Origin of the sequence: Bdellovibrio sp. HCB117 (genome assembly GCF_047305915.1) — a bacterium.
Taxonomy (GTDB): domain Bacteria; phylum Bdellovibrionota; class Bdellovibrionia; order Bdellovibrionales; family Bdellovibrionaceae; genus Bdellovibrio; species Bdellovibrio bacteriovorus_B.
In genome coordinates, this window is record NZ_CP178622.1 from 2,292,463 (window position 1) to 2,407,805 (window position 115,343).

106 protein-coding genes and 1 riboswitch (2 of these 107 only partly in view) are annotated in these 115,343 nt (G+C 45.9%); of the genes, 52 read left to right on the forward strand and 54 right to left on the reverse strand.

Features of this window, described 5'->3' with window-relative positions:
- Positions 1–464, reverse strand: partial view of a hypothetical protein gene (locus tag ACLWBD_RS10880; protein ID WP_413568187.1) — the 5' portion only. 184 nt of this gene lie to the left of the window's left edge; only the first 464 of its 648 coding nucleotides appear in the window; its start codon is at positions 462–464; its stop codon lies beyond the left edge, outside the window.
- On the reverse strand, positions 464–1,501 hold the full coding sequence (locus tag ACLWBD_RS10885; protein ID WP_413568188.1) for a SurA N-terminal domain-containing protein: 1,038 nt from the start codon (positions 1,499–1,501) through the stop codon (positions 464–466). Before ACLWBD_RS10885 ends, ACLWBD_RS10880 begins: the two co-directional genes overlap by 1 nt.
- 175 nt (positions 1,502–1,676) lie before the next feature.
- On the opposite strand from ACLWBD_RS10885, the gene mreC reads away from it, so the two are divergent.
- The 7 genes from mreC (at position 1,677) to ACLWBD_RS10920 (ending at position 9,162) form a co-directional block, all read left to right on the forward strand.
- Positions 1,677–2,723 carry a rod shape-determining protein MreC gene (mreC, locus tag ACLWBD_RS10890; protein WP_413568189.1) on the forward strand — a complete coding sequence of 349 codons (1,047 nt, stop codon included), beginning with the start codon at positions 1,677–1,679 and terminating at the stop codon, positions 2,721–2,723.
- Entirely contained in the window at positions 2,720–3,256 is a 537-nt protein-coding gene (locus ACLWBD_RS10895; protein ID WP_063242687.1) for a hypothetical protein, read from the forward strand. Before mreC ends, ACLWBD_RS10895 begins: the two co-directional genes overlap by 4 nt.
- Positions 3,253–5,244 carry a penicillin-binding protein 2 gene (gene mrdA, locus ACLWBD_RS10900; RefSeq protein WP_413568190.1) on the forward strand — a complete coding sequence of 664 codons (1,992 nt, stop codon included), beginning with the start codon at positions 3,253–3,255 and terminating at the stop codon, positions 5,242–5,244. The genes ACLWBD_RS10895 and mrdA overlap by 4 nt, the downstream gene beginning before the upstream one ends.
- Positions 5,245–5,246: 2 nt before the next feature.
- Positions 5,247–6,371, forward strand: a complete 1,125-nt coding sequence (gene rodA, locus ACLWBD_RS10905; RefSeq protein WP_413568191.1) for a rod shape-determining protein RodA — start codon at positions 5,247–5,249, stop codon at positions 6,369–6,371.
- A 542-nt stretch (positions 6,372–6,913) separates the two neighbouring features.
- Entirely contained in the window at positions 6,914–7,633 is a 720-nt protein-coding gene (locus ACLWBD_RS10910; RefSeq protein WP_063242692.1) for a lytic transglycosylase domain-containing protein, read from the forward strand.
- Positions 7,634–7,810: 177 nt separating this feature from the next.
- Positions 7,811–8,485, forward strand: coding sequence for a hypothetical protein (locus ACLWBD_RS10915; RefSeq protein ID WP_063204434.1), 675 nt, complete (start codon positions 7,811–7,813; stop codon positions 8,483–8,485).
- Positions 8,486–8,517: 32 nt separating this feature from the next.
- Entirely contained in the window at positions 8,518–9,162 is a 645-nt protein-coding gene (locus tag ACLWBD_RS10920; RefSeq protein ID WP_413568192.1) for an iron-containing redox enzyme family protein, read from the forward strand.
- A gap of 75 nt (positions 9,163–9,237) precedes the next feature.
- Here the strand turns inward: ACLWBD_RS10920 and ACLWBD_RS10925 are convergent, their stop codons facing one another.
- From ACLWBD_RS10925 to ACLWBD_RS10935, 3 genes are all read right to left on the reverse strand, one after another.
- Positions 9,238–9,909: a hypothetical protein gene (locus ACLWBD_RS10925; protein ID WP_413568193.1), complete on the reverse strand. Its 672-nt coding sequence runs from the start codon at positions 9,907–9,909 to the stop codon at positions 9,238–9,240.
- Between the two features lie 208 nt (positions 9,910–10,117).
- Positions 10,118–10,444: a thioredoxin gene (trxA, locus tag ACLWBD_RS10930; protein WP_041874691.1), complete on the reverse strand. Its 327-nt coding sequence runs from the start codon at positions 10,442–10,444 to the stop codon at positions 10,118–10,120.
- A gap of 72 nt (positions 10,445–10,516) precedes the next feature.
- Positions 10,517–11,563 carry a hypothetical protein gene (locus ACLWBD_RS10935; RefSeq protein WP_063204437.1) on the reverse strand — a complete coding sequence of 349 codons (1,047 nt, stop codon included), beginning with the start codon at positions 11,561–11,563 and terminating at the stop codon, positions 10,517–10,519.
- Between the two features lie 128 nt (positions 11,564–11,691).
- Here ACLWBD_RS10935 and lptF point away from each other — a divergent pair, with 128 nt between their 5' ends.
- On the forward strand, positions 11,692–12,795 hold the full coding sequence (lptF, locus tag ACLWBD_RS10940; RefSeq protein ID WP_413568194.1) for an LPS export ABC transporter permease LptF: 1,104 nt from the start codon (positions 11,692–11,694) through the stop codon (positions 12,793–12,795).
- A 172-nt stretch (positions 12,796–12,967) separates the two neighbouring features.
- Here the strand turns inward: lptF and ACLWBD_RS10945 are convergent, their stop codons facing one another.
- Genes ACLWBD_RS10945 through ACLWBD_RS10955 form a run of 3 tightly spaced genes read right to left on the reverse strand, consistent with a single transcriptional unit; the run spans position 12,968 to position 16,136 of the window.
- The gene (locus ACLWBD_RS10945; protein ID WP_413568195.1) at positions 12,968–13,915 is read right to left on the reverse strand and encodes a DNA-processing protein DprA; all 948 of its coding nucleotides are present in this window, start codon (positions 13,913–13,915) and stop codon (positions 12,968–12,970) included.
- A 41-nt stretch (positions 13,916–13,956) separates the two neighbouring features.
- The gene (locus ACLWBD_RS10950) at positions 13,957–15,579 is read right to left on the reverse strand and encodes a LysM peptidoglycan-binding domain-containing protein (protein ID WP_413568196.1); all 1,623 of its coding nucleotides are present in this window, start codon (positions 15,577–15,579) and stop codon (positions 13,957–13,959) included.
- 29 nt (positions 15,580–15,608) lie between these two features.
- The gene (locus ACLWBD_RS10955) at positions 15,609–16,136 is read right to left on the reverse strand and encodes a tetratricopeptide repeat protein (protein ID WP_063204441.1); all 528 of its coding nucleotides are present in this window, start codon (positions 16,134–16,136) and stop codon (positions 15,609–15,611) included.
- Between the two features lie 315 nt (positions 16,137–16,451).
- Here ACLWBD_RS10955 and ACLWBD_RS10960 point away from each other — a divergent pair, with 315 nt between their 5' ends.
- The gene (locus ACLWBD_RS10960; protein WP_413568197.1) at positions 16,452–17,354 is read left to right on the forward strand and encodes a ComEC/Rec2 family competence protein; all 903 of its coding nucleotides are present in this window, start codon (positions 16,452–16,454) and stop codon (positions 17,352–17,354) included.
- Complete coding sequence (locus ACLWBD_RS10965; RefSeq protein WP_413568198.1) at positions 17,351–18,067, forward strand: hydrolase; 717 nt, start codon at positions 17,351–17,353, stop codon at positions 18,065–18,067. The genes ACLWBD_RS10960 and ACLWBD_RS10965 overlap by 4 nt, the downstream gene beginning before the upstream one ends.
- A 10-nt stretch (positions 18,068–18,077) precedes the next feature.
- On the opposite strand, the gene ACLWBD_RS10970 is transcribed toward ACLWBD_RS10965, so the two are convergent.
- Positions 18,078–19,082, reverse strand: a complete 1,005-nt coding sequence (locus tag ACLWBD_RS10970) for a PHB depolymerase family esterase (protein WP_253696271.1) — start codon at positions 19,080–19,082, stop codon at positions 18,078–18,080.
- Positions 19,083–19,286: 204 nt separating this feature from the next.
- Here ACLWBD_RS10970 and ACLWBD_RS10975 point away from each other — a divergent pair, with 204 nt between their 5' ends.
- Complete coding sequence (locus ACLWBD_RS10975) at positions 19,287–19,631, forward strand: hypothetical protein (RefSeq protein WP_373997729.1); 345 nt, start codon at positions 19,287–19,289, stop codon at positions 19,629–19,631.
- 55 nt (positions 19,632–19,686) lie between these two features.
- Here ACLWBD_RS10975 and ald read toward each other — a convergent pair whose 3' ends face one another.
- Positions 19,687–20,793 (reverse strand): alanine dehydrogenase, encoded by a 1,107-nt coding sequence (gene ald / locus ACLWBD_RS10980; RefSeq protein WP_063204444.1) that lies wholly within the window; start codon positions 20,791–20,793, stop codon positions 19,687–19,689.
- Between the two features lie 273 nt (positions 20,794–21,066).
- Between ald and ACLWBD_RS10985 the strand changes: the two genes are divergently transcribed.
- Positions 21,067–22,722 (forward strand): hypothetical protein, encoded by a 1,656-nt coding sequence (locus ACLWBD_RS10985; protein WP_413568199.1) that lies wholly within the window; start codon positions 21,067–21,069, stop codon positions 22,720–22,722.
- A 54-nt stretch (positions 22,723–22,776) separates the two neighbouring features.
- Here ACLWBD_RS10985 and ACLWBD_RS10990 read toward each other — a convergent pair whose 3' ends face one another.
- A complete protein-coding gene (locus tag ACLWBD_RS10990) occupies positions 22,777–23,499 on the reverse strand; it encodes an SDR family NAD(P)-dependent oxidoreductase (protein WP_413568200.1) in 723 nt (240 codons plus the stop codon).
- A gap of 171 nt (positions 23,500–23,670) precedes the next feature.
- On the opposite strand from ACLWBD_RS10990, the gene ACLWBD_RS10995 reads away from it, so the two are divergent.
- Positions 23,671–24,081 (forward strand): STAS/SEC14 domain-containing protein, encoded by a 411-nt coding sequence (locus tag ACLWBD_RS10995; RefSeq protein WP_413568201.1) that lies wholly within the window; start codon positions 23,671–23,673, stop codon positions 24,079–24,081.
- A gap of 43 nt (positions 24,082–24,124) precedes the next feature.
- Here ACLWBD_RS10995 and ACLWBD_RS11000 read toward each other — a convergent pair whose 3' ends face one another.
- The 6 genes from ACLWBD_RS11000 to ruvC form a co-directional block, all read right to left on the reverse strand.
- Positions 24,125–27,133 (reverse strand): ATP-binding protein, encoded by a 3,009-nt coding sequence (locus ACLWBD_RS11000; RefSeq protein WP_413568202.1) that lies wholly within the window; start codon positions 27,131–27,133, stop codon positions 24,125–24,127.
- 103 nt (positions 27,134–27,236) lie between these two features.
- Positions 27,237–28,145, reverse strand: a complete 909-nt coding sequence (gene lpxC / locus ACLWBD_RS11005) for a UDP-3-O-acyl-N-acetylglucosamine deacetylase (RefSeq protein WP_063204449.1) — start codon at positions 28,143–28,145, stop codon at positions 27,237–27,239.
- A gap of 21 nt (positions 28,146–28,166) precedes the next feature.
- The gene (locus ACLWBD_RS11010) at positions 28,167–29,171 is read right to left on the reverse strand and encodes an asparaginase (protein WP_413568204.1); all 1,005 of its coding nucleotides are present in this window, start codon (positions 29,169–29,171) and stop codon (positions 28,167–28,169) included.
- A 2-nt stretch (positions 29,172–29,173) separates the two neighbouring features.
- On the reverse strand, positions 29,174–30,163 hold the full coding sequence (gene ruvB, locus ACLWBD_RS11015) for a Holliday junction branch migration DNA helicase RuvB (RefSeq protein ID WP_063204451.1): 990 nt from the start codon (positions 30,161–30,163) through the stop codon (positions 29,174–29,176).
- The gene (gene ruvA / locus ACLWBD_RS11020; protein WP_063204452.1) at positions 30,160–30,741 is read right to left on the reverse strand and encodes a Holliday junction branch migration protein RuvA; all 582 of its coding nucleotides are present in this window, start codon (positions 30,739–30,741) and stop codon (positions 30,160–30,162) included. Before ruvA ends, ruvB begins: the two co-directional genes overlap by 4 nt.
- Positions 30,738–31,244 (reverse strand): crossover junction endodeoxyribonuclease RuvC, encoded by a 507-nt coding sequence (gene ruvC / locus ACLWBD_RS11025; protein WP_063206493.1) that lies wholly within the window; start codon positions 31,242–31,244, stop codon positions 30,738–30,740. Before ruvC ends, ruvA begins: the two co-directional genes overlap by 4 nt.
- A gap of 166 nt (positions 31,245–31,410) precedes the next feature.
- Between ruvC and ACLWBD_RS11030 the strand changes: the two genes are divergently transcribed.
- The 5 genes from ACLWBD_RS11030 (at position 31,411) to ACLWBD_RS11050 (ending at position 40,850) form a co-directional block, all read left to right on the forward strand.
- The gene (locus tag ACLWBD_RS11030) at positions 31,411–32,226 is read left to right on the forward strand and encodes a tetratricopeptide repeat protein (RefSeq protein ID WP_413568205.1); all 816 of its coding nucleotides are present in this window, start codon (positions 31,411–31,413) and stop codon (positions 32,224–32,226) included.
- A 173-nt stretch (positions 32,227–32,399) separates the two neighbouring features.
- Positions 32,400–32,966: an elongation factor P gene (gene efp / locus ACLWBD_RS11035; RefSeq protein ID WP_063242711.1), complete on the forward strand. Its 567-nt coding sequence runs from the start codon at positions 32,400–32,402 to the stop codon at positions 32,964–32,966.
- A gap of 77 nt (positions 32,967–33,043) precedes the next feature.
- On the forward strand, positions 33,044–34,093 hold the full coding sequence (locus tag ACLWBD_RS11040) for a hypothetical protein (protein ID WP_063204455.1): 1,050 nt from the start codon (positions 33,044–33,046) through the stop codon (positions 34,091–34,093).
- Positions 34,090–38,055, forward strand: coding sequence for a translocation/assembly module TamB domain-containing protein (locus tag ACLWBD_RS11045; RefSeq protein WP_413568206.1), 3,966 nt, complete (start codon positions 34,090–34,092; stop codon positions 38,053–38,055). Before ACLWBD_RS11040 ends, ACLWBD_RS11045 begins: the two co-directional genes overlap by 4 nt.
- Positions 38,055–40,850 (forward strand): POTRA domain-containing protein, encoded by a 2,796-nt coding sequence (locus ACLWBD_RS11050; RefSeq protein ID WP_413568207.1) that lies wholly within the window; start codon positions 38,055–38,057, stop codon positions 40,848–40,850. Before ACLWBD_RS11045 ends, ACLWBD_RS11050 begins: the two co-directional genes overlap by 1 nt.
- On the opposite strand, the gene ACLWBD_RS11055 is transcribed toward ACLWBD_RS11050, so the two are convergent.
- Positions 40,847–41,497 (reverse strand): hypothetical protein, encoded by a 651-nt coding sequence (locus tag ACLWBD_RS11055; protein ID WP_063204458.1) that lies wholly within the window; start codon positions 41,495–41,497, stop codon positions 40,847–40,849. The two genes, ACLWBD_RS11050 and ACLWBD_RS11055, sit on opposite strands and share 4 nt — an antisense overlap.
- A gap of 97 nt (positions 41,498–41,594) precedes the next feature.
- Positions 41,595–41,873, reverse strand: coding sequence for a helix-turn-helix domain-containing protein (locus ACLWBD_RS11060; RefSeq protein ID WP_063204459.1), 279 nt, complete (start codon positions 41,871–41,873; stop codon positions 41,595–41,597).
- A gap of 151 nt (positions 41,874–42,024) precedes the next feature.
- Here ACLWBD_RS11060 and ACLWBD_RS11065 point away from each other — a divergent pair, with 151 nt between their 5' ends.
- From ACLWBD_RS11065 to prpB, 4 genes are all read left to right on the forward strand, one after another.
- Positions 42,025–42,837: an acyl-[acyl-carrier-protein] thioesterase gene (locus ACLWBD_RS11065; protein ID WP_413568208.1), complete on the forward strand. Its 813-nt coding sequence runs from the start codon at positions 42,025–42,027 to the stop codon at positions 42,835–42,837.
- Positions 42,834–43,367, forward strand: a complete 534-nt coding sequence (locus ACLWBD_RS11070; protein WP_413568209.1) for a DOMON-like domain-containing protein — start codon at positions 42,834–42,836, stop codon at positions 43,365–43,367. Before ACLWBD_RS11065 ends, ACLWBD_RS11070 begins: the two co-directional genes overlap by 4 nt.
- Positions 43,368–43,459: 92 nt before the next feature.
- Entirely contained in the window at positions 43,460–44,968 is a 1,509-nt protein-coding gene (locus ACLWBD_RS11075; RefSeq protein WP_063204462.1) for an MmgE/PrpD family protein, read from the forward strand.
- Between the two features lie 284 nt (positions 44,969–45,252).
- Positions 45,253–46,152: a methylisocitrate lyase gene (prpB, locus tag ACLWBD_RS11080; RefSeq protein ID WP_063242718.1), complete on the forward strand. Its 900-nt coding sequence runs from the start codon at positions 45,253–45,255 to the stop codon at positions 46,150–46,152.
- Positions 46,153–46,183: 31 nt separating this feature from the next.
- On the opposite strand, the gene ACLWBD_RS11085 is transcribed toward prpB, so the two are convergent.
- Positions 46,184–47,902: an ATP-dependent nuclease gene (locus tag ACLWBD_RS11085; protein WP_413568210.1), complete on the reverse strand. Its 1,719-nt coding sequence runs from the start codon at positions 47,900–47,902 to the stop codon at positions 46,184–46,186.
- A 117-nt stretch (positions 47,903–48,019) separates the two neighbouring features.
- On the opposite strand from ACLWBD_RS11085, the gene ACLWBD_RS11090 reads away from it, so the two are divergent.
- Entirely contained in the window at positions 48,020–48,604 is a 585-nt protein-coding gene (locus tag ACLWBD_RS11090) for a TIGR00730 family Rossman fold protein (RefSeq protein WP_413568211.1), read from the forward strand.
- 54 nt (positions 48,605–48,658) lie between these two features.
- Here the strand turns inward: ACLWBD_RS11090 and ACLWBD_RS11095 are convergent, their stop codons facing one another.
- A complete protein-coding gene (locus ACLWBD_RS11095; RefSeq protein ID WP_063204465.1) occupies positions 48,659–49,207 on the reverse strand; it encodes a hypothetical protein in 549 nt (182 codons plus the stop codon).
- Between the two features lie 110 nt (positions 49,208–49,317).
- Positions 49,318–49,653 (reverse strand): DMT family transporter, encoded by a 336-nt coding sequence (locus ACLWBD_RS11100; RefSeq protein WP_063204466.1) that lies wholly within the window; start codon positions 49,651–49,653, stop codon positions 49,318–49,320.
- Between the two features lie 23 nt (positions 49,654–49,676).
- Positions 49,677–49,750: riboswitch (guanidine-III (ykkC-III) riboswitch) on the reverse strand.
- A gap of 104 nt (positions 49,751–49,854) precedes the next feature.
- Here ACLWBD_RS11100 and ACLWBD_RS11105 point away from each other — a divergent pair.
- Positions 49,855–50,874, forward strand: a complete 1,020-nt coding sequence (locus tag ACLWBD_RS11105; protein ID WP_413568212.1) for a lipoate--protein ligase — start codon at positions 49,855–49,857, stop codon at positions 50,872–50,874.
- 1 nt (position 50,875) lies between these two features.
- Here ACLWBD_RS11105 and ACLWBD_RS11110 read toward each other — a convergent pair whose 3' ends face one another.
- Positions 50,876–51,370, reverse strand: coding sequence for a hypothetical protein (locus ACLWBD_RS11110; RefSeq protein ID WP_413568213.1), 495 nt, complete (start codon positions 51,368–51,370; stop codon positions 50,876–50,878).
- A gap of 312 nt (positions 51,371–51,682) precedes the next feature.
- Between ACLWBD_RS11110 and ACLWBD_RS11115 the strand changes: the two genes are divergently transcribed.
- Positions 51,683–52,246 carry a hypothetical protein gene (locus tag ACLWBD_RS11115; protein WP_413568214.1) on the forward strand — a complete coding sequence of 188 codons (564 nt, stop codon included), beginning with the start codon at positions 51,683–51,685 and terminating at the stop codon, positions 52,244–52,246.
- On the opposite strand, the gene ACLWBD_RS11120 is transcribed toward ACLWBD_RS11115, so the two are convergent.
- The 4 genes from ACLWBD_RS11120 to ACLWBD_RS11135 form a co-directional block, all read right to left on the reverse strand.
- Entirely contained in the window at positions 52,247–53,023 is a 777-nt protein-coding gene (locus tag ACLWBD_RS11120; RefSeq protein WP_063204470.1) for an SDR family oxidoreductase, read from the reverse strand. It lies immediately after the preceding gene.
- A 21-nt stretch (positions 53,024–53,044) separates the two neighbouring features.
- The gene (locus tag ACLWBD_RS11125) at positions 53,045–53,704 is read right to left on the reverse strand and encodes an alpha/beta hydrolase (RefSeq protein WP_413568215.1); all 660 of its coding nucleotides are present in this window, start codon (positions 53,702–53,704) and stop codon (positions 53,045–53,047) included.
- A 1-nt stretch (position 53,705) separates the two neighbouring features.
- Positions 53,706–54,629 carry a 4,5-DOPA dioxygenase extradiol gene (ygiD, locus tag ACLWBD_RS11130; RefSeq protein ID WP_413568216.1) on the reverse strand — a complete coding sequence of 308 codons (924 nt, stop codon included), beginning with the start codon at positions 54,627–54,629 and terminating at the stop codon, positions 53,706–53,708.
- 96 nt (positions 54,630–54,725) lie between these two features.
- On the reverse strand, positions 54,726–55,100 hold the full coding sequence (locus ACLWBD_RS11135) for a DUF1304 domain-containing protein (protein WP_063204473.1): 375 nt from the start codon (positions 55,098–55,100) through the stop codon (positions 54,726–54,728).
- Positions 55,101–55,305: 205 nt separating this feature from the next.
- Between ACLWBD_RS11135 and ACLWBD_RS11140 the strand changes: the two genes are divergently transcribed.
- Complete coding sequence (locus tag ACLWBD_RS11140; protein WP_063204474.1) at positions 55,306–56,472, forward strand: bifunctional 2-methylcitrate synthase/citrate synthase; 1,167 nt, start codon at positions 55,306–55,308, stop codon at positions 56,470–56,472.
- A 54-nt stretch (positions 56,473–56,526) separates the two neighbouring features.
- On the opposite strand, the gene ACLWBD_RS11145 is transcribed toward ACLWBD_RS11140, so the two are convergent.
- Positions 56,527–57,066, reverse strand: a complete 540-nt coding sequence (locus ACLWBD_RS11145; protein WP_413568217.1) for a hypothetical protein — start codon at positions 57,064–57,066, stop codon at positions 56,527–56,529.
- Positions 57,067–57,177: 111 nt separating this feature from the next.
- On the opposite strand from ACLWBD_RS11145, the gene ACLWBD_RS11150 reads away from it, so the two are divergent.
- Positions 57,178–58,239, forward strand: a complete 1,062-nt coding sequence (locus ACLWBD_RS11150; protein WP_413568218.1) for an alkaline phosphatase D family protein — start codon at positions 57,178–57,180, stop codon at positions 58,237–58,239.
- Here ACLWBD_RS11150 and ACLWBD_RS11155 read toward each other — a convergent pair whose 3' ends face one another.
- The 3 genes from ACLWBD_RS11155 to ACLWBD_RS11165 all read right to left on the reverse strand — a co-directional run bounded on the left by ACLWBD_RS11155 (position 58,240) and on the right by ACLWBD_RS11165 (position 60,581).
- Positions 58,240–58,824, reverse strand: coding sequence for an alpha/beta hydrolase (locus tag ACLWBD_RS11155; protein ID WP_063204477.1), 585 nt, complete (start codon positions 58,822–58,824; stop codon positions 58,240–58,242).
- A gap of 365 nt (positions 58,825–59,189) precedes the next feature.
- Positions 59,190–59,564, reverse strand: coding sequence for a group III truncated hemoglobin (locus ACLWBD_RS11160; RefSeq protein WP_413568219.1), 375 nt, complete (start codon positions 59,562–59,564; stop codon positions 59,190–59,192).
- A 57-nt stretch (positions 59,565–59,621) separates the two neighbouring features.
- Positions 59,622–60,581, reverse strand: coding sequence for a hydrogen peroxide-inducible genes activator (locus ACLWBD_RS11165; RefSeq protein ID WP_063204479.1), 960 nt, complete (start codon positions 60,579–60,581; stop codon positions 59,622–59,624).
- A gap of 200 nt (positions 60,582–60,781) precedes the next feature.
- Between ACLWBD_RS11165 and ahpC the strand changes: the two genes are divergently transcribed.
- Both ahpC and ahpF read left to right on the forward strand, forming a co-directional pair.
- Positions 60,782–61,348 (forward strand): alkyl hydroperoxide reductase subunit C, encoded by a 567-nt coding sequence (gene ahpC, locus ACLWBD_RS11170; protein WP_063204480.1) that lies wholly within the window; start codon positions 60,782–60,784, stop codon positions 61,346–61,348.
- Positions 61,349–61,508: 160 nt separating this feature from the next.
- A complete protein-coding gene (gene ahpF / locus ACLWBD_RS11175; protein WP_413568220.1) occupies positions 61,509–63,074 on the forward strand; it encodes an alkyl hydroperoxide reductase subunit F in 1,566 nt (521 codons plus the stop codon).
- Between the two features lie 57 nt (positions 63,075–63,131).
- Here ahpF and ACLWBD_RS11180 read toward each other — a convergent pair whose 3' ends face one another.
- Positions 63,132–63,488, reverse strand: coding sequence for a VOC family protein (locus tag ACLWBD_RS11180; protein WP_063242733.1), 357 nt, complete (start codon positions 63,486–63,488; stop codon positions 63,132–63,134).
- 27 nt (positions 63,489–63,515) lie between these two features.
- Here ACLWBD_RS11180 and pepN point away from each other — a divergent pair, with 27 nt between their 5' ends.
- Positions 63,516–66,134: an aminopeptidase N gene (gene pepN, locus ACLWBD_RS11185; protein ID WP_413568221.1), complete on the forward strand. Its 2,619-nt coding sequence runs from the start codon at positions 63,516–63,518 to the stop codon at positions 66,132–66,134.
- Positions 66,135–66,230: 96 nt separating this feature from the next.
- Here pepN and folE read toward each other — a convergent pair whose 3' ends face one another.
- Together folE and ACLWBD_RS11195 are read right to left on the reverse strand one after the other, a co-directional pair.
- Positions 66,231–66,947 (reverse strand): GTP cyclohydrolase I FolE, encoded by a 717-nt coding sequence (gene folE, locus ACLWBD_RS11190; protein ID WP_413568222.1) that lies wholly within the window; start codon positions 66,945–66,947, stop codon positions 66,231–66,233.
- Between the two features lie 62 nt (positions 66,948–67,009).
- The gene (locus tag ACLWBD_RS11195; protein WP_413568223.1) at positions 67,010–67,681 is read right to left on the reverse strand and encodes a PilZ domain-containing protein; all 672 of its coding nucleotides are present in this window, start codon (positions 67,679–67,681) and stop codon (positions 67,010–67,012) included.
- A gap of 128 nt (positions 67,682–67,809) precedes the next feature.
- Between ACLWBD_RS11195 and ACLWBD_RS11200 the strand changes: the two genes are divergently transcribed.
- Complete coding sequence (locus ACLWBD_RS11200) at positions 67,810–68,973, forward strand: hypothetical protein (RefSeq protein WP_253696274.1); 1,164 nt, start codon at positions 67,810–67,812, stop codon at positions 68,971–68,973.
- An 8-nt stretch (positions 68,974–68,981) separates the two neighbouring features.
- Positions 68,982–69,638: a hypothetical protein gene (locus ACLWBD_RS11205; protein WP_063204485.1), complete on the forward strand. Its 657-nt coding sequence runs from the start codon at positions 68,982–68,984 to the stop codon at positions 69,636–69,638.
- Between the two features lie 70 nt (positions 69,639–69,708).
- Here ACLWBD_RS11205 and ACLWBD_RS11210 read toward each other — a convergent pair whose 3' ends face one another.
- Genes ACLWBD_RS11210 through ACLWBD_RS11230 form a run of 5 tightly spaced genes read right to left on the reverse strand, consistent with a single transcriptional unit; the run spans position 69,709 to position 75,234 of the window.
- Positions 69,709–70,188: a YceI family protein gene (locus tag ACLWBD_RS11210; RefSeq protein ID WP_063204486.1), complete on the reverse strand. Its 480-nt coding sequence runs from the start codon at positions 70,186–70,188 to the stop codon at positions 69,709–69,711.
- A 45-nt stretch (positions 70,189–70,233) separates the two neighbouring features.
- Complete coding sequence (locus tag ACLWBD_RS11215; RefSeq protein WP_063204487.1) at positions 70,234–71,253, reverse strand: c-type cytochrome; 1,020 nt, start codon at positions 71,251–71,253, stop codon at positions 70,234–70,236.
- 15 nt (positions 71,254–71,268) lie between these two features.
- The gene (locus tag ACLWBD_RS11220) at positions 71,269–71,979 is read right to left on the reverse strand and encodes a hypothetical protein (protein WP_253696275.1); all 711 of its coding nucleotides are present in this window, start codon (positions 71,977–71,979) and stop codon (positions 71,269–71,271) included.
- A gap of 2 nt (positions 71,980–71,981) precedes the next feature.
- Positions 71,982–73,667 carry a hypothetical protein gene (locus ACLWBD_RS11225; protein ID WP_413568224.1) on the reverse strand — a complete coding sequence of 562 codons (1,686 nt, stop codon included), beginning with the start codon at positions 73,665–73,667 and terminating at the stop codon, positions 71,982–71,984.
- A 13-nt stretch (positions 73,668–73,680) separates the two neighbouring features.
- Positions 73,681–75,234, reverse strand: coding sequence for a hypothetical protein (locus tag ACLWBD_RS11230; RefSeq protein WP_413568225.1), 1,554 nt, complete (start codon positions 75,232–75,234; stop codon positions 73,681–73,683).
- Positions 75,235–75,428: 194 nt separating this feature from the next.
- On the opposite strand from ACLWBD_RS11230, the gene ACLWBD_RS11235 reads away from it, so the two are divergent.
- Positions 75,429–76,262 carry an outer membrane beta-barrel protein gene (locus ACLWBD_RS11235; RefSeq protein WP_081112083.1) on the forward strand — a complete coding sequence of 278 codons (834 nt, stop codon included), beginning with the start codon at positions 75,429–75,431 and terminating at the stop codon, positions 76,260–76,262.
- A gap of 12 nt (positions 76,263–76,274) precedes the next feature.
- On the forward strand, positions 76,275–77,945 hold the full coding sequence (locus tag ACLWBD_RS11240) for a BNR-4 repeat-containing protein (protein ID WP_413568226.1): 1,671 nt from the start codon (positions 76,275–76,277) through the stop codon (positions 77,943–77,945).
- A gap of 7 nt (positions 77,946–77,952) precedes the next feature.
- Here ACLWBD_RS11240 and ACLWBD_RS11245 read toward each other — a convergent pair whose 3' ends face one another.
- Positions 77,953–78,594 carry a hypothetical protein gene (locus ACLWBD_RS11245; RefSeq protein ID WP_413568227.1) on the reverse strand — a complete coding sequence of 214 codons (642 nt, stop codon included), beginning with the start codon at positions 78,592–78,594 and terminating at the stop codon, positions 77,953–77,955.
- 237 nt (positions 78,595–78,831) lie between these two features.
- On the opposite strand from ACLWBD_RS11245, the gene ACLWBD_RS11250 reads away from it, so the two are divergent.
- From ACLWBD_RS11250 to ACLWBD_RS11260, 3 genes are all read left to right on the forward strand, one after another.
- A complete protein-coding gene (locus ACLWBD_RS11250; RefSeq protein WP_063204492.1) occupies positions 78,832–79,635 on the forward strand; it encodes a S1 family peptidase in 804 nt (267 codons plus the stop codon).
- A gap of 241 nt (positions 79,636–79,876) precedes the next feature.
- Positions 79,877–81,592, forward strand: a complete 1,716-nt coding sequence (locus tag ACLWBD_RS11255; RefSeq protein ID WP_413568228.1) for a hypothetical protein — start codon at positions 79,877–79,879, stop codon at positions 81,590–81,592.
- Entirely contained in the window at positions 81,589–82,104 is a 516-nt protein-coding gene (locus tag ACLWBD_RS11260) for a hypothetical protein (protein WP_413568229.1), read from the forward strand. Before ACLWBD_RS11255 ends, ACLWBD_RS11260 begins: the two co-directional genes overlap by 4 nt.
- A gap of 64 nt (positions 82,105–82,168) precedes the next feature.
- Here ACLWBD_RS11260 and ACLWBD_RS11265 read toward each other — a convergent pair whose 3' ends face one another.
- Positions 82,169–83,674 carry a flavin monoamine oxidase family protein gene (locus ACLWBD_RS11265; RefSeq protein WP_413568230.1) on the reverse strand — a complete coding sequence of 502 codons (1,506 nt, stop codon included), beginning with the start codon at positions 83,672–83,674 and terminating at the stop codon, positions 82,169–82,171.
- A 70-nt stretch (positions 83,675–83,744) separates the two neighbouring features.
- Between ACLWBD_RS11265 and ACLWBD_RS11270 the strand changes: the two genes are divergently transcribed.
- From ACLWBD_RS11270 to mgtE, 4 genes are all read left to right on the forward strand, one after another.
- Positions 83,745–84,335 (forward strand): 2OG-Fe(II) oxygenase, encoded by a 591-nt coding sequence (locus tag ACLWBD_RS11270; protein ID WP_413568231.1) that lies wholly within the window; start codon positions 83,745–83,747, stop codon positions 84,333–84,335.
- Positions 84,332–86,113: an ABC transporter ATP-binding protein gene (locus tag ACLWBD_RS11275; RefSeq protein ID WP_063204497.1), complete on the forward strand. Its 1,782-nt coding sequence runs from the start codon at positions 84,332–84,334 to the stop codon at positions 86,111–86,113. Before ACLWBD_RS11270 ends, ACLWBD_RS11275 begins: the two co-directional genes overlap by 4 nt.
- Positions 86,106–87,983, forward strand: a complete 1,878-nt coding sequence (locus tag ACLWBD_RS11280; protein WP_413568232.1) for an ABC transporter ATP-binding protein — start codon at positions 86,106–86,108, stop codon at positions 87,981–87,983. The genes ACLWBD_RS11275 and ACLWBD_RS11280 overlap by 8 nt, the downstream gene beginning before the upstream one ends.
- 77 nt (positions 87,984–88,060) lie before the next feature.
- Positions 88,061–89,401: a magnesium transporter gene (gene mgtE, locus ACLWBD_RS11285; RefSeq protein ID WP_063204498.1), complete on the forward strand. Its 1,341-nt coding sequence runs from the start codon at positions 88,061–88,063 to the stop codon at positions 89,399–89,401.
- 76 nt (positions 89,402–89,477) lie between these two features.
- Here mgtE and ACLWBD_RS11290 read toward each other — a convergent pair whose 3' ends face one another.
- The gene (locus tag ACLWBD_RS11290; RefSeq protein WP_413568233.1) at positions 89,478–91,349 is read right to left on the reverse strand and encodes a S8 family serine peptidase; all 1,872 of its coding nucleotides are present in this window, start codon (positions 91,347–91,349) and stop codon (positions 89,478–89,480) included.
- Between the two features lie 155 nt (positions 91,350–91,504).
- Here ACLWBD_RS11290 and ACLWBD_RS11295 point away from each other — a divergent pair, with 155 nt between their 5' ends.
- Together ACLWBD_RS11295 and ACLWBD_RS11300 are read left to right on the forward strand one after the other, a co-directional pair.
- Complete coding sequence (locus ACLWBD_RS11295; RefSeq protein ID WP_063204500.1) at positions 91,505–92,113, forward strand: DUF502 domain-containing protein; 609 nt, start codon at positions 91,505–91,507, stop codon at positions 92,111–92,113.
- Positions 92,113–93,528 (forward strand): hypothetical protein, encoded by a 1,416-nt coding sequence (locus tag ACLWBD_RS11300; RefSeq protein ID WP_413568234.1) that lies wholly within the window; start codon positions 92,113–92,115, stop codon positions 93,526–93,528. Before ACLWBD_RS11295 ends, ACLWBD_RS11300 begins: the two co-directional genes overlap by 1 nt.
- A 6-nt stretch (positions 93,529–93,534) precedes the next feature.
- Here the strand turns inward: ACLWBD_RS11300 and ACLWBD_RS11305 are convergent, their stop codons facing one another.
- Together ACLWBD_RS11305 and ACLWBD_RS11310 are read right to left on the reverse strand one after the other, a co-directional pair.
- Complete coding sequence (locus ACLWBD_RS11305; protein ID WP_301335605.1) at positions 93,535–93,663, reverse strand: hypothetical protein; 129 nt, start codon at positions 93,661–93,663, stop codon at positions 93,535–93,537.
- Between the two features lie 126 nt (positions 93,664–93,789).
- Positions 93,790–95,331 (reverse strand): leucyl aminopeptidase family protein, encoded by a 1,542-nt coding sequence (locus ACLWBD_RS11310; RefSeq protein ID WP_413568235.1) that lies wholly within the window; start codon positions 95,329–95,331, stop codon positions 93,790–93,792.
- 56 nt (positions 95,332–95,387) lie between these two features.
- Between ACLWBD_RS11310 and ACLWBD_RS11315 the strand changes: the two genes are divergently transcribed.
- From ACLWBD_RS11315 to ACLWBD_RS11330, 4 genes are all read left to right on the forward strand, one after another.
- Positions 95,388–96,419, forward strand: a complete 1,032-nt coding sequence (locus tag ACLWBD_RS11315; RefSeq protein ID WP_063204503.1) for an endonuclease/exonuclease/phosphatase family protein — start codon at positions 95,388–95,390, stop codon at positions 96,417–96,419.
- An 81-nt stretch (positions 96,420–96,500) separates the two neighbouring features.
- Positions 96,501–96,890 carry a Co2+/Mg2+ efflux protein ApaG gene (gene apaG / locus ACLWBD_RS11320; RefSeq protein WP_081112164.1) on the forward strand — a complete coding sequence of 130 codons (390 nt, stop codon included), beginning with the start codon at positions 96,501–96,503 and terminating at the stop codon, positions 96,888–96,890.
- A gap of 81 nt (positions 96,891–96,971) precedes the next feature.
- Complete coding sequence (locus ACLWBD_RS11325; RefSeq protein ID WP_063204504.1) at positions 96,972–97,280, forward strand: hypothetical protein; 309 nt, start codon at positions 96,972–96,974, stop codon at positions 97,278–97,280.
- On the forward strand, positions 97,252–97,818 hold the full coding sequence (locus ACLWBD_RS11330) for a GNAT family N-acetyltransferase (protein ID WP_413568236.1): 567 nt from the start codon (positions 97,252–97,254) through the stop codon (positions 97,816–97,818). The genes ACLWBD_RS11325 and ACLWBD_RS11330 overlap by 29 nt, the downstream gene beginning before the upstream one ends.
- Here ACLWBD_RS11330 and ACLWBD_RS11335 read toward each other — a convergent pair.
- The 6 genes from ACLWBD_RS11335 to ACLWBD_RS11360 all read right to left on the reverse strand — a co-directional run bounded on the left by ACLWBD_RS11335 (position 97,815) and on the right by ACLWBD_RS11360 (position 102,805).
- Positions 97,815–98,969 carry a hypothetical protein gene (locus ACLWBD_RS11335; protein ID WP_413568237.1) on the reverse strand — a complete coding sequence of 385 codons (1,155 nt, stop codon included), beginning with the start codon at positions 98,967–98,969 and terminating at the stop codon, positions 97,815–97,817. The genes ACLWBD_RS11330 and ACLWBD_RS11335 overlap by 4 nt on opposite strands.
- Positions 98,970–99,005: 36 nt before the next feature.
- A complete protein-coding gene (gene pdxH, locus ACLWBD_RS11340) occupies positions 99,006–99,593 on the reverse strand; it encodes a pyridoxamine 5'-phosphate oxidase (protein WP_413568238.1) in 588 nt (195 codons plus the stop codon).
- Positions 99,593–100,288, reverse strand: coding sequence for an FKBP-type peptidyl-prolyl cis-trans isomerase (locus ACLWBD_RS11345; protein ID WP_041873119.1), 696 nt, complete (start codon positions 100,286–100,288; stop codon positions 99,593–99,595). The genes pdxH and ACLWBD_RS11345 overlap by 1 nt, the downstream gene beginning before the upstream one ends.
- A 102-nt stretch (positions 100,289–100,390) precedes the next feature.
- Positions 100,391–101,536, reverse strand: coding sequence for a tRNA 2-selenouridine(34) synthase MnmH (gene mnmH / locus ACLWBD_RS11350; protein WP_413568239.1), 1,146 nt, complete (start codon positions 101,534–101,536; stop codon positions 100,391–100,393).
- The gene (gene selD, locus ACLWBD_RS11355) at positions 101,529–102,578 is read right to left on the reverse strand and encodes a selenide, water dikinase SelD (RefSeq protein WP_413568240.1); all 1,050 of its coding nucleotides are present in this window, start codon (positions 102,576–102,578) and stop codon (positions 101,529–101,531) included. The genes mnmH and selD overlap by 8 nt, the downstream gene beginning before the upstream one ends.
- A complete protein-coding gene (locus ACLWBD_RS11360; RefSeq protein WP_063204510.1) occupies positions 102,575–102,805 on the reverse strand; it encodes a twin-arginine translocase TatA/TatE family subunit in 231 nt (76 codons plus the stop codon). The genes selD and ACLWBD_RS11360 overlap by 4 nt, the downstream gene beginning before the upstream one ends.
- Before the next feature lie 89 nt (positions 102,806–102,894).
- Here ACLWBD_RS11360 and ACLWBD_RS11365 point away from each other — a divergent pair, with 89 nt between their 5' ends.
- From ACLWBD_RS11365 to ACLWBD_RS11385, 5 genes are all read left to right on the forward strand, one after another.
- Complete coding sequence (locus tag ACLWBD_RS11365; RefSeq protein WP_413568241.1) at positions 102,895–103,305, forward strand: hypothetical protein; 411 nt, start codon at positions 102,895–102,897, stop codon at positions 103,303–103,305.
- Between the two features lie 55 nt (positions 103,306–103,360).
- Positions 103,361–105,478, forward strand: coding sequence for an LTA synthase family protein (locus ACLWBD_RS11370; protein WP_413568242.1), 2,118 nt, complete (start codon positions 103,361–103,363; stop codon positions 105,476–105,478).
- Positions 105,459–106,145 (forward strand): response regulator transcription factor, encoded by a 687-nt coding sequence (locus ACLWBD_RS11375; protein ID WP_063204513.1) that lies wholly within the window; start codon positions 105,459–105,461, stop codon positions 106,143–106,145. The genes ACLWBD_RS11370 and ACLWBD_RS11375 overlap by 20 nt, the downstream gene beginning before the upstream one ends.
- Positions 106,123–107,580, forward strand: coding sequence for a sensor histidine kinase (locus ACLWBD_RS11380; protein ID WP_413568243.1), 1,458 nt, complete (start codon positions 106,123–106,125; stop codon positions 107,578–107,580). The genes ACLWBD_RS11375 and ACLWBD_RS11380 overlap by 23 nt, the downstream gene beginning before the upstream one ends.
- A gap of 85 nt (positions 107,581–107,665) precedes the next feature.
- Positions 107,666–107,875 carry a hypothetical protein gene (locus ACLWBD_RS11385; protein WP_063204515.1) on the forward strand — a complete coding sequence of 70 codons (210 nt, stop codon included), beginning with the start codon at positions 107,666–107,668 and terminating at the stop codon, positions 107,873–107,875.
- A 65-nt stretch (positions 107,876–107,940) separates the two neighbouring features.
- On the opposite strand, the gene ACLWBD_RS11390 is transcribed toward ACLWBD_RS11385, so the two are convergent.
- The 4 genes from ACLWBD_RS11390 to ACLWBD_RS11405 all read right to left on the reverse strand — a co-directional run.
- Positions 107,941–108,489: an NADPH-dependent FMN reductase gene (locus ACLWBD_RS11390; RefSeq protein WP_413568244.1), complete on the reverse strand. Its 549-nt coding sequence runs from the start codon at positions 108,487–108,489 to the stop codon at positions 107,941–107,943.
- Positions 108,490–108,588: 99 nt separating this feature from the next.
- The gene (locus ACLWBD_RS11395) at positions 108,589–112,284 is read right to left on the reverse strand and encodes an ABC transporter transmembrane domain-containing protein (protein WP_413568245.1); all 3,696 of its coding nucleotides are present in this window, start codon (positions 112,282–112,284) and stop codon (positions 108,589–108,591) included.
- 234 nt (positions 112,285–112,518) lie between these two features.
- Positions 112,519–114,333, reverse strand: a complete 1,815-nt coding sequence (locus tag ACLWBD_RS11400; RefSeq protein ID WP_413568246.1) for a PAS domain S-box protein — start codon at positions 114,331–114,333, stop codon at positions 112,519–112,521.
- 49 nt (positions 114,334–114,382) lie between these two features.
- Positions 114,383–115,343 carry the 3' portion of a putative Na+/H+ antiporter gene (locus ACLWBD_RS11405; RefSeq protein ID WP_413568247.1) on the reverse strand. It continues 329 nt past the right edge of the window, so 961 of the gene's 1,290 nt are visible here — the last part of the coding sequence; its start codon lies beyond the right edge, outside the window — the gene reads right to left on this strand; it ends in the stop codon at positions 114,383–114,385.

The window sequence follows — 115,343 nt, forward strand, 5'->3', positions numbered from 1 at the left end:
CTGTTCTTGCTATCGTGTTTCCAAATAAAGTTGAGTTTTAAAAGTTCAAACTTACCGTCGAGAGGCAAAGACTCAAGATAGTGAGCGTATGAAAATCGGGCCTGCAGCAAAGTTTGAGTCGTATCCCAAGAAAAACCCCATTGGCGCTCCTCGCGGAAGTTCAAACTATAAAGTTTTACTTGAGCCGCATCGGCTTTTTGGGAAAGAAAATTTCTGGATTCTGCAAGAAGGGATGCCCACGTCGGATTCAGAATTTCGGTTTCAGCCATCCAGGCTTTGGACTCTAAATGACTCTTCAGTTCACCTAGCCACTTATCAACCAAAACCAAATCCGCTGACATGCCAGAAAGTGGATTTATCGGCGCATGAAATCCCGCAGACACATAAAACAAGAAACCCCGTCGTGCTGACAGGGCTCCTTCGATAACTATGCTTATTGGAATTTCACGAACAAAGCTAAGCATTAGTTCAACTGCAAAGCTTGCGTGTTCATAGTCACATGAGACTTAGAACGGAATTGGTTTACCCAGGCTTCAAACATACCGTCACCGCGGCGCTTTTGCAGCATTTCTGGAGCCATTGGCTCAAGGGCAGAAACTTGTTCTACTTTCGTCTCTTTTAATTTCAATACGTACTTCGCGTTGCCATCACGAACCAGGCGTTTCAACAAGGGCTCAGTTTTCTTAAGTTCGAAAACGGCCTCTGTCGCTACAGAGCTTGTGATTTTTGGGAAAGTTTCAGCACTGAGTTCAACAAAACCTGTTTCTTCCCAAGTTGCTTTCAACTCTTTAAGTTGCGCGTTCACGGCAGCTTCGTCGCCCTTAGCCAAGGCTTCGTCCAAAGCTTTCACAGCTGCGTCAGCTTTTTCCTTAGAAAGAGCTTTTGTCGCCGCTTCCGAATCAACACGAGCGAACATCACGTTGATCTTTTGAGATTTCAACTCTTGGATCTTTTTAAGTTCGACAGCTGTTGGTTTTGCAGCCAACTCAAACATCTGACGCGTGCGCACGTTTGCGATATCTTTACGCACTTTGTTTTCAAAATCGCCTGGAGTTGAACGAGTGGATTCAAGGTAACGGCTGTAGAATTCACGTTGGAACTGACCATTTTGTTGGAAGAACGGAATATCACGAACGATAAAGTTCGCTACTTCCGCGTCTGTTGTCAGAATGCCATTTTTCTGTGCAGCTTGTGACACAAGCTCCATGCGCACTAGGTTTTCCAAAGCTTGCTGACGAAGTAGTTGACGCTGAGAGCTAAAGTCCATCTGGCTTCCGAAGAGGTTTTGGTAGTACTGCTGAATGCGGTTTTCCTCTTGCTGGAAGTCGGCAAGAGAGATCAGGCTGTTGTTCACACGCGCTACTGATCCCACACCTGCGCCCATAGGGCCCGGCAATCCGAAAAACACGAATACCAGAATGATCGCGCCAAAGAGAATGATAGCTGTCACACTCTTACCAGAGAGTTTTCTCTTCATTTTATCAGCCATATTTTCGCTCATAACTTTTATCCTTCCTTAAACAACTTTTGAAAGCGGTTCCATTACCCAACGAATTTTGCATTTTTTCAAGGGGAAATTGTTGAAATAATTGGTTCTTTTGACTAGCGTTTGAATATTACCACGAGGACGCACTTTCAGAAATCGCGGTAACCATACACAGCATAGAGGGGAACCTTTGAACTTTTTCAACTTTGATCTCAAGAAACTTGTGATGATCGGGATTGTTTTGGCTTTGCCACTGATCTCTATCAACATGCAGCAAAGACCTCAGGAATCAAACTGGCTTTCGAAACCATTTACGATGTTGGCTAGCGCCGTGTCGGAAACTTTTTACGGCTTCAGTCATGGTGTCACTGATACAACCGCCATGTACGTCAATCTTATCAATATCAAAAAACACAGCGAAGAATTGAAAAGCACGAACAACGAGTTGCAAGCGCGTTTGGAAAAAATGAACGAGCTTCTTCTAGAGAACGATCGTCTGCGTGGTTTGCTGACTTTTAAAGAGCAAACGAAAATGAGCTTGATGGCCGCGCAAGTGATTGGTCGCGACTTGGTTATTGATCACAACACCGTCACCATCAACAAAGGAACTAACGACGGCCTGAAAGCCGGCCAAGCTGTCATCACGACAGGTGGTGTTCTAGGTTACATCTTTAAACCTGAACCTTTCACTTCGCATGTGATGTTGATCACGGATCGTTACGCCGTAGTTGATGGTTTGATCCAAAGAACGCGCGCGCGCGGTATCGTCGAAGGTAAAAGTCAATACACCAGCACCTTGCAGTTGAAATACGTCGAGCGTACTGAAGATGTGCAAGAAGGCGACATGGTCGTCACGGGCGGCTTGGATAATATTTTCCCAAAAGGTTTCCCTGTGGCGGTTGTTGAATCCGTCGAAAAGAAAACTTTCAGTGTGAGTTTGAAAGTGGATCTGCGTCCCGTTGTCGACCCTTATAAGGTCGAAGAAGTTTTTGTAGTTCTTTCTGCCGCGGCTGAAGATTTCGGAGACAAGTACGCTCCGCAAGCCGCAACCGAAGGCGAAACAACTGAGGCCGCTAATGTGGCAACGGCAGCTCCGGCAGCAAGCCCTGCGGCGACAGCAAAACCGACTCCCTCTGCAAGTCCGGCGGTAAAACCCGCAACGACGCCTGCGGTGAAACCTTCGCCGGCGGCAACTCCGGCACAAGCTCCGAAAAAGCCAGAGGAGAAACCACAGTGAAGATCCGCTGGAATGCTATTCTGAATTTTCTCGTATTATTTGCGGTTTTAATTTTGGTGGCGGGACTACAAACAACTTTCTGGTTCGAACTTTTTGGGAATGTTCCTTCCCCTCTACTTTGGTTGAACTTGATCGTATATGTGATCCTTTATCGTAAACCGTTCCCGGCCATCCTCACCGTTTACGCGATGGGCTTCATTTTGCTGTCGTTCACAGCAATGCCTTTAAAGATGATGTGGATCAGTTCCGTCATCCTCTTCACTTTGGTCTATGCGATCAAAACACGCGTCTTTTGGAGTGGCTCTGGATATTATACAATCATGTGCGGATTCTCAGCCGTCGCCTATCACCTGATTTATTTCTTCTCTTCGATGGTGTTAGAAAAAAATCCCGCGAGTTTTGAGATTGTTGATCGCTTGGTACAGATTGTTCTTACTCCTTCATTTGCCTTTCCGATGTACTGGATCTTAGCAAAAATCGACAAGATCACTCAGGATGAATTGATGCACGAGCCTGGGGGATTGGAGTTATGAGTACTTACGTAAGTAATCCGGATGAGGCAAAAGAGTACCACAGCCGGTATAAAATCTTTTACATCGCTATTGCGTTTGCTCTGACTATTTTCTCGATCCGCTTGTGGTATTTGCAAGTGATCTCGGGAAATGAGCTTCGTGAGTTCTCGGAAAAAAATCGTATCAAGCAAAACAAGATCACCGCACCCCGCGGATTGATGTTGGACCGTGACGGAAAAGTTCTGGTGGAAAACCTGCCGGGCTTTGAGGCGATTCTTTCTCCTCAATATATTGAGAACTTAGAAGAGCTTTCTAAAACTGTAGGACCCGTGCTAGGCATGGAGCCAGATAAAGTCGTTTTGAAAGTGACGAAGAGCCGTCGTCAAAACGGACCGTTTGCCCAGATTCGTCTGAAAGAAAACTTAAGCCGCGAGGAAGTCTTCCGTCTTAAACGCATGCGTTTGGATACGCCAGGACTTGAGATCCGCGAATCCATCGTGCGCTACTACCCTCTTAGAGATAATGGCGCACAACTTTTCGGTTACGTCGGTGAGATCTCGAAACGTCAGCTCCCTGTTCTGAACGAGCTTTACAAAGGCACGCTGCTCTTTGAACAAGGTGATATCATCGGTAAGAGTGGTTTGGAAGAGACCCTGGAAAAAGACATTCGCGGCGCAGATGGTGTCAGCTTTATTCAAGTCGATGCTCACGGACGTGAAACTGTCACGCAGACACCAAATATTTACGGTGAACAAATTAAAGACTTGATCCCGGTTCACGGTAACAACGCTGTTCTGACTATTGACCGCGACATCCAAGAGGCCGCTTTCAAATCCTTCATGGCTTTGAATCGTATTGGCGCAGTGGTCGCGATGAAAACCAATGGCGAGATCTTAGCATGGGTCAGCACTCCTTCTTTTGATCCGAATGAGTTCTCAACAGGGATTTCGGCGCAGACTTGGTCGCGTTTGATCAACGATCCATTTAAACCTTTACGTAATAAAGTTATTCAAGATCACAACTCTCCAGGTTCGACATTTAAGCCTTTAGTGGCGGTGCCGGCACTTCAAGAAAAAGTGATCACCCCGACAACGATTGTGAGTGCACCGGGTGTATTCTACTTTGGACGCCGTCCTTACCATGACCACTTAAAAGGTGGTCACGGTAACATCACGGTGTATGAGGCTCTGGAAAGGTCTTCGAATGTGTTCTTCTATAAGATGGGTATCGCGTTAGGCGTAGATAAGATGTTTGATTACATCAGCCTTCTGGGTATCGGCCAAAAAACCGGCATTGAACTTTCTCGTGAAGTGTCTGGAACTATGCCGAATTCTGCGTGGAAAAAAGCCACTGTCGGTGAAGAATGGCAACCGGGTGAAAACTTAAGTACCGCGATCGGGCAAGGTTTCGTGAACGTGACACCTTTATCGATGGCGATTGCTTACAACTCGATCGGTACTGAAGGAAAAGTTGTTAAGCCCTTCTTGGTTCGTAAGATCATCGATCAGGACGGAAAAGTCTTGCGCGAAAACTTCCCGCAAGTGGTGCGCGATCTTCAACAAACTCAGCCCAACGGCGTGCATATTTCTCCAGAGACTTTCAAAGTCGTGAAAGAAGGTATGCGTCGCGTGGCCAATGGTGACCGCGGAACAGCGAAACACTGGAAAGTTCCTGGCGTGCAGATGGCTGGTAAAACCGGCACGGCCCAGGTCATGGGCTTTTCTGCAGATCAAATCTACGCGAAGTGCGAAAGCCGCCCGATTCACATGCGCCACCACGGTTGGTTCGTCGCTTTTGCTCCGGCAGACAATCCAGAAATTACGATTGCCGCTTTAGCAGAGCACTCTTGTCACGGAAGTACGGGAGCCGCCCCGATTGTTCGCGATATCGTGCAAGCTTACTTTGAAAAATATCATCCTGAGGTGATTGAAGCCGCGCTGAAAGCTAAAGGGCAAAAACGCGCCACAGCTCCAACCGGCCCCATCCCTGAACCTGCAGAAGGAGAATAAGGGTGTTTACGTCGTTACACGTTGAAGAGAGAACTCTCTTCAAAAAATTAGATATCAACTTAATCATCGTCATCTTGGCGTTGAATGTGATCGGCCTTATCAATCTGTACAGCGCCACTCACGGCCCGACAACGGTCGACGTGGCCTCGCTGTTCATTTCACAAATCATGTGGTTGGCCGTTGGTTGGACAGTATTCCTGGTGGTGACTTTATTAGATTATTCCGTCGTCAGCAGGATCGCCCTGATCGTCTACGTTCTTAATCTGGGAGCCATCCTGTACGTAACCTTCTTCGGTAAAGTAGCCTTGGGAGCTCAACGTTGGATTGATCTTGGATTCTTCCGCTATCAGCCTTCAGAAACAATGAAGTTAGCACTGATCATGTTGATGGCCAAAATCCTAGCTACTAGAAACACTCATGGCCCCGGCATGGGACTGAAAGAGTTGATCGGACCTTTGATAGCTCTTTTAATCCCGTTCGGCTTGGTCGTTGAACAACCTGACTTAGGAACCGCGATGATGCTAGCGGCAATCGGCGGATCGATGCTGATCTTTGCAAAAATCAGAAAGAGCATCTTAGCAACAATCATCGTTCTAGGAATCATCGCCCTTCCAATCGCATGGAAGTTCGTCCTGCACGACTACCAAAAAAATCGTATCTTCACTTTCCTTTCTCCAGCTAGTGACCCGAGAGGAACAGGATACAACAGCATCCAATCCAAAATCGCCGTAGGCTCCGGCCGCTTCTTCGGAAAAGGCTTCATGAAAGGAACTCAGTCCCAACTAGAATTCCTTCCAGAACGCCACACCGATTTCATTTACTCAGTACTTAGCGAAGAACACGGCTTTGTAGGAAGTATCGCCGTCATCGGCCTGTTCGCGTTCCTCTTCATCACAGGAATCAGAATAGCCACCAACGCCCGCGACAAATTCGGAGCCCTCTTAACCGTCGGCGTCCTGTGCTACATCTTCTGGCACATGTTCGTAAACATAGGAATGGTCATAGGCCTCCTCCCCATCGTGGGCGTCCCCTTACCACTCCTAAGCTACGGAGGCTCCTCCATGCTAACCACCATGGCCGGCCTAGGAATAGTCAGCAGCGTAGCCTACCGAAGATATCTATTCTAAAAAAGAAAACAAAAAAGCCCTTCAACAGAAGGGCTTTTTTTATTTCCAAAACGAACCGCGCTGACCAACTAGTCAAATAAGCAATCTCAATCAAACAATCTTCAAGACCCTTCGAAGCGATGACATTTGCATCAGCACAGCTTTGGGTTGTGGGAGGGGCTTGCTGGATATCGTCCGAAGCGAGGCCTTCGCCGGCGCCACGACGGCGCGAACCGCACGAAGTGCGGCGGCGATTGAGCCCGGATGGCGTGCCTCGCGAAGAGACGATAGCCAGCAAGCCCCTCCCACAACCCAAAGCCGTCGCCCGAAGCGAACCCCACGGCAAACGAAGCGTCTCACCAAGAACGCCTCGAAAAGAGAATTCGTCCTAGAACGACTAACCAATGATCAGACACCGTCAACACATTGGTTGACACCCCTCCAAGCCAGCTCAAACCAATCAACTTTAATAGGCGCTTCATTCTAAGAATCCAAGAAAAACAAAAGCTTACACCGACGGCATGACCCTTGAACTTACCTACTTACATCAGGAGGTAGCGGTTATGAAAACGAAACATCTCAATACAGGAAAAGTGATAGCAGCCGCAACGCTCACGTTGGTTCTTTTTAATAACTTCGATTTCGTTCAATGGCCTGCCGTGAACAAGATCGGTATCGAAAGCGTGAATGAAGCTTCTCGCATCTCGCACGCGAAAGAACTATTAGGTTCAGACTATAAAGGTAGCAGCGCTCAAAAAGTAGAAGGCACTGCGACTTTAAATGAAATGATTTACGATAAAGTGCAAAGCTCTTTGGCTCCGCGCTGGAAAGGCCAAGCACGCAATATCTCTCGCACTGTTATTACTGAAGCAGCGAAACACAATTTAGACCCTGTGTTTGTTCTGGCAGTGATCAAAACAGAAAGTAAATTTAATCCGTTGGCTTTGGGTCGCTTTGGTGAAATCGGTTTGATGCAAATCAAACCGGATACAGCAGAGTGGATTGCGAAAAAATTCAAACTTCCTTGGAATGGTAAGAAGACATTGGAAAATCCTTCTGCCAACATCCGCATCGGTCTGGCTTACATGAGCTACCTTCGTGGAAAGTTTGACAAAAAAGCGGTTAAATACGTAAGCGCCTATAATATGGGACCGCTGAATGTGCGCCGCCTTCTTGCGAAAAACATGAAGCCTGCGGAATACAACTCTCGCGTGATGAAAAACTACGGCGAGATCTACGCAAAGCTTTCTAACAGTGCAAACATGGTTGTCGCATCTAACTAATGTACTAACTTAGGAGAGAAAAGCGGTTTTCTCTCCTAGTACTTTTTGAAAATTTCCATTTTTCATACGCACCAATTAAGTACGGAAACATTAAATTTAAGTCCGTATCAAATCTGCTCTTCAAACAAAGCTGAATACTCCCGAAAAGCTTCTATCTGAACATTTTGGGGGAATTTCATGAAGTATCAGTACTATCTGTTCAACCCACGTATACTTACTGACGAAACAGCGAAACTCACCAATCAGGTATATGAAACTTGGAAACAAGTTTACGACGGAATCTTTGAGTCTTTGCATACGGACGACTTCTATCGCAACGAAGTCATCACCTGCCTAAAGGATGTGGAGACTGACGAAGTCTTAGCCTTCCACATGTACAGCGTATTTGACGACCGCGCGAGCTCTCACCTAGAGCATCGCTATATGGAACCCTTCACGCCTGAGCTCGTTAAAAAGTTTCAAGCCGAAGGGGCCCATACCTATATGTCGCTTGAATATTTAGGGGTGAATACTTCTTACCAGTTAAGCAAGCCCGGCTTTAAGGTCGCCGATATTATTAGCGCCCTCAGCATGAAGGCCTTTGAGGCGTCCCCGTGGGATGGCCTGCTTGCCGTCGCTCGTATGGATTATAAGATTCATGAAAAAGCCCAACGCTTTGGCATGCGCCCGATGGGCGAAATCATGCGCGGAAAATATCCGTGTCAATTATTGTTCTTAAAGAAAACAGAAACCAAAGAGCTCTCCGACCCGTTTTTAGCCAAAATGGTGAACGAACTTTGGAATGCAAAAATCAACCACACTGATCTCATCAGTGATCAGCCTGTTAAAAAACGCCATTTAAAAATTGCTTAGTCATTTTTCAACTTAAACCAAATGAGGGACGTATGGAGAAAAAACAATTAGCTACGATCATGGATCGCGAAATCAAAGCCTTGGGTGACAAAATCATGGATTGCCCTTGGGACAATCCGGACTTTTATAAAAACTGGCTGGCGCAGACTTATTATCTGATTCGCCACACGACAAAGTTTTTGGCTCTTTCAGCGGCTCGCCTGCCCGTGGATGATCGCGATCATCACTATGCCATGCTTCACCATATCCAAGAGGAACTGAATCACGATTTCATGCCTTTAAAAGATTTAGAAAACATGGGCGGTAAGCTGGAGCAATATCCCGAGCTGCCAGAGACCGAGATGATCCGTCAATTGCAGTATTACTGGATCGAGTTTGAAAATCCACTTTCACTCTGTGGATACGCTTTCTTGCTTGAAGGCGCAGCGAAGTTCCACGGGCCTAAGCTTTTAGAAGTGCTTGAAAAACACTACGGAAAAAAAGCGACGGTGCACTTAAGAGTGCATGCGGTTGTCGATCAGGATCACTATGAAGAGGGTCAAAAATTCTTGGAACTTTTAAGTGAAAAAGATTGCGACTATATAGCCAAGAATATGCTGCAATCGGCGGTCCTTTATTCCCGTATGGTCGAAAGAATGGCAGAACAATGTAAAACAAAGGCACGCAAAGCCGCATAAACAGAACACGAATTCAAAAATAGAAAAGGCACCCCTTGGGTGCCTTTTCTATTTTAAGAATCAACAATTTAAGAACTAGTTGTGAACTGGTTCTGCGGTCTCAATCACCAACAAACCTTCAACACGTTTGTTGCGCTTCAAAGGACTGATCAATTTCACTTGTTGCATGAATGATTGTCCGTCTTCTTTCACTTCTTTTAGAAGATGCGGTTCGATATCAGGAACATGGCTGTCAGGGATTTCACCTGTAGCTACCTTCACGCCCAGATCGAAAATCTTCATTGTCATCGCAGCATTGCGCTCATAAAGATTCCACCACTCGACAGAGTACAGCTCTTCCAAAGTGTAAGAGCAGCATTCAAAGAATTTGAAATTGCGATAAAGCTGTTTGTTATCTACTGAATAGATTTCGACAAGATTTTCATCCGTCATGTGATTGAAAACATCCGCGCGAGGGATGAAATCAAGTTTGCGGAAAGCTCTCCATACGAAGCTGGAGTTGTCTTTCAACTTATAACCTTCAGAAATTTGCTCTTCACAAAGTTCTTTGAAGAAGGTGATGCTAGTCACGATCTCTTGCATTTTTTCGTAAGAGCATGCTTGGAAATGAGGCAACCCTTCAGCATAGGGCTTTCTGTAAACACCTTCCGTAGCAAACATCATACAGATCTTTTGAGATGCAGCTTTGAACTTCTCAACGAGTAAGGCCACATCTTGCTGGCGAACTTCAACAACTTCAATAGACATTTCTAACCCCTGCATACACTCACCTTATGTGAGTAGTTCAAAGATAGCCAGCAATTTGCCTTTTGTCCAATCAGACGGCTCAGCAAGTTAAATCTTACCAAGTTGCAATGATTGGAGACATAAGGGGAAAATTAGCGAGGTTTTAACATAAAAAAACCCCGCTTTTTTACAAGCAGGGTTTTTGTTTACTTCGCTCTGTAAAGAGAAATTAAACGTTCTTGTTCAAGAAATCCAAGATCGCATCTTTCGGGTGGTTACCAACAAGTTGACCCACTTCGCTACCACCTTTGAATAGCAACATCGCTGGAATTCCGCGGATACCATATTTACCTGGAGTTCCTGGGTTCTCATCAACATTCACCTTTACGATCTTCACTTTTTGACCCAACTCTTGAGCGACTTCTTCAAGCTTAGGAGCTAGCGCGCGACAAGGTCCGCACCACTCAGCCCAGAAATCCACTAGGACGGGAGTTGAAGAGTTAAGTACTTCTGTTTCAAATGAACTGTCAGTGACAGGTTTCGTAAATGTGCCCATGAATGGCCTCCGTAATATTCTCTTACTAATTTGAACATCAAAAGGTCTATCGTCAAGGTATGCGCGGAGCAATTACTTTTTAAACAGCGCTTTGGCAAACTCTTGGCGTAACTTATCGAGATCGCTGAGGTTTTGACCATCCCAATGAGCGGCAAGCTCTCTTTGGCGTCGACGCGCCTCAACTCGGGTCACGGTGCTTTTCGGAGAGACCTTCACATCTGCGACGATATTGCTGTATTTAGAGACACGGTCCTTAAGACCTTCTTCCGCCTTTTCAAGATCGGCCTTGGCCTTCGCCTGAATTTCCGGGGCCACATCCGAAGAGCCCGTTACAGCAAGACTCTCGTCTTCGGCCGCCGTATTATCAAGAACATCCACGCGCTCCACTTCAGGAGCACCGCCACCTAAAAGTTCGCGCTCCAAAGCCTTCAAATCAACATCCGGGAACGCCGACTCTTCACTGTTCGTCGATGCTTTTTCCGACGTGGCTTCAGACATGCGATCGCCAAACTTAAAAGAGAATTTTTTCGTCTCTTCTTCAGGGTTTAGCGTGAACTGTTGAGATTCTTCGTGAATTCTTTCTGACTGCAAAGAAGCATCGCCAGTGCCTTCTTCAGCACCCTCGGGAACGACACCTTTAACGTAAATAGCTTCGTTTTCAGTTCCGGCCTTACCACCGACAATGCTGTTACCGCCCGCCTTCTGCGGACTTTCCACATGCATGGCTTTATTCAAGCGCTCTAAAAGAACCGCTTCATCATGTCCTAAGATTTTTCCAATCACTTGAACAAGTCTTAAAGGAGCTACAGGGGCTTCAAGAATCATATCTACGCGAATGCGGATCAACTCTTGTGGATTGGGTTTGAAGTTTGCGGGAAAAATAAGCACAGACTTTCCCTGCCAGCGCGTCATCTCTTTCAAACGTTTGCCAACGCCCAACGAACTGACTTTACCACCCTTCCCATTACCAACAACAAGATCCGGATTGAATGCGAGCATCTGTTCTGCGATGGAATACTCGCTGGAAAGACCAATGACATCGAAGCCCACTTTTTTCAAAGTCGCCTCAACAGACATAAGATCTGCGTAATCCTCGTACACCAAAAGAATCTTGTTCATACATCTATTGTCGGATATGCAATGGATCGGGTCAATATCGCAGAGACAAACTGTCTGTACTAGACGATGGACGCGATGACTCCTTTAATTCGGCGGACTACAATGGGACTTCACAACGGAGACTGCTTTTGAGTATCTTTCACGGGAAAAAAGCTGCGCAGTACATTTTTTTTGAAATGCTTCCCAGCTTCATTTTGGGACTGATGGTCTTTATTTCGATCATCCTCATGTTTCAGGTTTTGCGCCTGACCGAATTTGCCCTGGTCCACGGCGTGACTCTTAAAACCATCGCCGAGATTATCGGTTATGTTGTCATTTCTCTTTTGCCAGTGCTCTTTCCGATGGCCTTGCTCTTTTCCGTTCTTTTAACCTACGGAAGATTGAGTCAAGACTCAGAAATCGTCGCGATGAAAGCGTCGGGACTTCCGATGGGCACACTGCTGTTGCCAGCAATTGTGTTATCGCTTTTTGTCGGCGCGATTTCAGCTCAGATGTCCTTCAACATCGCACCTTGGGGAAATCGCCAGTTTGAAGTTTTGTACTCACGCCTGGCAAACACCAAAGCCGGCGCTGTGATCAAAGAAGGAACTTTCTCTGAAGGTTTTTTTGATATGGTCGTCTATGCAAATGAAGTGAACTCGGACAAAGGCCTACTTAAGAACGTGTTTATTTACGACGAAAAAACCGGCGACGTGCCTTTGACGATCATCTCTAAAGAAGGTGAAATCATTCCCGATAAAGAGCGCCCCGGCCACGATATACTTCTGCGCCTTAAAGACGGAGAAATCCACCGTCAGGCCAAAACTCACACGAAGATCAGCTTTGATACATACGATGTCAGATTCTCTGAACCTGTGAACATTGAAGAGAAAAAAAAATCTCCCCAGTCTTTAACTTTGAACGAAGTGCGCAGCCGCCTCAAAGAAGATCTTAAAGACGAGGAACTGGAGCGCACCTTACGCACGGAATATCACAAACGCTTGGCGATCACTTTTTTGTGTGTGGTCTTTGCGATGATTGGCGTGGGACTAGGAACGACCACAAACCGTCGTGCCGCGAAAGCTGGCGGTATGATCCTATGTATTGGCCTTATCATTCTGTATTGGACCTTGTATGTCGCTGCTGAAGGTATGGCGCGCTCAGGAAGCTTGCCTGTGCCTGTAGCGATCTGGGCTCCGAATTTTATTTTTGCTCTTTTAGGTATGGAATCTTTAAGAAGGAATTGGAACTAAGACTGCGGTCGAAAATTAGAGCGATGCAGTAGCATCCATACTACCACGGTCATCCTTGACCACATCGCCCCTCCCTTAAATCAAATGGTAGGGGCATTCCCTCGACCTTGCAAAAGATTTTTTTAGATCATTTCATTTTTTTCTGAACAATTTTGGCAACTTAGATGACACACTACCGGTAGTGGTGAGTGATTTCAGAGCCTCCTATTGGTGCCGCCAGCGACTTTGAATTTTCCATTTCTACGCCAAAGTGCATGGATAAATCGTGAGCATCGCGGACCAACAATGCACCGTCCACTAACAATTCTAAGCTCCCTGTAAAGTGTGGATCTAAAGGGTGCCCCGGCACCACCCATACCGGACGTCCCAGCTGCAAAGACTGCTGTGCCGTAATCAGTGTTCCACTGCGCTTTTTGGCCTCAACTAACAAAGTCGCGCGACCCAATGCCGCGATCAAACGATTCCGATGATGGAAAAGATGCTTATGCATTTTCTGTTCGTAGGCGTACTCGCTGATGAAACAACCTCCGCGATTTAAAATAGGCGCAACCCACTCTTGTAAGTTCGCAGGATACAGATTTCCCAAGCCAGATGGCAAAACTACAACGGTTGTCGTGTCTTTGCGCAAAGCTGTCGAGTGAGATTTTTGATCGATACCGCGCGCACCTCCACTAATCACGCACGGCTTTTCTTTATCACAAAACGGAGCAAATTCTTTTTCCATCCACTGCATTGATTCAAATGTCGGCTCGCGACTGCCGACGACAGCTAGCGTGCGTTCGTTGAGCCATGCAGGTGACCCTAGAAAACTTAACGTCAAAGGAGGCTCCTCCATCCAATAGCACGAAGAAGGATAAAGCGCTTCGCCATAGCAAACCATCTGCACCCCTTGAAGTTTTAGCTTCACGGTTTCTTCGCAGTGATTTTTAAAAAGCGTGTGATTCTTTTGTAAGGCCGTAAAAAGATCCGGCGATAGGATTTTTAATTCATCCATCAATGTTTCTGCATCCAGACGGCCCGTGCCCCCGAGTGTACGATACAAATGCAAAAGAGAATCTTTTTGAAGAGTGTATAATGGATGAGACTTAATAATTTGCGATAAAGAATAAAGATCATTCATAGCAAAAAGCCCCTGCAATTCGCAGAGGCTTTTAAGCTTCATTATAATTCAAGGTCTAAGTCGTCGCTTCCGGAATCCGGTGAGCTTTCTGGAGTCGCTGCCGGTGCATCTTCGAAGTCTTTTTCGAAATCTTGATCCACCGCAGGTTCCGTCCGACTAGGAGCTGCGACAGGCTCTGTATAATTCGTCGCGTGCGACGTTGCACTTCCCACATAGTCGCCTAGCAAAATATCTTCAGAAGCTTTCGTGATATAGGCCGTCGCAAAGTTTCCAGAGACTTTCACAATTTTTGCTGTGCCAATCATACGGTCATTCGTCAAAGCATTATTCTTTCTATTACGAACACGCTCATCCGCGAAGATGGCTAAAGTTTGACCTTCTTGCAATCCTTGATTTGTTCCCGCATCTAGGAACACCAATGAGTTCGAACCAAATAGTTTTCTTTTTGCTTCAAAGTGTCCGCCCATGATTTTAGCGCCCACTCCCGAACTCACTGCTCCTGGAGAAGGATCAATTACAGGCAGCTTTCCTGGCGTTAAAACCGCGCCCACTTGAACGGGCTGCAGAGATCTTTTAACAATCGCGCGATAGATGTTTTTTTGATCATTCACACGCTCTAAAATTTCAATCTCGCCTTGGATTTCAACCATGTGACCCATGCGACCTTTTTGCGCAGGATCTGGCACCGTTCCGACGTTTCTTTGCGCCACGTATTCTTTAGAGCCACCGCCATTTTCAAGCTGCACGAAAACATACTGGTGCTCACCAGCTGTTTTCATATCGAGCTCTGCCGCAGTCACTACGCCCGCTCCATACGCCGGAGTATCTTGAATGTAGTATTCAAGATTTTCTAGCGCCGTGGGGAACTGAGTCTTGGGCAGCTCCACTTGCAACTGTACTTTTGCCGCACCTAAAGCGCCCATACGGTATTGAGGTAAACTTTGCGGAAGAGTTTTTAAAAGCGGCGTTCTTTTGCGTGCGCGTGGGATTGTCGCGCCAGCCGTTGTCGAACCCGACGCTGCGGCCTCCGCATTTCCGTTACTTGCTTTTTGATCGATAACGGTAGTTTCTCCCACATCCAAAGTCGGCGCATCATCCATGCTGCCAGGGAAGAATTGAACGCTCATTCCCGGGTCGATCTCGTGAGGATTTAAAATCTGCCCTTTATTCAAAGACCAAATTTTTGGCCAGAACAAGGGGTCCCCAAAGAAAGTTGTCGAGATACCCGAAAGCGTATCTCCTTTTTGAACTTGGTAAGTTTCTGATTCACGAGCACCTACGGCTTTTTCCCACGCTTCGACAGAAGTTGGCTGCTCGTTGTAGGTTTTGTAAATGCGGTGAAATTCGGCTTCGCGAGAATAATCCGGTTCACTTGTTCCAAAAGTTGCTGGAGCAGCATCTGGCGTCGTCGGTGGCAAATCTGTTGCGGCCGGCGTAGAAATGTCTTCAGCAGGAATATCCGGCGCAGGAGTTTCCGCAGATTGTCCAGACTCATCAATTTCTTTGAACTCAGGAACTGTCGGTTCCACTGTTTCTTGAGGCTGCTGAGGTTCTAACACATCCAAAGGATCTGACTCCCAAGTGGTGTCAGGAGGTGTGTCTTGCGCCTGCGCAACAAGTGCACAAAAAATCATTGCTAAAAGAACCGAGAACTTTTTTTTCATCACTTATGCGTCCTTGCGAAGTGAATTTCTTATTTCGTCATTCTGATTTCAGCGTCAGCACGGAAGGATTCCGGGCTGCCAGGATATTTTGTGCGCACTTCTTTCAAAGTCATGAGCGCATATTCCGGCAAGTTCATGCGTTTGTACGTCATGGCTTTTGCGAATTTTGCCGCCGCCACTTTGTTGCTGCGAGGATACTCTTTTTCAATACGAGCAAAGTATTTTACGGCTTCTGCGAAGTTGTTGTGATCCACGGCCATGCGACCGGCAAGAAAAAGTGCGTTGTCCGCGTAAGAACTTTGCGGAAATCTTGAAAGCAAGCTTTGCAGACGACTCTTAAATGCAATTTCATCGTCATTCTGATAAGCGCTTACCATTTCAGCATAGAGTGTGATGTCATTTTCTTTAGAAATGTCTTTTCCTGTCAGCTCCACCAGCAAAGACTCTTGCTGAAGTTCTTTCGCTGAAAGCTTTTGGGAAGATGCTCCAGGCTTCGCTAATACTGTCAAAGGAAGGGTCGCAAGGACCGTTGCTGCTAATAGTCTAAGTTGCTTCATCTCTCGACACCTCGTGATCTTTCTCCAGTATGACACGCATTGAGAAGTGCAAACAAGCAGGAGTTATCCACATAAAATGTTGAGTTATTGTAATGCTAGACCTTGGACCTGTTCATTTTCAAGGGTTTCAGCGAAATGCACACTCCTTAGGCATGGTATAAGCATTTGAAAACACTCAATAAAGTGCGATTACAGCGGCGTAATTAAGCTTGCAAATTTCAGATCTTAAAATCCGACCTCAGGAGACGCGCGGACCCGATGACAGAACATTTTAGAAATTAGGTGCGTCATTAAATTTGCTAACTAGTTGTAACCATGATTGTTCTTCTTCTTCTTGCTTTGAGCTTAAGCACACCACTTCCCAGCACTTTGCTAACGAACACATCAATATTCAGTGAAGAAATTCAGAGAAAATGTTCACAGACTCTCCCAAAAGATTCGCAACACTTCAATGCACTGAACTCTCTTGTTTGTGGCGAAAAAATCACAGACAAAGATTTGCGCGAAAATTTGCGTAAGACATCGCTCATTCATATCTTTGTGGTCTCGGGTTCTCACCTACTTTTACTTGATGAACTCTTAAGCATTTTGCGAATTCCATTCTGTGTAAGATTTTTCTTTATGAGTTTTTACTCCATCGTCGTTGGCTGGCAAGCTCCCGCCGTGCGTGCGCTTTTAGGCATGTGCAGTCGGCGCCTTCTACATCGTTCTCGCATCCTTCTTCCTAAAGACCTCTGCGTGCTCGTAGCGGGGTTTCTGGCGCTGATGCTATTCCCCGCTTGGTGGAACTCTTTGTCTTTCCTAATGAGCTGGTGCGCCGCTTTGGCGCTGACGGCTCCTGATGTGCTGCGCATTAGGAATTCTTGGGCGCGCGGATTTTTAACACAGTTTTCGATTTTCTTTTTTATGAGTGCGCCACTCTGGGGGATAGGAAGCCTTCATCCTTTAAGCATTCTTTATAATTTATTTTTAGCGCCAGTCGTTTCCTACATTCTTTTACCTCTGAGTTTTCTGGTTTCGGTGTTTTCGCCTTTGGTATTTCTGTTTGATTTTTTTATGGATCACTTTCATCACATTCTTTTTGTGCTCTCTGAGCCCATTGAGTTCGCTGCTCGCCAGACCCCAGATATTCGTCTTCTTTGGTGCTGGATTTTATTTTGGCATGTCGCCTTTCATTTTCTGCGCTTGCATCTTTGGCAGGGAAAGGATCTAACATGAAAGGCTTCATCTTCTTTTTAATTTTAGGAAGTGCGAGCCTCACCCAAGATTTTCCCGCGCGATCTTATTTCATTGTTTGGAATGTGGGACAGGGGCAATGGTTAACGGCCGTAACTCCCAGTGAGTGTCATCATTTCGATATGGGTGGAGAGTTCTTTCCTTGGGAGAAAGTTCTTCACCAATGCGCGAATAAAGACAATCGGGCTTACTTAAGCCATTGGGACTGGGATCATGTCGGAGCTTTAAGTAAAACCGCAAAGATCGCGCGCTTTGAGAACTTCTGCATTCAATTAAAACCGCAAGGAAAAAGTTCCCGCGGGAAAATGCAGATGTTGAAGAACTATTCTGAGTGTCCTTCCCGCTCAGAGCTTTCTTTGTGGTCCCCGAAAGCCGCAAAGAATTCGAATGAACTGAGTCATGTCGTTTCTTTTAAGGAGTTTTTGATTCCCGGAGATTCGACCTCGAAGCAGGAAAAAGTCTGGAGTTCTTTAAAAGCGTTTCGAAACAGCCATGTCTTGATCCTTGGACATCACGGCAGTCATACTTCCACTTCAGAAAAACTTTTAAGTTCATTACCTGAATTGCGTATGGGAGTAGCATCCGCGCGATGGTCCCGCTATCGCCATCCTCATAGCGAAGTGCAATGGCGGCTGCTGAAAAGAAAAATCCCCCTTCTTCGCACGGAAGATTGGGGGAATATTTGGTTTGAATGATTTTGAACTATTAAGGCGCGATGGTTTGAAGCATTTTCTTCAAAGCTTGCATTTGCTTTCCGGATTTAGTCATGTAGTCAGCTCCGGTGAAACCAAACCAATCCCAGCACGCATACGGATTGTCTTTTGAAACTTTTGCGGACTGGGGATAAAGAACGATGATGTTATTAGTTTCGGCCCAGTCGTTGTATCCGGCTAATGTGGCGAACTTATCTTGAATAAAATCCGGATTCATTTGGCAGCCGTGAAGTGCGATATGCAGACGACACTTTTCACCTTGTTGGCAGTTTGACGGAACATAGACCCAGCCCTCTCTATATAAAGGCGTAGTTTCATCGCCGAAATCTTTTTGCGAAAATTTGTGCAAATGTTTTACGTCGGCGACTCCCCGCTCTTGCAAAGTACCGTAGGCCGATTTTAGAATTTCTCCTGCTAAGTCAAAATTGCATTTTAAAAGCCATGGAAGAAATCCCATTTGGCAGGGATTACCCGCAGTCAAAGTGGGAAAACCGTGAGCCGCCTCGACACTTTTTTCGACGAGGATTTGCGATGTCGGTATAAAAGCACGATAAAACTCTTCTAACTTTTCTCCATTACCTGGATGAATAACGGCATCTTTGGGACTAGCAAAAATGTAAACTTTTTGGCGCTGCATATTTGCGACGGGATCAACAACTCCCGTCTGCGCCAGTTTTCGCACTTCATTCACTTGCACTTCGGATTGAATATTGTTCGGTTGCTTCATGCACCAGGTTTGTGCTTTTTGAGAATCCCCTTCGGCACACCAATATATTCCACCGGCCACACTCGCGACAGAGGCAAAGTCTTTTGAAAAGGCTACACCGAGTTGCACTGCCATAAAACCACCGGAAGAAACTCCGGAAACAGAAATCGCACTCTTATCGATATTGTAGGCTTTCAATGAGTCGGCTTGTGGTGTCGGTGGCTCCGCTTGGAGGGCCTTCGCCAAAGACAATTGAACAAGCATTACCAGAAAAAATAGAGATACTTTCATAGGAATCTCCTTACCGCTTCGAGTGTTCGTGTTCCGCGAGTTCTTGTCAATGAGGACAACTCGGGTTGACGGATGTTTGCTCACAAGATTTGTCACTTTTATTTTAGCTTTAGACGAATTCGTGGTGAAAATGCGCTTTAAAGGGATTTGAGTAAGGACTCAAGTTTGCACCAACACTCACGGCACTTCAGATTTGGAGGAAGAATGAAAGCTCTAGTTACGTTTTTAGCAATGACCCTGTCGTTCTCTGCGGCCTTTGCGGATGGGACTATTTACTGTACAGCCATCGATCAGGACAATGGGCAAAGACAAGACGTGCTTTTGTTAGAGCCTGAAGACATGTATCTCTTAACAGTCGCCAAAGCGGATCAGTATCTTACTTCACGTAAGGAAACTAACGACGAGTGGATTTTTGGAAACTCTAAGTATCTGGTGACGCTGAACCACCCGAATAAAACGCTGACTCAGCAGGAAAAAGCCTCGGGGGCCTCGAAGGTCTACACGGAAGTGAAATGCCGCTATAACGGCGAACCGGATGAAGGATGGTAGAAATAAAAAAGCCCAGCACAAAGCTGGGCTTTTTAGTTTTAGGCAGAGCTAGGAATTAACCTTTGTAAGGTCTGTATTCCATGTGAAGATCTTTTGCCACCGGCTCGTAACATACGTAACCGCCGTAAGTGTTAAGACCTTTCATCAATGCTGGAGATTTCGCAACAGCATCTTCTACACCCATCGCTGCTAACATTGAACCGTAACGAGAAGTCACGTTTGTTAGAGCGTAAGTAGAAGTTCTTGGCACCACGCCTGGCATGTTAGGCACACAGTAATGGATAACGCCATCAACTTCGTAAGTTGGGTTTTGGTGAGATGTTGGACGGCAAGTTTCGATACAACCACCTTGGTCAACCGCAACGTCAACAACCACAGAACCTTTAGCCATTGAAGAGATCATGTCTTTAGAAACTAGAGTTGGAGCTTTGTGACCAGTGATCAACACGCCACCGATAACAAGATCAGAATCTTTCACTGAATCTTCGATGTTTTTCGCGTTCGAGAACAAAGTCATGCAACGACCTTGGAAGATATCATCAAGGTACTCAAGACGAGCTGTGTTCACGTCAAGGATCGTCACTGAAGCGCCAAGACCGACAGCCATTTTCGCTGCGTTCGTACCGACAACACCACCACCGATGATTGTGACTTTACCTGGTTTAACACCTGTCACACCACCTAGAAGGATCCCTTTACCTGCATGGTCTTTTTGAAGATAGAAAGCACCGATTTGAGTCGCCATACGACCTGCAACTTCAGACATAGGAGTCAAAAGTGGCAATGAACCGTTATCCAATTGGATAGTTTCGTAAGCAATCGCTTTCACTTTGCGTTCACAAAGAACTTTCGTCAATTTTGCTTCTGCAGCCAAGTGAAGGTAAGTGTAAAGGATTTGATTTTCCTTCATCAATTCGTATTCGTCTGGAAGTGGCTCTTTCACTTTTTGGATCATGTCCGCTTTCGCGTACACTTCTTTTTTAGTGTCGATGATTTTCGCGCCGGCTTTTTCGTATTGTTCGTTTGAAATACCAGAACCAACACCCGCATCTTTTTCAACGATAACTGTGTGGCCTTCTTTCACGTACTGGCGTACGCCTGCTTCTGTGATACCAACACGGTTCTCAGAAATTTTAATTTCCTTCGGAATACCGATAATCATATTTGCTCCTGTGGGGTGACATTGAAATCCCCCTCATTTTTGTCTTTTGTGATGACCCCGGAACTATGCCAGAACGGTAATAAAATGCAAGCGAGCTAGGGGAAGGTTTGGGTGTCACATTGCGTAAAGAACTTCGACATCTTAGACTGTCATTTTGCGGCTTTTTCCTCGTGAAATTACAGCCAGATCGAAATAAATCGAACTCCACGCCTAAAAAAGTGGCAAAGGAGTTGCTCTAGTACTTTTTGGACCAAAACCGTATTGGAGTGTTTTATGAAATTTCTCGGGGCTTTCTCATTGGTAGTTCTCGCCTCTTTGACTGGACATGCTCAGTCAAACACAACCCCGTGGCGCATTACGCAGCCGACGTGGACTGAAAACCATGAGCGCCAATTCGGTGAATTTGTCACTCGCATCGGTGAAGCCGTCGAAAAACGCCAGTGCTGGAAAGTCGATACCTGCTTACAAAGTACGGCGAATCCCTATTTTGGTTCTGACCCAGCAGGCTTGAAATATTACGCGGACTGTGCGGATCTTCCCTATTACCTTCGCGCTTACTTCTCTTGGAAAAACGGTCTTCCTTTTTCAATCGCCAGCGAAGTGAAACCCAACATCGGCCCTCAAGATGATCCTACCAAAAAAGTGGATGCTCGTTACTCTACCATGGGTAACTACATCACAAAACGTTATGACGTCGTCACTAAAAATGGCGTTTTCAAAAACACTTACGTCAATGCATTTGATGTTTTGAACAATATCGTTCCGGGTCTAACTTTCTCTGGTTCTTTCCGCATGCAAGGAAATGAAGATGCGGAACTTTTCACTGATTTTTATCCGGTGAAAATCAATCGCGATGCCATTCGCCCCGGCACGGTGATCTATGATCCTAATGGTCACGTCGCCATTGTCTATAAAGTCGCTGATGACGGTCGTATTTTCTACATCGACGCTCACCCTGACAACTCATTGACGATGGGTATGTACACGCCTAAGTTCGTACGCAGCAACCCTGCTCAAGGCGCGGGTTTTAAAAATTTCCGCCCTTTAGCTTTGGTTGACGCCAAAGTTGATTCTTCAGGTTCTTATGCTGGTGGCAAAATTGTAGCGGCAATGAACTACCAATTACCGCAATATGGTTTGGAGCAATTCTACGGAACAGAACCTGACTCTGCAGGCTGGAGCAAAGGTAAATTTTCGATCCGTGGTCAACAAGTGCCTTACTATGACTATGTTCGTATGAGCTTAATGCAAGGTGAAGTACACATTGATCCATTGAAAGACATGGCTCAGTTGACGGATGATATTTGCGTCAGCTTAAAAGACCGTGTTGAAGCTGTGGAAGCAGCTCGCACATCAGGTGTTTATTTGAAAGCTCATCCTGAAAGATTGCCGGTCAATATCTATGGCGCTGAAGGCGAATGGGAAAACTATGCGACACCGTCACGCGACGCTCGTTTGAAAGTGGCCTTTGCCGATCTTCTTATGTCGACGAAAGCCAATATCGAACGCTATAGAAAACGCGATCCTGCTATCAAGTACAATGGCGGAAATTTAGCGGCGGATTTATTTGCGGTGTACGCCCAGAAAGCTCAGGCGTGTCAGTTCACTTACACGACGACAAACGGTTTGACCGTGAAAATGAACCTAGAGGCCGCTCGACAAAGACTTTTCAATATGAGCTTTGACCCTTATCACTGCATCGAGCTTCGTTGGGGCGCGCGACTAGAACAAGAACTTGCCGCGTGTACGGATGACGCCAACAAACGCGCTTGGTATGAAGCAGAAAAATGGCTTCGTTATCAGTCTGAGCGTCGCTATGACGCCCGCATGGACTTTACCTTGGATCAGTTAACCGGTCCACTTCCCGGCGCCGGAGTCTCAGCACCCGCAGATGTGGATATTGTTGGCTATTTAAAATCTCAGAGGTAATTCTTAAAAGCGCCGAGGCAGAACTTCTGCTCGGCGCTTTTAATTTCAAAACCATCACAATCTATCAAGCTTTGCGCAGAGCCACTCGTTATATAAATGAGGAAGAACTTCGGAACAGACGATTTTTCCTTCACTCCCACCTTTTTCAAAAGTCATCGGGGCAAGTCCCAACTTTTCTGCCATGGCGCTATAGTAGTTTTCTTTTGTTGGATGAAAAGGAGTCACTGCATTTACTAAAGGCGCGACAGTCCTGTCTTCACCTAACTCATAAATGATGCGAATCAGATCTTCTCGATGAATCAGGTTTACGGGTGCTAAACCATGGCTGATTACGTTCCGGCCGGCAAGGTGGAAAACAGGATGTCTGCTTCCTCCCATCAAGCCCCCTGCCCGAACGATCACTCCGTTTTTGGAAAATCTTTTTTGCAACGCTTGTTCAACCTCGTAAAGCCATTGTCCGGAATCGGAATTGGGATGAGGTTCTGTCCCTTCCGTGACTTCACCTGTAACATCTCCGTAAACCGAGATCGAACTTACAAAAATGATCCTTTTAAAAGAGTTCTCTGGAATCTTAGCCACAAAAGCGGAAGCCGACATCGTCTTTAACGGAGGAACGTTGACTAAAAGAATATCGCAGAATTCGCCAGGAAACAGATCTTTTTCCCAACTAAAAGAAGACCTGTGCGTGCCCCAGAATTTTTGATTTTTCGCTTTAAGATAGCTGGCGAATTCCGCCCCCAACCATCCTAGACCGATAATTCCCCAAACTTGACTCATAGATCCGCCAATAACCACTTTCGTGGCGCCCCGTATTTTGTCATACAGGCTGATTTCAAAACCTGGAACCCTTATAGATTTGCAGTTCCACATAGTCTACTAAAATGCGTTGTTCTGGTTTTTGGTTGCTTGGAAAATAAGCTTAGGACTTTTTTTGAAAGGGGTTTTTCCATGTTGAAGGTGATCGCGGAGAATTCTCAACACAAGTACATCGAGATTTTAGTGGATGGCGACATTAATAAAGATTCTGTGGCTGCACTGTTAAGTTTAATGCAGCAACGAATTTCCGAGTGGGGTGAAGTCAATATCCTTGAAGAGGTTCGCGATATCGGAAAAGTGGAACTTGCCGCATTCTGGAAGGATCTTCGTTTCGGAATTAAAAACATGGATAAATTTCCGCGAGCTGCCATCGTCACGGATATTCACTGGGTGAAAAATATTTCTAATTTTTTAGATCCTATTGTTTCGATGGATATCGAAGTTTTTGCGCGTAAGGATATCGAACGCGCTCGCAACTGGTTATCGGGAATTGAACCCGCACCCCCCTCTCCGACTCCAGAAGACCTTCCACCTTCACCTTAAAATTTTTAAAAAATGGGGAAAGGCGCTTTTCCCCATTTTTGAATCAAGCGGACTGTTCCTTGATAAGGCGGCGAATGGCATTTACGAGCTTCTTGGTTTCAATAGGCTTAGGAACATACATCTCAAAACCAGCATCCAAAGCTCTCGATTCGGTTACTTTAGACGTAAAAGCAGTCAAGGCCAAAGCGGGAATATGATGATCGGCTGTTTCAAGACCGCGCACAGTGCGTATGAACTCTATACCGTTTTTACCCGGAAGACCAATGTCACTCACGATAGCGTCCGGCTTCATCTGTTTTAAGAGTTCTTGTGCTTGATCCGCATTTTCGGCAGCGACCACTTCAACACCGTACTTTTTTAAAATGAGCTGAATCATTCGCAATGCATCGGGTTCGTCCTCGACCACTAAAATGCGACGGCCCCGCAATTCTCGCACATCAAAGTTTTCAATTGCAGCCTCGGGCTTGGCGTCCTGACCGTGATACAGGGGAAATTGCAAAAGAACTTTAGTGCCTTTCCCTTCTCCCTCACTTTCAATTTTCACTTCGCCACCGTGAAGATCAACCAGGTGCTTGACAATGGAAAGTCCCAGACCCAATCCTCCGTATTTACGCGTAAAGCTGCCGTCTTGCTGTCGGAAACGATCAAAAATATAAGGCAAGAATTCAGGCGTTATGCCGACACCACTATCCGTTATCTCGACATAAAGATGCTGGTCATCTTTGCGAGAATGCACCTCAATGCGCCCGTGTTCTGGCGTGAATTTCACGGCATTAGAAAGAATATTCCATAGAATTTGAGTGAGTCGCACCGAGTCCGCCCACAGCGGCGCCTCGGTCAACTGAGCCGACACCTGAATTTCTTTCGCTCGCGCCATATTTTCGATGGATTCTAAAGCATCACTAAGGATCTCTGAAAATTCAAGTTTGTGGGGATCAAGAGCGATTTTACCGGTGATGCTTTTAGAAAGATTCACCAAGTCCTCGACCAAACGAAGTTGAATCGCTGCATTTCTTTGAATGGCCGAAAGGGCCTGAAGAGCGGTCTCGTTCTTACGATCAACTTCTTCAGATAAAATTTCGGCGTATCCAAATATTATACTAATCGGAGTTCGCAATTCGTGGGACAGTGTCGCTAAAAACTCATCCTTCAAACGACTGAGCTCTTGCAGTTCCGTATTTTTATCCGCTAAAAGACGCGCCATTTTTTCAAGGTCATCCCCTTTTATTTCAAGTGCCTGTTCAATCACTTGTCGAGCGCGATAAGCTTTGGCGTGATTGCGCACGCGTGCCAGTAGCTCTACAGCTTGAAAAGGTTTTGTGACATAGTCTTGCACGCCTTTATTCAAAAGCTTCGCGCGAAGAGCATCATCAGCTTTGGCTGTCAAAATTACGACAGGAATAGACTGCAGAGTCGCGTCAGCCATGACTTGGTCGACAAGAAATTCGCCGCTGTAGTTCGGCATCATCAAATCACTTAAAATCAAATCAGGCTTTACAGCCCGTGCTTTTTCATAACCTTCTTTACCATCCGAGGCCGTCATACAGCGAAACTCTTCAGACAGAACTTCGACTATAAATTTCTGCAAGTCCGGGCTGTCTTCCACGACCAATACCAAAGGAGCTTCAGCACCCGCCTTAACAGGTTCAGATGTGGGCTGGGCGCTGACTGAGTGCGCTTCCTTCAACTGGTCTACCAATCCCTGCTCCACCAGTCGGATGTTTTTATTTTCGCCCATGGCAGGACTGACTTGCACATCTTCGCTGGCAAACTGAGGTAGCAGAACTTCGAAAAGGGCGCCGCCTTCGGGAGCTTTTTTTACTTCAACCTTCCCATGCATAAGCTCCACAAAGTCTTTTACGATGGAAAGACCTAATCCCGTCCCGCCTTTTTCGCGGTTCATACTATCTTGAATCTGAAAAAAGCGTTCAAAAATATTTTTTCGCATGTTTTCAGGAATACCAGGCCCGCTGTCGGCCACTTGCAATTTGATCTGGGGCTCTTTTGTATTCTGCATTAAGGAAAGACTGCAACGGACCTCTCCATTTTGTGGAGTGAACTTAAAAGCATTACTTAAAAGATTTAATAGAATTCGCAGAAACTTTTCAGGATCGGTGTCCATATTAAGACGATCCGGAGTTTCAATTTTAAAGCGATACCCTTTTTCTTCGGCTAAAACAGAAAAGTTATCTGCACTTTGTTTGACCAAAGAGGACGCATCGATTGAAACATAGTGAGCCGTCATTTCTTGCGCATCAAATTTTGCAACGTCTAAAAGATCATTCACTTGACGCAAAAGAATCTGACTGTTTCTTTTAACGAGTTCTAAGTAATTCCTTTGCGATGCCGTCAGGCTGTTATCGCCCAAAAGCTTCTCTACGGGTCCTAAGATTAATGAAACCGGGGTTCGCAGTTCGTGACTGACGTTGGCGAAAAAGTGCGTGCGCTGCTTATCTAAGATCGCCAATTGTTCGTTGGCTTCTCGCAGCTCTTTTTCACGAAGCTCTAAGGATTTATTTAAGGCTTCCAGTTTTTTATTCGTGACCTGAATTTCTTGAGCCCGTTCTAGAACGTCAGACTCCATCAACCCGACTTGATTTTTAAGCTCTTCATTGATTTTACTTTGTTCTTGCTCATGCTTGCGCATTTTTACGAACTCTGTAACGTCTTCCACCTTGTGAATGATATAAATCAGCTCGCCTTCTTTATTAAAAAAAGGAAGATTGATGGGGCTCCAGTAACGCTCTTCATAGGTACCATCAGGACGACAGATATCATATTTTTGTACGGCCATGGTGGAGGCTTGTTTTGTATCCACGACTTGTTGAAACGAAGCCCGAACATTATTCTTTCCCGTCGCTGCTGCTTCAGAGGGGTTTTCTGGAAACACATCAAACATGTATTTTCCGATGACTTCTTCGCGTTTAAGGAATGTGGATTTCGCGTAGGCGTCGCTCATCGCGACCATGTGAAAATCAGGTGTCAGCACTAAGTAGAGGCCAGGAATGCCTTCAAAGAGCGCACGATAATCTGGTTCATTCTGTCTTGCCATCTTGGACTCCATCGCAACAAGAACAAAAATCTGTTTGCTCTTTGAGTCTAATGCGAGGCCAATATGGAATGCTGGAAATTAAATTTGATTTTGCAATCTTACATTAGAGAGGAACAGTCCATCCCGAATAACGCTGAACTTCTTCTGAAATGTCCGCGCCCAATTCGACGTGGCGATAGCTTGTTGGAGAGTCCCATACCTTTTTAACAAGCTTATTCATAATATCGTGACCGGCTTTATAGAGCACGACGTGGCCCATTAAAGGCATCTCTAAGGTCACGAGATCGCCGAGGGCATCTAAAGCCTTGTGACGAACAAATTCATCCGCCCAGCGCAAGCCCTCAGGATTGATGATTTCAGCGTGATCTAATACGATGCAGTTGTCTAAGCTTCCGCCCTTCGCCAATCCGCGGGCCTTTAAGGCCTCAACGTCTTTCATGAAACCAAAGGTGCGGGCGTTGGCAACATCACGTCCAAAAGACTGTTCATTGATGTCGATGTCAATTGTCTGTTTACCAATTTTGGGATGAGGAAAGTCAATAGTCACGGTCAGACGAAGACCATGATAAGGCACAACGTAGGCGTGCTTTTCGCCCTCACTAAAGTAAATCGGCTCTGTGATGTAGCAATATTTACGAGGCTGATCTTGCTCCACAATTCCTACCGCAAGCAAAGCTTGTAAGAAGTCGCGAGCACTCCCATCACCAATAGGAATTTCAGGGCCGTCTAATTCAATGAACAAGTTATCGATGCGTAAAGCAGACAATGCGGAAAGACAATGCTCAATCGTCGCCACTGAAAAAGCCGCACCACCGATAGTTGTCTGATGCGAAGTCGCCTGAACATTGCGTGCAGTGACTTTCAAAGAAGGATTTCCAGGAAGATCTGTGCGAATGAAGTAAACGCCCGTATCCGGAGGTGCCGGCCTGAAAGTCAAAGTGCAGGAATCACCAGAGTGAATCCCGATACCATTTACCACCGTCTTTTTACGAATCGTTTTTTGTAAGAACATACTAGTTAGACATTACTCTAACTAGCTGCCCTTCGCAATGCGGATTTGGCCAACGACATCACCCTTCCAGTTTGTGACCGAAGGGAGAGTGTGTTTTGCTAACGCTTTAAACTCGGCCTCATTAAGACCACCCAGTTGCAACAACAAGGAGGCTGTTGCCGCCTGAGCTGCACGTGAGGCGCCATCCGAGGCTTTCACAGCGAAAGCGAGGCGTTTTTCAGGAAGAACTCCACAGAAAACTCCCTCTGCTCCCCCCTTCACAATCGCGCGTCCTTGTGACTTTTCAATCACAGCTGTGGCGAAATTGTCACTGCCTGAGAGATAGAAAGGGAAGTTCTTAACCGCTCGCAAAATACGTTCTGCCGCGGCTTTGCGGGCCGGAGTCTCTTTGGGATTAATCAAAGCCGACATGCCCGTCGCCATGGATTGCAATGGCACCGCATACGTCGGTATACCACAACCATCCACGCCGTGCGGAACTTTGGAATGATCAATCTTCATTGTTTCCGTCAGAACCTTGCGCAAACGTTTCTGCGCATTGTGTTCGTACTTTTCATAACCTGTCGGGTCTTCACCCAAATGCAGACAGGTTGTGATGATGGCCGAATGTTTTCCGGCACAGTTATTACAAAGCACCGTAGGCTTCTGCCCGCGACGGGCAAAATCATTTGCTGAAGCTTCGTCATAAGGCATGTGGGGTGCGCACACGTAAGCGCCCTCTTTGATCTGAACTTTTTCCATCCACTGACTTAAAGCCGCAAGATGGTCTTTTTCTCCACGATGCGAAGCACAGGCCAGCGCAATATGTTTGTCTTCAAGTTCGTATTTGTCGGCGGCACCTGACTCGATGAGAGGCAAAGCTTGAAGCATTTTAATCGCACTACGGGGCATCGTCAAAAATTGCGGATTCCCCCAATAGTTCGTTATACTGCCAACCTCGTTGGTCACAACGATCATCACCTGGTGCAAGCTTTCCACGACGGGACCTCTTAACACCTCAACCACTAATGGTTGTCTCAATGCCATAGCTACTTCTCCGATAGTACCGAATTTTTTGCATACTCTGTGATCACGCGACCACGAGGTGTTTTTTGAATGAATCCTTCTTGGATCAAGAAAGGCTCATAGACCTCTTCTAGAGTGTCTCGCTCTTCACTGAGCGCAGCAGCCATTGTATCAATTCCTACGGGCCCCCCGTTATATTTTTCTTGGATCAGGCTCAAAATACGACGGTCCATAAGGTCCAGTCCAAATTGATCCACTCCAAGCTGGTTCAACGCATAGACCGCGATATCCTTAGAGATAGTTCCATTACCTTTGACCTGGGCATAATCACGAACACGCTTTAAAAGGCGATTCGCCACACGCGGAGTCCCGCGCGAACGGCGCGCGATTTCGTCCGCCCCTTCTTCATCGATTTTCACTTTGAGAATTTCAGCCGAGCGAATCAGGATTTTTTGAAGAGCGTTTTTATCATAAAACTGCAAGCGCTCGACAATTCCGAAACGATCTCGGAATGGTGGATTTAAAAGACCGGCTCGCGTTGTCGCCCCGACAAGAGTGAAGGGCGCTAACTGAAACTTCATCGAGCGCGCGCCCAGGCCTTCACCCGTCACGATGTCGATGTAGTAGTCTTCCATCGCTGTGTAAAGATACTCTTCCACATGGCGACTCAAACGATGAATCTCGTCGATAAATAAAACGGAATGCGGCTTTAACGAGGTTAACACCGCCGCCAGATCGCCTTTTTTATCAATCGCGGGGGCCGAAGTCATTTTGATTTCAGCACCCATGTCGTTCGCGATAATTTTTGAAAGAGTTGTTTTACCCAACCCCGGAGGCCCGCACAACAAGACGTGATCCAAAGATTCTCCACGGTGCTTTGCCGCCGCGACGAAAACCTTGAGTTTTTCTTTCACGTCTTCCTGGCCCGGGAAATCTTCAAAGTGCTGGGGACGCAGTTCGTTTTCCCAGCTCTTTTCACCTTCTACCGGATCTCCTTCTAAAATGCGACTCATGACAAGCTCCCAGACAACGTCTGAAGACCTTTACGAACGCCATCTTCCAAAGAAATATCTGTCGGAAGAGAAGACACGAATTGATCTACCAACTGTGATTTGTAACCCAGGTTCAAAAGGGCTGATGTGATTTGCGTATGGCTTTCTGATTTGCCTTTGATCGTCTCTTCGATAGAGACGAGTTTGCCTTTTAACGTTAGAATAATTTGTTCTGCCGTTTTCTTGCCCACTTTAGGAAGACCGGAAAGAGCTTTGGCATTACCCGCTTCGATCATTTCCTGAATTTGCGCAGGTCGGCCGCCAGATAAAATACTGAGAGCCATCTTCGGGCCAACGCCGTTCACCTTCAAAAGCGACAAGAAAAGATTTTTTTCGTCTTTAGAGTGAAAACCAAAAAGTTGCAAAGCATCTTCGCGTACGTGCGTGTGCACCCAAATGATGATGTCTTTACCCAAGAGTGTTTGTAAATCGCCTAAAGTGTTCGCAGAGGCGTGAACTTCATAGCCCACCCCTTGCACATCAATCAAAGCGGAGTCATTTAAGACTTCAATAATTTTTCCACGTAAATAACCGATCATAAACTCACCGCTCTTTGCAGGATGGATTTCTTTTTAATTTCAAAAGCATGGTGGCAAGCCATAGCCAACGCATCGGAAGCGTCAATACGATTGATCACTTTGATGTTTAAGATGGCTTTCAGAATCGCCTGCACATCTTCTTTGCTGGCACCACCGGTCCCGGTGACACCTTTTTTTACAACACGCGTGGCGTATTCAAACACATCAGATCCACCCAAACCGGCTTCATACATCACCACGCCGCGAGCATGTCCCAATTTGAAAGCGCTGTCCGCGTTTTTTCCCAGAAAGATTTTTTCGATGACAACCTGATCCGGCTGATACTTCGTCATGACTTCGCGGAAAGCAGAACCCAATTCTTTCATGCGATAAGGAAAGGCCTGATCCGCATCCAATAAAATCACGCCGTGATTGATATGTTCAATCCGTCCGTTTTCCACTCGGATGACTCCGAATCCTGTTATGCGAGATCCCGGATCCACCCCGAGGATTGTCACTGACATTTCCACCACCAATAAAAGTGTGCCGTCATATTCTTTGAGCAATAGAATTGTGCACTTGTTTTCGATTTTAGTGAGAAGTATTGCTTAGTCAATAAATCTGAAATACTATTTCCTAGAGAGCACTCACAAAACGGTCACGACCGCGGCGCGAAGGGATCAAGCATTGATGAAAATAGATGCAAGCACCATTGAAAAGTACCAGCAGATTCTTGAGAAAGATCCCAATTCTCAGGTTTTCGCTCCGCTGGCCGAAGCCTATCGCGAAATGGGTTTACTTCCTGAAGCCAAAAAAACCGTGACTGCAGGCGTTCAACGCCACCCGCAATTTGTGGGCGGACTTGTCACGTACACAAAAGTGATGCGCGATCTTGGAGAGCTGAATAAGGCCCTGGACGCGGCTAAGCGAGCGACGTCTCTTTCTCCCGAAAATATTTTGGCGCATCAACTTCTGGCGGAAGTTCAATTAGCCAGCAAGAATCCGAAGGAAGCTCTTAAAGCTTTCAAGATGGTTTTATTCTTAAATCCGAACTCGAAGTCAGCACAAAAAGCCGTTCAAAAACTAGAATCTTTGACTGCGGACGAATACGATGAAGAAGTTTTTGCGATGACGAAGCTTCCGGAAGTTCGTCTGAACGAAGCTCCACCACCCGTCGCAAAAAAAGAAGAGGCTCTGGTCGCAAAGCCTCTGACACCGGCCTCTCCTAGCAAAGCCATGGAACGCATGCTTTCTTTGATTGATGCCTTTATTGTGCGCAATGATCTAGAAAAAGCGCATGCTCTTTTGAAAGACACACGTGTGGAGTTTGGGGATCATCCCGAAATTCAGCGACGTATGAAGACTCTTCAAGTTCGCTATAATGATTCTGACGAAGCCACACCCTTAAGACCTTTGATGCCGAGAGAACAACTGGTTCGCGAACGTAAGCTTGAAGTTCTGCAAATGATGCTTCGCAAAATTGAAGAGTATCGCCTGCAAACTTAACCCTTAGAAGCAGAAACATTCCTTTCTCTTCTACTTCCATTGCCCATGACGCATAAAGACCTTCGCGCCGGAAAATGGCGATAGAGCCTTTTTCCAAAGGAGTGACTGTTGACCAAATACAGCCACTTAGGAGAATATGGCTCCTCTGCATTTACAATTTAAAAGGATCAAACATGTACGAAACGTCCGATTTTAAAAAAGGTCTTAAAATCATGATCGAGGGCAAGCCCTACGTAGTCGTTGATTTCCAACACGTTAAACCAGGAAAAGGAAATCAGTTCACACGCACAAAACTGCGTAACATGCTGACAGGCCAAAACTTGGAATCCACTTTCAAGTCCGGTGAAAAGTTCGAAGTTCCTAACGTTGAAAACAAAGAGATGACTTTCCTTTACAAAGACGACTCTGGTTACAACTTCATGTCTCCTGAATCTTACGAACAAATCGCGATGTCTGAAGAAGACTTGGGCGAGTCTAAATACTACCTTACTGAAAACTTGAAAGTCGTTATCTTGTTCTACAACGAAAAAGCAGTCGCTTGTGACGTACCAAAAGCCGTGAACTTGATGGTGGCAAAAGCAGATCCGGGCATTAAAGGTGACCGTGTTACTGGCGCAACGAAGCCTGCAATCATGGAAACAGGCCTTTCTGTGAACGTTCCATTGCACATCAACGAAGGCGATGTTCTTCGTATTGATACCGCTTCTGGCGAATACGTTGAGCGCGTAACTCAAAAATAACTAACGCCTAGTATTAAGTCTCCGCAACCACTCGTTTTTATCGCAAAATAAGAGGGATTTGGTCGCGGAGGCTATTCTTGTCCACATTTGTTGAACTAGAAATTCAAAATTTGCTCAATGAAGGAACTGACCTTCAACAAGCTTCCGAACGTCTGATTCAAAATTTAGAGTCTTCTTCTGAAGGCCTCACACTTGATAACGTCACTGCCTTAGCGAAATTTTTAATTCAAGCTGAACAGCCGCATCTGCTGATCGAATTTATTTTGCGTTACATCGACAATGAATCTTTTCCGATCCCTTGGCCTTATTTCTTGGAAGCCTTAGGCGCCGTCAGTGCGGAGCTGGATGAAAAGACCGTCAAAGCTTTGTTAGAGGGAATCGCAGAAGACAACTCTGAATCTGAAGCTGGCCGTTCTTTAGCGCTGAAAGATTTGATTCCAGAGTTGGGTGAATGGCGTGGCAATCGTAAATATAAAATTCACAAAGACTATCTGAACAATAAACGTCAGTTGTTAGATCAGCTTATCACTTTGCGCACGCAACAGCTTTACGAACAAGAAAAACATCTGTTACAACGCCTGCAAAAACTTTATCCCGGCGACGCTGATATTCGCAGCGAAGTGAATGAACACAAGCAGCGTTATGCACTTGAAATTCTGCAACGTCGTACGCCGAAAGCACGCACGGTAAAGCCCGAAGATTTTTCTCCCAAGGATCCTGAAGTTGAAAAGGCCATGAGTGCGCTTATGCAAAGCCTGCACGAACACGCGGCCGAAAATCCCGACATGGCTTTTGATTTTGCCGTAGCCGCTTTCATGATGGAAAACTACGAAGCGTCCCTATCGCTTTTAGCTTTGAGTGAAGAGACCGACTCCCTTCTTTGGTTCCGTCTGGAAGTCTTGTTGAAGTGTCGTCGCTTCGTTGAACTTTTAAACGAACTTTCACAAACAGAGATTATTTTCGCCCACGAACCGGAAACTTTTTTTGCAACGGCTTACTTGCGCGCACAGGCCCTTTGGGGCTTAGGACAGAAACACACAGCCATTGAAGTGATGGAAGGTTTGTTGGCTTCTCGCCCCCACTATCGGGCAGCCAGTGCTTTGCTTAGCATTTGGAGTGGTCAGTGAAAAGAGCGTTTTGGATTTTAATCACACCCCTGGCGGGCTTTTTAGTTTTGTGGCTGATCGGCTCGATGCTGATTGCGCCCAAACTGGAAGCTTGGGCGTTGAATAAGATTCAGACGTATTCAGACTCTTCGTTACCCGTCAAAATTCGTGCGGAAAAATTGCAGCTAAAACTTTTCAAACCTTCTTTAGCATTAGAAGGCATTGATGTTGAAGCCAAGGGCGAATTGGCTGAAGCCTTGAAACCAGTGCGGGTTGGCAGCGTGCGTGTTTTTATCGACTTCTTTCACCTGCTCAGTGGCCGTGTCACATTGTCGGCTGTGGTGGTCGACTCGCCGGACGTGGAAATCAACATCGATCCTTTTTTGAAAAGTGATACTCCTCCCAAAGAGTTGCCGCTGGATGCCTTATTCAATCAGCTGGACCAATTGCCACTGCATCGCCTTTTCATTCAGAATTTGCATTTGAAGGTCACCTCGAAAGACTTAAAACTTCAAGGTGAAATTCAAAGTGGCGACCTTCTTGCCACTAACATGGGAAAACACCTGACCGCCAAGGCCAATGTTCCCCAATTAAATTTAGACCTAGAAAAAATCGGAAGCTTTCAAGGCTCTTTAGACACGCATCTTTATCTGACAAGACAAAGTCTGCGCATCATTCAAATGGGCGTACGTTTGGATGAGTCCGAAGTGCTGGTTCGTGGAGAGCTGACGCAATTTCACCGTGTGACCATCAAACCCTCAGGCCTTCTGGATGTGTCTGCCCGCCTTCACCTCAGCGATCTTTATACGGAACTAAAAAAGATCCGTCCCGATTTAAAGCTGCCAACATTCAGTGGCGAAGTGAATTTAGATGCGGAGGCTCGCTTCAACGGTTTAGATCAGTTGCGCGGCAAAGCGGACATAAAAACACGCGCCTTGATGGTGGATAAATTTGAATTGGGCGATGCGCGTATTCAAGGTGAATACCGCGATAAAAAAATCAGCCTTTCAGAGATTCGCGTTCAACATCCCGCAGGCGAAGCCGTCATGACGAAAACGCAAATGTCGATAGGTCAAAACTTTGACTTCAAGACGCATGTTTCTGTTCACGACTTGGATTTGCAAAAGTTATTTATTAGTTTGAATTTGAACAATGTTCCTGTGGGTGTAGACCTTCAAGGGGAACTTCCTTGTGAAGGCCATCTTCACCCTAGCTTTGAGTTCACCTGTTCAAAAGCTTCATTGAAAGCACAAAACCTTTGGGTGAAGTCTTCTTTAGAACCAAAAGCCACGGCGATCTTGGATATCAATTCGATGAGCGCCGAAGGTCAGGTCAAGGTCACAACAGAAGCCGTGACCTATGCCGCCGGAGTTTCTATTGGTGATAGTACAGGTCATAGTGACGGCGTCGTTGATTTCGCCAAAGGCTTTAAGATCAATTTCAAAACCGACAAACTTGAATTTAAAAATGTTAAGAACCTGTCGAACCTGAAGCTGGAAGGTTCAGCAAGCATGGAAGGCTCTACATCGGGAGATTCCAACGCCGCGATCTTCGACATGAAGGTTAACGCACGCGAATTCACTTTCGAAGATTTCTATTTGGGAAATTTGATTTCGAACTTGAAGTACCGCAGTGGCCGTCTGATTTTTGAAGATGTGGCCGGAGCGATTCGAAAAACGCAATACTTGGGAGATCTTGAAGTCAATCTGGATAAGAATACATTAACCGGCGACTTCAGCATCCCAACCGCCGAACTCCCCGATGTAGCCTCGGTCTTCACGCGTATTTATAAATTTCCGGTCGATGTTCAAGGACAAGGATCGGCAAAAGCCTCTGTGCGTGGCCCTTTGAACTTCTGGAAAATGAACTACGAGCTTCAGTCGGCGTTTAAAAATGTCAGTATCGGTCCTGAAACCTTTGATACTTTGAATTTTAATGTCACGGCTCGCGACGGCAACATCCATGCGGATAAAGTCACTTTGCAGCGGGCGGGCTCCATCGTCTTAGTACAAGGCGGAATCAGCTCTTCTCAAATTCTAAATCTAAACGCGGATGGTAAGAACTTTAAACTGGAAGAGTCAGATACAATCAGCAAAATCAATTCGAGCATTGCCGGGAATCTAAACTTTGCGGCAGAACTCACCGGCCCGGTGAAGAATCCGCAAGTCTTAGTCAAAGGCGCCGTTACCGATTCCTTCTTTGAGGATCAAGAGATTCCAAACTCCAACTTCATCGTTCGATTGAATTTGGATACGGTCTTCACGCAGCTCAGCCTTTTCGGCGGTAAGGTTCAGGGTGAATTCCAACTGCCATTTGAAAAAGGGCGCGCGCCCCTGATGGTAAAAATGCAAACGCGGGAGTGGAACTATTCAACACTGCTCGGGCTGGTGGGCGGAGCCAATCTTGCCAGTGAATACACTTCATCACTGACGTCCACGGTGGATTTGCGCTCGGAAAGTGGCGATATCTTTAAGTCCAGCGGTAAAGTTCACATCGACGCTTTAGAACTGCGCCGTGGCACTTTAAGTCTTAAAAATCCCCAAGCTATCGATATCGTGACTGACAACGGTGTGGCCTCAATCCGAAACTTCCGCCTTGAAGGGCCGAATACGGAATTGGCGATTCGCGGAGAAAACTTCACCGCACAAAATATGAATATCGCCGTCAATATGAACTCAGATCTTCGCCTGTTGCATATCTTCATGCCCTTCCTTGAAGATTTAGGGGGACCGATCAAAGTTTCCACAAACATGACCGGCTCAGTGACAAAGCCACAAATCATGGGAACTCTAAATGCCAATAACACTTACATCAAAATCAAGGGCTTCCCTCACCCGCTGGAGCGCTTGAATGTGGATGTCGTGTTTTCACAAAGCCGTGTGATGGTGAATTCCATCCGTGGAAATATCGCGGGCGGCACGCTGACTGGCGACGGCGGTATTTTAATCAATGAGATCAAAGACATTCCAACGACAATTCGCCTGCGCTTAGATAACGTCACTCTGAACGTTCCTGAAAAAGTTCGCACCAATGGAAATGCTGATCTGGTTTTCTCGGGCCGTTGGTTCCCCTTCACTTTATCTGGAACTTACGCGGTGAACAGCGCCCTGGTTGAAAAAGAGTTCACCGAAGATTCTGGCGGCGTAGCGGGGGTCAAACAAAGCCTTTATCTTCCGAAAGTCATCCGTGAAAGCCGCTTTGAACCGGTGTTGCTGGACATTAACATCCTTATGAATCGCAACATCATCGTGAAAAACTCGCTTTTAGATGGCGCCGTCAGTGGGAACTTGCAAGTCAAAGGTCCTCCGACAAATCCAGTTCTTTTAGGTCGTATCAACGCGGAAAAAAATTCGAAGTTGATCTTTAAAGACAAGATCTTTCTAATTCAAAGCGGAACTATTGATTTCACCGATCCGGATGAAATCAATCCAAGTCTTTATATCTCGGCAGAGTCACGCATCAATGAGTATGACATCTCTTTGCTGGCTCAGGGGACGGCAAAAAATTTAACAATTCACCTCAACAGTATTCCTCCCCTTCAGGAACAAGATATTATTTCTCTGATCGCTTTAGGGGTGACGACTTCCGCCATGGATCAAAACGTTCAGTCCCGTGAGCAAGCTCAGCAATTGGGTGCAGAAATTGGCGGCGCCGTGCTGGCAAAGCCGATCAATAAAACTATCGAAGCCACGGGCTTTAGCTTAGCGGTGACTTCAGAGTACGACTCAACCCGCAATATCAGTGTGCCTAAGATCACCTTAAGCCGCAGTCTATCGACACGCGTGAAGGTGTCAGGCAGCCGTCCTGTCGGTGATTCACAATCCTATGACTTAAAACTGGAATACCTCATCAACAGCAACTTCACCGCCGTCGGTTCTTTTGAAAGCCGCGGGAATGAGGACGACACGACCTTGCAAACCACGCAACCAGCAAGCCAAAGTATTTTCGGTCTGGATCTTGAGTTCAAAAGGGAGTTTAAATAATGCTTCCTGCAAAGACTCTGTTGTCCCTATTCGTATTTATTCTTCTGTGTGCATCGCAGGCGCAGGCTAAAAAAAACCTTCGCTATGAGACACTGCCTGCGGAGGTACAAGAAGATCTGGTTAAAAGATTTCCGCAGATTGAAAAAGAGACGCTAAGTCTGGAACAACTGGATGAAGTCATTCGCTATCTGCAGCTTAAGCCCGAGTTTGAAAATGTGCGCATCTTAGATGACGGCAATGGCTCCCCTTACCGTTTGGATTTTCAGCGCACGCGGATTATTTCCAAAGTCTCCATCGAAGGAATTTCAAATATTTCTGAAAGTGAAGCCGGAAGCACTTTTGGTGTGAAGGCCGGCGACGTCTTTGATCAACAGAACCTGATCGAAGGGGCCGAAAAAATCCGTCAGCTTTATGCCGAGCGTGGTTACCTGAATGCCATTGTCGATATTGCGATGCCCCCTGAAGGAGCCGATCAAGTCGGTGTCGAGATCAAAGTCACTGAAAACAAACAAACCCGCGTGCGTAATATCGTGCTGCAAAGCCCGAACGACGCTTTAAATCGTGAACTTACAAAACATCTTAAAGGGTTTCTCAAAGATCCTTTTACCGATGCGACTTTGAATGAACTTCAAAAAGACGCCCGAGAATACTTAAAAGAAAAGCGTTACGTGCGAGCCGATCTAACGGGACCGACCACAGAGTTCAGCTCTGACGAATCTGAAGTTTCACTCATCTATCGTGTGGATAAAACCGAGCGCTACACTTTTGAGTATGAAGGCATTCGTCTTTTAGGCGCCCGAGAAATCGAAAAGGCTTTGGATCTGGATAATTATTATTCGGCAAGTCCCACAATCGGTTCAGAGCTTGCGCAAAAGATTCGTAATTATTATCTATCTAAAGGTCATGCCCGCGCCGAAGTGCGTGCCGAAGAACACGAGGGCCGTGATCCCCTCCATCGCCGTATTGTTTTTAAAATTGAAGAAGGGCCTCAGATCAAAATCCAAGCGGTGAATATCACCGGGCGTATCAGCAAGCGCCAAAGATATTATGTGAACTTTATCGAAGAACACAGTTCCAAAGTCGTCGATAAGGGTCTTTATAATAAAGAGGACTTCGACACCGGTGTGCAGAATCTAATTTTGGAACTGCAAAACAATGGTTACTTGCAAGCCAAATTGATTTCCACTCGCACTCAGTACAATCGAGAGCGTGACGCCGTCACTTTACATGTGAATTTGGATGAAGGACCCTTGACCCAAATTGAAGAAGTCGATTTCAGCGGGAACAAAGATTTTTCAGACGAAGAACTTATTGGTGTGACGGGCTTAAAACCCGGAGCCCTGCGCTTAGGACAAATTGAATTGGCCATCGCTCGTCTTAAAGAGTTCTATCATGATCGCGGTTACATCGAAATGCTGCTGTTAAACGAAAAGCAGGATTTAGTGACCTATGATGAAACGAACACCAAGGCCTCTTTACACTTTAAGATTTTAGAAGGTCCGCAGGTGCGTGTAGCTTCTATCGTCCTTGAAGGAAACACCTTCACCAAGGATTACGTCCTTTTAAAAGAGCTGGAGTTCACAGAAGGCGATCTAGTCACGCCTTATAAGGTTCAAGAATCTGTCGCACGTTTACAAAGAACCGGTTTCTTTGGCACTGTCGACATTCGCACCCTGGAAGAAAAAACCAATGTCGCCAACCGCACCGTGGTTGTGAAAGTGACAGAACGTGATCCGGGCCTTTTGACTTTCGGTGCAGGTGCCACGAATGAAAGAAAGCTGACCTTGCGTGGATACGCGGGTGTCGCTTATCGCAATATCATGGGAACTGGCCGCGGAGCTTCTTTGCGCTTAGAGGGCAACTACAACATCGCAGACCTTAAGTACCTTGAGCACAAAGTGGTCTTCGGATATCTAGAGCCTTATCTTTTCGGAACACGTTTACGCGGTCGTATCAATATCACTCGTTCCACGACCGTGACGGATTACGAGATTCACCAGGCCTCTGAAGTAAACTCGACGACTTATTCCGTAGAAAAAGATTTCACGTCGCACGTTCTTGGAGTGTGGGATATCTGGTCTTTAGCGACAATCCGCGACTTCGGTATCGACGATGTCTATCCGTTCCCCGAAGATGAACAAAACATTGCGACGACGGGGCCGACACTGGATTTAGATTTCCGTGACAACCCTTTCAATCCGACCAAGGGAAACTTCACGCGCTGGAACGCCGAATACTCTGCGCCTTTCTTGGGTAGCACGGGCACGATTGAATACTGGAAGACGACCCTCAGCTTTACTCATTATGCTTCTGTTTTTGAGCTGCAAAAGCAGCCTGTTGTGTGGGCGAATCAAGTTCGTGGCGGTTACATTAAGAATCTCAGCACACGCGATGATGGCGGCGTACCTTGGGATAAAAAAGGTTTCACTCTTGGAGGCCAATCCACCATTCGTGGTTACGAAGCAGGAACTCAAGAAGTTTTCCCTAATCGTGATGACTTGGGATTATCTGAAAACGAAAAGACGTATTACCTAAAAACCGAAGCCGTGATGTATCTTGTGAAATCGGAAGTGCGCTTTCCTGTTTACGGGAATTTAGGCGGAGCTGTTTTTTATGACGGCGGTTACGTGAAGATTCAGGATTTGAGTTTTGAAGATTACTACCGTGACTCTGCAGGCTTTGGGATTCGCTATAACACGCCAGTGGGACCTTTAAGTCTGGAGTGGGCATGGAAATTAGATGCCCGCCCTAGTGAAGAGCCTTGGCGCTTCCACCTTTCAATTGGGACGTTCTAATTTAGGATCGGCTTACAACGGGCGACAACCAGATACGCGTCGGGTTTGCCCTCTTTCAAAAGCGGCAGCGCATACATCACGCGAACGCTGACCGCCAATCTTTCTAAAGACGCTTTCTCAATCAAAAGATGTTCTTCTACGTCAATGTCCATGCTGGTTTTTTCGCCCGTAATAATCGACGTTAATGTCGTGACAAGCTTCGCCGTCACTTGAGGATCACGTTCATACAGATGGATCCAAGGGCGCGTGTAAATATCTTCCACCGTATAGCTGGCATATTGGAAATAACTGAAAGTTCTAAAAAGTTGGATGTTCGCTAGATTATAAATTTCTGTCAGGTGTTCGTCCTGGATCAGTTCTAAGACTTTGGCGTCATACTGATAGCCATAAAACTCTAAAGCCTTCTTTACAAATAGTGAGGCATCCTTGATTTTGCCGCCCGCTTCGTGAACGGAGTCGCAGATCTTGATGTAGTTCTCAAGATTTTCTACGGTGCTTTGCTGCTCAGCTTCAGAAAGTTGACGGAAGTAAGGCAAAGAATCTTGGCTGTAAGGGCGAATTACAAAACCCTCTTGTTCAATAAGCTCACATAATTCTTCACTAAGAACTTTGAATTTGGCGATGGTAGAAGCTTGTAATGAATCCATACAGAACGAACCAGAATCTATCGTAAACGACTTTAAAAGAAAAGACCCCTACTACGGGGTCTTTTAATACTAACAAAACTTTAAAATAAAAGAATTCTTAGCGTGCTTTGCTGCCCGCGAATTTGCGGCGTAGATCTTGAGTAACTTCTTGAATAGTCGCATTCAAAGTCACTTCGAAAAGATCGTCAGCAGATACTTTGTAAAGCTCGCCCAATTTTTTTAGAGCGTTGATTGGTGGGTGAGAAACACCACGTTCCCAGTTAGAGATAAATTGAGGTGTAGAGTAGCCTAATTTATCAGCCACATCTCTTTGAGAAAGCCCTGCCGATACACGTTTTTGTTTTAGAAAGTCTGCAAGCATATTTTTTTGTCTCATGTGATTTCCACCTAGCGATAGGATTAGCTTAAACACAAAGGATATACTGTGACAAGTATATTTAGTCCGTAAACAAATACAGTATACATTGTTTGGAGTAAATTACTTGGTGTTTTTTTACAAAATCTTCCTTTGAGATCAAAGTAATTTCATGTTTTCATTTCCATCGACGAACAAGGATTTAGCCGTGACAGAAAAGACGCAACATAGCCTCTGGACAGAAAAATATCACATTACAAGTTTGCTAGTGAACCCTCTGGGGCGACTAGGACTGTATGGAGCCCTCAATTTGCTGCAAGAGACCGCATGGATGCACGCCGAAAACTTAGGCTTCGGCATGAAGGACATGGATAAAGAAGGGATGTTTTGGGTTTTAACCCGCCAATGTTTGCAGATGAAAAGGTGGCCTCACTTCGGCGAAAATATCCGCGTACAGACGTGGCTGCGCCCACCGGAAGGGGCCTTTGTTTCCCGTGAGTTCGCATTTATTAACGAACAGGACGAGGAAATTGGCCTGTGCACCACCAGTTGGCTGGCGTTGGATCGCCAGACGAAAAAAATCCTGCCCTCTCAAAATCTACGAGATTGGAACACTCTTACCCACGGGCGCGCCACGGGTCTGACCGCCGAAAAGATTCCCGTGTCTGGCGAATACCAGAAGCTGGCAAAATACCGCGTGCGTAATTCTGACTTGGATATCAATCAACACGTCAATAACACCAAGTATGCCCAATGGATTTTAGATGCGATCCCCTATGACTTGCACAAAACTCTTTTACTGAAATCCTATTCCGTCAATTTCCTGGCAGAAACGCATTTAGGTGACGAGGTTCAGGTCGACATGAGCTGCAGCTCCCCGACGGTGGAAACGGCGTCGCAAGGTAGCACTGCGTATCGCGGTGTCCGCGTCGGCGATGGGAAAATCCTGTTTACCGCCCTTTTAGATTGGGAGAAACGCGCGTGAAAAAACTGATTCCTTTTACCAACACGGCGCAGACAAACCTTTTTAAGGTCGCAGCCGAAATTGAAGCCATCAGCCATGACACTCACCTTCTAAACTTTGAGATTCAGGGACCGGTTGAAAGAATTCTTTGGCCAGCCCCCGCCGTCATTGAATCGCGACAAGATGAGTTGTGGAAGACCACGTGCCTTGAAGCCTTTCTTTCTTCAGGCAACACGGCAACCGACAGCTACTTAGAGATCAACTGTTCCCCTAATGGCAACTGGAATGCTTATAAGTTTAGCAGCTATCGCCAAGGCATGGTGCCAGCAGCGGATGTATCGGTACGCCTTCAAGAGCGTACTGGAGAGACTCAGCGCGTACGATTTCAAATCGAAATTAAGGGATTTAACGCTTCCGAGGCGGTCTTTCACGGCCTGACCGCAGTGATTGAGTTTACGAACGGAGAAAAAAGCTACTGGTCGCTCAAGCATGCTGACGCAAACCCGAATTTCCACGACAAAGAAGGTTGGGAAAGCGCCACGACGCGCTGAATGAATCCTCTGTCCCCAGTCTGATTCTTGACCCTTTCTGACGGCCAAGTTAGCTTGAACCGTTTTGATTTTCTAATCCAGAAAGGGACTTTATGAAAAAACATTCCGTACGTGTTTATCCGTCTAAAGAAAAGTTAGATCGCAAAGATCAACTTGCTTGGAAAATTGCAGAAATCGCTTCTGACAATGCTCCCATCAAAGCTGACGTTGTAGACATGGTTATCAACCGTATCATCGACAATGCCTCTGTAGCTATTGCTGCTGCGAACCGCCGCCCTGTTGCATCTGCACGTGCGATGGCGATTGCGCATCCTCGCAATGGTGGTGCGACTGTATTCGGTATGCCGAATGATCAAAAATTTGACTGTGAATGGGCGGCATGGGCGAACGGCACGGCGGTTCGTGAGTTGGATTTCCATGACACTTATTTGGCGGCTGACTACTCTCACCCCGGTGACAACATTCCGGCTATTTTGGCGGTAGCTCAACAAATGGGTAAAAACGGTAAAGAGCTTTTGAAAGGTATCGTGACTGGTTATGAAGTTCACGTTGATCTAGTAAAAGCAATCTGCCTTCACAAACACAAAAAAGACCATATTGCTCACTTGTGCCCAGCTCAAGCTGCAGGTATCGGTACTTTGTTGTCTCTTCCAACAGAAACTATTTTCCAAGCGGTTCAACAAGCGGTTCACGTGTCTTTCACGACTCGTCAATCTCGTAAAGGTGAAATCTCTTCTTGGAAAGCTTACGCTCCAGCACATGCGGGTAAATTGGCTGTTGAAGCCGTAGACCGTGTAATGCGTGGCGAAGGCGCTCCGTCTCCAATCTATGAAGGTGAAGACTCTGTGATCGCTTACATGCTTGATGGTAAAGATGGAAAATACGAAGTTCCACTTCCAGAACCAGGCGAAGAAAAACGCGCGATCCTTGAGACGTACACAAAAGAACACTCTGCGGAATACCAATCTCAAGCATTGATCGACTTGGCTCGCAAAATGAAACCAATGATCAAAAACTTCGACGACATCCAGTCCATCGTGATCCACACGTCGCACCACACGCACTACGTAATCGGTACGGGCGCGAACGATCCACAAAAAATGGATCCAAATGCATCTCGCGAAACTCTTGATCACTCGATCATGTACATCTTCGCTGTGGCTCTTCAAGACGGTACTTGGCACCACGTTAATTCGTACGCTCCAGAGCGCGCGAAACGTGCTGACACTGTGGCTTTGTGGCACAAAATTTCTACTGTCGAAGACAAACAATGGACTGCTTGGTACCACGAGACAGATCCAGATAAAAAACGCTTCGGTGGCCGCGTAGAAATCACAATGAAAGATGGTTCTAAAGTTGTTGATGAATTGGGTGTGGCTGATGCACATCCGGCGGGTGCTCGTCCATTCAAACGCGCGGACTACATCCGTAAGTTTGACACTTTGACTGAAGGAATCATCACTAAAGCTGAGAGAGATCGCTTCATCGGTCTTTGTGAGCGTCTTGAGTCTTTGACTGCTGACGAAGTTCAACAGTTGAATGTTCAGATTCCTATCGACAAATTGGTTAACAATAAACGTGATAATAAAGGGATCTTCTAAACGAAGACCGCCTACGGTGAGGAGGAGCCAAGTCTTAATTGGGACACGGCTTCCTGCCTCGCTGCTCCAGCCTGCGGCTGGGGGCCATCCAGGCCCCGCAGAGGTTCCAATTAAGACTTGGCTCCTCCTCCCCGCAGGCTCATTGTTTAGATGATGCTCTTTATCTTGTCTTTGAAAGCACATTCGTGTTTGGAAATGTTAGAATCACCAGTGAATTTTCAAAGGCAAAGCTTTACTGTTCACAATAACTAGTAGCTTTGATCTTATTTATCTTTGGAGGAACGATGTTATTTCCTGAAATTACTCCCGCTCAAAAACGTAAGAATTTTCGTGAGGCTTTGAAATCGGGGAAACTTTTGCAGTTTCCGGGTTCTTGGTCGCCGCTTGTGAGTATGGCTATTGAAAAAGAAGGCTTTGATGGGGTTTATATCTCGGGGTCGGTTCTTTCTAATGATCTTGGGTATCCTGACATTGGTTTGACTTCTTTGACTGAGGTGGCTCAGCGTGGGCGTCAGATTGCTCGTACGACGAAGCTTCCAACTATTATTGATATTGATACGGGCTTTGGTGAACCGATGAGTGCGACTCGCACGGTGCAAGAGATGATTGAGATGGGACTTGCGGGTTGCCATATTGAAGATCAGATCAATCCGAAGCGTTGTGGTCACTTGGATGGCAAGGGTCTTGTGACTCGTGATGAAGCGACTCGCAAAGTGGCAGCTGCCGCTCGTGGTAAGAAGTTGGATGAAAACTTTCTTTTGATTGCTCGTACCGATGCTCGCGCCGTGGAAGGCTTGGATAAAGCTATTGATCGTGCGAAGGCTTACATCGATGCTGGTGCTGACTGTATTTTCACTGAGGCTTTAGAGACTGAAAAAGAATTTGAAACTTTCCGCAAGGCGGTTTCCGTTCCTCTTCTTGCGAATATGACGGAGTTTGGTAAAGGTCGCTTGTACACTTACCAAGAGCTTTCAAATCTTGGTTACAACATCGTGATTTATCCTGTAACGACGTTCCGTCTGGCGATGGGTGCAACTGTGGCGGGTCTTAATGAAATCAAAGCTAAAGGAACTCAAGAAGGTCTTTTAGACAAAATGCAAACTCGCAAAGACTTGTATGCGCTTTCTCGTTATGACGAATACAATTCTTTTGATACAAGCATCTTCAACTTCACGTTGAAATAGCGGATGGGGGGGAGATCTTGTCTCCCCTTCTTTAATTAATCTCCCAGACTTCCTCTTTTTCTAATGCATTTACCCCAACCCACGATAAAAGCCTCTCGCACATATCATCCATATCTTTAGTGAACGCTGGCCCATCGCCTTTTAATATAAAATCTTTCAACTCAACAAGTTTCTTATATCCTGCCTCTTTTTGGAATTGTTCATCAGTAACCTTTTGATACGCATGATATGGTTTGTCTTTTTCAACTAGCTCTCCAAAATAATGACGCTCGAAATCTGGGACACTAGTAACTATTTGAGGCGCAGCGCCTTCTTTATTTTTATAGTCCTGAATTACTGCGAATATTTTTTTATTCTCAGACCATGCACCGTTTGCTTGAACACCCTTTTTTGTCTTAATCTTTGGAGAATCTGCGTCATGAACTATTACATAGGGTGTACCAAACTTATTCAAAATTTTGGCAAACGTTGCAAGATTCGCTTTTCCGAGGCAATTCAGGACTATCACTTCGTGCGCATTAACTTCCTTTTCAAATAAGTGATTGAGAACGATTGCTTCAGTTTCCCCCTCAACAAGTATCACCTTTTCCGCAAAAAAGAATTCATTGACAGTCGGATGACACGCGCGAATCATCTGTAGATTTTTTCTTTGATCAGAGTCGAAAGTGTCATCTTGGACAGAAAATGACTTCGTTGAAGCCTTAAATCTAACAGAAACTATTGTTGTGTGAGGTTTTGAAACATCTATAAACACGGGTGAGTGAGTGGCGGCCATTACTTGCCACCCGTCAATATCCGCTAAGTCATATAGAGACCGACGCGCTAATCGAATCAATGGTGGATGAAGGAAAGCTTCCGGTTCATCTATCAATAAGATTTTGCTTTTTTCTGCCTTAACGGGAGTCTTCCCTTTTTTTATTTTTCCCTCCTCGGCCAGAGCGGAAATGGCAGACCATAAAAAAGTTCTTTGCATTCCACTTCCCTGAGCGGAAAGCGCTGCTTCAGAACCACCATTGTTAACGCTTACAAAGGATCCTCCACCAACTACTTTTTCTGCATCAAAGTCCCCAGCTGATGCTTTGATTGAAATCTCATAGGATGGAAATACAGTTTGAACTTTTTTTGATATTGCATTGCAAACTTTCTCGGTCTCTACTTTCAACTCTTGTCCTAATTGATCGGTAAGTTTCGCAATTTGATCTAAGATATCTTTTGTAGATCCCGCATTAGACTTTATCTTAGCCTTAATTGCATCTGTTAATAGCCCGACGACAACTTTCTCGGTTTTGTCATGGCTATCAGTTGCACGTATTCGAATTGGATGGGGTATTCTGCTAGATAGAATCGAGTCCCACCCGCCGGCACCTCCGGTAATCCATTTCTTTTCAGAATCGTCCCAAGACTCTTTTATACCATCCGCTCCTGGCTTATCCCACTTCCAACGAAACTTGGCTTTCTTAATACCATCTTCGGCGTCTTTAAAGATCCACTTCGAGAACTTCTTTTCGTCTTCATCTCCGATATCCGTGAATTCACCTTCGATAGTTATAGGTTGGCTATTTTCTTTTCCGTGGAATCTTGAAGAGTCCACGGCTTCACCGGAAGAAGCGAATAGTTCATATGCATCGAGTATCGTAGATTTACCTACGTTATTTGGACCTATTAGAATAACAATGTTATCTATTTTTATTCGGCACCCTTCGGGGCCAATCGGACCGAAATTCGCGATACTTATTTCGTTAAGCTTCATTACAACTCCTATGAAAACTCATAAGTGTTTATCGGAATAAAATCGAAGAAATTTATTCAAATTTTCTTTACAAGGGTTAACATTTATAGGAACAACTGTTCGATGAACGGAAATATTATGAAAAAAATCTGTGTGTTCTGCGGTTCAAGTTCAGGTGTTCGTCCTGAATATTTAGAAATGGCGCGCGAATTGGGAAAGACGTTTGCGATGAACGGCATCGCTTTGGTGTACGGCGGCGCTAAAATCGGACTGATGGGGGCGATGGCGGATTCTTGTCTTGCTCACGGTGGTAAAGTTATTGGCGTGATTCCTCAAGTGATTATGCAAAAAGAAGTGGCGCATACGGGACTCACCGATTTGCAGGTTGTGGACTCTATGCATACTCGCAAGGCGCGCATGGCGGAACTGGCTGATGCCTTTATCGCATTGCCGGGTGGCTTTGGAACTTTTGAAGAGCTGTGCGAGATTGTCACTTGGGCGCAATTGGGTCTTCATCAAAAGCCGATTGGAGTTTTGGACGTCCATGAATTCTATAAACCTTTAAAGGAACTTATAGAGTCCGGAATGCGTGAAGGATTTATTCGCGATGAGTACAAAGGCCTGGTCGTGTTTGCGAACTCCCCCGACGACATTTTGAATAAGTTTGCGAGCTACACACCCGTCCCGACGCCTCAATGGATTAAGTCGACGGCACAAACTTAAAATAAAAAAGCCAGTGGATCACACTGGCTTTTTTATTTATGGAACCTCAAAGCATTAGCAGCCTGAACCTTCCATGTCGATTTGATGAATCTTTCCGTTTTCAGTGTCGATGATTAACAAAGATGAGAAAGTCACTCCACACTGGACGGCGCCGATAGGAGCCACACCATATTTAACTGATCTGATCGAACGAAGAATGAACTCGGCACGATTTACTTTCAAAGTGTCGTCAGCGAATTTGATTTTGTCTTCCTGAGTTTGTTCACTCTCTTCCAGTCTGAATTCCAATTGACCTCGGATATAGCCAAAGCCTCCTGCTAAAGTCTCAGGACCCCAAGTCATGCCATCTGTTTCCCACGCAGAACCGTCTTCCGCCCAACGCTGTTCAAATTCCTCTACGGACTCGAAGTAATCCGTTTGCATTGCCAGCTCGCGAATCATGACTTTTGGATCTTTGTTCGGAGCTACCGTGTGTGTTTGCGAACCTTCAGCAACTTCTGCAAGTAAAGTCACCGCATAGTTGATGCGCTCCTCAAGGCTTTTAGATTTCGCGTTAGCAGTGAAAGAAAAAACAAGTGAGGCAATAAGAATTAAATTTTTCATCGGGCCATCCTTAAAAAAAGTGATTTGGAATGGCCCGGATATATGCCGAATCCAGATGAAAACAAAATCAATGCTTCACCTGAACATATTCATGAATTGAATAGTAAATATTACTCAGCCCCAGAGGTCATTTTTAGACCAATGATGGACACAAGCAAAAGAGCTAAGAAAAAGATCCTTGCTGGCGTCACAGCTTCTTTAAATAAGACGATACCCAATATAGCCGCTCCTAGGGCGCCGATTCCGACCCACACTCCATAAGCGGTTCCGATAGGAAGGACGTTTGCGGCTTTGGCTAAAAGGAACATACTCCCGGCCAAAGTCAGCAGAGTGAAAACACTGGGGCCTAATTTCGTAAAACCGGCTGTGTATTTAAGTCCGATCGACCAGCCTACTTCAAGAAGGCCTGCAACCAATAAAAGAATCCATGCTGTTGTGTTAGACATACCAACACTCCTTTCGTTAGAAAAAAGCGTCGTCTTGTCTTGACCGGGTACGTCGCACATCGTCCGGGTAAAGGCTCAAATGAAAATGAACCGAAATACAGCCTTATTTAAATCGTTCTCGGTGAAAATGTCAACTTTCCAGGCCCGACTTGAGACCTTGCTCTCTTGACGACAAAGGGCGCAAGGAATAGGTTACGCCCTATGCAAAAACTCAAAGTTTTCCTGTCTGACAGTTTGAATCCTCATCTTAATCTTGCGACGGAAGAGTGGATCTTTCACAACCTAGATCCTTCTCAACAAATTCTGTTTTTGTGGCGCAATGAAGAGACTGTGGTCATCGGCCGCAACCAAAACCCTTGGACCGAGTGCAATCTTGCGCAAATGAAATCAGACAATGTTCACTTAGCACGCAGGACAACCGGCGGTGGCGCTGTCTTTCACGATTTAGGAAATACCAACTTCACATTCCTATCTCCAAAAGAATCTTATAAGCGTGAAAACAATGTGCAGATCATTTTTGATGCTTTGAAAACTTTTGGCATTCAGGGTGAAGCTTCCGGCCGGAATGATTTGCTGATCCCCTTCCATGATGGCCCCCGCAAGTTCAGCGGCAGCGCATATCGCGAAAAGAAAGATCGTGCCTTCCATCACGGAACTCTTCTTTTGCACACCGATCTGACTCGCCTTGGAAATTATCTAACTCCAAATCCAAAAAAATTACAGGCGAAGGGGAAAGAATCTGTTCGCGCACGTGTGGCAAATTTGAATGAAGTGGCGTCAGAAATCCGCCACGAACAGATTGTTGAAACCATGGTGGCTTCTTTTGAAAAATTCTATGGCGCCAAGGCCGAGATCGAGTCTTTGACGATGGCAAGCTTAAAAGAAATGCCAGAGCTTAAGACTCAGTACGACTCATTAAGTTCTTGGGATTGGTTGTATGGAAATACTTTAGAGTTCAGTCACAAGATGGATGAGTATTTGTCTTTGGGCTTTTTTGATTTCCACTTCAAGGTGGAAGACGGTGTGATCAAGGAACTTCGTATTTTCACGGATTGTTTGTACCCGCAACTGATCGAAGACCTCACGAATGAACTTCGTGGGTCCCCTTACCGCGGCGACGTGATCAAACACGCATTTGGAAAAATCCAAACCAAGTACCCGGATCTTTCCGCGGGACTGACAGAGCTAGAACAATGGCTCTGCCGTCAAATCGAAATTTAAATTATCTTACACGTTTTAAGTTGCGGCATTCGTATTGTTTGTAAGTGCGAGTGCCGTCAGCTTGGAATACGTGATCGAAATAAAGATTCGCAGCCAATACGCGACCCGTACCATCGCTGGCAATCTTCACTTCCGCTGAAGAAACTTTGTCTAAGTTAAAGCTATAAGCATGAAAGCCATCTTTATATAGATAAGGTCCTTTAACAGAGGTCTTGTATTGCGCTTTACGAGCATCGCCTTTACTTACCGCTTCAGGAGCTTCTACTTCGATGCTTTTCACTTCGCCTTGGCCGTTAATATTTAAAGCCACAGCGCAAGCTCTTTCAGAGATCGCAAGCTTCTTACAGCCCAGATCTTTCGCAAAAAATCCACTGCCTGTATCCGCACACTGTTTGCGAGCTGCCAAAGTGCCGTGGAATACCAATGATTCCCCTGCTTGAGCTCCGATGGAGAACATCATTACGATCGCTTGTACCAGAAACGCTCTTTTCGTCATAAGAAAAACCTCCGTTAATATTCGTGAGGCTTAGGAGCAACATGTGTTCCAATATGAGATCAAAGACAATGAATCCTCGCCTTTATTCGAGTGCTCATGCCTTTACCAGGTGACGAATTTGGGCGCCTCATCAAGATTCTCCAGTATTGTCCAGTATGTCCAGTGACTCGGATTGTCTGCCATTCAAATAATCGACAGGTACTCTTGTCTGCGAAGGAAATAAACAGGTTTAAACCTAGGCATAATCGTCGCTAGAAAGATTCCTGACTTTAGAAACCAGTTTTGCAACGTTATAGAAAAAAGGGAGAACCCATGTTCGCTAAAAAATCTATTTCAATCACAGCAGCAGCACTTCTGTTAAGCTTGGGCAGCCAGGCAATGGCCGCCTCCATGGAGTGCTCTATCAGTTTGACAACTGCGACTGCCGGAGGACTGATGCCGATGGAGCGAGCCATCACTTTAAAAGCGAGCGAGGTCCGTCCCGAAGCCAAGATGGAACTGAGTGAGTGTACGGACTCTGATATTTTAGGAATGACGGTCACGCTTTGTGCGATTGAAGACGGTGATGCTTTGGGTGTGTTTCACGCCGAATTGTTTATCAATCGCGACGGCGGTGAAGAGCTTGAGTTCACTTCGGCGAAAGATATCTTTGCCTACTCTAAAAAACGTGCCGGTGCCTTAGTGTCGCTATTTTCGGAAGGAACTTTGACTCCGCAATTCATGAAGAAGATGGATGATGCGAATCTGACTTATCCAGAGTACAAAGGTGGCGATTCATTGGCAATTGATGACGCCGTCTCTGCAGCCTTCAAAAAAGGTGTTCTGAACAAAAGCGATATCGTTTCTTTGAGCATTGAAAGCTGCCGACTTAAATAACTATAAAGAAGGAGTTCTGCCGCCGTCGACGGGTAAGTTGATACCTGTAATATAAGAGGCGGCGGGACTTGCTAAAAACGCGATGGCTTCGGCCATCTCTTGCGGCTCTCCAATTCTCCCCATAGGCACTGACTTTTTCCAATTTTCTTCGATCTGATCCAATGTGGTTTGCGATGATTTAGCTGATGAATCCATTAAAGACGTCAAACGATCCGTCAGAATATAACCTGGTAAAACATTATTCACCGTGATTCCAAATGGCGCGAGTTCACCGGCTAAAGTTTTTGACCAACTGGCCATGGCTCCCCTCACCGTATTAGAAACTCCCAAATTCGGCAGAGGATTTTTCACTGACGTCGAAATCACATTGAGGATGCGTCCATAGCGAGATTGCTTCATAGAGGGCAGAAGTGTTTGCACCAGCAGATGCGCAGCATGCAAGTGCGACTTAAACGGAGCTTCGAACTCTTCAATACTAGCGGCATGAAGAGGACCGCCTTTAGGCCCTCCTGAATTGTTAATTAGAATTTGTATGGATTCTTTTTGAAGCGAGGGTAAAAGCTTCTTCAAACTTTCCGTTTCCCCAAGATCAACCGTGAAATACTTATGACCACTTCCCGAAAGTTCATTCATTAAAGTTTTAAGTTTTTCCTCTGTGCGGGCTAGAGCAATCACTTTGGCTCCGCGCTCAGCGAATAACAGAGCCGTCGCTTTCCCAATACCACCTGAGGCTCCGCAGACAAGAGCTGTTTTTCCTTCAAGACTCCACGAATTCATTTTTCCCCCGCGAAATTTGGGTTAGAAGTTCGACTTAAGCCATTCGCTTATATCGTCTCTCATTTCTGGAGAGATTTCATGACCCGCATTGTAAGTCTTAAAGTTAAACGCAAATCCGGCTTTTTTCAAAGTTTCTGCAGTGGCTTCGGCGTGAAACAAAGGCAGTTTGTTATCGTGCAGACCATGCATTAGTAAAACTCGAGGCGTGGACGTCACCGTGCCATCAGGCACCACTCCTTGAGAGACTTCTTGCAAAGTGCGCCCGCCTATCGCAACTATGCCGCGAATAAGTTCAGGTTCGGTAAATCCTAAAGAAAGACTCATGATCGTGCCTTGACTGAAACCCAAAAGAACAATTTTACGGGAATCAACTTCAGGATGCGATTTTAACTGATGAATAAAATCTTTTAAAAGAAGGCGGGAGCTTTCCGCCTCTTCGCGATTGTGCAGAGGTCCCTCCGCCGTGAAGCGAACTTGGAACCAGGCAAAGCTCTCAGGCCCCATCACTAAAGGCGCGCGCAAACTAAGGACGGCGAATCTTGGATCCAGCGAAGAAGCCAACTCCGCAAGATCCTTTTCGTTGGAACCGACACCATGAAGAGCGATGATCACAGGCGACTTACCCTGGCTTTTTTCTTTTGCCGGAATGTAAATCGCCTGCAGCTTGTTATCTGTTTTCATATTATCCTTTTTTACCCAAGCTAAACCCACGCATAGAAATAGAACCCATGTCATAACCTTCAAACTGGAACGCCAGTTCATCTTTCTCATCTGCGGCTCCTAAAACATACAGCATTGGTAAATAGTGATCGGGCGTAGGAACGCTTAAGCGTCCTGCTGTGGATTTCATAAATTCTTCAGTAAGTGCTTTAAAGTCGCGATCGACTAGTTTTGCTTTGGCCCATTCGTCAAATTCGATCGCCCAATCTTCACCTTGCAATGGCTTATCCCAGTTCGCTCGGCGTAGGTTGTGAACGATGTTGCCGCTTCCCACGATCAAGACGCCTTGCTCTCTTAATTTTTTAAGAGTGCGGCCTAACTCAAAGTGAAATGCGGGAGGCTCTGACATATCGATACTCAATTGCAGAACTGGGATATCTGCCTGCGGATACATTTTGCGAAGCACAGCCCAAGTTCCGTGATCAAGCCCCCACGAACTGTCGTCACCGTGAATTTGCGGTTTATTAGACAGGCTTTGAATTTGTTTTGCCAACTCAGGATCACCGGGCGCGGGATATTGCACGTTGAATAACTCCTGCGGAAATCCATAGAAGTCATGTATAGTGCGCGGCTTTTCCATCCGAGTCACCCAAGTACCTGCACTCAACCAGTGAGCGGAAATCACTAAGATGGCTTTCGGTGTCGCGATTTCATTTCCTAAATTAGCTAAACTTTGCGTGAACGGATTGTCTTGGATCGCGTTCATAGGATTGCCGTGCCCCACAAAAAGCACGGGCATCTTCGCACCGTCTTGTTTTGAAGTCAGATTTAAAAGAGTTTTTAATTGATCAGGCATATGCAATCTCCATAGGCCCCAAGCCGTCAGCGCACTGCCTGCGCCAATCAGCAAAGACCTTCGACTTAAGGAACGTGTTCCCTTACTCATGCCTCCATTATTATGGAAAAAGCACTGTTCCAAAAGACGTCAAATTTGCATAACACTGTTCTATTTTTGTATATTTACCCTCTAAGCCGGGCTTATTTAGCTTTTCAGATAGGGCACTAAGGCAATTGCTGCCGGTACAAATTGAATCACGGCACCTCTCCACATCTTGCGTGGATTTGATAAAAGCAGGACTAGGCCCGCACCACAGATTGAAAGAAGAGCGTAAATGATAAGCGTCGTTCCCATGGAATAGGTCATCTCACCTGTTCTAAAATGCAGGCCTGCAAAAATCGCGATGGCTAAGAAGAGATTGTAAAAGCCCTGATTGAACGCAAGCGGTTTTGTCGCGGCGACATCTTGAGGCTTTACGCCGAAGATGCGATTGATGCGCGGGCGTCCCCAAAGAAGACTTTCTAAAATGAAGAAGTAAACATGCAAGAATGCCGGAAGAAGAGCGAACGATATTTCCATGTGCTTTAGTCTTTAGATCGTAGGCTTTAAGGTCAAGGGGTCTTCACACGGCCTCTCTCCCCTCGCCGCGGCTGGCAAAGGGAGGGTTCATTGTTTCGGAGGAGTTGACCCACGCAGAACCCCGAGCTAGCTTGAGCCATTACTTTAACGACACATTGTGCGCCGCATTTTAAAGCAAATGCCGACGCCTTCTTGCGGAGGAAAAATGGCTGAATATATCAATCCAGATTACGTTCCAGAACCGGATAAAATGAATGTGAAAAAGGGCCTTGAGGGCGTGGTTATGGATACTTCCAAAGTATCTAAAGTAAACCCTCACACAAACTCTTTGATCTACCGTGGTTACCCAGTTCAAGACTTGGCTGAAAACTGCTCTTTTGAAGAAGTGGCTTACCTTCTTTACAACAACGAGTTGCCAACAGCTTCTCAACTTGCGGACTTCACGAAAAAAGAGCGCGGCTACCGTGAGATCTCTACAACTTTGTTGAACGTGATCAAAGCTCTTCCACAAAAATGTCATCCTATGGATTCAATCCGCACGGCGGTTTCTTTCTTGGGAACTGAAGACGCTCGTATCTGGGATGCAACTCCAGCGACAAACATGGATAAAGCAATCCAGTTGCTAGCAAAAATCCCAACAATGGTTGCTGCTGACTACCGCTTCAAAAAAGGTTTGGATTTCATTCCTCCTAAAGCGGATCTTTCTATCTCTGAAAACTTCTTCCACATGTGCTTTGGTAAAGTACCTCAAAAAGAAGTTGTAAAGGCTTTCGACGTTTCTTTGATCCTTTACGCTGAACACAGCTTCAACGCTTCTACTTTCACAGCACGTGTTGTGACTTCAACTCAATCTGATATCTACTCTGCAACTGTGGCGGGTATCGGTGCGTTGAAAGGTCCTTTGCACGGTGGTGCAAACGAAATGGTTATGCACATGATGAAAGAGATCGCAGACCCTGCGAAAGCAGAACAATGGATGTTGGATGCTCTAGCTCAGAAGAAAAAAGTCATGGGCTTCGGTCACCGCGTTTACCGTTCTGGCGACTCTCGCGTTCCAACAATGAAAAAATACGCGCAAGTGATGGCGGACGTAACTGGCGAACAAAAATGGATGCAGATGTACACGTCGCTTGAAAAAGTGATGGTAGAGAAAAAGAAAATCTACCCTAACTTGGATTTCCCAGCGGGTCCTGCTTACTACATGATGGGCTTTGAGATCGACTTCTTTACGCCGATCTTCGTTATGGCTCGTACAACGGGCTGGTCTGCTCACATCATGGAGCAAGCTGCAGACAACCGTATCATCCGTCCTCTTTCTGAGTACGTGGGTCACGAACAACGCAAAGTTGTTCCTTTGTCTGAAAGAAAATAATTTAGAGAAATCTAAAATGAAAAAGGGAGCGGTATCGCTCCCTTTTTTTTGGCTCTAATGAATTGAGAGCTGCTGGCGCTCCTGGCTGTAGGTCACTAAAACACGCTCTATCTCGGGATCTTCAGTATCTAAGCTTTCCTTCGTCGTCGGTAAAGCCATCAGATAATCGCTTTTGCGAACCATGTTTTGAAAATCAAATTCTTTTAGATCTTTAAATCGTCCCATTTGACGGCGTACTTTGAATAGGGACGTCATTGATTTTAAATGCGCCAAAGTTCCTTCTGCGTATTGGGTCTTCATCGTAGTTAGATCAATATTTTGACGCCATCTTTGCAGTGTCCCCATTGATGAGGCCTTGAGGATTTCACTGGATTGCGTATCTAACACCTCGGCCCAACGCTTTGCCGTCTGCATGTGCAGTGAAATGTCGTGACGGCGCTTGGATAGCGGCTGAACAGCGACGCCATTTGTGGGCTGTCTCACTGTGGGATGGGTGCTTTTGGCTCCAACCAATGCGAGTTCAGAGGCCATGATGGCAAGTCCTACAAAACAAAGTGCGGCAGTTCTTAAAAATAATAGCATCTTCTTGTTCATACTTCTTAGGATATCCAAGAGTTGTGCCGTGTTCTAATTTGAGACGAAAGAATTTGACCGCACGAAACTCCTCGCATGAAATGAAGGCGCGTTTTTTATGAAAAGGACCGTATGAAAAAGATCTTACTGCTTTCGTTATTTATTCTTGGCTGTGCTCAGACGGCGAAACATGATTCGGATTCGTCAACTTCGGCAACGTATATTTCCTTTCTGCCGTCACAGGAAATCGTGTATGAAAAGCCGGTGAATAAAATCGCTTTTGGTTCTTGCGCCAATCAAGATCAGCCCGAGCCTTTGTGGAAGGATGTTCTTCAAGCCAAGCCCGATCTTTTTCTGTTCATGGGTGATAACGTCTATGCTAGCCACCCGACTCAACAACCTATCGCCGAACAGTATCGTAAAATGGATCAAATTCCTGAATACATCGCCATCCGCAAAGAAGTTCCGTTTATGGCGACGTGGGACGATCATGATTTCGGCGAGCGCGACGGTGGAGCCGACTTTAAAGGCAAAGACAATGCCCGTCGTGATTTCTTAAACTATTGGGGTTATGTTAAAAACAGCATTCCTTTAGAACAACAGGGCATTTATCACGCAAAGATGATCGGGCCAAAAAAGAAATCTGTGCAAGTGATCATGCTAGATACTCGTTATTTCCGCAGTCCTTTAAAAGAAAGCCCGGGGAATGAAGGCAAAGCGCAGGATTATATCCCGCAAGAGGAAGGAACGATCTTAGGGGAAGCTCAGTGGGAATGGCTTGAGACCCAACTGAAACGCCCCGCGGAAGTGCGCTTTATTGTTTCAAGCATTCAGCTGATTGCAAACGACCCGAAATACGAAAAATGGGGCAACTTCCCGAAAGAGCGTCAGCGCTTCTTTGATTTACTTAAGTCCACGCGTGCGAAGAATGTGATTTTGTTAAGCGGAGATCGTCATATTGCTTCGATCTCTAAAATGGATGTAAAAAATTATGGCTCTCTTTATGAGATCACTTCTAGTTCCATCAATCGCGCAAATAAGTACGGCGATGCAGACTCTCACTACGTTGGACCGGTGTACAGCAAGGAAAACTTTGGTTTGGCTGACATCGATTGGAAAAAGAAACTTGTCACCGTCGATATTCGCGGCTTCAACAACGAAGTCGTCAACTCCGTGAAGATCAAACTTCGTTAATTATTTATCCGCGCGGCTCCAATCCACTAACGGTGGATTGGGGTTTTCGGCAAACTTGCCGTTAAACAGAGTTCTTGCCCACATCACGGTTTCATCGATCGCTGAATCCAAGTGAGTTTCATCCACGACGACTGTCGGAATGTCCAAATCTTGCGCTTTGTTCTGAGCATCATCGTAAGGGCCTTGAATCATCACTAAGCCTTTACAGACATTGGATTCGCGACAGACTTGCGCCATGTATTCAGCCCCGACGCTGACCCCGACGCCGATGATTTTTTCTGGATTGATCGTGCCATGAGTTTGCATAAATCTTAAAGCCGCATGAATGTCTTCGGTGCGCTTGGATGGGGACTCCCAGGATTGCGCGGCACCTTCGTCTTCAGAGTAGTAGCTATGATCCATCACCAGGCAGGCGAAACCCTCTTCGCTCACTTCGCGTGCGATATAATGCGTGATTTGGTTCGTGGCTCCTGTCATTGAACCTTCAAATAACAATCCCACTAAATGCTCGGATGAATTTTTTGGTAGATAAAGACAGCCTTCCAGCAAACGTCCTTGCGAAGCATAGGTGATGGTGAGTTTCATAGCGGACCTCCCCGTTTCTATAAGGATAGAAAATCCTGTCCTTATTCGGAAATGAGGGTTTGTTTGGTTGAGGAAAAACAAAGGTTGTTGTGTTGCAAGACAATCAATCGCGTACAACAAGGACGATTTCACTGCCACGGTGGCAGTAAGCGATTGCGTCAAAAACAACTTTCAGATCAATCCGGAAGACTTACTTTCAGGAATTTCGAGACATGTATTTGGGGTCATTTTCGGTACCGAAAACTAAAAACCAAACCAAACCAAAAACTAAATTCTTAATGGCTTACCAAGTAAATTAAAAAAATTTATCTATCTCGTGAATTAAAAATTCGATCAATCAACTCGACACCAACTCAATTAAATTTCTAGTTGTCCATCAAACTCAAATTAATCATAAAATTTCGCGCAATCCGCAATGCTCGCGACTTCGCCTCTGACGCTTTCATACCCACGAAGTTTTCATCCACGGTTTGCGTGAATAGGCGCAGCCATTGCTCGAAGTGACCCTGCTGCAAATTCAACTTCATATGCGGAGGAAAAGGTCTGCCGCGATAGGTGTCCTCTCCCAATAACAAGTCCGCCCAGAAGTTGTAAAGCTTCGGCAGATGTTCTTCCCAATCCACTTTCGCGACGTCGGTGAATATCGGGCCAATATAGGGATCTTGACGCACCTTCGAGTAAAACTCGTCGACCAGCAGTTTGATGTCTTCGCGGGTCTCTATTGGCTTTCTTGTTTTCATTTTTCTTCTTTCTATAATGAACCTGGTACCTTTTCCACACGAAGGGAAGCAGGTACCTTAGGCTATGGGAAGGACGTCGAGATCTTTTTGGCGGATCTTGCGCAACTCTTCCGGAATACTTTTTAGAATTGCTTCGCCCAACGCTTCGATCAATTCATTTTTGTAGTGTTCGCGGCGATACACCAAACCGATTTCGCGGGCTGGGATCGGTCGTTCGAATTGCACTAAGTGACTGCGATCGCCAATGTGTTCGGCCGCTAGATACGGAAGCAAAGTGTAGCCTCCATAAAGATCGACGAGGTTCTTCAGCGTTTCTAAACTTCCACTTTCGAATTTATAACGTCGACCTCCGCCTTTATTTTTTCTGACTGAACATAGATCCAATACTTGATTGCGCAAGCAATGGCCCTCTTCGAGTAACCAAATATCTTCCATGCTGAGACTTTGATATTTGATCTTTTTCATCTGCGCATACTCGTGATTCTTTTCGCACAAGACAGAAAAAGGCTCATAGTACAAAGGGTACTCAAACATCTTTGCCATCTTCGTCGGTGTTGCCAAAATTCCCACATCAATTTCATCAGCATTCAAGGCTTCTAAAATCTGATCGGTTTGCAGTTCTTTGATGTTCAGCTCTACCTCGGGAAAAAGCTCTTCGCAAACCGGCAGCAGGCGCGGCAATAAATATGGAGCCACGGTGGGTATGACACCGACCACCAAACTTCCCTGCTTCGCCCCTTTTTTTTCGTGCTGAATCAGACTTTCGATTTTACGCGCCTCAAACAGGACTGTTTGCATTTGAGATATTAGCTTTTTTCCCATCTGTGTCAGAAGAACTGGTTTCTTCGAGCGATCGAAGATAACGACGCCCAAATCCTCTTCTAATTTCTGGATCTGCATACTCAACGTTGGTTGAGTCACAAAACAAGCCTCTGCCGCCTTCGCAAAATGCCCGTATTTATGCACTGCCATGACGTATTCGAGCTGCGTCAAAGAAAAGTTCGTTTTTGGCGTCATAAACTGCTCCTTTATGAGGCAATTCTATCAAGATAGAGAAAATCTATCAATGGATATTTATAATCGATTTCACCAAAAGGGGTTGATCCTCTATTCTGATCGACGAAAGATGTTCACTAACAGAAAGCTGCTAGTGGACCTCATAATTTTTTAGGCTCACGAGCCAATACAAAACAACCATTTTATTCGAAGGAGAATAAATGCTTACTCTAATCAACACGCAAGTGCCTGAATTCAAAGTTCAAGCTTATCATCACAATGATTTCAAAACTGTGACTCACAACGACCTTAAAGGTAAATGGTCTATCTTCTTCTTCTATCCAGCAGATTTCACATTCGTGTGCCCAACTGAATTGGGTGACATGGCTGATAAATATGCTGATTTCCAAAAATTGGGCGTAGAAGTTTACGGTGTTTCTACAGACACTCACTTCACACACAAAGCATGGCATGATGCTTCTGACACAATCAAAAAAATCAAATACCCAATGTTGGCAGACCCGACATTCCAATTGACTCGCGCTTTTGGTGTACACATTGAAGAAGAAGGTCTTGCTTACCGCGGTACTTTCCTTGTGAACCCTGCTGGTAAAATCGTACTAGCTGAAGTTCAAGACAACGGTATCGGCCGTAATGCTGATGAGTTGTTCCGTAAAGTACAAGCAGCTCAATACATCGCTGCAAACCCAGGCGAAGTATGCCCAGCTAAATGGACTCCAGGTAAATCTACTTTGAAACCAGGTCTAGACCTAGTTGGTAAAATCTAATTTAGGTTTTCGTTTTCTTCCCCGCTGGCAACAGCGGGGGCACTTTTCCACCGGAACTTCTTTGCACGGAAAAGTGTTTTTATAAGGGTCAAATCCGCGGCGTGAGCGTAAGTCAGCGACAAGACTTTGACCCTTATAAAAACACTTTTGGAGGTTTGAAATGTTGGACTCTTCTCTTTTAGAACAACTCAAATCAGTCTTCGCATCTCTCGAAAATACAGTCGAACTTGTCGTTGAAAACAGCACTCACGACGACAATAAAGATCTTCTTGAAATGTTGAATGAAGTCGCGAGCACTTCAGATAAAATCACAGTTCGCAATAGCGGCGGTACTTCGCCGATGCCTCAGTTTCATATTGCTTACAAAGACAAACCGACGGGCATCGTGTTTAAAGGCATTCCTGGTGGTCACGAATTCACTTCGTTAATCCTGGCAATCCTAAACACCGATGGAAAAGGAAAAGCCCTAGACAGCTTGATCGCGAGCCGTGTGAAACGCTTGAAAAAGAACATCACGATTCAGTCTTACATCTCTTTGACTTGTGAGAACTGTCCGGACGTGGTTCAAGCCTTGAATCAGTTCGCGCTTGTTCACGGAAGCATGCGCCACGAAATCATCGATGGCGGCTACGTTCAAGACGACGTTCAAGCTTTGGGCATTCAAGGTGTCCCAAGTCTGGTTGCGAATTCAAAGATGTTCCACTCAGGCCGTATTCAACTTTTGGATCTATTAACGAAACTTGAAAGCACATTCGGCGTGGACGATTCAGCTCCCGCTGAAGAGCCTGTGAACAAAAACTTGGGTCACTTCGACACTTTGGTTATCGGCGGTGGGCCTGCGGGCGCATCGGCGGCGATTTACACAGTTCGTAAGGGCTTAAGTGTCGCCATGATCACGGAAAAAATCGGCGGTCAGGTGCAAGAGACCAAAGGCATTGAGAATTTGATCTCTGTGGTTTACACGGAAGGTCCTCAATTGGCAGCGCAGTTGAATCAACACGTTGCTAGCTACCCAATTAAACTTTTTGAAAACCGTCGAGTTAAAAAAATTCACACAAAAGACGGCATCAAAGCTATCGAACTTGAAAGTGGCGAACATCTGACAGCAGACGCGGTGATCGTGACGACGGGAGCAAAGTGGCGTGAACTGAACGTCGAAGGTGAAAAAGACTATCTGGGTCGTGGCGTTGCTTACTGCCCTCACTGTGATGGACCTTTCTACAAAGGTAAAAAGGTGGCCGTTATCGGCGGTGGAAACTCCGGCGTAGAAGCGGCAATTGACCTTGCGGGGATCGTTCGTGAAGTCGTGGTCTTTGAATACAATGACCAATTGAAAGCGGATAAGATTTTGGTGGATAAACTAAAATCTTTGCCCAACGCTTCGATCATAACGAGTGCAAAAACTCAGAAAGTGATTGGCGACGGTCAAAAAGTCACGCAACTGGAGTACGTAGATCGCAGTTTAGATAAAACTGAAAAGATCGATCTTGATGGTGTCTTCGTTCAAATCGGTTTAGTTCCCAACAGTCAGTTCTTGAAGGACACGGTGAACTTAAGCAAGTTCGGTGAAATCATTGTCGATGAAAAAGGTCGCACCTCAGAAGCAGGCATCTATGCTGCCGGAGACGTGACAACAACTCCGTACAAGCAGATCGTGATCGCTATGGGTGAAGGTGCTAAAGCCGCCCTCGCAGCCTTCGAAGATCGCATGTACAAACACAATTAATCGAAATAAAAAGGGGACCTCGAGAGTCCCCTTTTTATTATTTAATTCGAAGCTGGTTTATATCTCACAAAGTTCGATCGAATGACCATCGGGATCCAAGACAATCGCCTTCTTTCCGTCCGGCATCTCTGTTGGGTCCAAAATACACATGCTGCCTGGAATTTTCATCAGCTCACCGACGGTGCGTTCTAAATCTGTAATTCGAAAACCTAATTGCAGGCTTGGAATTTGAGCTTTTTGAGCGTTTTTGATGGAATACAAAGAAAATTCGACTCCATTGTGAAGGGCGCGATGAACTTCACTTCCCTTATCAACTTTTGACGCTGTAAATTGAAAGCCGATTATTCCATAGAATCCCAGCATGTCTTGTAGATGCGGGGTGTTTATTGTGATAGAAGTGATTAACAAACTCATCGTCTCTATTATCTGAATCGAGGGCTTATGAAACAAGAAAAAATTTATCTTAAAGACTATAAAGGACCCGCTTTTTCTGTGGATTCAATAAACCTCGACTTCGTCATCAATGAAGACTTTTGTCGAGTTATCGCCAAAAGCAAGATGAACAGAACCGAAGAAGGCGCAGAGCTGCGTTTAAACGGCGTTGAGCTGAAACTGGTTTCCGTAAAAATTGACGGAACACCTCTTAAGGCCGATCAATACCAAATCACGGAAGAAGAACTGATCATCCCTTCCACTCCGAAAAAATTTGAACTTGAAATTGAGACTGAGTTGCAACCACAGCACAACACGTCTTTGGAAGGCCTCTATAAATCCAACGGCATTTTCTGCACTCAGTGTGAAGCTCAAGGCTTTAGAAAAATCACTTACTTCTTAGACCGTCCGGATGTCATGACTTCGTACTCTGTAACTATCGAAGCGGATAAAAAGAAATACCCTGTTTTACTTTCAAACGGTGATCGTATCAAAATTGAAGACTTAGGAAACGGTCGTCACAAAGCTTTCTGGCGTGATCCACATAAAAAGCCTTGTTACTTGTTTGCTTTAGTCGCTGGAGATCTTGGTGTTATTCGTGACACCTTCACGACGTCTTCCGGTCGTACAGTAAATTTAGAAGTCTATGCCGTGCATGGCAAACAAGAACGCTGCTGGCATGCTATGGAGTCTTTGAAAAAATCCATGAAATGGGACGAAGAGACCTTCGGTCTTGAATATGATCTTAATGACTACATGATCGTCGCAATTGATGATTTCAATGCCGGCGCGATGGAAAACAAAGGTCTTAATATCTTTAACTCTCGCTTAGTTCTGGCCGATTCCAATTCAGCAACAGACGTGGATTTCCACAGCATTGAATCGGTTGTCGCGCATGAATACTTCCACAACTGGACAGGCAATCGCGTGACTTTGCGTGACTGGTTCCAACTTTCTTTAAAAGAAGGTTTGACGGTTTTCCGTGACCAAGAATTTTCTGCCGACATGACGGATCGCGGAGTGCAAAGAATCGAAGACGTCGATGCTCTTCGCACGGGTCAATTCGCTGAAGATGCGGGCCCTAATGCCCACCCCGTCCGTCCTGAATCTTGTATGGCGGTCGATAATTTCTTCACCATGACGATCTATGAAAAAGGATCTGAAGTGATCCGTATGATGCAAACGATTGTGGGAAGAAAAGGTTTCCGTAAAGGCATGGATGAATACTTCAAACGTCATGACGGTCAAGCCGTGACGACGGAAGACTTCGCCGCCGCCATTGCAGAGCCGAATGGTAAAGACTTCACACAGTTTAAGCGTTGGTACAATCAATCTGGGACACCAGTGGTTCACGTGACCGAAGCCTATGACCAAAACAAAGGTGAATACACGCTGTCATTGGAGCAATCGTGCCCGCCGACTCCAAATCAACCGCATAAAGAGCCTTTCCACATTCCATTGATGATGGGCCTTTTAGACAAAAACGGTAAAGAGCTTGCTTTGAACTGCGACAAAATCCAGGTCAATACAGATGGAAAAAATCTGATTGAACTTAAAGAGCGCAAAGAAACTTTCGTGTTTAAAGGTCTGAAAGAACGCCCTGTTCTTTCTATCCTTCGTGAGTTCTCTGCACCGATCAATTTGCGTTGGGAAGCCAGCGAAGATGATTTGTACTTCCTTATGGAAAAAGACACCGACTCTTTCAACCGTCGCGAGATGGCGCAGAAATTGGGCTTGAATCTTCTTCACAACTTGATTGCTCGTCACCGTGAAGGCGCTCCGTTAACTATCGACAATCGATATTTAAACGCTCTCAGTGCGACGATTCGTGATGCCGATATGGATCCAAGCTTCAAGGCAAAGATGCTTCAAATCCCAAGCCATGCTATCTTGGCGCAAGAAGAGGAAGTTTTAGACTCTGAAGCCTTCCACAACGCGCGCACGACCTTGCGCACGGCGATTGCTCGTGAAAACCGCACGCAACTTTTGGATATCTATCACAAATACCACGGTGTCGATCCCAAAAGCCATGACCCGAAAGTCTTCGGCCATCGTGCTTTGAAAAATCAAGCCCTGCACTATTTAGCTGAGCTTCACGATCCAGAAATTTTGACGATCGCGAATAAGCAGTACTGGGAAGCACAAAACATGACGGACCGTATGACGGCGTTGATGATTCTTGCGGATACAGAATCTGAATTCCGCGATAAGGCTTTGAGTAACTTCTATAACAACTGGAAAAATGACTCTGTTGTTATCAATAAGTGGTTCACAGCCCAAGCTACGACCACAAGGAAGCAGACTTTGGAAGATGTGAAGGCTTTGACGAAACATCCGGCTTTCAATATCACAAATCCCAACAACGTGTATTCGTTGCTAAGAGCTTTCGGTGCGAACATCGTGCGTTTCAATGACCCTAAAACGGACGCTTACGAATTCTACGCGGATAAGATTCTTGAAATCGACGCGAAGAACCCGCAAGTCGCCGCTCGCTTGTGCGCGGCTTTCAACTTTGTCAAAAAGTTAGATCCGGTGATGAAAGAAAAAGCTATCAAGCAAATCAAACGCATGGTCGCAGTAGAAAGTCTTTCGAAGAATTCTCGCGAGCTTTTACAATCTTCCATCTAAGAAACAGGCGGCCTTGGGCCGCTGAAGTCTTTAAAAGAAAAAAGCAGAAAGGAACCCTTTCTGCTTTTTTTATTTCCAGCTCTCAATGATCAAAAATTACTTGGTACGACAGTGCTGCAAGAACTCTTCACGCGTTTCCATACGGGTCTTAAAGTGACCACGCAGATCCGCTGTGGCAGTGGCACTACCTGTGTCTTCAATACCTCTCATTACCACACAGTAGTGCTTGGCATTGATGTGCACCGCTACGTGCTCCGTTCCCAAGATGTATTGCAGACAGTCCGTGATTTGCTTCGTCAGGCGCTCTTGCACCTGCGGGCGGCGGCCGAAGTACTGAACGATGCGATTGATCTTAGAAAGACCGATCACTTTTTTATTTGGAATATACGCGACAGTAGCAAAGCCATCGATCGGCAAAAAGTGATGCTCACAGAAAGAAAGACAGCTGATGTTTTGAACCACGATCATCTGATCGTAATTCATTTTGTTTTCAATAACCGTCATCTTCGGAAACTTTTTAGGGTCTAAACCACTAAAAACCTCGTTCACGTACATTTTAGCCACACGACGTGGTGTCTCGCGAAGACTGTCGTCGGAAAGATCCAGTCCCAAAGTTTCCATGATATCGACGAATTTTTCGGTGATCTTTTCAATCTTTTCTTCGTTTGAAAGACCATTATGGATCATCGGCGTCGGACGCACATTATCCAGGATCTGCTTTACGGCGATCGCAACCTCATGCGGTGAAGAGGGGTCTACGGGAGGCAGTTTCTTAGAGATTTTTGCCGACTTTTTCTTTGTTGTTTTAGACATGATTCTACCCTTAGATGAAAACGCCTTTATGCCCTAAAAAACTGGGGTGAGAAAGCTTAAAGCTAAACTTTCTGTAAATTTTGACTGTTTAACCACTGACGAAGCATCTCTTTATCTGAAGACGAGGTGCCTTCAAAGTGAACGCGGACATGATCGGCTTTCACATCAATGACTTTTGCAGAGCATTGAATATCGTTGATATCGGTGAACTGCAACGCGAGCTTGTCTCCGGCCTTGTAAGAAGCCCCACCAGGTACCGCGATACGCGCCCCCGTATAAGAAAGATCTAAAGTTTGCGTCTCGATTCCATTCAACATCACGGGCGTCGTAATAGAAAAGCGCTCTCCCGTTGGTGCGAACCAATTTTGACGTCGATCCAGGTAAGGATAGCGGAAAAAATACGATACGGTTCCCACAATAAAAAGAACCAATAAACAATCTAGAAGCTTCGCTGTGCTGATCAAAGGATCCACATGCTCCATGTCACGAATCAGACCGTAACCCGTGTTTAAGACGAAAAGAGCGCAAAGAACGATCCCTAAAAGCCACGAGGATTTATGACGAATCATCAAACTGACACCGGCACCGAAGATCAACAACCATCCCACCCAGCTAAAAATCTGAGTTCCTGTTCGCTGATACATGAGGATGTCCAACACGGGTGTGAGAATTAAGACGGCCGCAGCCATCTGCACTGTTCGAGGACGTTCTAAGGTGGTTGCTTTTGTTTCCATACAGGGTTTCTTATCGGAAAACAAAGCTTGAAGTTAAATCAATGTACCAAATTGAGACGGAACACACAGTGCGTTCAGAGGCAGATTTTTATTGATTCCCTCGACGCGTCCAATAGAATTTTCCCATCGTGATACATTATAAAATTACCTCCGCATTGATCGTATTGGCTTCCTTATTCACCTTTAAACAGGCCCAGGCTTATCCTGACTTTATTGGATATGCCTACTCTTCGTGCATTACCTGCCATTACAACGGCCTTGGTGGAGGCGCCCTGAATGACTATGGTCGCGCTTTGTATGCCACAGAGATCACGGCTCGTGATATTTACCCTAAGAACGTCGATGAGGAAGAAATTGCAGCTCAATCAGGATTCTTAGGAAAAAAATCACTTCCTTGGTGGGTGCGTCCCGGAATTAAATACCGCGGCCTGTGGTTGAAGATGGATCCAGGATCGCAAGCGACTTCCGAGCGATTCATCAACATGCAAAATGATGTGAATCTGACTTTCTTCTTCGACAAGAAACAGAAATACACTTTGGTCACAACACCTTCTTATACGGGCATCGAACCCTACTACGGGAAAACCAACACGTGGTTCATGAAGGAATACTATCTTCGCTACAAACAAAGCAACAACCTGTGGTGGTACGTCGGACAAATGGATAAAGCCTTCGGTCTGCGTAACGTGGATCACACCGCCGTCAATCGTCGCGTAATTACTTTAGGTCAATTCGACCAATCCCAAGGTGTTATCGCTCACTTTACCTACCCCGATTGGGACATCGCTGCGAACGTGTTCTTCGGAAACGGCGCTCAGGAAGAACCTGAAAAGCAAAAAGGTTACTCAATCACCGGCGAATACCAGGTTTTTGAAAAATTCAAAATCGGCGGCTCTTTCTTGAGTTCCGAAAGTGAACAGAGCAAATGGAATCTTTTGGCCTTCACCACGCGCATGGGTCTTTCCAAAGGTTCGGCGATCATGGCCGAAGCTGGATTTAAAGAGCGGACGAATAAACTATCTGGCGCCGATGCGATGTTAGGAACTTATGCTCTGGTTGAAACGCTTGTGAATGTGCGCCGTGGATACAATATTTTGTCGGTCGTAGAGCACAGCAAAGAGGACATCAAAAAATCCTCGCCGGAAGTGATGAAGTGGAGCTTAGGCGCGTTGATGTTCCCATTACCTCGCCTTGAACTTCGCGCCATGGCCACAAATGCCAAAGTCTACGCAGATCAAACAGGTTCGCAAGATGCCTGGGCTCTGCAAGGTCAAGTTCACGTTTCTTATTAGGAGAGGTCATGAAAAAGTTTATTTTATTTTTCTTAGTAAGCTCGTTGTTATCGACCTCTTTTGCTCAAGAAGAAGCGTCATCTGACGAAGAGGCCGCTGCGACTACGGAAGAGACTGCAGAAGCGGCCCCCGCCCCCTCAAGCACCGTGAAGGCGAAAAAAGTGACTTCGCGTGAAACTTGGGGTGTTAACGTCGCAGCCTTGCAGTGGAATGAAAAATTAAAACTGCAGCAAGGGCTCACGAGCGAAAGTGATAATGCCAATTACAACGGTATGATCGTCACGATTCAAAAAGAAGTGACCTACTACCGCTGGGGTTGGAACTTTGGCGCGTTCATCGGAGCCGGTCGTGCCAATGGTGGCGGAGACAACTCTTTGGATTACTCTGAAGGCAAAGTGGCGTTCACAGTTTACGGTGTCTCCCCTCGCGCGTTTTATCGTTTCTCGGGCAGAATCAATGCAGGGATTTCAGTGCTCGCTTTTATGAAGAACGCGGATTGGCCGGCAGCTTCCGGTCAAACTATTGACTCTGGTCGCAATATGAACGTGATGCCGATGGCGGATCTTAACATTCGTTTGTTTCAAAAGTGGGATTTCTATCAAGGCTTAGGGCCTTTGGCGGAAGGATCCACAATGTGGAAAGTCGGAGCCACATACCGATTCTAAAAAGGCTTTAAGAGAATTAAAAAAGGCGCAGTCGATAAACTGCGCCTTTTTATTTTGTGATGTCGAAAATCTATTTCACAGGAACAGCGACATGAAGAGTCACTTCATCTTCAACGCCAACACCCATGTAGTTGATATCGCTGATTCCAAAGTCAGACAAAGTCAGTTTGAAATTCGCTTTCAAAGTTTTGCCTTCTACTTTGTATGTGCCTTCAACGTCTTTTTCTACGCCCTTGATTTTGATTTTGCCTTTACCTTTACCGCCTTTACCCGTTGCTGACACTAGAACAGCCTCTGGGAAAGCTTTTGTATCCAGGTGCTTTTGCGTGTGCTTGTCACGAAGCTCAACACCGGTTTTTAGCGTGCGAAGATCAACGATGATATTTTCCGCAGAAACTTCGTCACCCTTCACTGTCGCTTGGCCTTTTACAGAGCCGGTCTTCGCTTTGAAATCCCCCATCGGATTTAGAATCACATCTACAGTGACACTTTGAGCAAAAGCTGCGCATGATAAACTTGTTGTTAAAAACAAAGTTGCTAAAAACTTCATTAGAAAAATCCCCCTAAGTTCAGTGATTGTTTTAGTTCAATTAAATTATTTAATGCTATTGATCCAGTCAGCGATGGCCTGCACTTCCGCCGCAGAAATGCTTCCGCCTGAAGGCATGCTTTTCGCCCCACCGCCCGAAGATCCTTTAAGTACGTTGTACAACGTCGAGCCCTCGGCATTGCCTTTGACTACCCAACCATTAGAAAGCGCTTTATTCTCGGTAAGGTTCACCAGGTTCGGAGCATTACCGCCCGACTTATGACAGCTCACGCACTTCGCATCGTAAATTGCTTTTGCGATGATAAACTTAGGATTCACTTCGTCTTCACCCGTTGAAGATCCCGGAGCTGTCAGACTTGGATCCCAAATCACATTCGCAATCATATTGTTGTTCGCGACATAGCGAGACATGACGTTGAGTTCTTGATTCGTCAACTTACCTTCTTTGTAATAGCTATCGCCACCAAAGACCATGTACTCATAAACCTGTCCGCCTACTGGAGCAGCGGACACACTCTTAGCGACCACCGAAAAGTCTCCGGGTGCGATCGAGGATTTCTGCACAGTTCCCGTTTGCAAAATACCGTTAATCATTAAAGAAATTTCTCCGGCCTTCATACCGAAATTGGCACCAAGGACCATTTGATCCCCACTCGCCGGAAGATTTGATTCAATGTATTCCGTCCACGTGCCCGCACCACCGCTGCTGGAACGAACCGCGCGAACTTTGCCGCTGGCAACGTTGATATAAGTCTCTTCGTTCGCGGCACCCGATGACACGGTGATAATTTTTCCTGTGGCTTTTCGGTCTACGGCGACGATCACAGACCATTGATCTGCAACCCAGAAACCTTTATTCACGAAATTAGGATTGCCCGGCTTCGACCAAGCATTCAAAGATTCGGAATCCAAAAGAGCAGGGATCGTCTTTGAGTCGAGCTCAAAGATACCTTGTTCATAGATCACTTGATCCTGCAAAGCAAAGTCACTGCAATTCTGAAATGCCACTACCAAACCGGTCATGGCCCCGACTGCAATAATGCTTTTTTTAACCCCCACGAACATTCTTCCCCCGAAAACCTATTGTAATTGCCAACCTGGCGATTCGCAAACTTGAAGAGCCAAAGCTCGCCATCTTTCAAGTGGCGTCTCGTTCTTGGCCAACAAAGCCCGGTCCAAATCTAATAAAGAGTTCACAATCAGCTCCGAAGCTTCATCTCCCCGATAAAACAAAGCGTAGACCTGACGTATTGTATCTGCCGTGGGCGCCGTTGCTCGATTGGTTAGCTTTTCTAAAATCGCATTCACACCTTGGTCCATACCGAGCACGTTCTCGCAGAACTGCACACGGAAAGACTCCCGAACGGTGTTGTCATCGGTCGTGATCGGAAGATTGGAGTTAGAGATATCCCCACCACAATCGCGACCTGAATAGGAACCATAAGGATTACAACCTAAGCCGTACTGAGCTCCGCGATTGATGATCCATTGATTGATCAGGGCTTCTAAATTGGGAACTGGTGTCGCTGAACTCGTGAATATTTCGCGCATTAAATCCGCGACGTATTCCCGATTCACCACCAAAGTTTTTTGTGTAGGCAACAGGACTTCTTTTTGCGCCGGATGCGATTGGTCCGTTGAACCCTCCATACCCATGGAAAGATTCATCGAAGCCATATCCAAAGTTTCAAAACCGCCCATGCCCATCTGACCACAGTTTTGATACATCTGAGTCAGGACTAAACCGGTGATCGCTAAAGTAAAGATTTTTGTTTTTTGCGACTTCAACATCTTTACCCCACAATCTTTGCTGTTTTCATAACACGCAGGCTGTTGCCTGAAAGTTCAACCAAGGGCGCTGCCAAGTTTTCGTAAGGATTTTTTGGTACACGTAAAAGAGCTGCCACCGTTGAAGCTGCCATCGTCGGTGTGGGGCGACCCGCTTGATTGTAACCATCAATTGCGGCTCCAATACCTTGAGTCCCCGTGTAACCACCGCCATGACCACCTTTACTGATGTTGCCGACGACATAAGGACCATTCGAGAAAGCGCCCGTGTAGACACTCGTGACCATTTGATTGAAACCATGGTCACTGCCCGTTCCATTAGCGCGGGCACTGCGATTGAATTCAGAAATAATTTGCACAACAGTTTCAGACCATAGATCTGTGTTGTTCACTTTTGTTTTCTTCAATTGATCAATCAACTCTAAAAGACCTGCCGCCAACGCGCGATAGTAAGCTGTCGTCAAAAGCACGGCCGGGATAGCGCCGGTTTCGTGCATGTCTTTAATACCCGTATGCGCCATCGTGACACCGTTTGCGGCATCACGCAAAGTCACGTTGTTCAAGTCACCGACTTGAATGTTGAGTGAACTGACCAGACCTTCTTTTAAAACATACTCTGCTAAGGCCAAGCCTTCGCTCAAACCACCCGATTCAGTCATTGTTGAAACGGCACTTCTCATATCAAAATCGGGATGCACTGTAAGACCACGATTTCCGTCAGCCACGTGCACACGCCAGAAATTTCCTTGGTCCGAAATCAAAGGAATATCACTGATACCGACAAGACCTGATTGGCGCATGCTGGATTCAATGATGCTTTTGTATCTATTCACGGCACTTGTCCAATATCCATCGATATTGCCGATGCCTTTTTTCATAAGGTCTGAAGCATTAGAAAGATTTTTTGCTAGAACGGTAGATCCCGCGAAATCGGACTGAGCATAAGCACGTAAGCGCGCTTGCGCTAAATCGAAGGCATCACGGTTGCGAGTCTTTAAGTCACGACCTTTTACACGGCCCCCTTGAGGACCACCAAAGCCTTCAAGCAAGGAATGCAAGGGACTGCCGGTAAGTTTATTGAGCGCCTTACCTTTTAAAGACATGTAATTTCCGTAAGCTCCACGGTTCGGCCACTCCACCGCCTCAAAAGTTTTTGAAGAATAGTCGGCCGCTAGACCCATCACTGAAGAAACACCACCCACAGGTGCTTGCTGAACCGTCGCATTGAACGGATGGCCGTCAAAGCCCGTACCGAAGCCGCGAATTACCAGCATGTGTTTAAGAAGATCTGTTAAAGGACGTTGTCCCGCACTGCTATTCACCGTGTGCGAAAACATGTGAGGAACTAAAACACCATTATAATTAAACGAACTGTATTCAACACCCGTGACTCTGCCACCCGAGCTCACGTATTTCGTCGCCACCATCGGATTAAAATCCAATTGCGTGTCGGAAGGATTGGTTCTCATCCAAGCGTCAAAAGTATAACGAAGAGGTCCCCCTGCCATCAAAATATTGATGTAGTTACGAGCTCCTGCTGTGCCGTTGGCTTCAGCTTGTGCTTCATGAATAAAGCCTGTGCTTAACACATTCAGCAGACGCTCAAGCGGAGTCGGAATTAAAGCTGTCGCACCGATAACGGCGCCACCAGCCATAAAACCCCTGCGTGAAAAATTATTTTCGTCCCCCATTGTGTCCCCCGGTTTACTGCTCTCGGAAATTCGTTTCTTTATAGTACTTCGAAGACATGATTCGTTTGATCATGCGACGAACGGATTGGGAATCGCGAAGCTCTGCCCCCAAAGCTTCCACGAACTCGCGGTCCGCTATAGATTCGCTGGATAATTTTCTGTTCAATTCTGCGTTGGCTGGATTTGAACGGTCGTAAAGAGCGACTTGGATACCTGTGAAGTACTCGAAGTATCTTTTTGCCGCACAATTATAATAGTCCGGCGTATTCGCCATCGCCTCGCCCAACTGCGCAACTCCATTCACAGGTTTATCAATCAAAGTTCCTGTCATTGATCTAAAGAACAAGCGACCCGTTGGTTGTTGACGATGGAAGTTCGCCACAGGCTCTGAAGGCCAGCCAGCGACGGAAGGCAAATCAGGTTTATAAGTCACCATGTGCAATGCGGTTTTAGAATGCGTGCGAGATCCTTCACTCATGACGAAGTAATCAGAACCTGCCATCACCACATTGCGAGTCGTGTAGGCCATAGGATCTAAAGTCGCATGGCACATCACACAGCTTGCAGAGTTTCTAAATGGTGCAGAAGAATTTCCAACCACCATACCGCGAATGTCAGATTCACGCAGCGCCGGCAACTCTTGGCAAAGAAAAGAGTTCATATTGGTTTGCGACCAGCGACGGGGAACTTTCGTTGTTCCATTCGCCTCAAGTCCACGGCCATGACCATAGTTCAAAAGAATATAAATGGGTGTTCCTAAAACACCACCACCTAAGGTGGCGTTTAGATTGAACGAGTGATTCAATCCTTCCTGCTCATTTCCACGACGATCGGCACCGAGTGGCTGCAAGCTGACGTTGGGAATCATCACGCTCTCGCTTTTAATACGAATCCCCACCAATTCACCGACTTCAATTTTAGGTAAATTCAGGAACATGGAATTTGTCGTATCCGAGTTGCCGTTAAAGCCGCCCGTCAATGCACGGAAGTTAAAAAGATTTTCGTTAAAGCCTGCGTGATTGCCGTAAAGGCGACGCGCTGGAAAATTCACATTCCAGCCAATTTGACTGCGAACAGCCGCGTTTTCCTCTCGCTGGGCGTGCACGCCCCAACCCAAAGTTAGAACGTCTTTATACTCGGCCCCACGAGCAAACATGGCGCGAGTCAAAGCTAGACCTGGCTCTGTGGAGTCATAGATATCCATAGTCCCACGAGCCAACTCCTCGTTGTATTCTTGGATTTGTTCCACGGAGTTTGCAGAGAACCATGTGCGATGAAAATTATAGAAGTTATTAAGAACGGCTCTAGCTTCTTTATCATTGCGATTGATCAATGGACCCGAAGCATCCAGCTCGGCCTTATCCAAAAGACTGTTGCAGGCATCCAAGGCTTTCACCTTCCCTGCTTTGATCTGGATCATCGTAGCGTGTTTAAGTGGTACGGGCTTACCCGTTAGCTGAGTATAGCAACGATTAAAGAGCGCCGCCTCAGACAAAGTCTGAGCCGATGACGAAACTGCCGCCAACAGCACCATAACTGTACCGGTAATAAAATGTGTCACGGTCATTCCCCCGAATTCTTCCGCTCCCTAATAGTATCGGATGGTTAAGGTAAAAGACGACCTCGCTTCTTAAATTGAGACATAAATATTTTGAATACGTGTTCCGCGGAGGAAACCTAAGTAAATTTATCCGGATTTTAGGGGTAACAGAGGGTCTGGTTTTCCTTTAGTTTCATTTTGATTCTGACGATAGTATCACTATGAAAATCATCATTACAGCACTGCTATTATCAGCCCTTGTTTCACCAGCTTATGCGATTCGCACCCTCAGTGTAAAAAAAGACCGCGTCCTTCTTGATCTTGAAGGAGAATCTGTGCAAGCCGGTGAAAAATTGGGAGTTCGTGATGGTGATGGTAAAGCGCGCGCCCTTCTTGAAATCAAACAAGTCAAAAACAACCGAGCAGTCGCCGCGATCCTAAAAGGTTCGATGAGTCCTGACTTTTCCATCGAAAAGCTTTCTCGTGGCGCAAAGTCTTCGCAAACTGCGAGCCGCGCGCCGAAATCTCAATCTGCTTGGGGATTGACTGCGGGTTACGCCATGAACACGATGACTGTAAAACCAACGGGCACTTCAAGCATCTCTCTTTCCGGAAATAGCTTTAATCTTTCGGGCTTCTATCAAATGCAACTGGACGGCAATATCAGTGCTCGCATTTTGGGTGGGTATGAATCCTTGCAAGCTTCTGGCACCTCTTCTGCGGCTTCATGTACGGGCAGCTCAGACTGTAAGGTCGAAATTGGCTACTTGGGTGTTGAAGCCTTGGTTCGTTATACTTTCTTAAAAACGAAGACTATGGAATTCAACGCCGCCGCGGGTTTAGGATTCCTTTTTGCCATGAATAAAAGCAGTAACGTTCTAGACACCAGCAAAATTTCCACAAATCAAACCATCGTGGTGTCTGCAGGAATGGACTATCATCTTAACCGCAACAATTTTATTCCGGTTCAACTTGATTACGCTATGTACCCGGACAACAACACATCTTCCGCAAAACAAATCATCCTTCGCGCGGGATATGGATTTAACTTTTAGTTAGGTTGATAAATGAAAAAACTGGTTTGTGCAGCGCTTGCTCTGACAGCGATGGTGGTTTCTTTTAAACTGCTTCGCCCCAGTTCGTCCATTGAAGGCTCGGGCTCTTTTTCATCTTTGAATAAAAACAAATATGCTCCCTTAAAGCTTCCTGCTTTTCCTAAGACCGGATTGAATCAATTCAATTCTCCTGCAGAAGTCGCGAACTTTTTAGAAAGTTATCACGAGCGCAAAGTTTTTGCCTGGGAGCCAGGTTATCCCATTTACATCCCCGCCTTTGACAGTTTCAATCGACCTTATTTTCGAAGTCACGAGCGCAGCCAGACGGCACCACTCGCGAGCGGATTTAAAAAATATCAACACGGCGTTTGGATGGACTTGCCCTTTGATATTTCCGCAGTGAAAAAACATTTTCCGAATTCCACCGTGGATGAGATCGCTTCCATGAACCGACAAGATCTGATCTGGGACCCAAAGATGGCGGTCTTTGATAAAGACGACATTCTTTACAGCGTCGTCCGTATCAAAACCAAAGACTCAGCGAACAAACACTATGTTCTGATGTACTCAAAGGATCACGGGAGCACTTGGAAAAGTCAGGTTCTTCTAAGTTCTTCAACCCTTCCTGAATGGTACGACCTTGAAAGACCTTACACTTCAAAACCTCTGCCGGGTCCGCCGGCTTTCTTGTACTTTCAAGCTAGCGGCAAAGTCTCTGGTTACGAAAGTGGATTTGAATACTGGCAAGGAACTGTTGGAACCTTGACGCTGCAAACGACTTCATTTGATAAAAACGGAGAGCTGGTCGCTGACACTCCCCTCACCCTGAGTACAACAGCCCAGCCCATCGGTTATCGCAGTGGCAGTGCCGTTAAACTTCTGCGCGCCGGCGATAAATATTTTGTCGTCTGGCTAGAAGCCACTTTGGATCACAAGTTAGAAAAAAATCAAAGAGGCCGTCCTACGAATACGGTGCCCGATAAAAATGGCAATCCCTATTCAGGAATTTGGGTTGCAGAGTATGACGTCAAATCCGGATTGATCAGGAAAAAAGAAATTCTTAAAACCTGGCCTTTGAATGACAACCACAATCAGCCCGGCATTGTGCGCTCAAGCCAAGGAATCTTGCACGTTATTGGCGGATCGCATGGTGGCCACTTCACATATACCTCGTCGACAAAAGCAGACTCCATCGATACTTGGTCCGCACCGCAATTTGTGAACACGACGGACAGTGGGTATAGCGCGAACTTCAATATTCCTGGTGTTTCTGGCGGCAGCCAAACTTATGTCTCTTTCATCATCGACAGCAACGACAAGCTTCATGTTGCTTATCGCCTGTGGGCTTACGATAAGTCCCTTTTTGACTTTGAATATTTCGGAGCACTGGCCTACCAAACGGCGGAGCTTACAAGCGAATCGAATCTTTACAAATGGGGTGCTCCAAAGATTTTGGTCTACCCGAATGCGCAAGAGTACACGCACTTTTATCAGGTAATGACCATTGATCGTCGCGATCATCTTTACTTAGAGTACAGTCAGATGCGTCCCTATGCGCCTTACTATTTCAAGACTCCATCCGGAGAGGCTATTAACACCTCAGCCATGCAGAACTCCGCCTTACTGAAAACCAGTGACGGCGGACATTCTTGGCATTTGGTGGAGGATGAGGATTTTCGCTAATTAATTTCTAGCGCACACTTCGACAGTTGCGAAGTTCGACGGATCTGTATCCGATCTTTTGCTGACACTTTCTTTGCACTTGAGCTTGCGCGCGCACAGCACTTACAGCTTCTGCCGCAAGATTCGTGAAGTAATTTACTTGGTACGCGTTCGCGCGTCCCCAGCATTCACACTCGACCATCACAAAGTTCTGTGGTGGTGTCACCTGTGACATCGTCACCTCATCAAAGCCATTCAAACCACAGCGGTGCGAGTAATCACATCGCACTTGCACTAGAAATTTATCTTTGATTTTCGAAACACTCACCGACAAAGAAAGCGTCGCAAGCTCCGTCAAAAAAGGCGGTAACATCGGATATTCGACGGTGGATCCCACAGGCACGATGACTTCATGAGGAAAACCAGCAAAGGACGATGCGCAATTGACAGTCCCAACAGCGGCGACCGGAACCTTGACTTGATCACCCGTCACTTCAAGGGCCAGAGTGCGGGACGATTTTGGATAGATATAGTTCTGAGTTCCTTCATAGGTGCAAGCGGGCCCATACTGTGGGTACTCACTGCGTGCCACTACTTCCATATTTCCCTGAACCACTTCAGCAAAGGTGATTGTTGGTAACAAAAATAGAATCGTTAGAATCGCTTTCATAAAACCCCCGGGGCCGATCACTATCCCAAATCCTGAGGACTTTTCAACCAAGATGCCCAGGGTCATTGCGAGGCACATGAAATTTGCTCCCTCTAACACCGCTAGGTTCGAGTTGAGGGACAAAGAAGTGTCAATTTTTTGTCCTACGAGAGAATGTTTTCACCTCGCACGAAAGAACTTACCACCACGTCAAAATTTGATAAATGTGGGCGGTTCTTTTCGAATCAAGGAGTCTTTATGTTTAAAAAGCTATCTCTTACTTTGGCCGTCGCATTAACATTAAGCGCCTGTGCCGAGACCGCTCAGCAAGCGCAAGTGGAATTAAGTGGCCAACAAAAAGGTGTCATTGGTGGCGATAAAGTAGAAGCAAATAGCCGCATCAGCCGTTCGACCGTCGGTCTTTATGACGAAAATGCTAAAGCCCTTTGCACTGGAACTTTGATTGCACCAAATCTTGTTTTAACAGCTGCACACTGTATCGATCCCACATCGGATAAAATGGTGGTTTTATTCGGTCAGGAATTTAAAAATGCTGACGCTTCTCAACTTCGTCGCGTCGTTAAAAAAGTTCAGCACAAATTCTATGGTGAGATGAAGGCAGAAGACATGTACGACATCGCCATGCTTCGTTTTGAAGGTACGGCTCCCGCGGGTTATGCTCCAGCTCCCCTTCTTTCGGACTTCTCTGGCATCAGAAAAAACACAGAAGTGGTTGTTGCAGGCTTTGGTTTGAACTGGGCTTGGGGAGTTAAAAAAGGGGCTGGCACTTTGCGCACAACCACTTTGAAAGTGAAGTCTCCCATGAACGGCTCTACCGAAATCATGTTAGATCAATCACTTCGCCGTGGTATTTGCAGCGGTGACTCTGGTGGCCCTGCTTATCTTGATGTGAACGGTCAGCTTTATCTCTTGGGTGTTGCAAGTCGCGGCGATTCTTTGCCGATTCCGTTGACTCCGGATTGTTTTATTCTTTCCGTTTTCACTCGTGTTGATGCCCATGCCGACTGGATCAATGAAACAGCTCTTGAGTTGCTGAAATAATCTTTTAAAAGTCCTTTTTTCTTAGTGGAACCCCGGAAGCAATTTCGGGGTTTTTTATTGTGATCTCGCTAGTATATCTCTGTCGGAACAGACTGCCCTTTTGGGGCCCCTGTCTCAATTTTGGACACCCGTCTAAAAGCTCTCCTCCATCGTATTGGAGCTAAGGCCTATAAAGCATTGGAACTTTCATTGCACCAGGCCCCTTTGGATCATAGCCCCTACACGAACGAGGTTTAACTATATGGTACGTCGGCTTCAAACATCGCGCATGTTGATTCCCCTGCTACTGTCGTTGCATGGCTTTACTGCCTTGGCTGCGGACTTGAGTCCTCAGATTGCGAACAAGCACCTCTTGCCTAAAGCAGTGCAAGTGCAAGTCACGCAACGTGGAATGAAGTACTTTGATAACCGTTTGAGCGATCTATTAGGAAACCTCGGTGTGAAGCTCGATGAAGGTTATTTCCCGGCGATGAGCTATACTTTTGAAAAGCCCATCAACCCTGATGATTTTAAAGACTCCAATCCTGAAATGGTAAAAATGTATGCGCAAGTTCGCGACCTTCTGACTCAATGGTTGGTTGGTTTTTCAATGGACGAACACCGCCCTACGATTGAGATCGGCGAGTCCGGCTATATCGCCAACTTTTCTCGTTTCGGCTTGGTGACGGATGAAGCCCTGATGAAAGCACTGGGAAAGCGCGACGGCGCGGTTTTGGCTATCGAACTTGAAGTCAAAAAGCTTTCTATTGCCACTCACTCTGTGAAAGCTTGGGATATGAATAATGAATTTCTGGGTCAAGTGGGCCTGGAAGATGTTTCGATCACTGCGGGTGACGACACGACTCCTTTGAAAATTCGTCTTCCGTTCTACATTCGCTCCAACGCCAATGGAGGGTTGGATTTTGAAGCCTTAGAGATTGACAACAATCTTTCGGAAACTCCCATTGCTTACCAATACAAAAAATTGATCGTTCCGCAAATCGCGGTTGAAATTAACGGAAAAAAGTTTCAACTCAACACCGCTCAACTTGATGCGATGTTGATGGAGCAGGCGCCGGTCATCCTTCAAAAAGTCCGTGAAAGCCTGGGTGACTTTGCTCGTAAGCAATTGCCCGAACTTTTGAATCAAAAAGCCAAAGAATTTTTAAGTGGCTCTTTGGAGCAGGTTCAAGACATGGTTCCACCTGGAACTGAAGAATACGACCGCCGCCCTAACTTTAAATGGGGTTTAAAACTTCAGAATATCAATTTGAAAAAGTCTTTGAATATTGAGCTGACGGCTTACGTTGAGGATCCAATCAATCCTCAAAGTCGCCCGGTGGCATCCAACGGTCCTCGCGGTCTTCCTCAAGTCAATTTGCTGCCGCAGGAAAACTACGACCTTGCCTTGACGCTGGATCGCGCTTTGATCAACCGTGTTTTGCAGTTAAGTTACGAACGTAAAAACTTTGAGACCATCCGCCAATCCAACGGCACCGTATTGAAGCTGAAGGCGGCGCCAACGATTGACTATGTAAAAACTCCAGCCGGCGCGGTCTTAAAGCCACAGGAGGCTTTCGTAAAACTGCATGTTTCAGTTGAAAATGAACCGGGTCATATCGCTCTTAAAGATAAAATCGTGATTGATTTCGACATCATTGCAAAATTACGCCAGTTGAGCGATAAGTCCGGCATGCAGCTGCAGTTGCATTCCATCGATGTGGACTCTTTGGTTATGGACAACAAATACCTTTCACTTGTGGGTAAGCTGATGCCAGGCAAAGTGCGCGAAGGTGTGAAAGAACGACTGCGTGAGCAAAGTGCAGGCTGGAAAACTGTGGATGAAGTCATCCCGGGAAGTTTGCCTCTTCCACCTGTGATTTTAGGAATTAAATTGGATATCAATCGCGTTGCTGTCGATCCAAACGGTCACATCGTTATGTATCTGGACTACGCGAAAACAGGAGCTAAAAAATGAGATCTCTAAAACTCATCGTCATCAATGCGCTAACTCTGATCATCGGTCTGGGTTTGATGAGTGGTTCTGTTTCCCAAAGAAGTGCGGAAGCCGCTCGTTTTGAAACCATCCCTTCACTTCAAGTCAATCGCTTGGGGAATTTGCGTGGACAGTACCTGACAGTTCTTTACGCTGTCGGTTCCCGTCCGTTTATTTCTACGGACTCTTCGCAAATCACGATCTCTCAAGTGAAAGAGTCACGCACGGTTTATATCTCTGCGGACTCGATGTCTTTGCCTTCGGTGCAAGTTGAAAAAGAAGGTTTCCGTCCTTCTTACAACATCATCGTCTTTGTTGTTTCTCCTCAGCCGAACTATAGCTGGGTGAACGCGGATGGTTCAGCACCTCAAGGTATGAGTATCACAAACAACCGCATGAGCTCTTTGATCAATGCGATCAACAAAACAGATGTTGATAGTTTTGTCGCCGCCCAAGGCGAGGCTGGAACTCTGCAAGTAAATCTTGTGAAATAAAATTTCCGAAAAACACAGGGCGATGGTGAAAACCATCGCCCTTTTTTATTTGGAATACTGATTCTTAAACTTGAATTTCCGAGGCAGCACGAATGCCGCTGTCCAGGGCTCCGTGCAAAGTTCCCGCAAATCGAACGCTCGTGTGCTCGCCAGCAAACTGAAACCTTCCACCATACTCGGGTTCAGCGGCCACACCTTTAAATCGCATATACTGACCAGGTTTAAAGACCGCCATGGATCCTAAAGCCCATTTACGTTGCTGCCAGTTAGCAACTTCTGAAGCACCTTCTGAAATCACTGGAAGATCATTATAGAAAATATCCAGATCCTTCAACGCTTCCCCGGTCGCGGCGGCCCCGGCCTTGGCTCCGGAAGCTCCGGCACGCTGGAAAGTTAACAGACCTTGAGTCCCCTTCTGCGCTCGTCCCGAGTCCCATATTTTTTGAGTTACAAAATCTCCCGTAAAGTTTCCGACATTGGCAGGCACATTCCCACGACGATCACGCCAGAACGGAGAAGCAAACCCCAACGTGCCTTTCGCGTGTGTCGCATAGGCCTGCGACATGATGTTTTCTTTTTTCGCTTGAGAGAAATTTAAATTCTGAACGCCGTTGACCTCGCGCAGTTTTGAAAAAGGCAAGGTGCAGATTACATGTCTTGTCGTGAAAGTTTCTTTTCCTTCCGGCGTTTGGAAAGTAAGTTCAAAGGCTCCATCATCTTCCACGATTTCCGTTAAAGGACTGTTCAGCTTAACCACGTAATCGGGTATCACACCTGCAACCCGCGCTGACAATGTTTGCATCAGATTTGTGAGTCCCCCATCCATGCGATACACCGCTCGCCCCGCTAAAAGCGAACTTCCTTCCGCATCGAGAGTCGACAAGAAATGAAGAGCCGACTGGTCTTTCGCATCGACACCGAAACGGCTGACTGCTTGAGCTTCGATCAGTTGGAGCACCAACGGATCCACTTCACTTTTCCAACTATCCAATAGATCCGCTAAGGACAAAGAGTCATAATAGGCCGCTCGTTCAAACTGAAAAGAATTTCGATATGTCAGGATGACATCTTGTTCACGGTACAATTCGCTACGAATACGACGGAAAGGATTTTGCAAAGTTTTAAGACGTGCAGCGATGTCTTTCACTTTATAAACTTTTTTGTCGAACGAAAAAAGATGAGCTTCAAGTCCCGTCGCGGCCTTCACTTCGCTTGTCGGAATACTAAGCTCTTTTGCCAAGTCAAAGACGCGAGTGTGTGAGCTATCAAAAAACTCGGCACCTAATTCCGCAACGGGCCCTCCTTGCGGAAAGACGGTCACGGACTGAACACGCCCACCGACTCGTGATGAGGCCTCGAAAATACGGAATGGAATTTTGCGTTTTTTAAGTTCAAAGGCGGCAGAAAGTCCCGCCGCTCCCGCCCCCAGGATGACGACTTCATTTTTAAAATTTCTTTTATCGCCCATAAAATAGCGATCTAAGCTTGTGCAGCTGCTAAGTGCCATAGCTGACGTGCCTAGAGCAGAAACTTTTAAAAATTCACGGCGAGTAAAAGAACTTTTTGCCATCAACCCCTCACATGCATAGAATGGCAACACTTTGGCACAGAATCAAATCAATCTCATAAATCTAGAAAGAATGTTTGATGATTTAGCACAGAATAACTGGGCGGCTTCATCCACAGTTTTCACTCGAGAATTCTGCCAAAATCTTGCCCACGAGTGTCAAAAACTTCACTCGGAAGGAGCCTTTCAAAAAGCCTCGATCGGACGCGGAGTCACAAAAACAGTTCACACAGAAATCCGTGGTGATTTCACTCTGTGGATCGAAGAGGACGCCGCGACTCCTTTGCAGAAAGCTTTTCTGTCAAATCTGCAGTTGCTTTTACAAAAGCTTAATCAGGATTTTTACTTAGGACTGAAAAGATATGAAACGCATTTTGCTCTCTACCCACCGGGGACGGGCTATGATAAGCATATCGATAATCATCGAGGTAGCGGAGCAAGAAAGATCACTTTCATTCTGTACCTCAATGAAAGCTGGCAAAAGGGAGACGGTGGTGAATTGAGTCTCTATCAGCCTGATCAGGAAAATGTTCTGATCACTCAGATCGAGCCTCTGCTTGGCACCCTTGTTCTTTTCCGCAGTGACCTCTTCCCTCATCAAGTCGAGAAGAGCTTTCAACCACGCCTGAGTATCACAGGATGGTTTAGGGACGATGCATCATGAAGTCACTCTTTTATCAGGTCGTATTCACTCGTTTCTACGCGCGAGTTTTGATTCTTATCACGTCTCTTTTAGGCGCGGTGTTTGGATTGTTAGGTCCCTTCTTTCAAAAGGAATTCATTGATCAACTGACGGGACAACAAGGGCATTTGCACCTTGTGGATTTCTCAAATCCCCTGACCTATGTTCTAGGTGCATTCTTCTGCGTCTTGATTGCACAGGCGTTTTCGCAACTGACGAACTATCTAAGCATCCGCGAGTCTTTGCATATGCAAAAGGTTTTTGCGCAAAGACTTTATGAAAAAACCTTGCACCTGCGAGTCGACACAATGAGTGGCAAACCTGTGGGTGAAATCGTTTCTTTATATGCAACGGACGTGCAAGGGGCGACGGTGTTCTTAGATCAAACCTTGCCTGCCGGAGCCTCGACTCTTTTTCCATTGATCTTGGCTCCATTTGCGATCTCGATTCTGTTTGATGTTCCTATTTGGCCGACCGTCCTTTTGATGTTCGCGATTGCGACACTGAATACCTTCATGGCGTTTCGCCAGTCGAAGTTCTTTTTTAACTTTAAGCAATTAGCAGCAGAGCGTATCGGACTTGTGAATGAATGGATTCAAAATATTCGCACCATCCGCATTCTGGGATGGATTCGTCACTTTGAAGCCAACATTTTTGTAAAACGTGAAATTGAAACTCGCAATCGTGTTTTGATGGTGACCAATGGTCAGATCATGAACTCGATTTCTTCATCGATCACGTTTTTCTTAAACGTCGTCGCCTTAGGTTCCTTGGTGCTTTATACGAAACACCAAATGACAAGTGGCGAGCTTTTAGCGCTTCTTTGGATTGTCGGAGTTTTCTTAACTCGTCCTTTCCGCCAAATGCCCTGGTTCTTCACCTTCGCTTTTGATTCTTGGACATCGCTCAAACGTCTGGAAGATTTTCTTTCCACCAGAAACAATGAAACTAGTGGTGAAAAAGAACTTTCAAACCAAGAACGAAAACGCGAAGAGAAATTTGCGCTGCAAGTTCGCAATTTAAATCTGTCGATCAGTGGAAAACGCATTTTAAAGAACATCAATTTGGATGTGAAACACGGAGAGTTCGTCGCCATCGTAGGCGAAGTGGGTGCCGGAAAATCCATGCTTCTGCTTTCCCTGTTGCGTGAAACCGGAGCCAGTTTTGAGACTTATCACTTCGGTGAAAAAAATGCGCTAGAGATGACCTTAGACGAAGTGCGTGCTCAATATGCGTACGTGCCTCAAGAAGGTTTCATCATGAACGCGACTTTACGTGAAAACGTGGCCTTTGTTTATGACATCGAACCCGAGCGCGATCCGATGATCGAAGAGTCTTTAAAACTTGCGCAGTTTGATTTAAACACGGAACGCGTTGAAAAAGGTTTAGCGACTGAAATTGGCGAACGCGGTGTGAATCTTTCCGGAGGTCAAAGACAGCGCGTGGGACTGGCGCGCGTGCACTTTCATAAGGCCCCGGTTTTACTCTTGGATGACTGTTTGAGTGCCGTTGACGTTGACACCGAACAAAAACTTTTTGAACAGCTTTTATTAGGGGCTTGGGCAGAGCGCACGCGCCTTCTGGTCACTCACCGCTTGAGTGCGCTTCACCAAGTGGACCGTATTTTATTTATGGAAGAGGGGCAGATTGTAGATTCGGGAACTTTTGAAGAACTTTTGGGAAGGAATCAGAAATTCCGTGAATACACGACAACCGTAGCCAAAGAAGCCACGCAAAAGACAGAGGTGAGTCATGTCTAAGAAAAAAGTGACAAACCCCAGCGTGAAAGCGAAATACCTTTCTGACGGTGAAGTCCGCAAGGAAGGTGGTTATAGCCAAAGCCTGTACGAGACTTTGCGTTTCTCCTACGGTCCTTTTCTTTCGCGCATCCTGGTTTGCCTTTTCATCGGCTTTATCGGGCGCGGTCTGCTTTTAGCCAACACCAACGTCATTGGTTATTGGGTAGATAATCTTGTTGGTAAAGAAACGCCTTTGAGCGGTTTCACCTCAGTGCAGTTTATTGTTCTTTTAGGGGTCATGGCGGCAAGTGGCTTTGTGATGACTTTGATATTCCGTGTGGGATTTTCACGATTGTCAGCCAAAGCGATCTCGAGCTTTTACGATGAGGTGACTTTAAGAACGTCGCGCCTGCCGATGAGTTTTTTTGATAACACTCCCGCAGGACGTATCATCACGCGCTTTTCCAGTGATTACGGCAATATCTTCAGATTGTTCGGTGGCCCCTTGGCCGAATTTATATCCATCATTTTTGATCTTAGCATGATGGTGATTTTAATCACGGTGGCTAATCCCATTTATCTGGCGTTCGTTCTTTTCATTGGTGTGATGAACTTCTTGGTTTATAAACTCAACCAACAAAGACTGCGCACCTCGCGCCGTGAACTTTCGGCCAGCCGGTCACCAAGTATTGCTCACTTTGCTGAAACCACTCAAGGGGCAAGCACCATTCGCTCTTTCCGTCGTCAGAAATCCTTTGCTGAGCGCTTTGAGCGCCTGGATCGCTACTTCCTGACGCAAAAAATGAATACGACGAAACATCTGATCAGCTTTTCATTTCAAATGAACAGCCTGACGGCACTGCTGCTTTTAGTGACTGGTGTCTCTGCGTATTTCATGGTGGAAAAAGGTTGGGCCACCGTGGGTTCTGTCGGTGTGGCATTCAGCTTTATCGCGCTTTCAGGTAACACCGTTCAAATGTTCTTTGAGTGGTTGACACAATTTGAAGAGGCGATGATCGGTGTCGAGCGCCTGGACCAATACATGCGCATGCAGATTGAAAACGGAAGCCACCTGCCCGCCTCGGCGAAGTTTGCCACAGGACACCCGGTGTACTCCGAGTCTGTTGAAAAATATCTGCACAATCGTCGTTTAACAGAAGATCGCAGTGCCTCAGTTCAAGTGAAGGATGTCTGGTTTAGATATCGTGAGGACTTACCTTGGGTTCTTAAGGGCGTGAATTTTGAAGTTAAAGCCGGTGAACGCTTAGGTATCGTGGGTCGCACGGGCTCTGGGAAGTCCAGTTTGATTCAAGCCCTGTTCTATCTTTATCCCATTGATAAGGGCCATATCTCTATTAACGAGCATCTTCCAAAATTCAATCAAGATGCCACGGGTGTCGATCTGAATCTTTATCGTCAATCCATGGCATTTATTGCTCAGGAGCCGATTTTATTCCAAGGGACTTTAAGGTTTAATCTGGATATCAAAGACTCTTTGCCCGATGAGCGCTTGATCCAAGTGATCGAGCAAGTGGGTCTGGGCGATTGGTTGAAGTCACACCCTGAAGGCCTGATGATGAGGATTGAAGAACGCGGTAAGAATCTATCTTTGGGTGAACGCCAATTATTATGTATGGCTCGCTGTCTTTTGCAGGAATCTCCGATCGTGATCATGGATGAGGCGACAAGTTCTGTGGATCCACAATCGGAAGAGATTTTAGTGAAAGCGACGGAAGAATTTTTCTCGGACCGAACACAATTGATCATAGCCCACCGTCTTTCGACTTTAGCGAAGTGTGATCGCATATTATGGTTGCAGAATGGCGAGATCGTCGCCCTGGGACCGACAGAAGAAGTGCTTCCTCGCTTTAAAAAAGCAGAACTGGTCTAAAAAATAAGTTTGCGGCTTCCGATGAAAAGGGGTATTTGTCGGACACAGATTTATTTTGCAACTAGCGGAGCGCGGTGATGGAAGACAACAACCAAGCACACGACGAAATCCAGGAACAAGACTCTCTGATGAGTCTGACTGACACGTGGTCAGCATTGAGCCCCGATGAACGTCGTGAAAAGTTCAAAGAACTGCCGCGCACCGAAGCTGAAGAGTTGTTTCTAAGCCTTAAGACCCATGACCAGGCCGAACTGATCATGGAAGCCGCTCCGCTTGAAAAACGTTCTTGGATTCGTCTTCTCGCCCCGGATGACGTGGCCGATTTGATCCAGGAAATGGGTTCTGATTACCGTGACGAACTTCTAGCTCTTTTAGACCCACAAACAAAACGTGAAGTGACAGCCCTTCTGGCATATGCGGAAGATGCGGCCGGGGGTCTGATGAGCTCTCGTTTCGTCCGTCTTCGCCCCGACATGACGGTGGATGAAGCCATCACCTACATTCGTATTCAGGCAAAAACTCACGTTGAAACGATTTATTACGCTTATGTTTTGGATTCAGATCAAAAACTTTTGGGCGTGGTCTCTTTCCGCGAGTTGTTTTCAGCCACTCCAGGAAAACGCATTTCTGAAATCATGCACACCGATGTTCTTAAAGTCCCGGTCGAGATGGACCAGGAACAAATCGGTCGTATTTTCTCTCAACAAGATCTGATGGCCGTTCCGGTTGTTGATGAAAACGGCATCATGAAAGGTATCGTTACGTTCGATGACGTGGCGACAGCCATTCAAGAAGAAGCCACTGAAGATATCCATAAACTCGGGGGGGTTGAAACCCTGGACGCGCCTTATTTAAAAATCTCGATGTTAGAGATGATTAAAAAACGCGGCGGTTGGCTTTTGATTCTCTTCTTAGGTGAAATGTTCACAGCCACAGCCATGGCTTATTACGAAGATGAGCTGGCAAAGGCCGTTGTTCTTTCGATGTTCATTCCTTTGATTATTTCCTCGGGCGGTAACTCAGGTTCTCAAGCCTCCACTCTGGTGATTCGTGCTATCGCTCTAGGCGAGGTGCGCGGTCGTGACTGGTGGCGTGTTCTAGGGCGCGAAGTGCTGACAGGTTTAACACTCGGTTTGCTTCTAGGGGCCATTGGTTTTATTCGTATTCTTCTTTGGCCAAACCGCGAAAGCCTTTACACGGCTCACTACATGCTTGTCGCTGCAACCGTAGCTGCCAGCGTCGTCGGTGTTGTTCTGTGGGGCACGATCTCGGGATCCATGCTGCCATTCATTCTTAAGAAGGTGGGATTTGACCCCGCTTCCGCCTCGGCTCCGGCGGTTGCGACTCTTGTCGACGTGACGGGACTGGTGATTTACTTCACAGCGGCCAGCCTGTTCTTAACGGGCGTGCTCCTATAAAGAATTGATATTTTAAAAACAAAAAGGCTTCGTGGTTGCACGAAGCCTTTTTTGTTTCTTGAACTACATTCTTATACTAAGTCTTGATCAGACCCGATGTCCAATCGCGGATCATAGCCAGAGTTCCCTGTTTCGCGTTGGCAAACTGAACACCGTAGGCTTGGTTTTTCTCGCTCCACACGACTTGCCCTTGCACCTCGATGACTTCGTGGCCATCAGGACTTTGGATGCGCATCGTGACGATACCGCCCTTGTCCAGAGCTGCATCGGCATTGAACGACAAACCACCTTCAGAAATCGTGTTCACGTTACCCACGAGTTCGCGGTCACCCACCATAACGCGGATTTCGGAGCTCATTTTAAAGCGATCATACTTACGTTTATTTTTCGGATCACGAGCACGCAAGACTTGCCAGAAAGCCAGTGGCGCCATCAAAAGACCGATCACGACGGCCATCGCTCCCGCGCCACCACCTTGACCAGAGCCCGGGCCATTGTGTGTGACGGCTTTCACCAGGCCACAACCCGCACCGCCTCCACCAGGAGAAGAAGACGCTTGTTCGGTCAGATAATAAGGCTTGTAATCAGGTTGCATTGAAGAAGTAGTCGCCATTTGTTGCGACGTGCGGATCATTTCATACGCATCGATGCGCGCACTTGTGTAGACAAGGTTATTTAGATAGCTGTTTGCCGCACTTGTTCCTAAGATCAATTGTTTCATCTGGTAACCAGATAAAGACGGAGCTTCGCGGAAAGCCAATGCTGCGACACCGGCCACAAACGGAGCCGCCATACTTGTTCCTGACATTTTCATTGTCGTGTTACCAGGAACTGTACTTTCAATATATTCACCCGGACTTGCAATATGAACCGTCGAAGCACCATAGTTTGAAAATCCAGAGAGATCATCAAAACGCGTCGAAGAGGCTATCGAGATGTTACTTGGAACATCATAGTTCGCCGGATACATCGGAGAAGCATCGTTGTTATTTCCGTAGTTACCAGCAGCCGAAACAACCAGCACACGGCGGTCGTAAGCGTATGTGATCGCATCGTGAAGCGCGCGGCTGTAGTTACCACCACCCCAAGAGTTATTGATCACACGCGCCCCATTATTAATAGCGTAATAAATGGCACGGATGGCATTAGAAGTGGAACCCGATCCGTTTGCACCTAGGAACTTCAAAGGCATGATTTGGATTTTAGATTCTTGCAATGGACGAGCAAAAATATTTTGTCCCGTACCGACGACAATCCCCGCGACATGAGTGCCGTGATCATCGTCATCCATAAAGTTGTTATTGTTAGTAATAAAATTCCAGCCATTGATATCGTCGACATAACCATTTTGGTCATCGTCAACACCAGGAGTACCAGCCGCTTCCACCGGGTTCACCCACAAAGCACCTGTTCCACCTGAGTCATAAGACTTAAAGACATCATGGTATCTATCAAGACCTGTGTCCACGACAGCCACGACGACTTTGCCATTTTGAGCACTCAAAGGTGTGATAAGAGGCCACGCACCGGCGATCCCTGTTGAAGCATTGGACTGCGAATAGACATTTGAATCCGTCGCTGCAAAACTGGTATTTGCGAATTGCTCATAGGTCAAACGCTCCACAGGCTCGTTCGGAGTGATTTCTGTTTTATCTAAAATATAGTTCGGTTCGATGTACTCGACATCGGGGTCATTTTTCAGGGCCTCAAAGTTGGTTTTTTCCTCGGCACCGGATTTCATCGTGACTTGCATGATGTCGAGCCCCGGAAAACTGGCCTTCATCGAAGCCTTACCTAAAAGCTTCGTTTGAGCGATCGCAGCCCCCCCTGAAGAAGCCTTAAACTTAATAAGGTACTCCCCAGGAACAACCCTAGGTTCGTTCTGCGCGAATGCCGCAGAGCTCAGAAGACTGTAAGAAATAAATAGACCGCCTAGAATCCGTTTCACCGGTTCTCCTTTGACCCTTTTCTTGTCGGTCGGAAGTCGGGGGTTGTTTAGTGAAAAAACTGTCTCATTGTGAGAATGCGCAAGGTCTTGAAGAGCCTCGACTTAGCTGATATTTAAAATGAACCGATACGCGAACAAAGACGGGACATCCAGCTATGAAACAACTTCAGAAAATCTTCTTGCAAGGTCTTGTGACTTTCTTACCGATAGCGCTGACGATCTACATCATCTACGCCGGTATTGCTATTGTCGATAGCTTCTTAGGAGATGCTCTTCGCCAAGTTCTTCCAATTTACATTCCAGGTTTGGGTTTCCTGCTGACGGTGATTCTGATTTTCCTTTTGGGACTGATGCTGAACAACCTTCTTGCGGGCGGTATCTTTTCAAAAATGGAACAGCGCCTGACGCAAGTTCCGTTTATCAAAGCCATTTACTCTCCCCTGCGCGATTTGATGAATCTGTTTTCTAAAGGTGGAGGCCCCGGCGGATTACAAAAAGTGGTCTTGGTCGATCTGGGCGACACCGGCATTCGTGCCCTAGGCTTAGTCACTCGTGAAAATTTCCGCGACGTTCCTGCTATTGAACAAAACGCCGATGATCGCATCGCCGTTTATATTCCGATGAGCTATGGTTTAGGGGGATTCACATTGATGGTTCCTCGCTCTCGCATGACTCCACTGGATATGCCGATTGAAAAAGCGATGAGCCTTGCCATCACCGGTTGGGTGAAAGCAGATAGCAAGCCCGAAGGAGAAAAGAAATAATGTCTGAAGCTCCGGCGGTAGAAACCACTTTAGGTAAAGCACTGAAGATCAATAAAGACCTGACTCGCTATGGGGCTTTTGCCGAAATCGGCGCCGGTCAAGAAGTCGCTCGTCATTTCTTTCAAGCTGGAAAAGCTTCGCAAACTATTGCCAAGACGATCTCTGCTTACGACATGATTGTCAGTGATGATATCTATGGTCGTGAAGCCAACGGACGTTACGTCTGTGAATCTCGGCTGCAAAAAATGTTGGGTCACGAATATGATCTTCTAGTGGACCGCCTGGCCGACACTCGCGGTAAAAACACGTGCTTTTTTTCTTTCGCGAACACAGTCGCAACAGCATCTTCGGGAAGCAATAAACAGTCTCACGGCTGGATGGGCGTGCGCTTTCAAACAGAGCCCAATGGTCCATCGAACGATATCATTTTGCACGTTCGCATGTTGGATCGTCACCGACTGCAACAACAGGAAGCCTTGGGCGTCTTAGGTGTGAATCTTTTGAATTGTGCATTTTATGGTCTCGATAAAGTGACAGAGTTCATTCCTCACTTGGTCGAAGGACTTAAAGAGGGTCAGATCATCATCGATGTCATTAAATTCAATGGCCCTGCTTTAAAACACTTCGATGTGCGCTTGATGAACTTAGAGCTTGTACGTCGCAAGCTTGCGGAAGCTATTTTGTTCTCTCCGCAAAATGAGATCTTAAATGTCTCTGACGCCATTTATGGAAAGTCTTTATTGATTCAACGAGGCACATTCCGCCCCGTCACCTCCACTCATCTTGATGTCTTCCAAAAGGGCCTTGCCCAGATGAAGGGCGATGTCCGCCAGAGCGAAGGCAAAGATCTGGATGTACTTCCGATGATGGAACTCACTATGCACAACTTGCAAATGGATGGCCATCTTAACGAAAAAGACTTCCTAGACCGCGTTGAAACTTTGACGAGCTTGGGCTTTCACGTTCTAATTTCGAACTTCTTCTTGTTCTACAATTTAAAAAGATTCATTCGTCGCTACAATCCGCACTTCATGGCATTGGTCGTCGGCGCTTCTCACTTGGAAAAGCTTTTCACTGAAGATCACTATAAAAACCTAGAAGGCGGACTGCTAGAAGGACTTGGAAAATTGCTTGAGCAGAAAACCAAGGTCTATATTTATCCGCACAAGACATCCCAAGTGTGTTTAACCACGAAGAGTTTTTTTCCGGCTCCTCACCTGCGCCATATCTATGCTTACTTTACGGAAAACAAACAGATCGTGGATATTTCTGGCTGTGATGAAACGGCAGACTATCTACACTCGATTGATGTGATGAAGATGATCGAAGATGGCAATGCCGCTTGGGAAAATCTTGTGCCTGCCAGCGTTCGTGACCTTATCAAAGCAAAGCAGCTTTTCGGCTATAAAAAGTAAGATGTCTTAATTGAGGCCTTTTTTACGACGGGCTTTGTGGTCATAGATCACGTAGCCCAGGATGATCATCGACGAGATGAAGACAATCCCAAAGATGATTTCAATATTGTAGATAAAATCAAGAAGCCTAAACATCAAAGAGTTGATCGGCTTATACGTATTTTAAGTAAACCTCACAAATGTTATAAAGACCCATTCCTAACAAATTGTAATCATGTGCTCCAATGAAAAAGCCCCTTCTTCAGGGGCTTTTTGGTAATTCTACTCTTGGGTCCTGTTCTGCAAAAATTCAATCAAACACTGAACAGGTTGTCCGCTTCCTCCGCTGGAGGTCAAAGCTCCTTGAGCTTTGTCAGACCAAGCGTACACATCTAAGTGAGCCCATTTTTTCCCACGCACGAATTTTTGCAGGAACAAGGCCGCTGTGATCGCACCTCCAAAACCGCCGCCCGAATTTTTGAAATCCGCAAACGGTGAGGATAAATCACCAAAGTATTTATCAAACAAAGGCATGCGCCAGTTCAAATCACCCGCTCTTTGCCCTGCACGAGTGATTGCATTTGCGAGCTCGTCATCGTTTGAGAAAAGACCCGCAATCTCTGCACCCAATCCTACCTTAATGGCTCCCGTCAAAGTGGCCACGTCGATCACGTATTCAGGTTCGTCAGCACCTTTCACGGTGCATGCCACATCTAGAACATCGGCAAGAACCAAGCGCCCTTCGGCATCTGTGTTGTCGATTTCAACACGAAGTCCGTTGCGAGCTGTGATGACATCACTTGGACGGAAGGATTTTCCATCCACGGCATTTTCAGCCAAAGCCAAATAGAAATCCACCGGACCTGGATAGGCACTTTCTGCGACCCACAAAGCCAAACCGATCACACTCGCCGCCCCACCCATGTCTTTTTTCATCAAGCGCATGGCAGAGGAAGGTTTAATATCCAAGCCACCCGTATCGAAAGTGATTCCTTTACCGACAAAGGCGATAGGCTTTAATTTGGATTTTTTAGTCGGACGGTATTTAAGGTGAACCATACAAGGACCGTGTTCAGCACCTTGTCCCACACCCACATGAAGACCCATTTTTTCTTGAACCAATTTTTTCGTATCCCAGATCGCCACTTTCAAAGTGGATGGGAACGAAAGTTTTTTTGCCGCGATTTCGGCAAAAGACTCGGGATTCAAATCATTCGGAGGCAAATTCACCAAGTGTCGAGCCAAGTTCACCGCGCGCGCACGGATCATCGCCTCCTTCACCGTATTCTTATCAAAGCTCCCCAAAGTTTTTCTTAAAGAGACCTTTGGAAGATCAGCCAACTGCTTGCCGTCAACGAACTGACGGAAGTTATAAGTCGCCATGTCCATCCCCATCAACGCTCCCAGGTCTTGGTCTTCTTCAGTTCCGTGGAATTCGATTTGGACGGCACTTAAGTGATGTGCTTTAAAGTGAGCGACTAAAGAACCGAATTGATCGCGAGCCCAGGTGTAGCCGGATTCATCAATCAAACCGTCGTGGCCAACTGAGTTCTTCTTGCGAGAGCGAAGAATCCAAACCGGCCCCTGCTGCCCTACAAAATACACGAGGTCTTTCTCGTTTTGTTTCAAAGAAGACGCCTGCCAGTCCAAAGCATGCTGCTTAACCCACGAAGTAAATTTCGCCGTATCATCGACGCCCAAGAAATAGACAAAGCCTGTCAATTCATTCTTTACTTTAAGTTCTTTGCCGATGTCGAAAGTTTCAATCCAAGAACGGAATTGAAGCTTATTCGATGTTTTTGAAGGGGTGGATTTCTTAGCCACTGTATTTCCTCACTTTTAGTTTGTGATTACGACGAAAAATTCCGTAAAATCATAATATGACGTGGACTGAGACCACAAATTTAAAATTATGCTTACTCAATGCAGAGAACCTCTTTTTGATGTTCGACGGAACACCAGGGAAAGAGGTTCTGGATTTGAAAGAGACTCAGTGGCAGCGTCTTTCCACATCGGTTTACGAAAATAAATCGCTTAAGAAGACCGAAGACATCGCCAAAGCCTTGAAAGAGATCAACGCCGACATCGTTATGCTGTGCGAAGTCGGAGGTTTTGAGTCCTTAAAAAACTTCAACCTTCTCTTTATGGATGAGGCGTATTCGCCTTGTTTGATTGAAGGAAACTCGGAACGCAATATCGACGTGGGTTTTTTGATACGCAAAAACTCTCCGTTTTACTTTGATCTTCAATCCAATAAAAACCGCCCGATCAATTATCTATATCCGCATGAAAGACAAAGCCTGCAACACGGCTACCCGGTCAAAGGGGGAAAGGTCACCACCAGCCATCGCTTTTCTCGCGACGTTGCGGAGTTACGCCTTTTTAAAAATGATAAAGAAAAGCCGTTTTTAATTATCTTGCTAGCTCATTTAAAATCCCGTTTGGATCCCGAGCGCATCGACCCGAATGGCTTTGAACGCCGCCAAGCCGAGCTTCGCACTTTGTTAGAAATTTACCGCGAACTGGAAATCGTTCATCCCGACGTCCCTATTTTAGTGGCCGGAGATTTCAACGGGAACGCGAGCCTTATTAATACGGATGAGGAGTTCAAAGACATCTATACGCAAACTCCGCTGAAGGATATTTTTGAAGTAATGGGCTTGCCAACCGAAGCCCGCGCGACGTTTTATCAAGTTCGCAACGGCCAACGCGTGGAAGGCCGCCAGATCGATTTTGCGTTTCTTTCGCCGACCTTACAGAAGTTGATCAAGCCCGGATCGGCCCATGTTCATAAGTTCAAGGACGAGTTTGGCATGGAAAGAGACGTGCCAAGAACTATGGACGCAAAATCCCATTTTCCTTCAGATCACAATCCCATTGTGTTTGAAATCGAGAACCTCATTCTCAAATAACTGTATTTTCGCACTACATTGCAGATCTAAAAGGTTCGCCCATTGACCTTTTTCGGGGACGAATTTATCCTTTATTTCACTATGGCAATGCAAAAAACAACAACTCCTGATTTTCAGATCTCCGCGAAAGTGGTTTACGTGCCCTCAGAATCACGTCCTGAGCAGGGTTATCACTTTTTCGCGTATAAAATCGCGATCACGAATAAAGGCGCAGTTCCTGCCCAATTGATGAGCCGCCACTGGGTCATCACCGATTCTTCCGGCAAAAAAGAAGAAGTTCGTGGCCCCGGCGTTGTCGGTGTGCAGCCAAAAATCCAACCCGGTCAAACTTTCGAATACGACAGCGCCTGCCCACTCAACGCGTCAACAGGCAGCATGCAAGGTCGCTATTACTTCGTAGCCGAAAATGGAGAGAGCTTCAGCGTCGAAATCCCTGAGTTCTTCCTTATTGCTCCTCACGCTCTTCACTAAAAAACAGGTCCAGTTTTTCAATAAAACGCTAGAACTTGAAAACCAAGCCGTGCTAAACCCTTTTTCGATTTAGGGGGCGTTATGGCTTGGTTTAAAAATCTAAAAGAACTTTTGGGATTTGATAAAGCTCCACACTGCCTTTGCATGGTGGTCTCTGAACAAGAAGGTGCTGAAATCTGGGTGGAGGGTAAAAAAACCAACTACCGCACTCCGAAAGCCATCGCGATTCCTAAGAAAAAAGATGTGAATATCACCATTAAGATGGTGGGCCACCACGATCACCATGCGACAGTTCGCAGTGAACACACTTTATCCTATTACTATTGCAACTTGGATCGTGTGCCACTTAGACTGATCAAGAATGAAATCCATAGATCTGCCTCTTTATAAAAAAACCAAGCGCTTAGTCATCCGTCCTTTAGAGGACTACGATTACGAAAACTGGGCGCAAGCCTACTCGTCTCTCCTTCCCCCACAAAATGAATGGGATGAAACCAACTGGGACGAGAGCGAACTCACTAAAAAGAAATTCAAAGATCTTCTAAAAGAACAACACAAACAAAGACAGTCGGATGAGTTTTACTCTTTCGGCATCTTCCGCAAAGACGACGGCGTTCTTTTAGGCCGAGTCACACTGATGGATATCTCACGCGGCATTTTTCAAAACGCCTACTTGGGATATCAAATCTTCAATGTGTATTGGGGCAACGGCTACGCCCAAGAAGCCTGCAAAGCCGCGATGCAATTGGCATTTAAAAATCTAAAACTTCATCGCATTGAGGCCGGAATTTCACTGAACAACAAAAAATCCATCAAGACCGCCAAAGCTTTAGGTTTACGCAAAGAAGGTGTGAGCAAACGTCGCTTGCACGTGAATGGCAAGTGGACCGATATGGAAATCTGGGCTTTGACGAAGGAAGAGTTTTAATTCTTCCTTCTATTGGTATCGATCGACCAGAAGACATTTTCTTTAAATTCAGAAGTATACACACGAATGGAAATCAAGATGAAAGGGCGAGGGTTTTCATCTTCTTTTTTAAACACTCGCGAGAAAAAACTTTTTACTTTCTTCCAAAGATTTCGAAACAAGCTTGAGAAACTTAGGTTTAAACTTGCGGCCTCTAAAGGGATTGAGTGAAAAGCAGATCCCGTCGTGGCCCATTTTTTCTGCTCAGGGTCTTTCTTGTACTTGATAATATTACCAATGAATATCGACCAATCATCTTTTAAGTCCGTGGCCCGACCCGCTTCACCTTTAAGAAACGTGGCAAGAAAATCCACCAAACCAAACGTGGCACCATCCTTGTTAGAACCATCACGATGCTCCAAACGTGGAGGCATATCTCGCAAAATTTTTTCAAAGCTTTGCCCTTTGGTGTCCTCGTCATACATGTACCAGAATCCACTTTTTTTGATTTCCACCAAATTAGAAAAATCTCGGAAAGGCCGAGTCGAATCTATTTCTAGCGGTGATTCTATCCGAAACGGCTTCTGCCATTCGTAAAGAGCTTTCTGATTGATAGTAGAAAGACTATTTTCCTTCACCGTCTGCTTCACTTGAAAAAGATAAGCCCGCTTTTCATTGAGCCTATTATCCCGATCACCAGGATCTCCATACTCAAAATCCAAATGAAACATCACATCCGCAAGCTCAACAACATCCCCGCCCCGAGGTGCAACTCGAGGACTGTTATGCAAATGCCCCACCCCAATAACAAACTTAGCATTGCGCCCAAGCAGATGCGCCATAGTAGCATCAAGCTCCGCCAAAAAATCCGCCCCCAACAACCGACGCAAATACTCAAGCTCCCCCATACCAGTCACCCCACAAGCCAAATTAAAGTTTGCCAACCCCCACGAAGCAACATCAATCCAAAAAAAACCAGACCAACGGAAACGAACAAAGCCCAGAACGCCGACCTTCCGCTCCGCTAATTTCCCTGCCTTAGCTCTGCGCCTCTGCAGCGAGTTCCGCAGCGCCAAGAAAAACCAGCAATAGCACTCAGAAAACAAAATAAAAAACACCAAAATGCCAGCAAGAGAAACAAGCGCGAGGATGTGTCCGAGCGAAAGAGGCACAGAAGCTAAGGCAGGGAAATTAGCGGAGCGGAAGGCTCAAGGACTGCGCTGAAACGTCTTCCAACCAGCATCGGTCTTTTGATAGATAAAGCGCTCGTGAAGGCGTCCACTAAGGCCAAACCAGAATTCAATTTCAGTGGGGATGACTCTCCAACCGCCCCAGTGTGGGGGACGCGGAACAACTTGGCCGTCGAATTGCTTTTCGTATTCAGCCACACGACGAGCGAGCCAATCACGATCTGGAATGACTTCACTTTGATGCGAAGCCCATGCACCGATCTGACTTAAGCGCGCACGAGTCGCGAAGTAAGCATCACTTTCTTCAGCAGAGATTTTTTCAGCTTTACCCGTGATACGGATTTGATGCCACAAAACGGGCCAGTGAAAATTCAGACAAACAAAAGGGTTTGCCTCAATATCTTTTCCTTTACGGCTCATGTAGTTGCCGTAAAAAACAAAGCCCCCCTTCGACACCTCTTTAAGATAGACGATGCGAACGGAGGGCACACCCTTTTCATCCACTGTGGCAACGGACATAGCATTGGCCTCAGGGACTTGCTTTGCGATCGCCTCTTTAAGGAGGCGATCAAAATGCTGAAAAGGATCTATCGATAAATCGATCATTACTTTTTCTTTTTAGTATCTTGTTTAACGATGTCGATCAACTCAACGTCGAAAACAAGAACTGAATTTGGTGGGATGCCGGGACGACCAGAAGGACCGTAAGCCAATTCAGGTGGGATGAAAAGTTTAGCTTTACCGCCGACTTTCATCAATTGAAGAGCTTCCGTCCAACCTGGGATTACACCGCCAACTGGGAATTCAGCGGGTTGACCACGATCGTAAGAAGAATCGAATTGCTCACCGTTTGTCAAAGTCCCTTTGTAGTGAACTTTTACTACGTCTTCTTTTTTAGGAGAAGCGCCCGTGCCTTCTTTTTCAGTGATGTATTGAAGACCAGAAGCTGTTGTTTTCACGCCCGCTGCTGATTTGTTTTTTTCCAAGAAATCTTTACCTGCTTTTGCGTTACCTTCAGCAGCTTCTTGTTGTTTCTTCATCGCCATTTCTTGAAGTTTCATCATAGCGGCTTGCATGTCTTCTTTAGACATTTCGTTTTTACCCGCAGATGCATCTTTCAAAGCTTGCGCCAAAGCGTCAGCATCGAAATCGATGTTTTGTTGTTTCAAGTTACCACCGATTTGTTGACCGATAGCATAGCTCGCTTTTTTCATATCAGTGTCGAGCTTAACTTTCTTTTGGCAAGCAGTTGTAAATGCCATAGCAGCTACAACGAGACCGCCAAGTACTAACTTATTCATGTTGTCTCCTCATAAGGGTTGTTAAATTTGGCAACGGTTTATCTTGCGACGAAATCTTGCCGTTTCAAACAGATAACGCACCCAGAAAAAGGCAAATATCCACTACTGCGGAAGGCTTTTTAGGAAGGCAACGACCTCGTGACGAGGCCCTTTGAAGAGCACGCGGACTTGTCGCCGCTCCAAGGAAGACAGATAGAGGGGATCATAGTAATAGCTCAAAAGCTTTTCGATCCATATTTTGTTCGAATGGATATCACCGTGAGCCAGAAACTGAGACTCGGCCGTTTGCAGATCCGCCAAGATCTCCTGACTTCTTAAACCGCCCAGCTTTCTGCGAATTGACAGCACGGCCTCGCGGTATTTTGCAAAAAGTTTAAGCGCTTGTCCTCGAAGGATCTCTTCTTCTTCAGCGCAGCGAAACTGGGGTGACGAGCCTTCGCCAATATCAGTGTTGAGCACATAATCGGTAAAAATGTTCTCTACCCGGGTTTCAAAAGCTTCGTCCAACCATAGAACTTCGGAACTTCGCAGGCGTTCAAAGAAAGGCTTCGGCTGACAAATGCGACCGATAAGCCGACTTTCATCTTCCACCAAAGGGCGAATGCTTAAAGGGGTTTTGTCCTCAATCTTTAAACAATCTAAGGCCAAAGCGATTTCAAAATCTATCTGCGTGGGCTGATGAATAGGCAAAGATCCAAAAGCCGAACCGCGATGTCGCGCCAAAAGTTCTAGATCCATCGTGGGATAAAACCCACTCACCTCTTTTAAGAGATCCGTCTTGCCACTTCCCGTGGGTCCCGAGACAACTAAGAGTTCGCGCTGATTGCAGAACTTATCCAACTCGTCAGAAAAAAACTGCCGTGCTTTCTTATAACCGCCGGCAATGATCGGAACTGAAATACCCGCTTCGGCAAGCCAGGTTTGAGTGATTTGTGAACGCTTCCCACCGCGAAAACAATAGACAACGCTTCCCGGATGAGTTTGCACGAAGTCTTTCCAGCGTTGAACACGGTCCGCCTTCACGTCTCCAGAAACGATTTGGTATCCGAGTGCGACGGCGGCCTCTTGCCCTTCACGCTTGTAAGTCGTGCCAATAAGGGCGCGCTCTTCATCATTTAAGATAGGAATATTGACGGCATGGGGCAGATGACCTTGAGCAAACTCCACCGGGGCTCGCACATCAATCAAGGGCGCTCCCGATAAAAATAAATTTTTATACTGCTCGATAGGAATTCGTTCGTTACTCAAAAATCACCGCTTTATCTTGGCGAGGCAAAACCTCTCCAATGATTTCAGCAGATTTGAACTTAGCTCGCAAGGCCTGGACGGTGTCGCGACTGGTTTCGCGAGAAACACTTAAAAGAAGGCCACCACTGGTTTGGGGATCGTGGATTAAAAGCCTGTGGAGATCATCGAGTTTTGTCGTATCAATCGAAGCTTCGGTGTATTGGGCATTAGAACGATGGGCTTTGGTTAAAAAACCTTTTTCTAAGAAGGATAAAACCTTGGTAAATTTCGGAACCTTATCCAAAGAAATTCTTAAACTCACTTGGCTCGCATTAGCCATTTGCATGGAGTGACCCGAAAGTCCAAAGCCCGTGATGTCTGTCGCCGCATGCACGTAAGGTTTTGTCAGCGGAGTCAAATAGTCGACAGCATTGTTAATGGTCGCCATGCTATGCAAAGCTTCCATGATGTCTTCTTCGGAAGATTCACGACGTTTTAATGACGCCGTCAATGTCCCGGTACCAAGAGGTTTTGTCAGGATCAAATGATCACCGACTTGCACTTTGGCGTTTGTCCACACTTCATTCGGATGAACAAATCCCGTGACCGAAAGACCGAATTTTAAAGTGTCATCATCAATGGAATGACCGCCGACAAAGTTGGCGCTGGCCTCCGCGATTTTGTCGCTCGCCCCTTGCATAACATCGACAATCACAGACTCAGGAAGAGTGGCTAAAGGAAAAGCCAGGATACCCATGGCTGTTTTAGGAAGCCCGCCCATGGCGTAGACATCGCTAAGAGCGTTGGCCGCCGCGATTTCACCGAACAGTTTGGGAGTGTCTACGATGGGAGTGAAAAAATCCAAAGTCTGAACCAGGGCTATCTCGTCCGTGACTTTGTAAATCGCCGCATCGTCAAAAAGTCCGCCATCGACCATCAAAGCCGGATGCGCGGCAGGAAACTTCACGTTACTTAAAATACGACGAAGCTCAGAGGCGGCCACTTTCGCGGCACAACCTCCCTTTTGCACAGTTTGCGTCAGTGCGATTTTTTCAGAACTCATGATTGCTTATGAGTGTCTTTTTGCTCTTGAGTTTGATTCAGAGGCTTTTCTTTGTTTTGAGAAATTTGCGGGTTGGCTTCGCGCTCATTAGGGTCTTCGTTTAAAGCTTTTTTGAAGCCGCGGATAGATTCACCCAAAGAACGTCCCAAACCGGGAAGTTTGCTGGGCCCGAACAAAAGAAGTGCGATACCACCGATCAATAAAATCTCAGTCCAACCTAAATTCATAAGGTCTCCTCGTTACAAGGCCCAACCCTACTATAAGGCCTATTGCATGGCAACAAAAGGCCGTGCATTATATTGGGATAGGAGGCAACATGCTAAGTCTCATCCTGACACTCTTACTCGTGAGTGATGCACAGGCTCAAAGCAGTGCGAATTCCACGAAATACTTCGAAGCCGAAGAAGAACCTGAAAAATCCGATGAATCTAAGAGTTTTACCGCCAAGGTCAAAGTTGTTCGCGAAGAAAGTGATGGCGTGGACGTCTTCTTTGAGGGCGAAAAAGCCAAGGGAGCTTACTTCCTTTCGCGCTCCGTGGAGCACTACGGCAAAATGATCAAAGACCTCGAAAAAAGTAAGAAGCCAAAGGGCCCGGCAGTCGCCGTCACGGCCGATAAAGATAAAAACATCAAAAAAGTGGAACTGAAAAAGGCGGAAGCCACTTCGGACTTCAAAATCCCTGACGATCCCAATCAAAAATGGGACTTCGGTAAACCACCAGAATAAGCTTCTGAATCATGTTGCGTAAGCGCCTGGGAAGTGCGATTTTCATGTCCTCAGCATGGAAAAATCTCGGGCGCAATGGCTAAAACAATCCTGGCTCTATCTTAAACGCATTCTGATTTTGAATGCCGTCTTTCTTTTTATTGGTTTTCTTTGGCGTGTAGGATTTTTCTTCGTTTATGGCAACATGAATGAGGTTTCGCAGGTAAAAGGCGATGTTGTACGTGCATTCATTTTAGGCGCTCGCTTTGACAGTACGATTTTATTCTACGTCAACGCGATTCCCCTCTTGATACTTTTTCTGGCAAGCCTTCTGGCGTTCACGAAGTTTCTTGAAAAACCACTGCGCCATCTTTTTTCACACTTTACGAAGTTTTTAATTCCGTACTACACCGTCATGCTCTTTATCGTGACCTTCGTTTCGGCGGTCGACTTTGGTTTTTACAGCTTCTATCAAGATCGCATCAATGTTTTGATCTTTGGTTTTATCACCGATGACACTATCGCCTTGATCAAAACGATTTGGCGCAATTATCCGATGGTGTGGATTGCTTTGGGCTTTTTCTTTTTCACTTACTCTTTGTGGAAGGGACTGAAGATCAACTTCACCCAAGGGCGTGAGTGGATTCCTTTAAAGGTCGAGCGCGTTTCTTATCCCGTTTTCGTTCTGTTCTTTTTTATTGTCTTCCTTTTAAACGGCGTAGGCGCCCGCGGCTCCTTAGGGTTATTCCCATTAAGTGAGATGGACACCGGAATTTCCAAATCCATTTTTGTAAACCACTTAAGTTTTAACGGCACTCGCGCTTTCACTCGCGCGATAGAACTTAAAGCCCAGCAAACCTCTAAGTGGGATAGCAATTTACGCCACTACGGGTACGGCGAAAACTATCGCCAGGCTTTCGCGGATTTTTACTCCTTAACGCCGGAACAAGTCCCTGAAGATCCTTTGGAGTTGATGAAGCGTCGAACACCTAAAAGTGAATGGGCGGAAAAAACAAAGCCGCATGTCTTGCTTTTGACGATGGAATCCATGGGGGCATATTGGTTTAAATACGACCAGCCTGATTTTGATCTTTTAGGTCAATTCAAACCGCACATGCAAGAAGACACTTATCTAACGAACTTTCTTTCAAGCACCAATGCAACCATTGGAAGCTTGAGTTGTTTGATGATTGGTTCTGCACAACGCCCGATCAGCGAATTTTTATCTGAAAGCGATTACTTGCAAGTTCCCTTTCGCACTAGCCCCGCCCGCGTCTTTAAGGAGTCAGGCTACAAGGCGCGCTTCTTGTATGGCGGAAATCCCGGCTGGCGAGAGGTCAATAAGTTTGCGGTCGCTCAAGGCTTTGACACCGTCGAAGGTGAATTTGAAATGAGCGAAATTTTGGGAGGACTTAAAGACCGTCACGACTGGGGCGTTTACGATGAAGACGTTTTTGAATACGTTTTTAAAACTTTAAGTGAAGCCAAAGAACCGCAGTTTTTATTGACGATGACTACGACGAATCATCCGCCCTATCAACTGCCTCACGCTTATAAAGTTCCTGAATTAAAAGCACCGGCAGAGCTGACTTCTCGTTTGATCGGCGACACGTCTTTGGCAGAGAAACGTTTTAAAACATATCGCTATTCTTCAGATAAATTGGGCGAGTTTTTAACTCGACTTAAGAACTCGCCTTTAAAAGATAAAGTGATCGTAGCGATTACCGGCGACCATACGTTCTGGATAGTGAATTTTTCTGAGCAAGAACTTCTGCAGAAAGGCTCGGTGCCGTTTTATCTTTACGTACCGGCAGCCATCCGTAAAAAATTAGACCCTGAAGCTTTTGGATCCCAAGCCGACATTGCCCCGACACTTTATAACTTAGCTCTTTCTGACAAAGAATATTACTCTTTGGGGCGCGACCTTTTTGAAAAAGAAGGCGACTTTGCCGTGAATGCTTCAAACCTTATCGTCAATCGCACCGGCGGAGTTTTGGCGGCGGGCCACGCGGCCGAGGATCATGCTTTTGATTGGCAAGGTCACTACGAAAAATTAGTTCCCGGAGAAATGACCGAATCTAAAAAAGCCCTTTCTTTAAAATACAAATCCTTGATGGGCATTTTGGATTTCTATTTTATGAAAGAGAAAAAAGATCAGAAAGGACCGATGCAAAATGCGGATTCTCGTCGTTGAAGATCAAGTCAAAATGGCGAACTTTCTAAAAAAAGGGCTCGCTGAAGTGGGTTATGCGGTCGATCTTGCGGAAAGCGGTTCCGCAGCTGAGTCTTACATGGCTCAAGGTGATTATGACTTGGTGATCTTAGATGTGATGCTTCCTGATCAAAGCGGTATCGATACCGCTCGCCATATTCGTCGCGATGGTTACGAAGGACCAATTCTGATGCTCACTGCTCTTTCAACGACGAAAGACAAAGTAAATGGTTTGGATGCCGGCGCTGACGATTATTTGACGAAGCCGTACTCTTTTGACGAACTTCACGCCCGTGTGCGTGCGCTTCTTCGTCGTAAGGGAAGTGCGACGAATGGAAGTCATTCTAACACTTTGAAATATGCGGACTTAGAGTTGGACTTGATTCAAAGAAAAGCCCGTCGCTCGGGCCAGGAGATTTCTTTAACCACGAAAGAGTTCGCTCTTTTAGAATACTTTATGCGCAACCCGGAACGTCCTTTAGGACGTGTTTCAATTGCGGAGCACGTGTGGGACATCCACTTTGATTCAGAGAGCAACGTGATTGACGTTTACATCAATCTATTGCGTAAAAAAATCGACGCTCCCTTTGCGAAGCGCTTGATTCACACAGTGGTCGGCACGGGTTATGTTCTTAAAGAAAATCTATAAATTTCTTTCTAGCTTCAGTATCCGTCTTCGCCTGTCGTTGATCTTCGTTCTGATTTTTGGAGCGACCACGATCTTTTTTAACATGTTCCTTTTCAAAATGATGATCGACACCCTTCAACAGGATTTCGACGATGCCCTCTTCAACTATTCGGTCGACGTTTCTGAGGGAATTGAAATCGGCGTAAAAGGAGATCTCAGCTTTCCGCCCCTGCGTTTAGATCATGGTAAAATTCTTCCCTTCCCGCTAGGAACCGCGTTGATTCAAGTGCGCCACAGTTCTGGCGCCGTCTTGGCGCGCGTAGGGAACTTTGGTGAATTCAATCCGCCTTATAAAAAAGATTTTCAACGCATCTGGGCCGGTGATGAAGCCACCTACCGCACTATTGAACACATTCGAAATATCCCCTCTGCCGAAGCGGACTCTTACCGACTGATTTCTTTTCCTTTAGATAATGCGGCCAAACCTCAGTTACTTTTACAGATCGCCGTGCCCATGACTTTGATGGAAACCCAGATTTCGCAGCGTCTGACTTTGTTGCAGGTCGGGATTCCGTTTGTCCTTTTGATTGCAACCCTGGGCGGAATGTTTCTATCGGCCAGAGCCCTGAATCCGGTGAAGAACATTATCAACACAGCCAAAGAGATTAAAGTTAGTGAACTTTCTCAACGTGTGCCGATTCCTAATGCCAATGACGAAATTCGTAAACTGGCTTTGACGTTAAATGAAATGCTGGATCGTATTCAGCAGGCTTTTTTAAGTCAGGAGCGCTTCGTCGCCGATGCTTCTCACCAGCTTTTAACTCCGCTGACAATCATGCGCGGAGAACTAGAGCTTTTGCAGAAATCAGAAAAGCGCGATGTCGATCAATTTATTAAAAGTGCTTTGCAAGAGGTCGACAATCTTTCAGGTATCGTGCAAGAAATGCTGCTACTTGCGCGCGTCGATGCCGGCACCGGCGCACTCAACTTTCAAGACTTGGCCTTTGATGAAGTCATCTTTGAAGTGTTGCCTCGTTGTGAGAAGCTGGCTAACTCAAAAAATATCAAGCTCAAACTCAATATCAACAATGAGACAATGGACGATCGCAAAATGGTTCGCGGAGATAATGATCTTCTGCAAAATCTTGTGATCAATATCATCGAAAACGCCATCAAGTATTCGCCGAACAACGAAGTCGTGACGATGAACCTCAATTGGAAACAAGACATCACTCAGTTCGTCGTCGAAGACAACGGCCCGGGTATTCCAGAAGAACAATTGCCGTTCATCTTTGAACGCTTCTCGCGCGGTGCAAACATGGAGACCCGTGTTAAAGGCTTTGGTCTGGGTTTAGCTATCGCGCAAAAAATAGCGATTCTTCATAACGCAAAGTTAAGTGCGCAAAATCATTCAGAACACGGTGCGCGCTTCACTTTTGAAATTAAAAACATTTAATTCCGTTTTAATCAGGGCTTTAACCCTCTTTGCTAGCATAACTCCTGTTCGATTGAAGCTAACTAAAGAACCAATGGAGGTTACTATGAAAATCGCTTCTGTTTTGATGACTGTTGTATTTGCTGGTGTTGTTGCTCAAGCTAACGAACCTGCTAAAACTGAAACTACAACTGCTGCTGCTCCAGCTGCTGCAACTGCACCTGCTGCAGAAACTAAAGCTCCAGCTAAGAAAAAACACGCTAAAAAAGTTGAAGCTAAAGCTGAAACTAAAGAAGCTGCTCCTGCTGGTCACTAATTCCTTTACGGAATTAGCGAGCGCATAGCTTTCTAAGTTAAAAGGGAACCTCGCGGTTCCCTTTTTTATTTCTTAAGCTCTTCACACTCTTTCGCAAAACTTTTCCAGAATCCTTGAATCAGCTCTTTGCTCTTCGGATCCGTCAGCGTGCCCTTTTCGTCAAAGGCCTTAGAAGCATTAAAATAAAATTCAGGCTGACCCATTGTCGGCATATTTAAATACGCCAGCACCTGACGCAAGTGATGTTGAGCGCCGAATGTTCCAATATTTCCAATGGAGGCCCCCATCACCGCCGCGGGCTTTTTATCCCACAGGTTTTGTCCATAAGGGCGGGAACCCCAATCGATGGCGTTTTTTAAAACTCCCGGAAAACTGCGATTGTACTCAGGCGTGATAAAGAGCGCGGCGTCGGCCTCTTTGATTTTATTTTTAAACTGTTTTGCGACTTCAGGTGGATCATTTTCCAGATCCTGGCTAAAAAACGGCAGCGTGGCGATATCAAAAGTGTCTATCTGAATATCCGCGGGGGCCATATCTTTAACGGCTTTAAAAAGTTTTTTGTTTAACGAATCTTTGCTGATACCGCCGACCAATGTCAGCACTTTTGTTGCCATGAGTCCTCCTTCACAACACTTCATCAGAATCCATTCTGATGTGCCTGCCAAGGTCTCCGACAAAAAACAAAGGCGGACTTACTGTCCGCCTTTTCTATCTTACACAAGGCTTTCTTCGATCTCTTCTTTGGAAAATTCCGACGGACGCCGCACCGATTTAACTTCACCTGCAGAGATCTCAACGATCTGGTCACAATCTGCAATCGTACCCAAACGATGCGCGATGATGAGCATCGTTACTCCCGCGAAGGATTGACGGATGACTTTTTGAAGTGTCGCATCAGTTTGTACATCCACACTGGCAGTGGCCTCATCCATAACAATGACACGCGCTTTTGTTAATAAGGCGCGTGCTAGACAAAGAAGCTGGCGCTGACCTTGGCTTAAGTTCAAGCCCCCTTCACTGACAGCCGAATGAACTCCTTGCGGCAATTCTTTGACATATTCCCACATCGAAGCATGTTTTAAAGCCGTCACTACTTCTTCATCGGAATATTCGTTATAACGATCCAAGTTATTACGAATGGTTCCTAAGAACAAAGTCGGATCCTGCGGAATGATCGCTAGGTTGCGACGCAATTTTTCTAATGGCACCGTCGCGATTTCCACTCCATCAATTTTGATTCGACCTTCTTCCGCTTCGATAAAGCGAAAAAGAGATTGAAAGAAGGTGCTCTTTCCCGAACCCGTGCGCCCGATAATACCTACTCGCGTACCGGCCTCGACATGGAAAGTGATGCCTTTAAGAACTTGCGGCAAGTGAGGAGCATAACGCACTTTCAAATTCTCAACAGAGATCTCTCCTTTTTCTGGCCAAGAAAGACGAAGCGGCTCTTCGTCTTTCAGCAAAACATCTTTTTCTGCAGGAAGGTTTGAGAAAAACTTCAGACGCTCAATCGAAGTCATGCGGGACTCAATATCCGCGAAGATACGAACGCCCCAGTTCAAAAAGCCCCAGAAGGATAATGAATAAAGTGTCACGAGTCCCGCAGTTCCTGCTTCCATCACTCCATAGTACGCGGACAAGGTCACCCCCACCGCCGTTGACATCGAAATCAGTCCGCCGATCAAAGGGATGCGTGACGAAAACCAACGATTGATCATGTAGTGTGAATAAAACATTCTTTGGCTGTGTGCGAGCTTGTCATAGAAGTTTCGCATAAACCACGGTGCCTTGTTAAAGCCACGAATAACGGTCAACCCTTGCAAGGTTTCCTTAAAGTGAGCATAACGTGGGGACCTAGCTACACTGTCAAAGCGTTTCACCTCTCGAGCGGGCCTGCGATAATCACGCTGCAACACATAGTAGAGCGCCATCACCGGTCCGATAACAAAAATCATCAGTGGCATCAATCCCAAGATCAACACGATGGACACAATCACCTGCAAAGCACAATGAACAGCGGAATCAAAACTCCATTGCAAGTAAACGTCCACCGATTCAATATCGCGGGAAAACCTTTGGATGATTCGGCCCACGGGTGTGGAGTCAAAAAAGCGTACTGGAGAATTTAAAACACTGTGAAGCATTTTATCGTGCATATTTTTACCCGCACGAATCCCGCGCTCCAGCCAGATTAAGTGATTCAGTAAAGATCCCACTAAAACGGCAAGGCCGATCAAACCATAGATACCCACGGCTGATAAAGCGGCCCACTCGCCTTGATGGCTAGAATAATAAGACAGCCAAGCTTTTTGCAACAGCGGCAAAAGCGTGACGCCGATCGCGCCTAACAAAAGAACACTTAAAATAAGGGGCTTCGTGTACTTTCCGTCTCCGCCCAAAGAACTAATGTAATCCCAGTACACGGAGCCCTTAACGGCGCCGACTTCACGCTCTTCATCTTCGGTCACGCGGTTTTTCTTTTCGTCGGTTTCATCTGTCGCGGTGACAGCTTCAACTGAAGTTTCAGCAGGCACCGTCGTCGAACTATGATCCCCTTGAGTTTTACCATGCTCTTTATAAAATTCGGCAAAGGGCTGACAGACTTTTAGAAGCTCTTCAAAACTTCCTAAACCGCGCGCTACGCCATTTTCAATATAAAGAACTTGGTCAAATTTTGGTAAGTGTTCCAGACGATGAGTGGCGACAACGCGAGTGACATCTTTCCATGCACCAAATAACAAACGCTCACAAAGAAGATTCTCGGTTTCAGCATCAACTGCGGATAACGGGTCATCTAATAATACGATCTGAGGTTTTCTTAAGTAAGCGCGTGCTAAAGCGACACGCTGTTTTTGGCCACCGGATAAGTTCACACCTTTTTCACCGATTTCGGTGCGAAGTCCTCCGGACCACTCCTTTAAATCACGGCTTAAGCAACTATTGTGTAAAGCACGACGCAACTCTTCCTTGGAAACATCTTCACCAAAAGAAAGATTTTCTAACAAAGTCGTATTGATGATGTAAGCCTCTTGCGGCACGAAGGACATTCGCGGACGCTCATTTTCTAAGACTTTTGAAAATTCAATCTTTCCCTTCGTGGGTGCCACCTCGCCAAGAAGTGCCGAAAGCAAACTGCTTTTGCCTGCGCCCACCGGACCTACGATAGCCACTGAACTTCCTGCGGGAACCACAAGGTCGATATTTTTTAATACTTCTTCTTGTGCTCCGGGATAAGTCAACGACAGTCCTTGGATTTCAAGTCCCATCGGCTGGCCCACTAAAGCGTTTTCCTTCGTGGTGATCTCGACTTCTTCTTGTTTTAAGAAGTTAAGAATACGCCCCGCCCCGACAACGGCTGTGGTGTAGCGGGAGATCAAACGCGAAAGATCTCCGAACGGTCCTTCTAAAAGACCGAATAAAGAAATACAGGTAAAGATTATAGCCGCATCTAAAGTCTGTCCCCGCCACGCGTGAACAGCTAAAGCGACAAAAAGAACCAATGTCGAGACACCCAAATACCCCAATGAAGAAATCACTTCGGCGCGTGCCAAGCGGCGGCGACTTAGCAGTTCCTTTTCTCGCACTTCAGTCACTTCTTTAGAGACGCTTTTTTCCCAAGCGAAGTATTTTACAACGCGAATGGCGTTCAGAGCTTGCGTCATTAAAGTCACGCGATGATCGCGATGCTTCATCATTTCTTCATCCAAATGCGTGAATTTCTTCGCTACGTAATTCGTCAACGGAGCCAACGTGAAAAGCACGGCCAAGGCCGCAAGCGCCGACCATCCAATGTAATAAAAGAGCATCGCCACCACGCCGATGATCAGAAACAGTGACGAAACCAAATCTCCCAGGATCTGCGGGAAATCAGAAACAGAATCACTGTCCGAGCTCATATGGTTGACAATATCACCCACCTGGCTTTTTTGGCGCGCACTTTGACTGAGTTTCAAGCTGTGACTAAAGATCTTCTGGTTCAGAATATTCGTCGTCACTTGATAGCACTGAAGCGTATTATAAAAATAATGCTGCAAAAACAGTCCCGACAAAAAACCACAAAGACCTAAAAGAAGTCCATAAAGCAGGGCTTCGGGCAAAGTTTCTTGGGTCACGCCTTTAGAAATCAAACCTACGAAACGATTTACAAAAACTGGCGATAAAAGCGCTAAAACCGAGCTCGCCAGATACCAAGAGTATCCAGGCAGCAAAAATTTCTTAAGAGTGCGAATCAACGAAAACAAAAATGCTTTCGGCGTCGTCCACTGCAAGGGCTCTAAGGAAACAGGCAAAGTTTCCGGATGTAAATGCGCAGGTAAAGGCAGTAAGTCGCCTTCATCAATGTTTTTCGTTTTCGCCAATTTCACCAAAGAACTAACTTGGTAAAATAGCATACGTCTAAGGAAGTTCATGCAAATCCGTATCTGCTCATCAATGAGCAAAATAAAATATTAAAATGTCAGAGAATCAGATCTTTACGTTGGGTTGACGTCGGGATCTTTATTTTTGAATAAGGGAAAGACACATCATTGAAATGATTTTAGATAGAATCATAGTGACCTCCCCTTAAATATTGCGTGAGATAAAGCCAGGTTAAACAAACGACCGCGCTTTGTCTAGCCCCTAAAAAATAAATTTTTATTGAGTCACGGATTTAAAGGAATGGTGAAAATAAAGCGAGAACCCTGCCCTGGCCTGCTTTCTACGGTGATCTGACCACCCATTTTTTCCACCAGCTCTTTGCTAATACTCAATCCCAGCCCCGTGCCTCCGAAGCGGCGAGTTATCGACGAATCGCCTTGATAGAACCTTGTGAATAGAGTGGCTAATTTATCTTCGGAAATACCTATTCCTGTATCCTGAACTGTGAATTCAAGGACGGGTTGGGCTTGTCGACGCAGGGATATATTTAAAAGAACACTTCCCGAGTCCGTGAATTTAAGACCATTTCCGACCAGGTTGATAAGAACTTGCTGCAAACGTTTTGCATCTCCAGTCACCGTATCAGGCACATCGTGATCAATATCCACACGCAGTTCCAACTTTTTTTCCTGAGCCTTGATTAACAACAACTCAATACTTTTTCGCACGGTTTCGCGTAATGGAAACGGCACCTTTTCAAGCACCATTTGACCGGATTCGATTTTCGAGAAATCCAAAATGTCATTGATAATACCTAAAAGACTTTCAGAAGCACGACTCAAAATAGTGACATAGCTTCTTTGATCTTCATCAAGCGGACTTTCTAAAAGCACTTCTGCCATGCCCATTATTGAATTCATGGGTGTACGAATCTCATGACTCATATTCGCCAGAAATTCAGATTTTGCCTTGGTCCCCAACTCTGCTTCTTCTTTCGCTTTCAAAAGCTCCGTTTGATAACGATGCAGTTCCGTAATATCCGTGGAAACACCGGCCATAGCTATCACATTACCTTGAGCATCTAACAGAGGAAACTTTTCAGAGATGTACTGCTTTTCACTTCCATCTGGCAATAAAATGGCATCTTCCGTTTTTTCAGCTTTCTTGGTGCGAATGATTTGATGATCATTGCGAACGTGCCGAAGTGCATCTCTTTCAGCAAACAGATCAAAATCTGTCTTACCTAAAATCTCGTCTTTGCTTTTACCCATTAAGATTTCAAATTGTCGACTGGCTAAAATATAGCGCCCCTCTAAGTCCTTCACGTAAATAATCGACGGCGAGGAATCAAAAAGGCCGTTTAAAAGCTCTTGCTGATAGCGCAGAATATTTTCGGTTTCTTTAACCTTGGAAATATCCTGGACGATCCCGAAAGCCGTGATGATGATATCGTTCTCTTTTAAAGCGGCTCCCATAATTCGGGCCGGGAATAGACGGCCTTTGCTGGTGGCGAGCACGGTTTCTATGTCGTACTCTTCACCGCGCTCTTTCAGATTCTTATATTTTTCTTCGATCAAGGCTCGTGCGTCAGGGGGCAAAATGCTCATCGCATCTTCCACTTCCGAGACATCCTTGGGGTCGATTTCAAAGAGATCGCACAGTTCTTGAGAAAAATGGACTTTTTCTTCTGCTAAGTCGACACTCCAACTGCCCAACTTCGCCACTTTATTGGCGCGCTTGTAAATCTCGTCATAAATTTTTTGCTGAGTGATGTCTTTGACAACAGCATAGATCAGCCGATTTTTCAGATCTATTTTATAATTCCAACAAAGATATTTGTAAGATCCGTTTTTACAACGATACCGATTTCGCACATCACGCACCACTTGACCATCGTGAGGAACTCCGATCTGTTCCAAGGTGGATATGTAATCATCGGGATGAATCAGATTTTTGAAAGAGAGCTGGATAATTTCGTCGCTGTTCCATCCCAGCTCTTTAGTCCAAACAGAATTCAGTTTTACAGGAACCCAGTCCATTCCCACGACAGCAACCATGTCATTGGAAATTTCAAAAAATACTGAGTCCTCAAAATCCATCAGGAAATTTTAATGAGGACTTCAGTAAAAAGCATCGTTTATTATTTCTTTACAGGACCCACAAACAGAATATCGCTATCGCCGTAGGAACTAGGGCCGCAATTAAAAGGTTTAATGGCTTAATTCCACCTGGGAATTTATGACTGAGGATCGAATACCCGGCCGCATTCGGAGCGTTGGCAATAATTGTAAGACCGCCGCCCGCAATAGCGCCCGCCACGAGCGCGTATTTACTTGAATCACTCAAGCCCTCGACTTGCGATCCCAAATAAGTTAAAGCCGCATTGTCTGTGATTGCGGTCAAACCTACGGCGCCTTTGAACAACACTAAGTCACTCATGCCTCCCAAAAGCGGAGCTAGCCACCACTTTTGAAAAGCCCCGAATTGAATGATTCCGCCAAGGAAAAGAGAAACCAAAAGACTTTCTTTCAATCGAAGAGCATCTTGATAGCGTTGTGTGACGCTCGCTACTCCTAAGAATAAAAGGAAAATGCCCAGAAATGCATTTTGATAGTGTCCTGTGATAACAATTCCCGCTAGAAAAAGAAGATGCACCAATGTGACGCTGGCTGGAATCGGAGCTTGCGCTCCCGAAAGACGCGTTTCAACTTCGCGCAAGGTGATACAGTTTTGAGCGAATTCTTTTCTAAAAATCGTCACAAGCAGAATGCCATTGATTGTTACGGCAATCGCGCTTTTCCAACCAAAGTGAGTCAACACGAATGCGAAGTCCCAATTCCATTTACTCGCAACCATTAAAATGGGTGGCGCCGCAAATGGGGTCAACGCTCCACCAATAGAAACATTCACAAAAAGAACCGCGATCAAAGCATAGATCAGTTTACTGGATTCTTTTTGCAACATGGAGTTAAGCATGAAAGCTGTCACTGTCATAGCTGCGGGCTCGGTGATAAAACTGCCACTGAGTGACCCAACAACTAGGACGATAAAAAGATCTGTGTGAACTGCTGGAGTTCTAAATACTCTTTGCACAACGGTGCTTAGAAAT

Bases quoted from the DNA above. Each gene is read 5' to 3' on its own strand.
- ACLWBD_RS10885 (WP_413568188.1), bottom strand. From the start codon at position 1,501: ATGAGCGAAAATATGGCTGATAAAATGAAGAGAAAACTCTCTGGTAAG.
- mrdA (WP_413568190.1), top strand. From the start codon at position 3,253: ATGAGTACTTACGTAAGTAATCCGGATGAGGCAAAAGAGTACCACAGC.
- ACLWBD_RS10910 (WP_063242692.1), top strand. From the start codon at position 6,914: ATGAAAACGAAACATCTCAATACAGGAAAAGTGATAGCAGCCGCAACG.
- ACLWBD_RS10915 (WP_063204434.1), top strand. From the start codon at position 7,811: ATGAAGTATCAGTACTATCTGTTCAACCCACGTATACTTACTGACGAA.
- ACLWBD_RS10920 (WP_413568192.1), top strand. From the start codon at position 8,518: ATGGAGAAAAAACAATTAGCTACGATCATGGATCGCGAAATCAAAGCC.
- ACLWBD_RS10925 (WP_413568193.1), bottom strand. From the start codon at position 9,909: ATGTCTATTGAAGTTGTTGAAGTTCGCCAGCAAGATGTGGCCTTACTC.
- trxA (WP_041874691.1), bottom strand. From the start codon at position 10,444: ATGGGCACATTTACGAAACCTGTCACTGACAGTTCATTTGAAACAGAA.
- ACLWBD_RS10935 (WP_063204437.1), bottom strand. From the start codon at position 11,563: ATGAACAAGATTCTTTTGGTGTACGAGGATTACGCAGATCTTATGTCT.
- ACLWBD_RS10945 (WP_413568195.1), bottom strand. From the start codon at position 13,915: ATGAATGATCTTTATTCTTTATCGCAAATTATTAAGTCTCATCCATTA.
- ACLWBD_RS10950 (WP_413568196.1), bottom strand. From the start codon at position 15,579: ATGAAAAAAAAGTTCTCGGTTCTTTTAGCAATGATTTTTTGTGCACTT.
- ACLWBD_RS10955 (WP_063204441.1), bottom strand. From the start codon at position 16,136: ATGAAGCAACTTAGACTATTAGCAGCAACGGTCCTTGCGACCCTTCCT.
- ACLWBD_RS10960 (WP_413568197.1), top strand. From the start codon at position 16,452: ATGATTGTTCTTCTTCTTCTTGCTTTGAGCTTAAGCACACCACTTCCC.
- ACLWBD_RS10965 (WP_413568198.1), top strand. From the start codon at position 17,351: ATGAAAGGCTTCATCTTCTTTTTAATTTTAGGAAGTGCGAGCCTCACC.
- ACLWBD_RS10970 (WP_253696271.1), bottom strand. From the start codon at position 19,082: ATGAAAGTATCTCTATTTTTTCTGGTAATGCTTGTTCAATTGTCTTTG.
- ACLWBD_RS10975 (WP_373997729.1), top strand. From the start codon at position 19,287: ATGAAAGCTCTAGTTACGTTTTTAGCAATGACCCTGTCGTTCTCTGCG.
- ald (WP_063204444.1), bottom strand. From the start codon at position 20,793: ATGATTATCGGTATTCCGAAGGAAATTAAAATTTCTGAGAACCGTGTT.
- ACLWBD_RS10985 (WP_413568199.1), top strand. From the start codon at position 21,067: ATGAAATTTCTCGGGGCTTTCTCATTGGTAGTTCTCGCCTCTTTGACT.
- ACLWBD_RS10990 (WP_413568200.1), bottom strand. From the start codon at position 23,499: ATGAGTCAAGTTTGGGGAATTATCGGTCTAGGATGGTTGGGGGCGGAA.
- ACLWBD_RS10995 (WP_413568201.1), top strand. From the start codon at position 23,671: ATGTTGAAGGTGATCGCGGAGAATTCTCAACACAAGTACATCGAGATT.
- ACLWBD_RS11000 (WP_413568202.1), bottom strand. From the start codon at position 27,133: ATGGCAAGACAGAATGAACCAGATTATCGTGCGCTCTTTGAAGGCATT.
- lpxC (WP_063204449.1), bottom strand. From the start codon at position 28,145: ATGTTCTTACAAAAAACGATTCGTAAAAAGACGGTGGTAAATGGTATC.
- ACLWBD_RS11010 (WP_413568204.1), bottom strand. From the start codon at position 29,171: ATGGCATTGAGACAACCATTAGTGGTTGAGGTGTTAAGAGGTCCCGTC.
- ruvB (WP_063204451.1), bottom strand. From the start codon at position 30,163: ATGAGTCGCATTTTAGAAGGAGATCCGGTAGAAGGTGAAAAGAGCTGG.
- ruvA (WP_063204452.1), bottom strand. From the start codon at position 30,741: ATGATCGGTTATTTACGTGGAAAAATTATTGAAGTCTTAAATGACTCC.
- ruvC (WP_063206493.1), bottom strand. From the start codon at position 31,244: ATGTCAGTGACAATCCTCGGGGTGGATCCGGGATCTCGCATAACAGGA.
- ACLWBD_RS11030 (WP_413568205.1), top strand. From the start codon at position 31,411: ATGAAAATAGATGCAAGCACCATTGAAAAGTACCAGCAGATTCTTGAG.
- efp (WP_063242711.1), top strand. From the start codon at position 32,400: ATGTACGAAACGTCCGATTTTAAAAAAGGTCTTAAAATCATGATCGAG.
- ACLWBD_RS11050 (WP_413568207.1), top strand. From the start codon at position 38,055: ATGCTTCCTGCAAAGACTCTGTTGTCCCTATTCGTATTTATTCTTCTG.
- ACLWBD_RS11055 (WP_063204458.1), bottom strand. From the start codon at position 41,497: ATGGATTCATTACAAGCTTCTACCATCGCCAAATTCAAAGTTCTTAGT.
- ACLWBD_RS11060 (WP_063204459.1), bottom strand. From the start codon at position 41,873: ATGAGACAAAAAAATATGCTTGCAGACTTTCTAAAACAAAAACGTGTA.
- ACLWBD_RS11065 (WP_413568208.1), top strand. From the start codon at position 42,025: ATGTTTTCATTTCCATCGACGAACAAGGATTTAGCCGTGACAGAAAAG.
- ACLWBD_RS11075 (WP_063204462.1), top strand. From the start codon at position 43,460: ATGAAAAAACATTCCGTACGTGTTTATCCGTCTAAAGAAAAGTTAGAT.
- prpB (WP_063242718.1), top strand. From the start codon at position 45,253: ATGTTATTTCCTGAAATTACTCCCGCTCAAAAACGTAAGAATTTTCGT.
- ACLWBD_RS11085 (WP_413568210.1), bottom strand. From the start codon at position 47,902: ATGAAGCTTAACGAAATAAGTATCGCGAATTTCGGTCCGATTGGCCCC.
- ACLWBD_RS11090 (WP_413568211.1), top strand. From the start codon at position 48,020: ATGAAAAAAATCTGTGTGTTCTGCGGTTCAAGTTCAGGTGTTCGTCCT.
- ACLWBD_RS11095 (WP_063204465.1), bottom strand. From the start codon at position 49,207: ATGAAAAATTTAATTCTTATTGCCTCACTTGTTTTTTCTTTCACTGCT.
- ACLWBD_RS11100 (WP_063204466.1), bottom strand. From the start codon at position 49,653: ATGTCTAACACAACAGCATGGATTCTTTTATTGGTTGCAGGCCTTCTT.
- ACLWBD_RS11105 (WP_413568212.1), top strand. From the start codon at position 49,855: ATGCAAAAACTCAAAGTTTTCCTGTCTGACAGTTTGAATCCTCATCTT.
- ACLWBD_RS11110 (WP_413568213.1), bottom strand. From the start codon at position 51,370: ATGACGAAAAGAGCGTTTCTGGTACAAGCGATCGTAATGATGTTCTCC.
- ACLWBD_RS11115 (WP_413568214.1), top strand. From the start codon at position 51,683: ATGTTCGCTAAAAAATCTATTTCAATCACAGCAGCAGCACTTCTGTTA.
- ACLWBD_RS11120 (WP_063204470.1), bottom strand. From the start codon at position 53,023: ATGAATTCGTGGAGTCTTGAAGGAAAAACAGCTCTTGTCTGCGGAGCC.
- ACLWBD_RS11125 (WP_413568215.1), bottom strand. From the start codon at position 53,704: ATGAAAACAGATAACAAGCTGCAGGCGATTTACATTCCGGCAAAAGAA.
- ygiD (WP_413568216.1), bottom strand. From the start codon at position 54,629: ATGAGTAAGGGAACACGTTCCTTAAGTCGAAGGTCTTTGCTGATTGGC.
- ACLWBD_RS11135 (WP_063204473.1), bottom strand. From the start codon at position 55,100: ATGGAAATATCGTTCGCTCTTCTTCCGGCATTCTTGCATGTTTACTTC.
- ACLWBD_RS11140 (WP_063204474.1), top strand. From the start codon at position 55,306: ATGGCTGAATATATCAATCCAGATTACGTTCCAGAACCGGATAAAATG.
- ACLWBD_RS11145 (WP_413568217.1), bottom strand. From the start codon at position 57,066: ATGAACAAGAAGATGCTATTATTTTTAAGAACTGCCGCACTTTGTTTT.
- ACLWBD_RS11150 (WP_413568218.1), top strand. From the start codon at position 57,178: ATGAAAAAGATCTTACTGCTTTCGTTATTTATTCTTGGCTGTGCTCAG.
- ACLWBD_RS11155 (WP_063204477.1), bottom strand. From the start codon at position 58,824: ATGAAACTCACCATCACCTATGCTTCGCAAGGACGTTTGCTGGAAGGC.
- ACLWBD_RS11160 (WP_413568219.1), bottom strand. From the start codon at position 59,564: ATGAAAACAAGAAAGCCAATAGAGACCCGCGAAGACATCAAACTGCTG.
- ACLWBD_RS11165 (WP_063204479.1), bottom strand. From the start codon at position 60,581: ATGACGCCAAAAACGAACTTTTCTTTGACGCAGCTCGAATACGTCATG.
- ahpC (WP_063204480.1), top strand. From the start codon at position 60,782: ATGCTTACTCTAATCAACACGCAAGTGCCTGAATTCAAAGTTCAAGCT.
- ahpF (WP_413568220.1), top strand. From the start codon at position 61,509: ATGTTGGACTCTTCTCTTTTAGAACAACTCAAATCAGTCTTCGCATCT.
- ACLWBD_RS11180 (WP_063242733.1), bottom strand. From the start codon at position 63,488: ATGAGTTTGTTAATCACTTCTATCACAATAAACACCCCGCATCTACAA.
- pepN (WP_413568221.1), top strand. From the start codon at position 63,516: ATGAAACAAGAAAAAATTTATCTTAAAGACTATAAAGGACCCGCTTTT.
- folE (WP_413568222.1), bottom strand. From the start codon at position 66,947: ATGTCTAAAACAACAAAGAAAAAGTCGGCAAAAATCTCTAAGAAACTG.
- ACLWBD_RS11195 (WP_413568223.1), bottom strand. From the start codon at position 67,681: ATGGAAACAAAAGCAACCACCTTAGAACGTCCTCGAACAGTGCAGATG.
- ACLWBD_RS11205 (WP_063204485.1), top strand. From the start codon at position 68,982: ATGAAAAAGTTTATTTTATTTTTCTTAGTAAGCTCGTTGTTATCGACC.
- ACLWBD_RS11210 (WP_063204486.1), bottom strand. From the start codon at position 70,188: ATGAAGTTTTTAGCAACTTTGTTTTTAACAACAAGTTTATCATGCGCA.
- ACLWBD_RS11215 (WP_063204487.1), bottom strand. From the start codon at position 71,253: ATGTTCGTGGGGGTTAAAAAAAGCATTATTGCAGTCGGGGCCATGACC.
- ACLWBD_RS11220 (WP_253696275.1), bottom strand. From the start codon at position 71,979: ATGTTGAAGTCGCAAAAAACAAAAATCTTTACTTTAGCGATCACCGGT.
- ACLWBD_RS11225 (WP_413568224.1), bottom strand. From the start codon at position 73,667: ATGGGGGACGAAAATAATTTTTCACGCAGGGGTTTTATGGCTGGTGGC.
- ACLWBD_RS11230 (WP_413568225.1), bottom strand. From the start codon at position 75,234: ATGACCGTGACACATTTTATTACCGGTACAGTTATGGTGCTGTTGGCG.
- ACLWBD_RS11235 (WP_081112083.1), top strand. From the start codon at position 75,429: ATGAAAATCATCATTACAGCACTGCTATTATCAGCCCTTGTTTCACCA.
- ACLWBD_RS11240 (WP_413568226.1), top strand. From the start codon at position 76,275: ATGAAAAAACTGGTTTGTGCAGCGCTTGCTCTGACAGCGATGGTGGTT.
- ACLWBD_RS11245 (WP_413568227.1), bottom strand. From the start codon at position 78,594: ATGAAAGCGATTCTAACGATTCTATTTTTGTTACCAACAATCACCTTT.
- ACLWBD_RS11250 (WP_063204492.1), top strand. From the start codon at position 78,832: ATGTTTAAAAAGCTATCTCTTACTTTGGCCGTCGCATTAACATTAAGC.
- ACLWBD_RS11255 (WP_413568228.1), top strand. From the start codon at position 79,877: ATGGTACGTCGGCTTCAAACATCGCGCATGTTGATTCCCCTGCTACTG.
- ACLWBD_RS11260 (WP_413568229.1), top strand. From the start codon at position 81,589: ATGAGATCTCTAAAACTCATCGTCATCAATGCGCTAACTCTGATCATC.
- ACLWBD_RS11265 (WP_413568230.1), bottom strand. From the start codon at position 83,674: ATGGCAAAAAGTTCTTTTACTCGCCGTGAATTTTTAAAAGTTTCTGCT.
- ACLWBD_RS11270 (WP_413568231.1), top strand. From the start codon at position 83,745: ATGTTTGATGATTTAGCACAGAATAACTGGGCGGCTTCATCCACAGTT.
- ACLWBD_RS11275 (WP_063204497.1), top strand. From the start codon at position 84,332: ATGAAGTCACTCTTTTATCAGGTCGTATTCACTCGTTTCTACGCGCGA.
- ACLWBD_RS11280 (WP_413568232.1), top strand. From the start codon at position 86,106: ATGTCTAAGAAAAAAGTGACAAACCCCAGCGTGAAAGCGAAATACCTT.
- mgtE (WP_063204498.1), top strand. From the start codon at position 88,061: ATGGAAGACAACAACCAAGCACACGACGAAATCCAGGAACAAGACTCT.
- ACLWBD_RS11295 (WP_063204500.1), top strand. From the start codon at position 91,505: ATGAAACAACTTCAGAAAATCTTCTTGCAAGGTCTTGTGACTTTCTTA.
- ACLWBD_RS11300 (WP_413568234.1), top strand. From the start codon at position 92,113: ATGTCTGAAGCTCCGGCGGTAGAAACCACTTTAGGTAAAGCACTGAAG.
- ACLWBD_RS11305 (WP_301335605.1), bottom strand. From the start codon at position 93,663: ATGTTTAGGCTTCTTGATTTTATCTACAATATTGAAATCATCTTTGGG.
- ACLWBD_RS11315 (WP_063204503.1), top strand. From the start codon at position 95,388: ATGACGTGGACTGAGACCACAAATTTAAAATTATGCTTACTCAATGCA.
- apaG (WP_081112164.1), top strand. From the start codon at position 96,501: ATGGCAATGCAAAAAACAACAACTCCTGATTTTCAGATCTCCGCGAAA.
- ACLWBD_RS11325 (WP_063204504.1), top strand. From the start codon at position 96,972: ATGGCTTGGTTTAAAAATCTAAAAGAACTTTTGGGATTTGATAAAGCT.
- ACLWBD_RS11330 (WP_413568236.1), top strand. From the start codon at position 97,252: ATGAAATCCATAGATCTGCCTCTTTATAAAAAAACCAAGCGCTTAGTC.
- pdxH (WP_413568238.1), bottom strand. From the start codon at position 99,593: ATGATCGATTTATCGATAGATCCTTTTCAGCATTTTGATCGCCTCCTT.
- ACLWBD_RS11345 (WP_041873119.1), bottom strand. From the start codon at position 100,288: ATGAATAAGTTAGTACTTGGCGGTCTCGTTGTAGCTGCTATGGCATTT.
- selD (WP_413568240.1), bottom strand. From the start codon at position 102,578: ATGAGTTCTGAAAAAATCGCACTGACGCAAACTGTGCAAAAGGGAGGT.
- ACLWBD_RS11360 (WP_063204510.1), bottom strand. From the start codon at position 102,805: ATGAATTTAGGTTGGACTGAGATTTTATTGATCGGTGGTATCGCACTT.
- ACLWBD_RS11365 (WP_413568241.1), top strand. From the start codon at position 102,895: ATGCTAAGTCTCATCCTGACACTCTTACTCGTGAGTGATGCACAGGCT.
- ACLWBD_RS11370 (WP_413568242.1), top strand. From the start codon at position 103,361: ATGGAAAAATCTCGGGCGCAATGGCTAAAACAATCCTGGCTCTATCTT.
- ACLWBD_RS11375 (WP_063204513.1), top strand. From the start codon at position 105,459: ATGCGGATTCTCGTCGTTGAAGATCAAGTCAAAATGGCGAACTTTCTA.
- ACLWBD_RS11380 (WP_413568243.1), top strand. From the start codon at position 106,123: ATGTTCTTAAAGAAAATCTATAAATTTCTTTCTAGCTTCAGTATCCGT.
- ACLWBD_RS11385 (WP_063204515.1), top strand. From the start codon at position 107,666: ATGAAAATCGCTTCTGTTTTGATGACTGTTGTATTTGCTGGTGTTGTT.
- ACLWBD_RS11390 (WP_413568244.1), bottom strand. From the start codon at position 108,489: ATGGCAACAAAAGTGCTGACATTGGTCGGCGGTATCAGCAAAGATTCG.
- ACLWBD_RS11395 (WP_413568245.1), bottom strand. From the start codon at position 112,284: ATGAACTTCCTTAGACGTATGCTATTTTACCAAGTTAGTTCTTTGGTG.
- ACLWBD_RS11400 (WP_413568246.1), bottom strand. From the start codon at position 114,333: ATGGATTTTGAGGACTCAGTATTTTTTGAAATTTCCAATGACATGGTT.